Below are 110,926 nucleotides of genomic sequence, written 5' to 3' on the forward strand. Positions count from 1 at the left end.
CGCCAACGGCGACGTCTACGGCAAGGACACCCCCGTCGCGCTCCAGCTTCTCGACCTGCCCCAGGCCCAGAAGGCCGTGAAGGGCGTCGTGATGGAGCTCGAGGACTGCGCGTTCCCGCTGCTGCAGGACGTCGTCATCACCGACGACCCGAAGGCCGCTTTCCGCGACATCGACGCCGGGTTCTTCGTCGGCTCGCGCCCGCGCACGCAGGGCATGGAGCGCCGCGACCTGCTCAATGCCAACGCCGAGATCTTCCGCACGCAGGGCCAGGCCCTGAACGAGGGCGCCAAGCGCGACGCCAAGGTGATCGTGGTCGGCAACCCGGCCAACACCAACGCGATGATCCTGGCCGCCAACGCCAAGGACTTCCCGACCGAGAACATCACCGCGATGCTCCGGCTCGACCACAACCGCGCCCTCACGCAGTTCGCACAGAAGGCCGGCGTCTCGGTCGATGCGATCAAGAAGTTCGTCGTGTGGGGCAATCACTCGCCGACGATGTTCGCCGACTGGACCAACGCCACGGCGGACGGGCGCAAGCTTTCCGAGGTGATCGGCGACGAGACCTGGTACAAGGAGACGCTGATCCCGACCGTCGCCAAGCGCGGCACGGCGATCATCGAGGCGCGCGGCGCATCCTCGGCCGCCTCGGCCGCGAACGCTGCGATCGACCACATGCGCGACTGGATCCAGGGCTCGGACGGCGACTGGGTGTCGATGGGCGTGTCGTCGGACGGCTCCTACGGCATTCCCGAAGGCCTGATGGCCGGCGTGCCGGTCATCTGCGAGGGCGGCTCCTACAAGCGCGTCACCGGGCTCGAGATCGGCGATTTCCAGCGCCAGATGATCGACCGCACGGTGGCCGAGCTGTCGGAAGAGCGCGAAGCCGTTTCGGCGCTTCTCTAGTCTTTAGCCTCGATAGACGTCTCGAAGGGCCGTCCCGCCACCCGGCAGGGCGGCCCTTTCGCATCCGAAAGGTTCAACGGCTTCTTAAGCTTCCCCGGCGAAATTCACCCGACGTTGCAAGCGGGCCGCAGGATGTCTCGGAGCCGAAGCCTTTTCCTGATTCTCGCCCTTGGCGCACTTGGCACGGCCGGCGGCTGCGCGCGGATGGAGCCGCGGATGGGCGCCGAGGAATGCCTCGCGCGCGCCATGTATTTCGAGTCCAACCGCTCGTCCGAGGCCGGCATGCTGGCGGTCGGCACAGTGGTGATGAACCGGCTTGAATCCGGCAGGTATCCGAAATCGGTCTGCGGCGTCGTCGGACAGAAGAACCAGTTCGCCCCCGGCGTCCTGTCGAAGCCGATGGGCAAGGGGCGGGACCTTGCCACGAAGACCGCGCGTCAGGTCCTGCGTGGGGCTCGGCATTCCGAGGTGCAGAAGGCGATGTTCTTCCACACGGCCGGCTATTCCTACCCCTATTCCAATATGCACTACGTCACGATCCAGGGCGGCAACTCGTTCTACGAGAAGCGCAGGAACGCGACGTCGACACAGTCGATGGTGGCCGAGCGGATCGCGGCCGAGAAGGAAGGCCGACTGCCGTTCACGCCGCCCGAGCGGACCTTGGCCGCCGCGCAGGCGCCGGCACCCGCCGTGATGCGGGCGCCGGTCCGGCAGAGCCGCATCGCCCGGCAGATGGTGCAGCCGGCCCCGGCGGCACCGGCTGCGCTCGACGCCATGAGCATCGAAGACCTGATCCAGCAGAACGGCGGATGAGGCGCCTTCAGGCGTCCGGGAAGTCGGCGGACAGGCTGAGGTCCTTCAATCCCTCGATCTCGGCGAGCCTCTGCTTCAGCTTCGCCGTCACGCCGTCATAGGCGACCTTGCCGAGCACGAGGTGGCGCGGCGCCTTGTCCATTTCGGTGATGCGGATCATCGCTTCGCCCGCGCGCACGGGATCGCCGGCCTGCTTGCCGCTGATCTCGGAGGTGGACTTGAGCCGTGCGCCCGCCGTGTCGGCGTATTCGGCGATCGCGTTCGGCGTCTGCCGCAGCGAGCGGCCGGCCCAGTCGGTGCGGAAGGGGCCGGGCGCGACGCACGTCACCTGAATGCCGATCGGCGCGCCCTCGGCCGCCAGCGCATCGGAGAAGCCCTCCACCGCATGCTTCGTCGCGGCATAGTAGCCCGAACCCGGGAAGCCGATGAACCCGGCCTGCGAGGTGAGGTTGAGGATCCGGCCGGACCGCTGACGGCGCATGATCGGCAGCACGGCGCGCGTCATCGCGAAGAGGCCGAACACGTTGGCGTCGAATTGCTCGCGGATCTCCGCGTCGTCGCCTTCCTCGATCGAGGCCTGGTAGCCGTAGCCCGCATTGTTGACGAGAACGTTGATCCGTCCGAACCGCTCTTCCGTCGCCTTCACGGCGGCATCGATCGCCACGCGATCGGTCACGTCGAGCGACAGGGCCAAGACACGGTCCTCGGCGAGATCGGTCAGGCTCTGCAGGCGCGCCTTGTCGCGCGCCGTGGCGACGAGGCGCCAGCCCCGCGCGATCACCAGCTTGGCGAGTTCGTGGCCGAAGCCGGTAGAGCAGCCGGTGATAAACCAGACGGGCGTTTCGATGGAGGACATGGGCGGGTCTTTCGATCGCGAAAAATGAAAACCGTTTGTTCGATCCCGGTATCTGGGAGCACCGCGCGCGACGGCCAGCGGCATCGGGTCACCCGGCTGCTACGGCAAGCTTACTGAAACGTTTGCCGTGCTACTCGATATCGAACGATTGCATTCAGCCGGATTTCAGCCCTTGTCGTCGAACCGTCCCGGCCGCCCGGCCTTCGTCCGCCGCCTGCGCATCGCGTCCGCCCTCGCTCTGTCCGTCGCGCTGGCCTCGTGCCAGTCGATGGACTTGTCGCGCAGCGATGTGCGCGCCGGCCTTATTCCGCCGACCAAAGCGCCGGCCCTCATGGTCGGGGCCGAGGCCGTCGCCGAGCGGATGCCGGCCTCGATCGTGGTCGACATGGACACGGGCCGGGTCCTCCAGGCGGACGACCCGGATGGCCTCCGCCATCCTGCGTCGCTGACCAAGCTGATGACCCTCTACATGCTGTTCGAGGCGATCGAGGCCAAGCGCATCGGGCTCGACGACGCGATGCCGGTCACCGCCTTCGCGGCCTCGCGCGCGCCCTCGAAGCTCGGGCTACGGCCGGGCGACACGATCCGGGTGCGCGACGCGATGTTCGGGCTGGCGGTGAAATCCGCCAACGACGTGGCGTCCGTCGTCGCCGAGACGCTCGGCGGCACCGACGACGCGTTCGCCCTTGCCATGACCCGCAAGGCGCGCTCGCTCGGCATGACGCGCACCAACTTCGCCAATCCGAGCGGACTGCCGGACGAGGCGCAGATCTCGACCGCGCGCGACATGGCTCGACTAGGCTACGAGATCCGCAAGCGCTTTCCGCAGTACGCCTCGCTCTACAAGACCGAGGGCTTCGACTACGGCGGGCGCCACTACGCGGCGACGAACAAGCTGCTCGGCCGGGTGGCCGGCGTCGACGGAATGAAGACCGGCTTCGTCAACGCGTCCGGCTTCAACCTCGTCGCCAGCGCGCGGCGCAACGGGCGGGGCGTCATCGTCGTGGTGCTGGGCGGGCGCACGGGGCGCGAGCGGGACGCCAGCGTCGAGGCGCTGATCGACACCTATCTCGGCCCCGCAAGCTGAGGGCTCAGAGACCCTTCTGCATGCCGCCGTCGACGAAGTAGGTCGAGCCGATCGAATAGGTCGCCTTGTCCGAGCACAGGAAGACGAAGAAATTGGCGAGTTCCTCGGGCGTACCGAAGCGCTTGATCGGCGCATGCTCGTCGGCGACGCCCTGGAGGTAGCCCTCCCAGTCGCCGCCGGAATTCTCGGTCAGCTGGCGCGCCGTCTTCTTCCAGTCGGGCGTGAGGATGAGGCCGGGATTGATGCAGTTGACGCGGATGTTGTCGCCGACGACCTCGGTCGCGAGGCATTTCGAGAACATCATCAGCGCCGACTTCGTGACGTTGTAGATCGGCTCGTACCATAGCGGCTGGACCGCGCAGATCGAGGCGTTGTGCAGGATCACCCCGCCGCCGCGTCGGCGCATCTGCGGGATGACGCCGCGCGCGAGACGCACGGCGGCCATGACATGCAGGTCCCAGTAAGCCTGCCACTTGTCGTCGGGCGCGTCCATCACCGTCTCGTTGGAGCCGGTGCCGGCATTGTTGATCAGGATGTCGGTCCCGCCGAAGCGCTCCTCGGCTGCCCGGATGATCGCATCGACACCTTCGGTCGTTGACACGTCGGCTTCGACGCCGAGCGCCTCGACGCCGTGTGCGCCTGCGATGCGCTCCGCTTCCGCCTCGGCCCGCTCGCGGCCCCGCGCGGCGAGGATGACGTTGGCGCCTTCCGCCGCCAACCCTTCCGCCACCGCCAGCCCGATGCCGACCGAGCCGCCGGTGATGACCGCGACCTTGCCCTTCAGACCCATGTCCATTCGTCTGCCCTCCCGCGCGGCCCTCCCGGCCGAATCGTCGGGCGATTGTGGGCCGGGGAGGGGCGGGAAGGCCAGCGGCAAGCCGGCGACTTCGTTAGTCGGAGTAGCGCTCTTCCGTCCAAGGGTCGCCACGGTTGTGATACCCGCGCACCTCCCAGTAGCCCGGCTGGTCCGCGGTGCGGAACTCGATCGAGCGCAGCCATTTGGCGCTCTTCCAGAGGTAGAGATGCGGCACCAGCAGCCGCACCGGCCCGCCGTGCTCCTTCGTGAGCGGTCGCCCTTCCCACGAATGGACCAGCATCGCATCGGGCGCGGCGAAATCGGAGAGCGGCAGGTTGGTCGTGTAGCCGTCGTAGGATCCCAGCACCACGAAGGCTGCATCCTCGCGCGGGCGGACGGCTGCCATCAGGTCGCGCGTCGACACGCCCGCCCAACGATTGTCATAGCGCGACCAGGTGGTCACGCAGTGCATGTCGGTGGTCTCCTCGGTCTGCGGTTGGCTTTGGAAACGGGCCCAGTCCCAGATCTGCGGATCTTCCACCGCGCCGTTGATCTGCAGGCGCCAGCGCTCTGTCGAGACGTCCGGCTGAAGGCCGAGGTCGAGGACCGGCCAGTTCTTGACGAGATGCTGGCCCGGCGGCAGGCGGTCGCTTTCGGGACGCTCTTGCCGCCCCGTCAGAAACCGGCCGAGCCGGGCCCATTCCTGCTTGGTGCGGGTCAGTTTGGATTCGGGCGGGGTATCGTCCGGCGTATCGGCCATCGTGGCCTCCGTTGCTGTTGCTGGCGGAGAGATGGAGTGCGCGCGCCGCAAGTTCAGCCTCAGGCCGCAAACGTCTCGCGGACGCATCGTCCCTTGAAATGGTCCGCGAGCTTGGCACCTTGTGGACCATGGGCTGGCGTGACGCGAAAACATCATCAGTTTGCTGGCGGCAGGTTCTGTCGACACTGATGGTGCTGGTCTTCGCCTTCGCCTACGGCACGCCGACGATCAGGGCCGCACATGCCCACCCGATCGAACGCGCGTCGCATAGCGGTTGTCCGGACACGGCAGCCCTTCGAACGAAGAGTTCGCCGCCGGGACACAACGGTACGACCGCCAGCTGCTGCGTCGCGCACTGTCTGCCGGCGGTTCCCCTCCTGTCGGTGGACGACACCTTCGACCGCTGGCCGATGACGGTCAGCACGTCGATGCCGGACGAGGCCGGGGAGGGGCGAACCGTCGCGGTGCCGCTGCCGCCTCCGCGACGGAGCGGGCGCATCTGACGACCGCTGCCGGTGGGCGCGAAGGCGCGTCCGACGACCGGCATCCCAGATTTCAGTTTCGAAAGCGAAACCATGACCCCTCATCCGCAAGACATGCAGGCCTGCATCGACGCCTGCCTCGCCTGCTACCGAACATGCCTCTCGACCGCCATGCATCACTGCCTCGAGGCCGGCGGAGACCACACCGAACCCGCGCACTTTCGCCTGATGGCGGCCTGCGCCGAGATGTGCCGGGCGTCGGCCCATATCATGCTGACGGGATCGGACGCCCATCGACATTCCTGCGCGGCCTGCGCCGACATCTGCTCGGCCTGCGCCGACGACTGCGAACGGGTCGGCGGCATGGCCGAATGCGTGCGCGCGTGCCGAGAGTGCGCGGAGCACTGCCGGCGGATGGGAGCCATGCAATGAGCCGCGCGCCTCTGCTTCTCGCTCTCGCCCTCTTCGCGGCAGCGCCGCTCGTGGCCACCCGGGCCCAGGATCCATCTGAGCCCGCTGGGAGCCACGGCGCCATGGACCATGACGCGATGGGACACGGCGCACCGTCGCAACCCGGCAGCCCGACGGCGAGCCAGCGCATGATGCGGGCGATGGACACGATGCATCAGGCGATGGCGCAGGAGCCGATGACCGGGCGACCGGGGCTCGACTTCGCCCGCATGATGATCCCGCACCACCAGAGCGCCATCGACATGGCGCGCGCCTATCTCGACAGCGGCGAGAACGATCCGACGCTGACCCGGATTTCGCGTGACGTCATCTCCTCGCAGGAGAAAGAGATCGCCGAACTGCGGGCCTGGATCGAGGCCAACAAGGGACGATAGTCGTCCCGACCGGGCGGACGGATCGATGGGTCCGCCCGCCCACTCGCCCACTCCAGCGCGCGACATATGTTGCCGCGAATGGAACCGACCCCGCCCGCCTCCCGCCTGTCGCCCCGGCGTCCCGATCTCGGACGCATCCCGATCCTGCGGAAGGTGGAGGTTCGGGGGCTCGCCTTCTTCGGCATCATCTCCGCATCGCTCTTCGGCTTCCTCACCATCGCCAGCGAAATGCGGGAAGGGGAAACCCACGCGTTCGACGATGCGATCCTGCGGGCGCTGCGCAGCCCGACCGATCCGGCGGATCCGATCGGCCCGTTCTGGGTCGAAGCCATCATGCGGGACCTGACCGCGCTCGGCGGATACACGGTCCTCTCGCTCATCCTCCTTCTGGCGGTTACCTATCTTCTGATGAAGGGCAAGCGCGCCTCCGCCCTGATGATGGCCGTTGCCGTCGTGGGAGGCGTGATCCTCTCCAACCTCCTGAAGATCGGGTTCGACCGGCAGCGACCGGACGTCGTGGCCCATCTCGTCGACGTCCACAGCCTCAGCTTCCCCAGTGGCCACGCGATGCTGTCGGCGGTCACCTACCTGACGCTCGGCGCACTGCTTGCCCGGTCGGAGCGTGGGATCGTCATGCGCGCCTATTTCATGGGGGTCGCGATCGTGCTGACGCTCCTGATCGGATCGAGCCGCGTCTATCTCGGCGTGCACTATCCCACCGATGTGCTGGCCGGATGGTGCGCCGGGTCGGCTTGGGCCTTCCTGTGCTGGTGGATGGCGCGGTGGCTCCAACATCGCGGCAGCGTCGAGCCGAGTTCCTGACAGGGTGCCTTTCAGCCTCTCGCCAAACGCAAACGGCGTCGGTTCCCGGAGGAACCGACGCCGCTTTTGCGAGGCAGCTTCGCCTTAGAAGTCGAAGTTGTTGATGTCGGCCTTGGTGAAGACCTTCGGCGCGCCGAGCAGAATCTGGCTCTGGTTGACGATCTGGAGGTCGCCGAGGCGGCCGGCCTTGAAGGTCGTGTCACCCAGCTTCAGCGTGCCGTCGGCCACCGCCCGCATCGCCATGCCGGCGGCGTAGCCGAGGTCGACGGTCGACCAGAGGATGGTCGACTTGATGCAGTCGTTGTTGATGTAAGGCTTCATCGCATTGGGCAGCGCGAGGCCGACCACCGAGACCTTGCCGCACAGGTTCTGCTGCTGCACCGCTTCCGAGGCGGCCGGCGTCGCGACCGACGTCATGCCGAGGATGCCCTTCAGCTCGTCGCCGTACTTGTTGATCAGCGTCTGCGCCTGGTTGAAGGACAGGATGTTGTCCTCCTGCGCCTCGACCGTCTCGAGGAACTTGATCTTCGGGTGGCACTTCTCGGCGTAGGCCGCCATCTCGGTGATCCAGCGCGCCTGATTGGGCGTGGTGAAGGTCGAGGTGACGATCGCGAACGAGCCTTCCTCGCCGATCTCGGAGGCGAGCTGGTCGATCATCGACTTGGCGACGCCGTTCGGCTCGGCCTGGTTCACGAACCACTGGCGGGCGTCGGCTTCGGCATCGGCGTCATAGCCGACGACGTTGATGCCGGCTTCCAGCGCGCGCTTCAGCACCGGCGCGATGGCGACCGGGTCGTTCGCGGCGAACAAGATGCCGTCGACGCCCGACGTGATGTAATTGTCGATGAAGGTGATCTGCTCGTCGATGTTCGCCTTGGTCGGACCGTCGGTGGTGACGGTCATCGAACCGAGCTCCTTGGCAGCCTCCTGGATGCCGGCCGCCGTCGAGTTGAAGTAGCCGACGCCGACGAGCTTCGGAATGTCGACGACTTTCAGGGGCTTGCCCTTGCGGTCGGGCGCGCCGGTCGGCACGCCGCCGTTGTAGTCGCCGGGCGGCACGGCCGTGACGCTGGCGTCGCAGGCCAGCGGGTTGGCGGGCTGGTCGTCGCCGCCGGTCCAGGCGCTCTGCGCCATGGCCGGTGCGGTCAGAAGGCTGGTGCCGACGAGAATTGCCAGAAGGGTGCGCATGCCGTTGTCTCCTCCACGATGACGTTGGGCTGGTCTTCAGTCCCGGCCGCTGCCGGCCGGAGCAGTGCCTCAGTCGCCGGAATAGCGGCTGAGGAAGTTCGAGATGAGCACGGCTGCGATCAGCACGGCTCCGATGATGACGATGGTGCCGTCGCCTCGAACACCCGAAAGCGCGAGGCCGTTCTTCAGGACCTGGACGAGGCAGAGGCCGAGCAGCGTGCCGACGACGAGGCCGCGCCCGCCGAAGATCGAGGTGCCGCCGAGCACCACCGCGGTGATGACGTCGAGCTCGATGCCCGACCCCATGTCCGAGCGCGTGGTCGACACGCGGCTGACGAAGACGACGGCTGCGAGCGCCGAGACGAAGCCGGAAGCGGCGTAGATCCAGAGCTTGGTCTTCGCGACATCGATGCCGGAGAAGGCCGCGCCCGCCTCGTTGTTGCCGATGGCATAGGTCGCCCGACCGAAGGCCGTGTAGCGCAGGATGAAGAACCCCGCGAAGGCGACGATGGCCAGAAGCCAGAGCTGCGTCGGAACGCCGAACACGTCGCCCTGTCCGAGTTCGAAGAACCATTTCGGATAGCCGCGGATCGACTGCGCCTGACTGATGCCTTCGGCAAGGCCGCGATAGAGGGCGAGCGTCGCCAGCGTGGCGATCAGCGGCGGCACGCGGAAGCGCGTGATGATGAGCCCGTTGACGAAGCCCGCCAGCGTTCCCACCACCATGGACAGGCCGACGGCGACGGGAAGCGGCAGCCCAAGCGTCTTCCAGAAGACACCGATGAGGATCGCGCAGAGGCCGAGGATCGAGCCGACCGACAAGTCGATGCCGCCGGTGACGATCACGAAGGTCATCACCACCGCGATCAGCCCGACCTCGGTGAGCAGCCGTCCTTGGTTGAGAAGGTTGGCCGCGGTGAAGAAGCGCTCGTTGTCGACGGCAAGGATCGCCAGCGCGAGCGCGAGGATCAGCGCGAGGATCGCCTCGTGGCGAAGGAGGGAGCGAAAGGTCATGGTTCTCTCCTCCCTCAGCTCGCTCGCCCGCGCCGCGCCATGTCGGCGAGCACCGTTGCGAGGATGAGGATGCCCTGCACCGCGCGTAGCCAGTAGGCCGACACGTTGAGGAAGATCAGCGACGAGCCGATGGCGGCAAAGAGGATGGCGGCGAGCGTCGAGCCGACCACGGTCCCGATGCCTCCGAGGATGGAGACGCCGCCGACCACCGACGCCGTGATGACTATGAGTTCGAGGCCGTTCGGGACGGTGGACTGGATCACCTGAAGCTGCGTGGCGAAGAGGATCGCGGCGACGCCGGCGATGAGCCCGTGCAGCGCGAAGACCTTCACGATCGTCGCCTTATAGGGAATGCCGGACGCCTCGGCCGCTTCCGGGTTGCCGCCGACCGCGTAGATGGCGCGGCCGAAGGCGGTCGAGCGCAGCATGAAGGCGAAGCCGATGGTCATGAGGATCATGAACCAGACCGGGGAGGGCACCTCGAAGAGGCGGAACTGCGCGAGCTGGAACGCGGGCGGAAGGCCGGAAATCCAGGCGCCGCCCGTCACCGTGATCAGGCCGCCCCGCAGGATGGAGAGCATGGCGAGCGTCGCGATGATCGACGGCACCTTGAGATAGGCGATCAGGGCGCCCAGCCCCGCGTTGACGACGCCGCCGATCAGGACCGGCAGGAGCCACGAGAGCCAGACGGGATAGCCGTTGGTCACGAGAATGCCCGACACGGTGGCCAGGACGCCGATCAGCGCGCCCACCGACACGTCGATATGGCCGGAGATGATGACCATCGACATGCCGATCGCGGCGACCGCGATGTAGGCATTGCCGACGAAGATCGAGGTCAAGTTGTTCTGCGAGATGAAGCGCGGGTTGATCCAGCCGACCACGAGGAAGAGCGCAGCGATCGCAACGACCAGCAGCAGCTCCTGGCCGGACGACGACAGGCGGCGGGAAAGCGTCGGGCCCTTCATGCCGCGTGTCCCGTCATCATGGCGGTGCCGACAGCGTCGGGCGTGGCGTCGGCGCGGTCGAGGATCGCCGTCATCCGCCCGCCGTTCATCACGAGGACACGGTCGCTCATGCCGAGCACCTCGGGCAGTTCGCTCGAGATCATGATGATGGCGAGCCCCTGGCGCGCGAGCTGGTTCATGAGCTTGTGGATCTCGGTCTTGGCGCCGACGTCGACGCCACGCGTCGGCTCGTCGAGGATGAGGATGCGCGGGTCGGTGGCCAGCCACTTGGCGATGACGACCTTCTGCTGATTGCCGCCCGAAAGCTGGGCGACGACCTGACCCGGACCGCGGGCGCGGATGGCGAACCGCTTGATGGCGTCTTCGGCCAGCGCCTTCTCGCGCGCCGTGTCCACAACCGAGCGGCGCGTCAGGCGGTCGAGGATCGCCATCGAGACGTTCTCGCGGATGGTCTGCGGCCGGACGAGGCCGTGCTGGGCCCGGTCTTCGGGCACGTAGGCGATGCGCTTGTCGATCGCCTCACGCACGCTGCCGACCTTCACCGGCTTGCCGTCGATCAGGATCTCGCCCGACGTCGCGGGCGTCACGCCGAAGATCGTCTGCGCGAGTTCCGTGCGGCCCGAGCCCACGAGGCCCGCGATGCCAAGGATTTCGCCGGCGCGCACGGAGAAGGACACGTCGCGCACCTTGCCGGCGTGGGCGAGGTCGCGCACCTCGAGCACCGTCTCGCCGATCGGGATGTCTTCCTTCGGGAACAGTTCGTCGATATCGCGCCCGACCATCATCGAGACGAGGCTGGCCTCGGTGACCTCGCCGACGGGCTTCGTCGCGATCGTCTTGCCGTCGCGCAGCACGGTGACGCGGTCGGAGATCTCGAAGATCTCGTTCATGCGATGGCTGACGTAGATGATGCCGACCCCTTGCGCGCGTAAGGAGCGCACGACGTCGAGGAGGCGCCGGACGTCGGCTTCCGCGAGCGCTGCGGTCGGCTCGTCCATGATCAGGGCGCGCGCGTTCTTCGACAGGGCGCGTGCGATCTCGACGCGCTGGCGGTTGGCGACCGAGAGTTTCGAGACGGTCTCGTCGACGTCGAGATCCGGGCAGTCGAGCCGGTCGAGGATTTCGCGTGCCCGGCGCCGCATGGTCGCCCAGTCGAGCGTGCCGCGGGCGGTGCGGGGCGCATGGCCGACGAAGATGTTCTCCGCGACGGTGAGCGCCGGAAACAGGAGGAGTTCCTGGTGGACCACGGCGATGCCCTGGTCCTGCGCGTCCCGCGGACCGTCCAGCCTGCGCGCCTGCCCGTCGATCTCGACGGTGCCCGCGTTCGGCTGGTGCGCACCCGACATGATGCGGATCATCGTCGACTTGCCGGCGCCGTTCTCACCCATCAGAGCGTGCACTTCGCCGGGACGAAGGTCGAAATCGACGCCTTTCAGCACCGAGACCGGCCCGAAGGCCTTCTCGATCCCGCGCAGCGCGATGATCGGCGCGACGTCAATTGACAAGGAAGCCCCCCTCGATCGGCATGGCGTGGCCGTGGATCATGGCGGCGGCATCCGAGAGCAGGAACAGGATGGTCTCGGCCACGTCTCCGGTCTCGGCGAAGCGGCCGACCGGGGTACGGGCCAGCATCGGTCCGCCCTTCTCCGGCGCGCTCCAGGCGACGCGCGCGAGCTCCGTCAGGGTGATGCCCGGGTTCACGGCGTTGACGCGGATGCGGTGGGGGCCGAGCTCGTTGGCCATCACGCGCGTCAGCCCGTCCAGCGCCCCCTTCGAGGCGCAGTAGGCGGCGTGGTCGCGAAAGCCGAGGAAGGACGAGATAGAGGACACGTTGACGATCGCAGCCGGCACCGCGCGCCGGATCACGTCGCGCGCGAAGACCTGGGAGACGATGGCAGCGGCGCGCACGTTGATCGCCTGAACCTCGTCGAAGGACTTGTCCTTCATCTCGAGGAACGGCTCGAGGATGTTGATCCCCGCACAGTTGACCAGGAGATCGGCCGGCAGCGCCTCTTCGGTCGCGCGGCGAGCCGCTGCGGCATTGCCGAGATCGACGGTGATCGTGCGGCAGCCGATCTCGGATGCCAGCGTTTCGAGATCGGAAGCCGTTCGCCCGAGCGCCACGACATCGGCGCCGCGCTCCGACAGGAGCGTCGCGACGTGGCGGCCGATGCCTTTTCCGGCACCGGTGACGATGGCGGTCCTACCTTTGAAGTTCATCCTCGTTCCTCCCGAACGCGGTGGATGGTGCGGGGTGGTTCAGTCCCCGATGCCCATCTCGATCTGCATCTTGACCTCGCCCTTGGGCGCCTTCGCCGCGAGCTCGAACGCCTCGACGCTCTGGTCGAACGTGAAGGTGCGGGTGATCAGCGGCGACACGTCGACGGCGCCGGACGCCAGCATCGCGACGCAGCGCGGAAACACATGGGCGTAGCGGAACACGTGCTCGACGCGCGCTTCCTTCAGCATCGCCTGCGAGACGTCGTAGGACGGGTTCGACAGGGGGATGCCGACGAACACCACGACGCCGCCGGGGCAAAGCGGCTCGAAGATCGTCGCGATGGCCTTTTCCGAGCCCGCGCATTCGTAGATCACGTCGGCGCCCCAGCCCTCGGTCCGCGCCTTCACGGCCTCGACGAGATTCTCGCGCGACACGTTGACGGTCGAGACCGAGCCGAGCTTGCGGGCGATCTCGAGCTTGGTGTCGTCGATGTCGGACACGATGACATGGGCGCAGCCGCCGGCGAGCGCCGCCAGCACCGTGACGAGGCCGATCGGCCCGGCGCCGATGACGACCGCGACGTTGCCGGGCGCCGCCTTGGCCTTGGTGACGGCGTGAACGCCGACGGCCAGGGGCTCGACCATCGCGGCGGCGGCAAACGACACGTTGTCCGGCAGCTTGAAGGTGAAGGCCTCGGGATGCACCACGCTCGGGCGCAACACGCCGTGCACCGGCGGGGTCGCCCAGAACTGGACGGCCGGGTCGAGATTGTAGAGCCCGAGGCGCGTCGCGCGGCTGTTGGGGTCGGGAATGCCCGGCTCCATGCAGACGCGGTCGCCCGGCTTCAGCGTCGTCACCGCCGAGCCGATCTCGGTCACGATGCCGGAGGCCTCATGGCCGAGGATCATGGGCTCGCGCACCACGAAGGGGCCGATGGCGCCGTGCGTGTAGTAATGGACGTCGGAGCCGCAGATCCCGACCGTGTGGATCGCGATGCGCACGTCGTGGGCGCCGAGCGTCTCCTCCACCGGGCAGTCGCGCAGCGCGAGCTTGTCCTTGGCCTCCAGAACCAGCGCTCGCTGGTCGCCCGCCGTGCTCGCCCTCAGTGCGTCGATGTTCCGCATGACCGACTCTCCCCCTTGATCCTCGTCCGTGCTGCCGAGACGCTAGGTGGCTTCCCACCAACCCGCGACGCCTCTACGCACGACATTCCAAACTTTTTTGGCCGATATATTAGGCGGCCCGCGTCTCGCCGGCGCGGTTGGTGCGGATGCGGCGCGACTCGTCCCGGTAGGCCGACGGGGTCTGCTGGCAGACCGCATAGAACTGCCGGTTGAAGTTGGCGGTGTTGTTGTAGCCGACGTCGTAGCAGATGCGGGTCACGGGCAGGTCGGTTCCGGTGAGAAGCGCGCAGGCTTGCTGGACGCGCATCCGGTTCACGTAAGACGTGAAGTTATGGCCCGTCTGGTGTTTGAAGAAGCGGGAAAACGCCGTCACCTCCATATTGCAGACCGCAGCAGCCTCCCCGAGGGAGATATCCGTGGCGTAGCGCTCGCTGATGAAAGCGATCACGCGGTCGAGGCGACGCGAGGCGGAGGTGTGGAGCCCGAGCGACGGTGCGTATCGCGCCAGAACCCGCCGCTCTTCCGGCCGGGCCGCAAGACCCGCCAGAAGCGACAGGAAGGACACCAGCCGCCCGGCGCCCCGTTGATGTTCCATGGCGCAAAGTTTTCTGCGTCCCTGCTCGGCCGTCTCGCCGAGGAACTCGACGCCGAACGCCGCGTCCCTCAGAAGGGCGCGAAGCTCGGAAAACTCGCTGAAGCCGTTGACCAGCGTGTCGCAGATTGCGGCGTCGAACTGAACGAGGACGTCGCGGTCGGGCAAGCGCGTGCCAGCGTCGAGATCGCTGATCCAGTTGTGCGGAAGATTGGGACCGGCGAGGACGAGGCAGCCCTCCTGGAACGGCCCGACATAGTCGCCGACCATCATTCGACCTGGCCCGGCGGTGACGAGATGCAACTCGTATTCGGGATGGCGATGCCATTTGGCGAGATGATGCGGGTAGTCGTGCTTGGCCCAGCGGATGCTTTCGCCGGGCCCACGCAGGATGATCTCGAGCGCCGGATCGTTGCTGATGGCCGGCGCGGCGTCCGGGCGATCGCAGGTCATGCCGTCTCCTCCAGACGAGATGCTCCAGCCGTCGCGCCCCATGCCGCACGATACCGGTCGAGATTCGGCAGGGGCCGATCGAGGATGGCGCGCTCGGCAGACGGTTGTATCGCAGCATCGGGGCCGAGCGCCAGAAGCGCTGCGCCCGCGCTCGTGCCCGTCCCCTCGGCCGGCGCTACGACGGGTCGCCCGGTCAATTCGCGCAGCGCTCTCAGATAAAGATCGTTTCGAGAAAACGGTCCTTCGACGATGGTCGGTCCGTCGGCACCGATGTTGCGCAGGACCGCGTCGGTCGAAAGCGCCGCGTAGAGACTTGCGGCCGCCGTGCGCTCGGCGTTGGACAGGGTGCGAGGGTCGACCGACCAGCCGCCCGGACCATGCGGAAAGGGGCCGCTCCCGCGCGTCTGGCCCGGCAGGGCCATGTTGGCGCGTTCGATCACGGACAGGACCGTCGATTCATCCGGCATTTCCGGTTGACCTTCGGTCAGCACGTCGAAGTCGCGTCCGCCCATGAAGATGCCGGACGGCACGGTGCGTCCGAAGGCGTCGGCATTGCCGAGCGTGCTGAGCGCGGGATCGAGCCGCACGCCGCGCCCCCCGATCGCGAAGCTCACGATCCACGTTCCGGTGGAGACGACCGAGAAGGGCGTCGACCGCGACAGGAGGTGCGGCAGGAGCGAGGCGTTGGAATCGTGGATGCCGCAGGCTACCGGAATGCGGCCCCTGTCGCCGAGACCCGCGCGATCGGCGATGTCCGGCAGGAGGGGCCCGAGCGTCTCGAAGGCCGAGCGCCGCTCGGGGAAGAGGGGGCGCCAGCCCATCGCGTCGACAAGCGAGGAATAGTCCTCTCGCTCGGCGGACCAGAGATCCGAGTGGCAGGCGAGCGAGGTCGTTTCGACCGCCGCGATGCCGGTCAGGCGCCATGCCCAGTATTGCGGGTAGGTGAGGATCCACCGCGTCCTGGCGAAGGCCTCGGGAAAGCGCGTCTGCAACCAGTAGAGTTGCCGCCCGACATTGAGGCCTTGCCCCATCGGCGGCGACAGGGTTTCGGAAAAGGCCGGACGCTCGGCGTCGTAGGCGTCGCTTTCCGGACCGGCGATGTCGAACTCGTAGTCGATCATCGGCAGGGTGAGGCCGTCACCGTCCACCAGCACGATCGAGGCGCCGTGCGTCGTGATCGCGATGGCGTCCAGCGGATATCCCTCCGCCACCTCGCCGAGCGACGCGACGACGAAGGCGAAGAGACGGTCTAGGTCGTAGTGCGGATAGGGCCCGTCGCGCCGCACCGTGTTGGCGGTCGAGCGGAACGCCAGATCGCGCCGTTCGGCGAGATCATGCAGCACCACCTTGGCGTTGGTCTTGCCGATATCGATGACGGCGACGTGACGGGCCGGGCGATCCATGCGCTCAATCCATCCGGAACATGGGTTCGAGGGGCGTGACCACGGGCGAGTTGTCCGGGTTGGTGTCCATGATGTCGGCCATCATCGCCCACCAGCGCTTCATCACCTCCTGCTGTGGCAGGGCATCCATGCCGTGGTCGGCCGGCCGCTTCAGGATGGCGAAGAGGTGGTTCGTCTCCGGGTCGAGATGGATCGAATAGTCCCGAACCCCGGCGTCGCGCAGCAGCGCTAGAAGTTCGGCCGGGATGTCGTCGTGCCGGCGGCGATAAGCCTTGGCCTGCCCCGGTTTCAGGACCATGCGGAAAGCGAGCGTTTCCTCAGGCGCGCTGGCCATTCATGCCTCCCTCGACCCTGGCGACGACAAGTTGGACACCCGCTGCCTCGACCATCGCCGCGTCCTTGTCGGAGATCGACTCGTCGGTGACGAGGATCTGCGCGCGCTCCAGCGGCGCGAGAAGCAGGCTCGAACGATTGGCGAACTTCGAATGGTCGGCGAGGATCACGAGCTCGTCCGCCTGCCGCATCAGCCGCTGTTCGGACTGGATGATCAGGGGATCGGTCTCGGCGAGCCCCAGCGCCGAGATGCTCTGGACGCCCATGAACATCCGCCGCGCCCGGAAATGCGCCGTTCCGTCCGCCTCGAACGGCGAGAGGATCAGCCCTTGTGCGCGGTACACGGCGCCCGCCGGCAGAAGGACCGTGCAGCGCGAATGCTGCATCAGATGCTCGGCGATCGGAAACGAGTTGGTCATCACCTGAAGGCTGGCGTCGGTCAGGAAATGGACCATCTGGAACGTGGTCGAGCCGCCGTTGATGATCGCGGCGTCGTCATCTTCGCAAAGACGCGCGGCCTCGCGGGCGATCGCGCGCTTCTCCGCCACGTTGATGGTCCGCGCGAGGGCGAGATCCGAGCCGCCCGGCAGCCCCGGCACGGAGGACGACAGGGCCTCCGCGCCGCCGCGAACCTTGCGCAGGCGACGCGCCGCCGAGAGGGCCTGGATGTCGCGACGGATCGTCGCCTCGGAGGCGCCGGTCAGGGCCGCGAACTCCTGCACGGTGCCGACCGAGCGCCCCTTCAGAGCACTCAGGATCATCCGCTGGCGTTCGCGTTCATGCATGCTCGTCCTCCCGGAACGAACCATCGAACGACACCACCCAAATGTCAATCACGCCCGATCATATTCGATCATTGTGCGCTGCATCATGATCGGTTGTGATCGTTTCTGTTGACATCCCGTCGCAGGGGGAGGATGGTCCGCGCGCCGATCCGACGCGGAGGACGCGAGGGGCGGGCGGCGATTCCGATAAGAGGTTGGCGATGAGCGCGGCGACGAAACTGCTGGAAAACCGCTGGGACGATTCGCGCGCAGCCGCGATGAGCGAGCCCGAGCGTCTGCTCTACCGCTCCAACCTCCTCGGCTCCGACAAGCGCATCACCAACTACGGCGGCGGCAACACCTCTACCAAGGTCCAGCAGAAGGACCCGCTGACCGGCGACGAGGTCACCGTGCTCTGGGTGAAGGGGTCGGGCGGCGACGTCGGCACGATGAAGCTCGACGGCTTCGCCACGCTGTACATGGACAAGCTGGAGCAGCTGCGATCGATCTATCGCGGCGTCGAGCAGGAGGACGCGATGGTCGGCCTTCTCAACCACTGCACCTTCGACCTCAATCCACGCGCCGCCTCGATCGACACCTCGCTCCACGCCTATCTTCCCTACCGCCACGTCGACCACATGCACCCCGACGCGGTGATCGCGATCGCCGCGACCAGGCGCTCGCGCGAGCTGACGCAGGAAATCTACGGCGACGAGATCGGCTGGCTCGGCTGGCGTCGTCCGGGCTTCGAGCTGGGGCTGGAACTGTCGCGCTTTGCCGCCGAGCATCCGAACGCCAAGGGCGTCGTCCTCGAGAGCCATGGCCTCTTCACCTGGGGCGACACGGCGAAGGAATGCTACGAGACGACGCTTGATATCATCAACCGCGCCATCGAATGGTTCGACGGCCAGCTCGCCGGCAAGACCGCGTTCGGCGGCGAGGCCAGGGCGCCGCTTGCGCCGGACGAGCGCCGCCGAATCGCGGCCCGGCTGATGCCGGAAATTCGGGCGCGCATCGGCCAGGACGAGCGCAAGATCGGCCATTTCGACGACTCCGATGCGGTGCTGCAGTTCGTCGGATCGCATGATCTCGACGCCTTGGCCGCGCTCGGCACCTCGTGCCCCGACCACTTCCTGCGCACCAAGATCCGGCCGCTGGTCCTACCGTTCGACGGCGACGTCGATGCGGTCGTTGCAGGTCTTGACGCCTCGATCGAGGCCTACCGCGACGGCTACCGCGCCTATTACGAGCGGTGCCGCCACGACAACAGCCCGGCGATTCGTGACCCGAATGCCGTGATCTACCTCGTGCCCGGCGTCGGGATGATGTCGTTCGCCAAGGACAAGGCGACCGCGCGCATCGCCGCCGAGTTCTACGTCAACGCGATCAACGTGATGCGCGGCGCGTCCGGCGTCGACGTCTACCAGGGACTGGACGAGCAGGAAGCCTTCGATATCGAGTACTGGCTGCTCGAAGAGGCGAAGCTTCAGCGGATGCCGAAGCCGAAATCGCTCGCCGGGCGCGTCGCCTTCGTCACCGGCGGGGCGGGTGGCATCGGCCGCGCGACCGCCGAGCGGCTGCTGCGGGAAGGCGCCTGCGTGGTGCTGGCCGACATCGACGAGGGCGCGCTCGACGGCGCCAAGTCGGAGCTGTCGAAGAGCTTCGGCGCCGATCAGGTTCGCGGCGTCCTCGTCAACGTGACGGACGAGGCGGCGGTGGCCAAGGGCTTCGTCGATGCGGTCGCCGAGTTCGGCGGTCTCGACATCCTCGTCTCCAACGCCGGCATCGCGTCCGCCTCGCCGATCGAGGACACGACGCTGGAAGTCTGGAACCGCAACATCGACATTCTGGCGACCGGCTACTTCCTCGTGTCGCGCGAGGCCTTCCGCCTGTTCCGCCGTCAGAAGCTCGGCGGTGCCGTCGTGTTCATCGCATCGAAGAACGGTCTGGCGGCCTCGGCCGGCGCTTCGGCCTACTGCACCGCGAAGGCGGCCGAGATCCATCTCGCGCGCTGCCTGGCGCTGGAGGGCGCGGACGCCGGCATCCGCGTCAACACGGTCAACCCGGATGCGGTGCTGCGCGGATCGAAGATCTGGAACGGCGAGTGGCGCGAGCAGCGGGCGGCCTCGTCCAAGATCGGCGAGGACCAGCTGGAGGAGCACTACCGCGCTCGCTCGTTGCTGAAGCGCTCGGTCTTTCCGGAGGACATCGCGGAAGCCGTCTACTTCCTCGCCAGCGACCTCTCCGCCAAGTCGACCGGCAACATCGTCAACGTCGACGCCGGCAACCAGATTTCGTTCACGCGCTGACGCGTTCATCCATCCGGCCGCCGGGAGGGCAAGCCATGAGAATCCACAAGGACGTCATCGAGGCGGCCAACGAGCGGCTGCGCGTCGATCACGAGGCGGACTACGCCGCGCTGGGGCAAAAGCTCGCGCGCCGCGGCGTGTCGATCGACGAGGTGACGCGCAAGGTTTCGACCTTCTCGGTCGCCGTCCCGTCCTGGGGCGTCGGCACGGGCGGCACGCGCTTCGCGCGCTTTCCCGGCGCCGGCGAGCCGCGCGGCATCTTCGAGAAGCTCGACGACTGCGCCGTCATCCACGATCTCGGCGGCGCGACGCCGGCGGTTTCGCTGCACTACCCCTGGGACAAGGCGGACCCGGCGGACCTGCGCGCCAAGGGCGAAGAACTCGGCCTCGCCTTCGACGCGATGAATTCGAACACGTTCCAGGATCAACCAGACGACCCGCGTCAGCCGCTCTCCTACAAGTTCGGTTCGCTCTCGCATGTCGACGCGGCGGTTCGCGCGCAGGCGGTGGAACACAACCTCGAGACGGTCGAACTCGGTGCCGCCATCGGGTCGAAGGCGCTGACGGTGTGGGTCGGCGACGGCTCCAATTTCCCGGGCCAAAGCGATCTCGGGCGCTCCTTCGAGCGCTACCTCGAAGCCATGAAAGGCATCACCGGGCGGCTGCCCGACGACTGGCGCATCTTCTCCGAGCACAAGATGTACGAGCCGGCCTTCTACTCCACCGTGATGGCGGACTGGGGCACGAGCCTGATGACGGCGATGGAAATCGGACCGAAGGCCTTCTGCCTCGTCGACCTCGGGCACCACGCGCCGAACGTCAACATCGAGCAGATCGTCTCGCGGCTGATCCACGCCGGGAAGCTCGGCGGCTTCCATTTCAACGATTCGAAATACGGCGACGACGACCTCGACGCCGGGTCGATCGATCCGTTCCGCCTGTTCCTCGTCTTCAACGAGCTGGTCGAGACCGGGGGGCGGCTCGACGCGCTCCACCCGTCCTACATGATCGACCAGTCGCACAACGTCACCGATCCGATCGAGAGCCTGATCCGCTCGGCAAGCGAGATCCGGCGTGCCTACGCGCAGGCGCTACTCGTCGACCGGGATGCGCTGCGCGGGCACCAGGACGAGAACGACGCCATGATGGCCTCCGAGACGCTGAAGGCCGGCTTCCGCCTCGACGTCGAGCCGATCCTGGCGCGGGCTCGGCTCGATGCGGGCGGGGCTATCGATCCCGTCGCGGCCTTCCGGACGAGCGGCTATCGTGCCCGCGTCGCCGGTGAGCGTCCGGCCGCGCGGGCGTCTGGCGGCGGTATCGTCTGAAGGAGCCACGCATGACCAATCTCTATCGCACCGCCATCGAGGAACTGGCCCGCGTTGCGGACGCGATCGACGATGGCGCCGTCGACGAGGCCTGCCGGCGCATCGCCGAGGCGCGGCATGTCTGTGTCTATGCGGGAGGACGCGAAGGTCTGCAGGTGAAGGGCTTCGCCATGCGGCTCTTCCATCTCGGACGATCGGTCTCGGTTGTCGGCGACATGACGACCCCGGCGCTCGGACCGGGCGACCTCTTCTTCGTCGTCTGCGGGCCGGGCGAGATCTCGACGGCCGTCGCGCTGGTCGGGGTCGCCAAGGCGGCGGGGGCCGAGGTGGTCGTCGTGACCGCGCAGCCGCAAGGGCGGGTGCCGGGCATGGCCGATTACGTGCTCACTGTCCCGGCGCAGACCATGGCCGACGATCAGGGCGCCGCCGCGACCTCGGTCCTGCCGATGGGTTCGCTGTTCGAGGGCGCGCTGTTCGTGCTGTTCGAGGTCATGGTTTTGAAGCTCAAGACCCGCCTCGGCGTCAGCCCCGAGACCATGCGCGCCAACCACACGAACATGGAATAGCTTGGCGGAACCGCCGCTTGCCGCGTTCGGTTCTCCTGACGGAGGGAATCCACAGGGAGGTTTCGATGCCAAGAGGCGACAAGTCGAAATACACCGACAAGCAGAAGCGCAAGGCGGAGCACATCGCCGAGGGCTACGAGGATCGCAGCGTTCCCGAGAAGGAAGCCGAGGCGCGGGCCTGGGCGACCGTCAACAAGGACAGCGGCGGCGGCAACAAGAGCGGCTCGGGTCGAGGTCACGCGGAAACCCACGCGTCAGCCCGCAAGGGTGGCGAGAAGGGCGGAAAGGCGTCGGCCGCGCGCACAGCCGCCCAGCGGTCCGAATCGGCCAGGAAGGCGGCTGCCACTCGCAAGCGGAATGCCGAGGCGGCCGCGGCGCACGCTTGACCCACCCGAATGTACGCTCAAAGCAAAGGGCGCTGGATCCAGGATCCAGCGCCCTTTCTTGAAGCTGTGGTCGATCAGTTCGTCTTGACGGTGTCGTCGCCGGCGCTCGTGCCCGGAACCGGAACGCTCGTGTCCTTCGGAACCGGCGTTGCGTCCGTCGGAACGACGACCGTGCTTGCGGCATCGGCCGGCATCGCCGAACCGACACCTGTCCCGTTGCCCGGCACCGGCACCTTGCTGGTGTTGGCATCGGTCGAGGCCGGCGGCGCGTCCTTCGTGGTGGTGACGGTGCTGGCCGCGCCGGCGGGCATGGCGGACTCTTCGCCCGCGCTCGTGCCCGGAACCGGGTTGGTCGTCTCGGAAGACTGGGCGAGAGCCCCGGTGGACAAGGCGGCCGTGGCGGCGAGGGCGAGGATCAGGCGGTTCATGACATACTCCCCAAAAGACTTCGAACACACCGGACGCAGCGCTCCAGTCGCTGCACTCTTCGGCACCTCCCCAGAACTCACACGATCATGTTTGGTTCCCATCGCGCGAAACGAGGCGAGGGCATGCGACCGTGCGACCGTGCTGGCGCAGGAGTGCGGCCCTTGGACGAACGCACCGGCGCAGGCTATCGTCGCGCTGGAATCGCCGAAGGCCGACGAAGATGCGACCGGGCGGGAGGACGAAATGAATGCTTTCGCGCTCGGTGCGGACCGGGAGGCGATTCGAGCCATGGCGCTCGAATTCGCCGCGGAAAGAATGGCGCCCCTCGCCGGCGCCTGGGACCGCGATCGGGAACTGCCCGTGGAGACGCTACGCGAGGCGGCGTCGCTGGGTATGGGCGCGATCTATGTCGACGAAGCGCAGGGCGGCTCGGGCCTCGGGCGCCTCGACGCGGCCGTGATCTTCGAGGCCCTGGCGACCGGTTGCCCGAGCGTCGCGGCGTTCCTGTCGATCCACAACATGGCGACCTGGATGATCTCGCGCCACGCGGCGGCTCCGCTTCGCGAGGCATGGCTTCCGCGGCTTGCGAGCATGGAGGCGATCGCCGCCTACGCCCTGACCGAGCCTGATGCCGGCTCGGACGCCGGCTCGCTGCGCACCCGCGCGACCCGCAACGACGAGGACTATCGGCTCGACGGCACGAAGCAGTTCATCTCGGGCGGCGGGATCGCCGATGCCTACGTCGTCATGGCGCGCACCGGCGGGGAGGGGCCGTCCGGCATTTCGGCCTTCCTCGTCCCGGGCGACGCGGCGGGGCTCACCTTCGGTGCCAACGAACAGAAGATGGGCTGGAACGCCCAGCCGACCCGCGCTCTCATTTTCGAAGATTGCCGCATCCCGGCTGCCAATCGGCTCGGAGAGGAGGGGCAGGGTTTTGCGATCGCGATGGCCGGGCTCGACGGCGGGCGGCTGAACATCGCGGCCTGCTCGCTCGGCGGCGCCTCGGTGGCCCTCGACAAGGCGGTCGCGTACATGAACGAGCGCCGCGCGTTCGGCAAACGGCTGGCCGAGCATCAGGCCCTGCGGTTCCGGATCGCGGACGCCGCGACCGATCTCGAGGTCGGCCGAAGCATCCTCTGGCGCGCCGCCGCCGCGCTGGATGCCGGCGACGCCGAAGCCACCACGCTCTGCGCGATGGCCAAGCGGGTCTGCACCGACAAGGGGTTCGCGATCGCCAATGAGGCGCTGCAGATGCACGGCGGCTACGGCTATCTCGCCGATTACGGGCTGGAGAAAATCGTACGCGACCTCCGGGTGCATCAGATCCTCGAGGGAACCAACGAGATCATGCGCGTGATCGTCGCGCGGCAGGTGCTGGGCCGCTGAGGCCCCGCATCGGTCGTCGGCGTGTCAGCGGGAGGGAGCTATCATGACGGGTCAACCGACCATCGCCTTCATCGGCCTCGGCAACATGGGGCGGCCGATGGTCTCGCGGCTCGTGGCCGCGGGCGCCATCGTGCGCGCGTTCGACGTCGTACCCGCTGCGCTGGACGCGGCGGCGAAGGCCGGTGTGCCGACGGCTGCGACCATGGCCGAGGCGCTGCGCGGCGCGGACGTCCTGATCACCATGCTGCCTGCCGGGCAGCACGTCGTCGGCGTCTGCGTCGACGCCTATCCGCTCCTGCCGGCCGGCGCCCTTCATATCGACTGTTCGTCGATCGACATCGCCAGCGCGCGGGCCGTCCACGCCTACGCCGCCGAGCACGGCTTCCAGTGCGTTGATGCACCGGTCTCCGGCGGCACGGGCGGAGCCGAGGCCGGCACGCTGACCTTCATGCTGGGCGGGGAGGAGGCCGCGATCGAACGGGCGGGGCCGATCCTGGAACCGATGGCCGGACGCATCGTCCATTGCGGCGAGCCGGGGACGGGTCAGGCCGCGAAGATCTGCAACAACATGATCCTCGGCATCTCGATGATCGGGGTCTGCGAAGCCTTCACGCTGGCCGAGAGGCTCGGTCTTTCGCATCAGGCTCTCTTCGACGTCGCCTCGAAATCGTCGGGCCAATGCTGGTCGCTGACGAGCTACTGTCCCGTGCCGGGCCCGGTTCCAACCTCGCCCGCCAACAACGATTACCGACCGGGTTTTGCGGCAGCGCTGATGGCGAAGGACCTCGGGCTTTCGCAGGCCGCGGCTGCGGGTGCCGATGTCGAGACGCCGATGGGCGCGCTGGCGCGTGCCCTCTACGATCGTTTCGTGGAGGAGGGAGGCGGCGGGCGCGACTTCTCCGGCATGATCGAATTCCTGCGCGGGATGACCGGCGCCGATCGGGAGACAGCGCGATGACGACGCTTCTGGAGGCGCGCGACTTTCTCCTTGCCCATCGCGATGATCTCGACGCCGCGCGCGCAGGGTTCCGCTGGCCGGAGCCCGAGAACTTCAACTGGGCGCTGGAATGGTTCGACGGCGTACTGGCTGCCGACCCGGCCATGCGCGACCGGCCCGCGCTGCGCATCGTCGACTGCGCGACGCAGACGGAGACGAGCATCAGCTTCGCCGAACTCTCGGAGCGCTCGAACCGGCTCGCCAACACGTTGCGCGGACTGGGGCTGGAGCGAGGCGACCGGCTGCTCCTCCTCATGGGCAACGAGCCGCTTCTCTGGGAAGTGATGCTCGCAGCGTTCAAGCTCGGCGTCGTGGTGATCCCGGCAACGCTCCTCTTGACCGCCAGCGAACTGGCGGACCGGATCGCGCGCGGCGGCGTCAGGGCGGTCGTCACGGAAGCCGGACAGTGCGAAAAGGTGGACGAGGCGGGCTTCACCGGGCTACGGCTCGTTTCAGGTGCGCCGGAACGAACCGGCTGGATGTCGCTCGACGACCGCCAGACGGCGTCCGCGCGCTTCGAGCCGGACGGGGAAACGCGTGGCGACGACCCCTTGCTCCTCTACTTCACCTCGGGGACGACGGCGAAACCGAAACTCGTGCTGCACACGCACCGGACCTACCCGATCGGCGCACTGACGACGATGTACTGGCTCGGGCTGCGGCCGGGCGACGTTCATCTCAACGTCTCGTCGCCGGGCTGGGCGAAGCACGCCTGGAGTTCGTTCTTCGCCCCCTGGAACGCGGGCGCCTGCGTCCTCATCATCAACCAGGCGCGCTTCGACGCGAAGGTGCTTCTCGCCGCGATCGCCAGGGTCGGGGCGACGACCCTCTGTGCACCCCCGACCGTCTGGCGCCACATCGTGCAGGAGGACCTGCGGAGCGTCCGGCACGCCTTGCGTGAGCTTTGCGCCGCCGGAGAGCCGCTCAATCCGGAAGTGATCGAGCAGGTGCGCGCCGCTTGGGGGCTTCGCATTCGCGACGGCTACGGCCAGACCGAAACCACCGCGATGGTCGCGAACGCGCCGGGGCTCGAAACGACACCGGGTTCGATGGGACGGCCGCTTCCGGGATACGAGATCGAGATCCTCGACGCCGACGACCAGCCTTCGACGGAGGGGGAGGTCTGCGTTCGGCTCGGCGCGAAGCGCCCCGCCGGTCTCATGGCCGGATATCTTCGCGACGACGGGATGCTCTCGGGCGCGGATGGCGCGATCTACCGGACCGGAGACGTGGCGTTCCGGGATGATGCGGGAGGGCTGACCTTCGTCGGGCGTTCGGACGACGTCTTCAAGTCGTCGGACTACCGGATCAGCCCGTTCGAGCTCGAAAGCGTCCTGATCGAGCACGAGAGCGTCCGCGAGGCGGCGGTCGTGCCGCTGGCCGATCCGTTGCGGCTCGCCGTGCCCCGGGCATTCGTGGCGCTCGTCGATGGCGCGCGGGCGGATCTCGAAACGGCCCGGTCGATCCACGCCCATGCCGCCAAGCGGCTCGCGCCGTTCAAGCGCATCCGCGAACTCGTTATCGTCTCGGAGCTTCCGAAGACCGTCTCCGGCAAGATCCGCCGCGTCGAGTTGCGGCGCCGGGAGAGTGGCGAGATTTCGGACGACATGGTTCTTGCCCAGTTCACCGAGCGGCAACTTGCGGAGTAACGCCGCAGCGGCCGCTCAGGCCGGGCGTGCCGTCGACAGGACGCGGCCGAGCATCGAGACGAGGGCCGTCCCGTCGCAGGGCTTGTTGCAGACCTCGACGCCCGGATAGCGCTCGGTGAGCGTGCGCTTCTCGCCTTGTCCGGTGTGGAACAGGAAGGGGACATGCGCCTGGCGCAGGTAGTCGGCGACCGGATACGACGCCTTGCCGTGAAGGTTCACGTCGAGGATCGCCGCATCGAAATGCTCGTTCTTGGCGCAGGCCTCGGCGCTCGCCAGCGTGGCCGCGCAGGTGACGCGGGCGCCGTTGTCGTGAAGCTCCGCCTCGATATCGATGGCGACGAGGAACTCGTCTTCGACGACCAGAACGTGCTTGCCCGCCAGTGTCGCCCTTGTGGTTGCCAAGAAACCCGACCTCACTCAACTCGAACCGAAGTCGCCGTGGGCGACTGCAGAGGGCGCGGCGGCATGCCTTCGAGCACCGCCTTCGTCAAAGCCGTAGTATGGGGCGGAAGTTCCTTCCGAACAGATAAGCGGCCGGAAACCCGCGGAGGTTCCCAGCCGCCTGTCACCCTCGTGTCACATCAGCTGCGGCGGCGGCGAAGCTGATCGAAGTAGACGATGACGATGATCAGGCCGCCGGTGATGATCCGCTGCCAGAACGAATTGACGTTCAGGAGATTGGCGCCGTTGTTGATCGTGGCGAGGATGAAGGCGCCGATCAGCGGGCCATGGATCGAGCCCACGGCGCCGAAGAGACTGGTGCCGCCGATAACCGACGAGGCGATCGCCTGAAGCTCCCAGCCTTCGGCCTGCGTCGCGTTGCCGACGCCGATGCGGGTGGCGAGCAGCACGCCGACGAAGGCCGCGCAGATCGCCGACAGCGAATAGGCCATGTAGATGGTGCGCGAGACGTTGACGCCGGACAGGCGCGCGGCTTCCGGGTTGGACCCGACCGCGAAGAGGTAGCGGCCGAAGCGCGAGCGGTGCAGGAAGACGAAGGCCGGTACCGCGACAACGATCACCATCCAGAACAGGTTGGGGACGCCGAGAAAGCTGTTGCGCGAGAACTCGTTGAAGGCCGGATCGGTGATCGAGATCGTCGAGCCGTTGGTGATGACGAGGCCGATGCCGCGCAGCGCGGTCAGCGTCGCCAGCGTGATGATGAAGGGCGGCAGGCCCATCTTCACGATGCCGAACCCGTGGAACAGGCCGATCGCCAGACCCATCACGAGAGTCAGGATCACCGACAGCCAGACCGGGAAGCCGGCCTGCAGCAGGTAGGCGATCACGGTCGTCGAGAAGCCGACCACGGCGCCGACCGACAGGTCGATGCCGGCGGTGATGATGACGAAGGTCTGCCCGATCGCCAGAATCGCGATCATCGAGCCCTGACGCAGCAGGTTCGAGATGTTGTTGGCGGTGGCGAAGGTCGGCGTCGCGAAGGCCAGGAAGACCCAGAGCGCGACCAGAAGGCCGAGAAGGGTCAGCGCGAACAGGAAGCCGAAGTTGCGGCGCGGCTTCTTCAGGGCGGCGACGGCATCGGCGTTGGAGCTTTGAATGGTCATGTTCGCCTCGTTCAGACGCCGATCGCCTGGGTGAGAATGTCCTCGTGCGTGGACTGGTGGAAGCCGTGCGAGCCGACGAGGCGGCCGCCGCGGAACACGTGCAGCGTGTCGGAGAGTTCGTAGACTTCCGGCAGATACGACGAGATGAGGAGGATGCCGGCGCCGTTCTTCAGGAGCTGGCCGAAAAGCCGGTAGATCTCAGCCTTGGTGCCGACGTCGACGCCGACCGTCGGCTCGTCGAAGATGAAGACCTCGGCGCCGTGGTTCAGCCACTTGCCGATGACGATCTTCTGCTGGTTGCCGCCCGACATGGACGACGCCAGCGAACGGCGGCTCGGGGTCTTGATCGACAGGTTCTTGATCTGCCGGTCGGCGTGCTCGGCCTCCATCCGCGAGGAGATCGTGATGCCCTTCGTCAGCCGGTCGTAGATCGGAAGGTTGAGGTTCAGCCCAATCGGAAGGTTCAGCGCGAGGCCCTGGTCTCGCCGGCTCTCGGGCGCGAGGGCAATGCCGAGATCGATCGCCTTCCGCTCCGTCGCGATGTCGACCGGCTGTCCCTTCCAGAGGATCTGGCCGTCGGTCTTCGGATTGCGCCCGAAGAGGCTGAGCGCGAACTCGCTGCGCCCGGCGCCGATCAGGCCGTAGAGCCCGACGATCTCGCCGGCCCGAACGGTGAGCGAAACGTCGGAGAAGCCCTTGCCCGACAGGTTGCGCGCCTCGATCAGCGGAGCGCCGATCGGCACGTCGTCCTTGTGATAGATCTGCTCCAGCGAGCGGTTGATCATCATGGCGACGAGTTCGGCGTCGTTGGTCTCGCCGATCAGCCGGGTGCCGACATGGGTGCCGTCGCGCAGGACCGACACCCGGTCGGCGAGCTCGAAAATCTCCTCCATGCGGTGGCTGATGTAGACGATGGTGACGCCTTCGGACTTGAGGCGACGAATGAGCGTGAAGAGCTGTGCGGCTTCCTGGCGCGTGAGGTAGGCGGTCGGCTCGTCGAAGATCAGGAAGCGCGTCCCGCGCAGCGAGGCCCTCGCTGTCGCGACCAGCTGCTGCTGGCCGATCGTCAGCGAGCCGAGCTCGGCCTCGGCCGGCAGATGGAAGCCGAGATCGTCGAGGATCGCCTGCGCGGCCTCGTTCATCTTGCGCTTCTGGAGGAGGCCGAAGCGCACGCTCTCGTCGCCGAGGAAGATGTTGGCGGCGACCGACAGGTGCCGGCACAGGACCACTTCCTGATGCACGGCGTTGATGCCGTGGTCGATCGCTTCCTGCGGGGTCGCGAGATCGACCGGCTTGCCCTGCCAAAGGACCTCGCCGCTGGTGCGACGGATCACGCCGGTGAGGAGCTTGATCAGCGTCGACTTGCCGGCGCCGTTCTCGCCGACGATCGCGTGCACCTCGCCGGCCTTGAAGGCGAGCGAGGCGGGCTTGAGCGCGAGCACGGGCCCGTAGCTCTTGGCGAGCTGGCGGAGTTCGAGGATCGTCGTGCCCGCGGCCGGAAGCGGGTCCGACGTGGGATGAAGATCGACGGGTAGGGGATCGTGATGCGTGGGGGACATGTCACCCTCCGAAGCGCTGCGTCGAAGCGCGCCGCCCGCGGGTGCGGACGACGGGCGCGAGCCTGCATCAGGCGAGGCGGGCGACCGGAGCCGCCCGCCGACCGACGGTCGTTACTTGACCTTCGGGTTGAGCAGCTCCTGCGAGCGCGGCTCGTTCATGTTCTCGGTGGTGACAAGGTTGGCGCCGGTGTCGACGTTCTTCTCGACCGTCTCCTTCTTGGAGGCGGCGAGCGCCGTCTTGATGCCGTCGTAGCCCATCCGGTACGGATCCTGCACGACGAGACCGGAGATCACGCCGTCCTTCAGGAAGCCGACGAGACGGTCGTCGCTGTCGAAGCCGATCAGCGCGACCTTGTCCTTCACGCCGTTCTCGGCGACTGCCTGGCCGGCGCCCTGCGCCATGATCAGGTTGGAGGCGAAGATGCCGACGAGGTTCGGGTTGGCGGTCAGAAGGTCGGTCGTGATGTTGAGGCCCGTCGCGGCCTGGCCGTCGGCGTAGCGGTCGGCCACGAGCTTCAGGCCGGGGTGCTTGGCGAGCTGCTCGATGAAGCCCTTCTTGCGCTCCTCCAGCGAACCGGCGTTCGGCGCATTGGTGATGAGGGCGACTTCACCCTCTTCCTTGCCCGTCTTCGCCTTGATCGCGGCGGCCAGACCGTCGGCCGCGATGCGGCCGCCCTGGACGTTGTCGGTGGTGAGGAACGAGGTGAAGGCAGTGGATTCAGCCGATGAGTCGATGCCGATGATCGGGACCGACTTCGCGGCCTCGGTGATCGGGGGACCGAGGGCCGTGCGCTCGGTCGGGGCGATCACGATCGCGGCCGGGTTGCCGGCCACCGCGTTCTCGAGGATCGAGATCTGGCCGTTGATGTCGGTTTCGGCCTGGGCGCCGAGCTCGGGCACGTTGACGCCGAGATCCTGGCCCGCCTTGCGGGCGCCGGCGAGAACGATCTGCCAGTAGAAGGACGTCGTGTCCTTCACGATGATCGGAATGGTCGGCTGCTGCGCCAGCGCCGGGCCGCTCGGCAGGCCGAGGGCGAGGGTGGCGGCGGCGATACCGGCGAGTGCGAGCCGGCGGGTAAGCTTCAGAGACATCTGGGTTCCTCCCAAAAATGGACCGTTTATTCCGGTTCTTCTTCTGATTGGCATAATCATACCGTATCGGCGGTGGAGCTGGTTGGCAAGGGCTTCGCAGCTCGAAGTCGCTGTGATGCGGCGGTTTAGAGCACCCCTGTTTTCAGGATGAGATTGCCGTAGTGGCGGGTCTCACCCGTGGCGACGATCAGGGATGCCGTTCGGGCGCGCTCGTAGAACGCGAAGCGTTCCAGCGAGCGGATCGGGAAGTCGCCCGCGCGGCGGCGGACGACCTCGGCGAATTCGTCTGCGATGGGCGGGACGGCGTCGGGATCGCCGACGACCTCCATGCGGAACGCGGCGGCCTCGACGAACGTGTCGAGCGGCAGATGGGCGAGGATCGCGTCCGCAGCCGCGACGGCATCGATCCCGTCGAGACGGACGACGCGGGGGCCGAGCGAATGCGAGGGAAAGTTCGCGTCGGAAATGACCAGTTCGTCGCCGTGCCCGAGCGAGCGCAGGGCGTGCAGGAGGTCGGGCCCCAGCATCGGATGGATGTTGCGCAGCATGACGTCCCCGCTCAGATGTTGGTCCAGCCGCCGTCGATCGAAATCGCCTGGCCCGTCACGAAATCCGATTCGTGCGAGGCGAGATAGACGGCAAGGGCTGCGATTTCTTCGGGGCGTCCGAGACGGCCCATCGGCTGGCGGGCCGCAAAGGCGACGCGCGCCGCCTCTAGGTCGCCGGTGGCCCGCATCCGGTCTTCCAGCGACGGGCTTTCAACCGTGCCCGGGCAGATCGCGTTGGCGCGCACGCCCTTGGCCACGAAGTCGGCCGCGACGGACTTGGTGAGACCGATCACCGCGGCCTTCGACGCGCCGTAGACGAAGCGGTTGGGCGCGGCGATCACGGACGAGGCGACCGAGGCGATGTTGACGATCGATCCGCCGCCGCCCTCGATCATCGCCGGCAGGAACGCCCGGACCATCCGGAACATCGAGCGCACGTTGAGATCGAACGCGAAGTCGAACTCCTCGTCGGTACAGTCGAGGATGGTGCCCGCATGGACGAAGCCCGCGCAGTTGAAAAGGATGTCGGCACGCCCGACCTCTCCGGCGAAGGCACCGACGGCCGCCGCATCGCGCACGTCGAGGCGGCGCGTCGTGATGCCGGGCTCGGAAGCGAGGTCGGCGAGGCGTTCCTCGTTGATGTCGGACGCGATGACCTCGGCGCCCTCGCGGGCGAAGGCGAGCGCCGTCGCGCGGCCGATGCCCTGAGCGGCGGCCGTCACCACTGCGCGCTGTCCGGCAAGACGTTGGGTCAAGTGCGGTCTCCTTTGTTGGTCCCGCCACCCGCTGCTCCGGTCTCCGCGTCCTCGAACGGCGCGGCGACGGGGGCGGCGAGCGCCGCGCTGATGCGATCGGCGGCCTTTGCCACCTCGTCGCCGAGGGTTTCGGGTTCGATCGGATCGCTCAGGATGCGAAGGTGCGGGCAGGTGAGCGCGGCGACCGCGCCCGTGTCGTCGGGGTCGAAGATCGGCAGCGAGACGTCGATGACGCCTTCGGTGATGCCGGAGGCGCGCACCACCCGGCCGGCGGAGCGAAACGCATCGAGCCGCTCGGTGAGTGCCGAGAAGTCGACGCTCGGGTCCTCGGCGGCGATGGCCTGGAGCGTCCGCTCGCGGCGCCTCTCGCTCATGAACGCGAGAAGGCAATGGCCGGAGCCCGTGCGCACCAGCGGCTGGCGATAGCCGATGCGCACGGAGAAGCCGATGTGCGAAACGCTCTCCACGCGTGCGATGACCACCATCTGCGTACCGCTCGGCACGGCGAGGTGGCAGGAATAGCCGCTGGTCTCGGCGAAGTCCCGCATCACGGGAAGCGCGGCTTCGGTCAGCGAGCGATGAAGTGGCCGGTTGAGCCCGAGACGGAACAGCTTGTCGGCCACCACGAACCGATCGGTCCCTTCGCGGTCGAGATAGCCGCGCGCTTCCAGCACCGCCACCATCCGAAAAATCTCGCTGCGAGTGCGCCCGAGGGCATCGGCGAGTTCGCCAAGGTTCAGGGCCGCGCGCGTCGACGACAGATGCTCGAGGATATCCAAACCCTTCTCCAGCGCCGGAGCGCTGTAGCGGGCGGCATCCTCGGCCGAAGCGTCGTGGCGCGCAATTGACATGTGGTTCCGCTGGTGATTTCAGTTTTCATATATGAACAGGGATCATCAGGCATGTCCACCACAATTACGAGCTTCGAGACATTCGACATCCGCTTCGCCACGTCGATGAAGCTCGACGGGTCCGACGCCATGAACCCGGACCCGGACTACTCGGCGGCCTACGTCGTGCTGCGCACCGATGGGGACCTCGAAGGGCACGGGCTGGCCTTCACCATCGGACGCGGCAACGATCTCGTCACATCGGCGATTCGCGCCGCGGCCGAGCGCGTCGTCGGGGTTTCGATCGAGGATGTCGCCGCCGACATGGGCGGCTTCTGGCGCCGGATCACGGGCGACAGCCAGTTGCGTTGGCTCGGACCCGACAAGGGCGTCATGCATATGGCGATCGGCGCCGTGGTGAATGCCGTCTGGGATCTGTGGGCGAAGCGCGAGGGTAAGCCGGTCTGGCGCCTCGTCGCCGACATGACGCCGGATCAGGTGCTCGATCTCATCGACTTCCGCTACCTGTCCAACGCGTTGACCCGCGACGAGGCACGGGCGATCCTCCAGCGCGCCGCAGAGGGCAAGGCCGAGCGGATCGCGATCCTTTCGGAGAAGGGCTACCCGACCTACACGACCTCGGCCGGCTGGCTCGGCTACGACGACGAGAAGATGCGCCGTCTCTGCCGCGAGGGCATGGCCGAGGGCTGGACCCACTTCAAGCTGAAGGTCGGGCGCGATCTCGAGGACGACATCCGCCGCTGCCGGATCGTGCGCGAGGAGATCGGTCCGGACCGCACCTTGATGATCGATGCCAATCAGGTCTGGGAGGTCGGCGAAGCGATCGACTGGGTGAGGAAGCTCGCCGAGTTCCGCCCCTGGTTCATCGAGGAGCCGACGTCGCCGGACGACGTTCTCGGCCATGGCCAGATCAAGGCCGGCGTCGCGCCGATCAAGGTCGCGACCGGCGAGATGTGCCAGAACCGGATCATGTTCAAGCAGTTCCTCCAGGCCGATGCGATCGACGTCGTGCAGATCGACGCCGCGCGGGTCGGCGGGCTGAACGAGAACCTTGCGATCATGCTGATGGCGGCCAAGTACGGGAAGCCCGTCTGTCCGCATGCCGGCGGCGTCGGCCTCTGCGAGTATGTCCAGCACCTCGCGATGATCGACTACCTCGTCGTGTCCGGCACGATGGAGGGACGCGTCGCCGAGTATGTCGATCACCTGCACGAGCATTTCGTCGAGCCCTGCGACGTGCGCGGCGGTCGGTATATGCCGCCGCGGGCGCCCGGCTTCTCGATCGAGATGAAGCGCGCCTCGATCGAGGCGCACATCTATCGCGGCGAGGCGAGCGCGATCAGGCCGTGACCTGGCCGCTCCGCTCGCGCTGGAGATAGCGGGCGGTCATCGAGAAGGCGGCGACCGCCAGACCCGCGGCGAGCCCCCACCAAACGCCGATCCCTTGCCATCCCAGCGGGAAGGCGAGGGTGTAGGCGATCGGCATGCCCACCGCCCAGTAACTGCCGACGGCGATCAGCATCGGCGTGCGCGTGTCCTTCAGGCCGCGCAAGACGCCGCTCGCCGTGACCTGCATGGCGTCGATGAGCTGGAACGCGGCGGCGACGAAGAGGAGCGGGATCGCTGTCGCCAACACGCGCGCGGCATCCGGTTGGCCGAGATCGAGATAGAGGCCGATCAGCCGTTCGGGGATCATCCAGAAGAGAAGCGCGGCGAAGAAGGCGATGCCGATCGCGACCATCATGGCGACACGGGCGGCCCGCGACACGTCCTCCGCGCTCCCGCGCCCATAGGCCGAACCGACGCGCACGGTGGCGGCGCTGGAGAGGCCGAGCGGGACCATGAAGGAGATCGAGGCGAGCTGGAGGGCGATCCCGTGGGCCGCGAGTTCCACCGTCCCGATCCAGCCCATCATCACCGATGCGGCGGTGAACAGCCCGACCTCGGCGACGATCGTCGCTCCGATCGGCCAGCCGAGACGCGCCACTTCGGCAAACGCTTCCCAGTCCGGCAGATGAAACCGCCGCCAGAGATCGTAAGGGGCTAGAGCCGGAAGCACCCGCGTGTAGACGACGAGCGCCGCGAGGATGAAGACCGAGGTCGTGACCGAGGCGATGCCCGAGCCGGTCAGCCCGAGCGCGGGAAGGCCGAAATTGCCGAAGATCAGCGCGTAGTTGGCGAGCCCGTTGATCAGCGCGCCGAGCACCGTGATGACGAGCACCGGGCGCGGTCGCTCCAGCGCGCTGAGATAGGACCGCAGGACGAACGTCGCGAGGTAGGGCAGCATCGACCACTGCAGGATGCGCATGTAGTGGCCGCCGAGTTCGGCGACGCGCGGATCCTGCCCGAGGGCGACGAAGATGTCGTGCGTGAACCAGAGCGGGATCATCACGACGGCGCTATAGGCCGCGACCACCCACAGGCCCATGCGCACGGAGCGGCGCACGGCGCGCGTGTCGCGCCGACCGTTGGCGGCCGCCGCCATCGGCATCACCGCGTAGGCGAAGCCGGAGCCGAACATCCAGAAGACGTAGAAGGTCTGGGACGTGAGGACCGCCGCCGCGAGCTCGACGGGACCGAGGCGTCCAATCAGGATCGTGTTGGTGACGTTGATCGACATCTGCGCGAGCTGCGCGCCGATCAGCGGAAGGCCGAGCAGCAGCATGCCGCGCAGATGCGCGCCCCACGAGGTCGGGGCCTCGGCGCCGCCTTCGACATTCGCCCCGAGCGACACCATGAACTCCTCCGTCACCCGCCGAACGGGTAGCGCGTGGGTAGCGCCCGGCCGGGCGCCTGTCCAGATTGGCAAGTCAGGCGAACGAGCGACCAGCGTGCTGCGGTGCAACGACGATTTCCCGTACGCTTCGAGGCAGGGGCAGGGTACTCGATTGACAAGACTGGAGCGGTTCGAAATAACGCAGACAATTGGGTTGTCGGTCCGTCCCGCCGCGGCGCGCTCCGGTCGCCGGCCTCCCGTCGAACGATCTCTAGTCGCGTGGAACGACCATGGCTCTGCGAATCCTTCAGGTGAAAGACGGCAACGGCGCGGTGCAGGTCGTGGCGGCCGGGGACGAGGGCGCGGGCCATGTGGTGCCCGGCTATTTCTCGTCCTACGACCTTGCGCAGGCGACGATCACGCGCGGCTCGACGCTGGCCGCCGAGGTCGAGCGGGCCGGCCGCGGCGAGGCGGTCGACCTCGACGCGGCGCTGGCCGAGGGTCGCGTCCTCATGCCGATTCACCATCCGGACCCGGCTCACTTCATCGTCGCGGGAACCGGCCTGACCCATCTCGGCTCGGCCGACGGCCGCGACAAGATGCACAAGGCGCAGGCCGGCGAGCAGCTGACCGATTCCATGCGCATGTTCCGCATGGGCCTCGAAGGGGGCAAGCCGGCTGACGGCGAGATCGGCGTTCAGCCCGAGTGGTTCTACAAGGGTGACGGCTCTTGCCTCGTCGGCCCCGGCGAGCCGCTGACCTCGCCCGTCTTCGCGCAGGACGGGGGCGAGGAGCCGGAACTCGCCGGCATCTACCTGATCGGGCCGGACGGCACGCCGTTCCGTCTCGGCTTCTGCCTGTCGAACGAGTTCTCCGACCACGTGATCGAGCGCGGAAACTACCTCTGGCTGGCCCACTCCAAGCTGCGCCAGGCGTCGCTCGGTCCTGAGCTTCTGGTCGGCGCGCTGCCCGACCATGTCGAGGGCACGTCGCGCATCCGCCGCGACGACGAACTGGTGTTCGACAAGCCGTTCCTGTCGGGCGAGGCGAACATGTCGCACACGATCGCCAACCTCGAGCATCACCACTTCAAGTACGACCTGTTCCGTCGCCCCGGCGACCTGCACGTCCACTTCTTCGGAACGGCGACGCTCTCGGTGACGCATGGCGTGAAGACGCAGGCCGGCGACCGATTCGAGATCGACGCGCGCCCCTTCCGTCTCCCGCTGGTCAACACGCTGGCGGAAACCGCGGGCCGCGAGGCTCCCGTCGCCGTTCGCTCGCTCTGAGACCTGCCATGACCCTTCGCGTTGCCATCGTCGGTCTCGGCAAGATCGCCCGCGACCAGCACGTCCCCTCCATCGCCACGGTCGAGGGCGTGGAACTGACCGCCGTCGCCAGCCGCAACGCCTCGCTCGATGGCGTTGCGCGCTTCTCGACCCTCGACGAGATGCTCGGCCACGCTGATCTCTTCGACGCGGTCGCGCTCTGCACGCCGCCGCAGGGGCGCCACGAGCTCGCGCACGCCGCGCTGTCCGCCGGCAAGCATGTGCTCCTCGAAAAGCCGCCCGGCGCCACCGTCAGCGAAGTCCGCCCGCTCGAAGCGCTGGCGCGCGAGAAGGGCGTTTCGCTCTTCGCGACCTGGCACTCACGTTTCGCGCCCGCCGTCGAGCCGGCCCGCGCCTTCCTGGCTCAGACCCGGATCCGCTCGGTCCGGATCGAGTGGAAGGAGGACGTTCGTAAGTGGCATCCCGGTCAGGAGTGGATCTGGGAGCCCGGCGGACTCGGCGTCTTCGATCCGGGCATCAACGCCCTGTCGATCCTGACGGCGATCCTGCCGCGCCCGGTCTTCCTGACGAAGTCCGACCTGTCCTTCCCGGAGAACCGAGCAGCACCGATCGCGGCGGCGCTCGCCTTCTCCGACGGCGCGGGCGTTCCGGTCGATGCCGACTTCGACTGGCGCGAAACGCGCGGCGAGATCTGGAACATCATGGTCGAGACCGACGCCGGCTCGCTGACCGTTGCCGACGGCGGCAAGCGCATGCTGGTCGACGGGCAGGTGCGCCTCGACGAGCCCGATCGCGAATATGCCGCGATCTACCGTCGCTTCGCCGAACTGGCGGCGACCGGCGGGATCGACGTCGATCTGTCGCCGCTCCAGCATGTGGCGGACGCCTTTCTTCTCGGGCGTCGCCATGTCGTCGAAGCCTTCGTGGAGGCCTGAGCGATGACGGCGCTGCCGGCCCTGGAGCGACGCGACTTCGGCGTGCTGCCGGATGGCCGTCGGGTCGAACTGGTGTGCCTGCGCGCCGACGGGATCGAGGCGCGGGTCATGACCTACGGCGCGACGCTTCAGGCTCTCCTCGTGCCTGACCGCACCGGCCGCATCGAAGACGTCGTTCTGGGGCACGACGACCTCGACGGCTATGTCGAAACGCGCAGCTTCTACGGCGCGACGATCGGGCGGTATGCCAACCGCATCGCGCGCGGCACCTTCGCGATCGACGGCGAGACGTTCACGGTGCCGGCCAACGACGGCAAAAACACCCTCCACGGCGGTGCCGAAGGGTTCGATCGACATCTCTGGGAGATTGCGGAAACGGGGGAGGGCGCGGAGCCTTTCGTGCGCTTCTCCCGTACCAGCCCCGACGGCGAGGGAGGCTTTCCCGGCCAACTCACCACCAGCGTCAGCTACCGCTTGCGCGCGGGCGAACTCGAGATCGGGTTCGATGCCGAGACCGACCGGCCGACCGTCGTCAATCTGACGAACCACGCCTTCTTCAACCTCGGCGGCACGCAAAACCTGACCGACGTCTTGGGCCATGAACTGGCGATCGAGGCCGACGAGTTTCTGCCCGTCGGCGACGGCGCGATCCCCCTGGGAGCGCCGGCCCCGGTTGCGGGCACGGCCTTCGATTTCCGTGCGAGCTCCTCCATCGGCAAGCGCATCCGCGCACCGGAGGAGCAGATCCGGCAAGGGCGCGGCTACGACCACAACTGGTGTATCCGCGGCGCGTCCGGCGGCGAGCCGCGACTGGCGGCCACCGTTCGCAATCCGGCGAACGGGCTGGAGATGCAGCTTCTGACCGATCAGCCCGGCGTCCAGTTTTATTCCGGCAACTTTCTCGACGGGACGTCGGTCGGCAAGAACGGGCAGATCCACCGGATGGGCGATGCCCTGTGCCTCGAGCCGCAGCGCTACCCCGACAGCCCCAATCGACCGGACTATCCGTCTGCCCGCCTCGACCCCGGCGCGACGTATCGCCACCGCTCGATCTATCGCTTCACGCATGCCTGACGTGTCAGGTCTCGCCCCCGAGGGCTCCGAGACCGAAGGAGAAAAGACCATGTCGAACGACCTGACGAAGATCGAGGGAACGGACGAGCTGAAGACCGCCGGCGGCAGCCGCGGCCACGGCCGCGCGGGCACGACGCTGCGCTCGCGCGCCTGGTTCGACAATCCGGACAACGCCGACATGACGGCGCTCTACCTCGAGCGCTACATGAACTTCGGCCTCAGCCAGGAAGAGCTCCAGTCCGGCCGCCCGATCATCGGCATCGCGCAGACGGGCTCCGACCTCTCGCCCTGCAACCGCCACCACCTCGAACTCGCCAATCGCCTGCGCGAGGGCATCCGCGAGGCCGGCGGCATCGCCATCGAGTTTCCGGTCCACCCGATTCAGGAAACGGGCAAGCGCCCGACCGCGGGCCTCGACCGCAACCTCGCCTATCTCGGCCTCGTCGAGATCCTCTACGGCTATCCGCTCGACGGCGTGGTGCTGACGATCGGTTGCGACAAGACGACGCCGGCCTGCCTAATGGCGGCGGCGACCGTCAACATTCCGGCGATCGCCCTGTCGGTCGGTCCGATGCTGAACGGCTGGTTCCGCGGCCAGCGCACGGGCTCGGGCACGATCGTCTGGAAGGCGCGCGAACTGATGGCCAAGGGCGAGATCGATTACGCCGGCTTCGTGAAGCTCGTGGCGTCGTCGGCGCCGTCCACCGGTTATTGCAACACGATGGGTACGGCGACCACGATGAACTCGCTGGCCGAGGCGCTGGGCATGCAGCTGCCGGGCTCGGCCGCGATCCCCGCGCCCTACCGCGACCGCCAGGAAGTGGCCTACCGCACCGGCCTTCGCATCGTCGACATGGTTCGCGAGGACCTCAAACCGTCGGACATCCTGACCAAGGACGCCTTCGTCAACGCGATCCGCGTCAACTCGGCGATCGGCGGCTCGACCAACGCGCCGATCCACCTCAACGCGCTCGCGCGCCACATCGGCGTCGAGCTGACGGTGGACGACTGGCAGGAGTTCGGCCAGGAGATCCCGCTGCTCGTCAACCTGCAGCCGGCCGGCGAATATCTCGGCGAGGACTACTACCACGCTGGCGGTGTGCCGGCGGTCGTCAACCAGCTGATGGGACAGGGGCTCATCAAGGAGGACGCCCTCACGGTGAACGGCCGCACGATCGGCGACAACTGCCGCGGTGCGATCATCGAGGACGAGAATGTCATCAAGCCCTACGACAAGCCGCTGAAGGAAAAGGCCGGCTTCCTTGTGCTGAAGGGCAACCTGTTCTCGTCGGCGATCATGAAGACGAGCGTCATCAGCCCCGAGTTCCGCGATCGCTACCTCGTCAACCCGAACGATCCCAACGCCTTCGAGGGCACGGCCGTGGTGTTCGACGGGCCGGAGGATTACCACCATCGGATCGACGATCCGGCGCTCGGCATCGACGAGCACACGATCCTCTTCATGCGCGGCGCCGGCCCGATCGGCTATCCCGGCGCGGCCGAGGTCGTGAACATGCGGGCGCCCGACTACCTCATCAGGCAGGGCGTCACCTCGCTCGCCTGCATCGGCGACGGGCGCCAGTCCGGCACCTCCGGCTCGCCTTCGATCCTGAACGCCTCGCCGGAAGCGGCGGCGGGCGGCAATCTCGCGGTGCTGAAGACCGGCGACCGCGTGCGCATCGACCTCGGTCGCGGTACGGCGAACATCCTGATTTCGGACGACGAGTTGGCCGAGCGCCGCGCGGCGCTGAAGGCCGAGGGCGGCTACAAGTATCCCGAGCATCAGACTCCCTGGCAGGAGATCCAGCGCACGCTGGTCGGCCAGATGGAGACGGGCGCGGTGCTGGAGAACGCCGTGCAATACCAGCGCCTCGCGCAGACGAGGGGCGTGCCCCGCGACAACCACTGAGGCCTCCAGCGATGCAGGATCCGCAGAACGGCGCAACGGGGGCGGTCGAGGCCGCCCGCCTCCACATCCTCGACGCCCCCGCCTGCCATCTCGGCGAAGGCCCGACCTACGATCCGGCGAGCGACAAGGCCTGGTGGTTCGACATCGTCGGACGCCGTCTCTTCGAGAAGTCGTCCGCAAGTCCCGAGGTTCGGGTGCACGAGCTGCCGTTGATGGCGAGCCAGCTCTGCACGGTCGACGAGAACACGCAGGTCATCGCGACCGAGAACGGCCTCCACGTGCGCGATGTCGCCACCGGGCGCCTGACGCACCATACGGCCCTCGAGGCCGACGAGACCGACACGCGCTCGAACGACGGGCGCGTCCACCCGTCCGGCGCGCTCTGGATCGGCACGATGGGCCGCAAGGCCGAGGCCGGCCGCGGGTCGATCTACTGGTTCCGCGGCGGCGAACTCCGACGCCTCTATGCGCAGATCTCCATTCCGAACGCGATCTGCTTCTCGCCGGACGGAACCGTCGGCTACTTCGCCGATACCGCGCGCGGCGACATCCATCGCGTGGCGCTCGATCCCGAGACCGGCCTTCCCACCGGGGAGCCGTCGGTCTTCGTGCCGGCGGGAGCCTTCGCGGGCGGCCCGGACGGCGCGGTCACCGATGCCGATGGCAACGTGTGGAATGCGCGCTGGGGCGCGGGCCGGCTGGAGGTGTTCACCCCGGACGGCAAGCATCTGCGCTCGCTTTCCGTCCCGGCACGCCAGCCGAGCTGCCCGGCCTTTACCGGCCGCCATCTCGACCAGTTGCTCGTGACCACTGCCTACGAGGGCATGGACGAAGCCGAGCGGGCAGGCGATCCGAATGCCGGCCGGACCTTCATCGTCCAGGCCGGCGTGCGGGGCGTGGCCGAGCCGCGCCTGCGGTTGACGCCATGAGCCCGCGAGCGGCCTTCGCCCTCGTCGACTGGGGCACGACGTCGTTCCGGGCCTGGGCCTGCGCCTCGGACGGCACGGTTCTGAATGAGCGCCGCGCGCCCGAAGGGCTCACCGGCGTTGTCGACGGCGACTTCAGCGGGGTCCTCACCCGCCATCTTGCTGCAATGGATGTGGCGGACGACGCGCCGGCCGTCCTGTGCGGAATGGTTGGGTCGCGGACGGGCTGGGTCGAAGCGGCTTACCTCTCGGTTTCGACGCGGCTCGACGACCTCGCAAACCGCGCGACGCCGGTTCCGAACGCGGGCCGCCCGGTTCACATCCTGCCGGGTCTCGCCCAGCGCGGCGATGCGCCGGACGTCATGCGCGGCGAGGAAACGCAGCTTCTCGGCGTCGTGGCCGACGGGTTCGACACCGGGCTGGTCTGTATGCCGGGGACGCATTCGAAATGGGTGAAGCTGGATGGCGGGGCCGTTTCGGGCTTCTCCACCTTCATGACCGGTGAACTCTTCCAGCTCCTGCGCACGGGATCGATCCTGCGCCAGGCGGTCGAAGGCGCCGAGCCGCCGCAAGCGGACACCGCGGGGTTCGCCGAAGGGTTCGCGCGAGGCTTCCGCCACCCGGCCGAAGCGACCAACGCTTTGTTCCAGTTGCGGGCGGGCTGGCTTCTGGATGGCGCCGCGCCGTCCCGGCAGGCAGCACGGCTTTCCGGTCTGTTGATCGGGCTGGAGTTCGCCGGCGCGACCGCCCTTTACGGGACGAGCGATCGGATGGCGCTGCTGGCGACGGGTCCGATCGCGACGCTCTACAAGGCGGCGTTCGCGGCGGCCGACCTCTCGCTCCACCGCCGATTCGACGCCGACCAGTGCGTGCGCCACGGGCTTCTTGCTGCCGCGCACCGTCTTCATTCCGACCGGAGTTCATCATGAGCGACGTTTCAGCCCGGGTCGCCTGGCCCGCCTTCAAGCGTTCGCTCGTCGCGATCCTGCGGGGAATCAAGCCGGAAGAGGTCGAGGCATCCGTCGAAGCGCTGATCGAGGCGGGGTTCGAAGCGATCGAGATTCCTCTGAACTCGCCCGATGCGTTCCGCTCCATCGCCTCGGCCGTGCGTCTCGGCGGCCCCGAACATTACATCGGCGCGGGCACCGTTCTGACCCCGGAGCAGGTCGACCGTCTGGCGGAAGCGGGGGGGCGGCTTCTCGTCTCTCCCAATGTCGATGCCTCCGTGCTGCGACGTGCTGCCGCGCACGGCATGGTCACGATGCCCGGCGTCTTCACGCCGACCGAGGCGTTCCAGGCGATCGCGGCCGGCGCGTCGGCCCTCAAGTTCTTTCCGGCCAGCGTGCTGGGGCCGTCCGGCGTTTCCGCCATCCGCGCCGTTCTGCCGAAGGACATCGAGATCGGGGTTGTCGGCGGCGTGTCGGAAGACGACTTCGAAGGCTATGCCCGGATCGGTGTCCGCAGCTTCGGTCTCGGGTCCTCGCTCTACAAGCCGGGAATGACGGTTGGGGAGATCCGCGAGCGCGCCGATAAAGCCGTCTTGCTCTACGACCGAGTTTGCGGTTTACGATAAATCAGAGCGCAGAAAAAATTCATTGGCGACGTGAACGTCAATGCGATAATTCATCAGACAATTGGCTGCCGCCGCCGTGTCTTCGGGAGCGCGACGGGGGAGGGGCCGAGAAGCGCGCGGGCGAGGCTCGCGACGGTTCGAAGAGCTCGGCGCGAGGGGTTCGCGCTTTCGGACGCTCGCTCAAGGCGGCGTCACGATGGGAGGACGACTATGATTCGAATGAAGACCCTGCTGGCGGCGGTGGCCCTCGGCGCGATGACCCTCTCCGGCGGCGCGTTCGCGCAGGAGAAGGGCACCGTGGGCGTGCTGATGCCGACCAAGGCGTCCGCCCGCTGGATCGCCGACGGCGACAACATGGTGAAGCAGCTGCAGGAGCGCGGCTACAAGACCGACCTGCAGTATGCCGAGGACGACATCCCGACGCAGATCAGCCAGCTCGAGAACATGGTGGCCGCGGGCGTGCAGTCGCTGGTGATCGCCTCGATCGACGGCACGACGCTGACGGACGTGCTGCAGCAGGCGCACGACAAGGGCATCAAGGTCATCGCTTACGACCGCCTGATCCGCAACTCGCCGAACGTCGACTACTACACGACCTTCGACAACTTTCAGGTCGGCGTCCTTCAGGCGCAGTCGATCGTGCAGGGCCTCAAGCTCGAGAGCGCGGCCGGTCCGTTCAACATCGAGCTCTTCGGCGGCTCGCCGGACGACAACAACGCGTTCTTCTTCTACAACGGCGCGATGAGCGTGCTGCAGCCCTACATCGACAGCGGCAAGCTCGTGATCCCGTCGGGCGAGACCGGCATGGATCGCGTCGGCACCCTGCGCTGGGACCCGGCCGTCGCCCAGGCCCGTATGGACAACCTCCTGTCGTCCTACTACGGCGACAAGACGGTCAACGCCGTGCTCTCGCCGTATGACGGTCTGTCGATCGGCATCATCTCGGCGCTGAGCGCCGTCGGCTACGGCTCGGGCGACAAGCCGATGCCGATCGTGTCCGGTCAGGACGCGGAAGTGCCGTCGGTCAAGTCGATCGAGAACGGCCAGCAGTACTCGACCATCTTCAAGGACACCCGCGAGCTCGCGAAGGTGACCGTGAACATGATCGACGCGATCGGCCAGGGCAAGGAGCCCGAGGTGACCGACACCAAGACCTACGAGAACGGGGTGAAGGTGGTTCCGGCCTACCTTCTGAAGCCGGTGCTGGTGACCAAGGAGAACATCAAGCCGGTTCTCGTGGACAGCGGCTACTACACGGAAGCCCAGATCAAGCCCTGATCCGACGCTCCGGCGAGGCGCCCGGTGCGCCTCGCCATCGCCTTCGCGGGAGCCATCGGCTCCCGCTCCGTCGTTCTGAAAGCCGGGGAAGAACGCTTTGGCACCGATTCTCGAGATGCGCGGCATCACCAAGACGTTCCCGGGCGTGAAGGCGCTCGACAACGTCAATCTCGTCGTCGAACAGGGCGAGATCCACGCGATCTGCGGCGAAAACGGCGCCGGCAAGTCGACGCTGATGAAGGTTTTGTCCGGCGTCTATCCGCACGGCACCTACGAGGGCGACATCGTCTACGACGGCGAGGTCCGGTCCTTCCGCGGCATCCGCGATTCCGAGCATGTCGGCATCATCATCATCCACCAGGAGCTGGCGCTCGTGCCGCTCCTGTCGATCGCCGAGAACATCTTCCTCGGCAACGAGATTTCGAAGGCCGGCGTCATCAACTGGGACGAAGCCTTCCGCCGCTCCGGCGAGCTGCTCAAGCAGGTCGGCCTCTCCGAGCCGCCGACCACGCTGATCAAGGACATGGGTGTCGGCAAGCAGCAGTTGGTCGAGATCGCCAAGGCGCTGTCGAAGAAGGTGCGCCTGCTCATCCTCGACGAGCCGACCGCCAGCCTCAACGAGCGCGACAGCCAGGCGCTTCTCGACCTCCTCCTGGAGTTCAAGAAGCAGGGCCTGACCTCGATCATGATCAGCCACAAGCTGAACGAGATTTCGCGCGTCGCCGACTCGATCACCGTGATCCGCGACGGCTCCACCGTCTCGACGCTCGACTGCAAGGCCGGCGTCAGCGAGGACCAGATCATCCGCGACATGGTGGGCCGCCAGCTCGACGACCGCTATCCGCCCCGCCATCCGAAGATCGGCGAGGTCCTGTTCGAGGTGAAGGGCTGGAACGCCTTCCACCATCTCAACACGCAGCGTCAGATCGTGAAGGACGTCTCCTTCAACGTCCGCAAGGGCGAGATCGTCGGCATCGCCGGCTTGATGGGCGCGGGCCGCACCGAGCTCGCGATGAGCGTGTTCGGCAAGTCCTACGGTCGGCACATCTCGGGCGAGGCGTTCCTGCATGGCAAGCCGGTGGACGTGTCCACGATCCCGAAGGCCATCGAGGCGGGGCTCGCCTACGTCACCGAGGACCGCAAGCACTACGGTCTGCTGCTCGAGGACGACATCCGGCAGAACATCTCGCTCGCCAATCTTCCGGGCATCGCCAAGGGCGGCGTGATCGACGAGGACCGCGAACGCAAGGTCGCGGAAGACTACCGAACGAGCCTGCGCATCCGTTCGGCCAACATCTTCCACAAGACGCTGAACCTCTCGGGCGGCAACCAGCAGAAGGTGGTGCTGTCCAAGTGGCTCTTCTCGAACCCGGAGCTCCTGATCCTCGACGAGCCGACGCGCGGCATCGACGTCGGCGCCAAGTTCGAGATCTACTCCATCATCGAGCGGCTCGCATCCGAGGGTAAGGGCATTCTGATGATCTCGTCGGAAATGCCCGAACTCCTCGGCATGTGCGACCGCATCTACGTCATGAACGAAGGGCGCTTCGTGGCCGAGCTGCCGCGCGGCGAGGCGACACAGGAAAGCATCATGCGCGCCATCATTCGTACCGCAGGGAGAGACGCGGCATGAGCATCAAGACCGTGGAAGCCCCGGGCGGGCAGGGAAGCGGGGCCAGCCTCGACTACTTCAAGAACAACCTGCGCGAATACGGCATGCTCGTCGCGCTGGTCGCGATCATCCTGTTCTTCGCCGCCTATTCTGCCGCGACGGGTCGCCCGACCTTCGTGTCGGCGTCGAACCTCACCAACCTGTTCCTCCAGAACAGCTACGTCATCATCATGGCGATCGGCATGTTGCTGATCATCATCACCGGCCACATCGACCTGTCGGTCGGCTCCCTCGTGGGCTTTGTCGGCGCGGTCGGCGCAGTGCTGATGGTGCTCTATGACATACCCGTGCCCATCGCGGTGGCGATGTGTCTCGTGGTCGGCGCGGTGATCGGCGCGATCCAGGGTTATTTCGTCGCCTTCCTGCGCATTCCGTCCTTCATCGTGACGCTCGCCGGCATGCTCGTCTTCCGCGGCCTGACGTTCATGACGCTCGGCTCCTCGTCGTCGATCTCGCCGATCCCCGCATCGCTGCGCGCGATCTCGACGGGCACGATCCCCGACGTCCTGCCGGTCCTGGGTCTCGCGAACTCCACGACGCTGATCCTGGCGATCGTGCTCGCGGTCGGCTTCGCGCTGTTCGCCGTCTCCAAGCGTTCGGCCCGCAGCCGCATCGGCCCGGTCGCCGAGCCGCAGGCGTTCTTCTACGGTCGCGTCGCGCTCGTCACCGTCGCGATCCTCTTCATGGGCTACCTGCTCGCCACCAATCGCGGCCTGCCGAACGTCCTGATCCTCATGGCGGTGCTGATCGCGATCTACGCCTTCGTCACCTCGCGCACCACGATCGGTCGCCGCGTCTATGCGGTCGGCGGCAACGAGAAGGCGGCGAAGCTTTCCGGCGTGAAGACCGAGCGGATCGTCTTCCTCGCCTTCGTCAACATGGGCGTCCTCGCCGCCATCGCCGGCCTCGTCTTCTTCGCCCGCGTCGGTTCGGCGACGGCGAAGAACGGCACCGGCCTCGAACTCGACGTCATCGCGGCCTGCTTCATCGGCGGCGCCTCGGCCTACGGCGGCGTCGGCAAGGTGACCGGTGCGGTGATCGGCGCCTTCATCATGGGGGCGCTGAACATGGGCATGCAGACGTCCATGCAGCTGTCGATCGACTACCAGCAGCTGGTGAAGGGCCTCGTCCTTCTCGCCGCCGTCTGCTTCGACGTCTACAACCGCAACAAGGCCTGACGACCCGTCATCCGGCATCACAGGGCGCGGCGCCGGGGATCCGGCACCGCGCCCTTTTTCGTTCGGAGAAACCGGACTTGATTGCCGGGCGGCGTTGGACGTCACTAGGGACCAAAGCTCGAACCCGGAGGATCCGATGCCGACCACACGCGCTGCCGTGCCGACCGCGCACGCCAGCCGCTATCTGCAGCAGCTGTGCAAACACTGGTCGCACAAGTTCGCCGTGACCTTCGATCCACGAGAGGGCACGATCGAGATGCCGTCTGCTGTTGTCTCCATGACGGCCGACGACGATCGGCTCGTGATCACCGTTGCCGCCGACGACCCGGCAACCCTCGACCGCATGGAGGGCGTCGTCGCGGATCACGTTCGCCGCTTCGCCTTCCGTGAGGAACTCGCGTTCGAGTGGACGCGCGAAGCCTGATCACTTCGACCGGCTGGCTGCTTGCCTGACCGGTGAATTGACGCGGGCCGCGGATCGCAGTCCTCCGACAGCAGCTTGGCAGTGCTTTTGAAGCGCTTCCCGACCAGAGTGAATGGTTGTGATCGTCCTTCCGACGCTCGCTGCGCGGCGGGCGCCTTCGATCCGCGCCGGCGTGGCTCGCCGGTCACGATTCGATAGCATCGCCCCTTCCTCGCGCCTTGCCACGAGACGAAATCTCTCCCGTGCCGACCATCCGACCCGGTCCGAAGACGCTCTCGCTCGCCTGAAACGAGGAACCGCAGCGGCGGGCCTGGAGACCTGCCTTCCACTTCGCCGTCCCGCTCGCGCGACTTTTGTGCTGCAAGCTGCGCCGCCTTCGCCTATCCCGGGTGAGACCACAATCCGGAGAGATTCGAAGCCGAGGGGCGCGACGATGCTGCACGACATGCCGTTGATCGAGACGATCGTGGCCGGACTGGGCCTCGCCTTCGTCTTCGGCACGCTCGTGAACCGCTTCGGTATCTCCCCGATCGTCGGGTATCTCCTGGCGGGCATCAGCGTCGGCCCGTTCACGCCCGGCTTCGTCGCCGATCAGGGGCTGGCGACGGAACTTGCCGAACTCGGCGTAATCCTGCTGATGTTCGGCGTCGGCCTGCACTTCTCGCTGGCCGATCTCATGTCCGTTCGCGCGATCGCCGTTCCGGGCGCCGTCGTCCAGATCGCCTGCGCGACGCTGCTCGGCATGGGCCTCGCCTGGCTCCTCGGCTGGTCGGCCGGGGCAGGGCTCGTGTTCGGCCTTGCACTCTCGGTGGCGTCCACCGTGGTGCTCCTGCGCGCGATGCAGGAGCGGCGACTGATCGAGACCGGCAAAGGGCGCATCGCGGTCGGCTGGCTGATCGTCGAGGATCTGGCGATGGTCCTCGCGCTGGTGCTGCTGCCGGCGTTCGCGACGGCACTCGGCGGGACCGCGCCGAGCGGCGGGAGCGGCATCTTCCACGACCTCGGGCTCGGCGTCTCCGGCGTCCTCCTGATGACCGTCTTCAAGCTCTGCCTCTTCGTCGTCCTGATGCTGCTGGTCGGACGGCGGATCATTCCCTGGGCCCTGCAGATGACGGCCAGTTCCGGGTCGCGGGAGCTTTTTCGCCTGGCGGTCCTGGCGATCACGTTGGGCGTCGCCTTCGGCGCGGCCTCGCTGTTCGGCGTGTCGCTAGCATTAGGCGCCTTCTTCGCCGGCATGATCATGGCCGAGTCCGACCTCAGCCATCGCGCCGCCGAAGACACGCTTCCGCTGCGCGATGCCTTTGCGGTCCTGTTCTTCGTCTCGGTCGGCATGCTGTTCGATCCGCGCAGCCTGATCGAGGATCCGCTGCCGATCCTCGCGACGGTGCTGATCATCGTCTTCGGCAAGTCGCTCGCCGCCTTCGTCATCGTGCGCGCCTTCGGCCATCCCGTCTCGACCGCCCTTACGATCTCCGTCTCGCTGGCCCAGATTGGCGAGTTCTCGTTCATCCTCGCCGAACTCGGCGGACGGTTGAACATCCTTCCACCCGAGGCCCGCGACCTGATCCTGGCGGGCGCGATCCTCTCGATCATGCTCAACCCGATCCTGTTCTCCTCGATCGACCGCCTCCGGCAGCGTCTGGAGCGAGGGGCGGTCGACGAAGTCGGAGCGTCGACCTCGATGACGATGCCCCGTGCTGGACGCGGGCACGAGCCGCAGATCCAGCCGGCCGGCACGGTGCCCACGCACATCCCGGCCGGCAGCGTCGCGATCGAATCGGGAGACCTGAAGCCGACCGTCCTCGTCGATCACCTCGTCCTTGTCGGCTATGGCCGGGTCGGTTCGCGAATCGCCCAGCGGCTGACGGATGCCGGGCGATCCTTCGTCGTCATCGAGGACGCGGACAAGCGCGTCGCCCGCATCCGATCAGCGGGACTGGAGGCGGTCGTCGGGAACGCCGTGAAGCCGGAGGTGCTCGCGGCGGCCAATGTCGCCAAGGCGCGCGACATCGTCCTCGCGTTCCCCAACAGCTTCGAGGCCGTCGCGATCATCAATGCGGCGCGCGCGGCCAACCCGTCGGTCCGCATCACCGCGCGCGTCCATTCGGGCGAACAGCGCGAGCGGCTGATCCAGGCCGGAGCGGACACGGTGATCAACGGCGACGAGGTCACCGCGCAGGCCATCGCGGAACACCTCCTCGATGCCGGATCGGATCGGCCGCTCGGTGACGGTCCGGTCCTGCAGGCGGACGAACCGATGGACGGCGCGGCATTGACAGTCGGGTCGGATCGCTTACCCTGAAGGCTTCCAGGGGGAGTTCCGACAGGGAACTGAGAGGCCGGCTCGAACGCCCGGCGACCCCACGAACCTGATCCAGTTCGCACTGGCGTAGGGATGGAGTGACCCGCTCCTGAAGGGCCTGTCGGACGCCATTGAGCGCGTCGTGCCCTTCGCCGCGGCGGGCGATTTCCCTTCCGGCCGCCGTTGCGATGGATCGCGGCTGGGGAGCGGCGATGACCATCCACGTGCTGGGAGCCGGTGTGGCCGGGCTGACAACGGCGCTTCGCCTCGTCGAGGCGGGGGGCGACGTCGTCGTTCACGAAAAGGGTGCCGATCTCGGCGCGTCGGCCTCGTGGCTGGCCGGTGGGATGCTCGCACCCTACTGCGAGGCGAGCGTCGCGGATCGCAGCGTCATTGCGCCGGGGCTTGAGGGCATGGCATTCTGGAAGGGCGTGACGGATGTCCAGACGAACGGCACGTTAGTGGTCGCCTCGGGCCGAGACGCCGCCGATCTCAACCAGTTCGCCGCGCGGACGCAGGCACACCGCTGGCTGGACGCGGAGGGGTTGTCCGCGCTGGAGCCCGATCTCGGCGGCCGTTTCGCGCGGGCGCTCTTCTTCGAAGGCGAGGCCCATCTCGACCCGCGGCGGGCGCTGGGCGATCTCCTGCGCCGGATCGAGGCGGCCGGAGGACGCGTTTGCTTTCGGTCCGCCGTCGACCCTTCCGATCTTGCAGGCGAGCGGGTCGCGGACTGTCGTGGGCTTGCGGCCTCCATGCCGCGTCTTCGCTCCGTGCGTGGAGAGATGGCGGTCGTCCGTTGCCCGGATGTCCAGCTCAAGCGGCCGATCCGGCTGCTTCATCCGCGCTGGCCGATCTACGTCGTGCCGCGCGACGACCATGTCTTCATGATCGGCGCGACGATGGTCGAGAGCGAGGCAGCCGGCGGCATCACGCTTCGCTCCGCCGTCGAGCTTCTGACGGCCGCCTTTGCGCTGCACCCGGCGTTTGCGGAGGCGGAGGTGCTGGAGGTCGGCAGCGGACGCCGCCCGGCCCTATCGGACAATCTGCCGCGTGTTGATAGGACTGAACAGGGCGTCGCGTTCTCCGGCCTCTATCGTCACGGCTTCCTCCTCTCCCCCGCCTTCTCGAAGATCGCCGCCGACATGCTGGTCGGCGCCAAGGAGCCCGCATGAAGATCCTGTTGAATGGCGAGCCTAGCGAGACTGCGGCCCGTGACCTCGACGCGCTGCTCGCCGAACTCGACGTCCGGCCAGAGGCGGTGGCGACGGCGTTGAACCGCGAGTTCGTGCCGCGGGGCGCTCGTGGGAGCGCGACGATCGCGGAAGGTGACGCGGTCGAAATCCTCTCACCGATGAAGGGGGGCTGAGATGCGCCTGTACGACCGGACGTTCTCCTCGCGTCTGATGCTCGGCACGGCGCTCTACCCCTCGCCGGCTGTGATGCGCGGGGCGATCATCGCGTCGGGCGCCGAGATCGTCACCGTCTCGCTGCGCCGGGAAGCTGCGGGGATCGGGAAGGGCGGACCAGGCTTCTGGGACGAGATCCGCGATCTCGGTGTCGCGCTTCTTCCGAACACCGCCGGCTGCCACACCGTGAAGGAAGCAGTCACGACGGCGCAGATGGCCCGCGAACTCCTCGGCACGGACCTCGTGAAGCTTGAGGTGATCGGCCATGCCGACACGCTGCAGCCCGACGTGTTCGGTCTGGTCGAGGCGGCTCGGATCCTCGTCGGCGAGGGGTTCAAGGTGCTCCCCTATACGACCGAGGATCTCGTCGTGGCCGAGCGGTTGCTGTCCGCCGGTTGCGAGGTGCTGATGCCGTGGGGCTCGCCCATCGGCTCGGGGCTCGGCCTCAACAACCGATACGGGTTGCGGTCGCTGCGGGCGCAGTTTCCCGACGTGACGCTAATCGTCGACGCCGGCCTCGGACGCCCTTCCCAGGCGGCCGATGCGCTGGAACTCGGCTACGACGGCGTTCTTCTGAACACGGCCGTCGCCAGCGCCGCGGACCCGGTGGCGATGGCCCGAGCCTTCCGTCTCGCCGTCGAGGCGGGACGCATCGCGTTCGAGGCCGGCGGGATGGAGCCCCGCGACATGGCGGCCCCGTCGACGCCCGTCTTCGGAAGGGCGGTGCTGGCATGATCGCGCTCGATCCGTTCTATCCCGTGCTTCCCGACGCGGACTGGATCGAGCGGTTGGTGCCGCTCGGCATCCGTCTCGTGCAACTGCGGGCGAAGGAGATGGCGGCTCCCGAACTTCGCTCGCAGATCCGCCGATGCCGGACGGTCTGCGCGGCGCACGACTGCGTGCTCGTCGTCAACGACCACTGGCGGCTGGCGATCGAGGAGGGGGCGGACTTCGTCCATCTCGGGCAGGAGGATCTGGCGGAGGCGGATCTCGCCGCCATCCGCGCGGCGGGGCTCCGCCTCGGGCTCTCGACGCATGACGAAGCGGAGCTCGCAACGGCCCTGAAGGCCGAGCCCGACTACGTCGCGCTCGGACCGATCTGGCCGACTGTCCTCAAGGAGATGAAATGGGCGCCCCAGACGCCCGAGAGGCTGCGGGCATGGCGCGAGGCGATCGGAGCGCTGCCGCTCGTGGCCATCGGCGGCATCACGGTGGAGCGGTTGCCGCCGGTCTGGCTAGCGGGGGCCGACAGCGCGGCCGTGGTAACGGACATCGTCCGGCATTCCGACCCGGAAGCACGAACCGTGGAGTGGATCAAGGCGACGCGACGCCGGTTGCAGCCGACCGCGTGATCGCACCCGGAACACGCAGGAGAAATTTTCTGCGCGAGACCACTCTCATAGGTTGCATTCTCGCATAGGTTGCATCTACAGTGTGCCGTCTTCCGAAGGATAGTGGATAGGAAACGGCCGGTGTCGCTCGCAAAACCCTTCAATACCCGCCCGCTCTACCAGCAGGTCGCGGACGAGTTCATCTCGCGGATCGTGTCCAAGACCTGGGCACCGGGCCAGGCTATCGAGAACGAGGCGGAGATCGCCCGCTCGCTCGGAATCAGCCTCGGCACGGTGCGCAAGGCCTTCGATATCCTGACCGAGCACAAGCTGCTCGAGCGTCACCAGGGCAAGGGCACCATCGTCGCCGATTTCGAAGGCGGCAAGATGCGCAGCCGCTTCTCCAACGTCTTCGACCGGTCCGGCAACCGGATTTCGGGCGAGGTCTCGGTCGCCAAGGTCGTCCTCGCCACGGCGCCGCCGGAGGCTGCCGATATTCTCGGCGTCAACGGGCGGACGCCCGTCCTCCAGTTCGAGCGACGCCGCACGCATCTGGGCCGCCTGTTCATGACCGAAGAGGTGTTCCTGCGGGTCGACGCCTCGGCGAAGACCATGTCGCAGGAGGGCCTCGAGAGCATGGCGACGGCGCGCTGGACCGGCCAGGATCTGGCCACCCACAAGCGCGAGAAGGCGACCGCGGAAGCCGCCACGGCGGCCGACAAGCGCAACTTCAAGTTGACAGGCGACGCCGCGATTCTGCGCTTGCAGCGCGTCATCTGCTCTTATCAGGACCGGCCGCTCGAGTTGCGCTTCGCGCGCTGTCACCTCGGCAACGATCTCGTCTACGCGACCAGCTGAGGCGGGGAGGTGCCGGCTCGCCAGCGCCTTAATTTTCCCTTAACGGTCGATGGGCGGCATGTTGGTCCGCGCTTCGACCGTCGAGGAGCCGCATGGCCGCGTCCCATTCCTATACGCTGCGAGGGCAGGTCGCCCGGCTCGAACTGACCACGCGCATGACGCTGGCGATCCTCGCGACGGCCAGCGGCATCTTCACCTATCTCGGCGTGCGCGAGCTCCTCGACGGTGACGCGACGACGGTCTTCTTCGGCGCGGTGATCTATTCCGTGTCCGTGTCCGTCGGCATCTACGCGTTCTGGTCCTACCTGATCCGCATCATGCCGCATGTCCGCCGGCCCTCCGGCCGCCGCATGCTCTATCTCGCCATGGCAATCGGCTCCTGCATGATCATGGCGATGTCGGCGTGGCTGAACGCCGCCGCGCTGGCGGGCGCGGCCGCGCTCGAGCAGCACATGTCGATCACGACGGAAGAGTATCAGAGCAAGCTGAACGAGGCGCACGAGAACGCGCTTGCGGCCCAGAGCCTTCTCCCGGACATCCAGCTCGCGGCACAGCGTTTCGCCCGCCTGTCCGACGAGGAGCGCTCGTCCGGGGCGCTGACCGGCACGTCGGGTTCGGGCACCGTGGTGCAGCTCCTCAGCCAGATGTCGACGCAGCTCGTGAACCTCGCGCAGGAGATCGAGGCCTCGCGCGACGACGTCAGCGCCCTGTTCAAGGAGGGCGGCGACAGGCTCGGCGAGATGCGTCGGCTCGTGGCCGCCGACGGCAGCGTCAAGGAGCGCGGTACCGATTACGCGGCGCAGGCCACCGAGCTTGCCGGCATCATCGGCTCGCTGCAGCAGACCTCGGTCGCGCCGTCGGTGAAGCGCGCGGCGGAAGACCTCGGGCGGACCTTCATCGCTCCCGCGGCCGACGGCGGAAATGCCGGGCTGCAGGACCGTCAGACGGCGGTCGTCGGACAGGTCGAGACGGCGGTGCGCCAGCAGAGCCTCGCGCTCGCCTCGGCGGCCGACGCCATTCTGGAACGGCCGCGCGTCGAGACCGTGCGCTTCACGCCCCTGTCGGCGCCCGATGCCGTCGTGATGTATGCGCGCGACTTCCTGCCGTCCTGGGCCGGTGCGATCGCGATCGATCTCCTGCCAGCCGTCCTCGTCTTCATCCTCTGCATCGTTCAGGAGCAGATCCGCCGCGAGGAAGGCGAGGAAGACGCCGAGATCGGCGACATGAGCGCGGTCGACATGATGCGCGCGATGCGCATCCAGCGCCGGTTGATGAGCGAGGCGGCGGCGACGCCGATCGAGGCGCCGTCCGTCGATGCGGCCGACGATATCGTGCAGCAGAACGACCCGGCGCCCTTCGCCAAGTCGGCGAGGCTCTAGGCCGTCGTGAGCGATCATCAGGCGTCGCCGGGCTGGATCGAGCGTCGGCTCCTGTCGCTGCCGGACGGCGCGCTGCTGCGCCTCGTCTTCTTTGGTGTCCTTGCGATGGGGGCTTCGATGCTGGCGCAGGACGTCCTGAACGTCGTCGGCGATGCGGGCGACCGGGATCGGCTGACGCGGACCGAACCGCTTCGCCTGCCTCGCCCGCAGCCGGGCGACCAGATCCGGCCCTATCTCCCGCTTGCGGTTCCCGTCGCGCCCGATCGCGGCGAGCCCGTGCTCCCCGGCTACGACGCGCCTGCGACCGGCGACGCGATGGCAAAGGCGATGTCGTTCCACCTCGGCGCTGACGGCGCGGCTTCGGCGGTCGGGCGGATCGACGCGGGTACGGCGGGGGCCTTCCGGCAATTTCTGGACGGCGAGGGTCAGGGCGTTCGCCGCCTTGCCCTGCATTCGCCGGGCGGCTCGGTGCGCGACGCGATCGAGATGGCGACGCTGATCCGCGACCGGAAGCTTGAGACCGAGGTGCCCGCCGATGGCTATTGCGCATCGGCGTGTCCGCTCGTCCTCGCCGGCGGCGTTGCGCGGCAGGCGGGTGAATCCGCATGGGTCGGCGTGCATCAGGTCTATGCGGTGCCGGGCGGCGATCGCGGCCGGGTTCGCGACCTCGACCGGTCCGTCGCCCAGATCCAGGCGACGATCGCCGAATGCCAGAACCTGCTGGTCGCGATGGACGTCGATCCGCGGCTCTGGATCCACGCCATGCAGACCCCGGCCGACGAACTCTACGTTCTGACGCCTGCCGAGCTCCGAGAGTTTCGCCTGGTGACGACGCCGGAGCCCGCGCCAGCCAGCTGACGGTTCAGTCCGGCTCGACCGTCGTCGGGCGGGCCGGCGGCGTGTCGAGATGCCGCTCGACGAAGGCTTCGAGCGCGTCCAGCGCCGGTGTGCGAAAGGGGTCGATCTCGTTCAGCGTCTCGTGTCGCGCGCCCTCGACGATGGTAAGCTCGACCTCGCGCGAGCCGGACTCGCGCAGCCGTTCGGCCAGTCGCCTGACCTCGGCGCCGCCCTCGGTGGCGGGATCGAGCGTGCCGCCGAGGCAATGGATCGGGAGATCGTGCGGGATCTGCGACAGGGCTTCGTGGCTGGCGTTCTCGCGAATGAGCGCGAGGATGTCCTCGGCCATCGAGACGGTGGGCGTCCATCCGCAGAGCGGATCGCGGACATAGGCGTCGGCAATGGCCGGGTCGTGGGTGAGCCAGTCCGCATCGGTCCGGCGGTTCGGCACGGTGCGAGCCCAGGCCTCGAAGGCCGCGCGGGCGAAGACGAGGCTGGCGACGTCCGACCCCTTCAGCATCTTCTCGACCTTCAGCGCCCCGCTGCCGAGGCGCGCCTGCCAGCCGAAGCGCATGCCGGCGTTCCAGACGAGGCAACCGGAGAGACCGCCGCCGTAGCGGCGCGCATAATGCAGCGCGATGGCGCCGCCCAGCGAATGGCCCAGCACGAAGACGGGGAGGCCGGTAAAGTCGCGCTGCGCCCGTTCGCGCACGGCGTGGCAATCGCGCACGATCTTGCGGACCCCATCGCGCGTGGCGAAGCGGCGGAGCGGGGCGTCGTGCGCCGTCGTCGACCCATGCCCGCGGTGATCGTGAACATAGGTCGCGATGCCCATCGCCGCGAGATCGCGCGCCGTCCGCTCGTAGCGCGCGCTGTGCTCGGCAAGACCATGGAACAGCAGCAGCACGGCCGCCGGTTCGCCGGTCGGGGCGAAGGCGCGAACGTTCAGCGCCGCGCCGCTCGGGCTGTCGATCACGAAGCGCGCTGGGGGATTGATGGTTCGGGACATCGATGGAAATAGCTCGCGACGGGTCGGGCTCGGCATCCGAAGATGCCACGGAAAGGAACATCAGACATGTCGCTCAGGACAGTTCCGGCGATGATCGCAACAGTGGCGGCCCTTCTCGCTGTCCTGCCTGTGGCCGCGAGGGCACAGGTTCCGATGGTCGGCGTCTTCACCGCGGAGGCCAGTTGCTTCGCGACGCCGAGCATCCGTTCGGACGACAATCCGGGGCGGATCGTCACCGAGCCGGGGCGGACTTACGACCTGATCGGGCGCAACGCCTCGCCGGGCAGTCACTACCTCATCCGCGTGCCCGGCGCCGAGCCGGAGCGGCGCTGGGTCGCGTTCGGTTGCGGACGGGTCGAGGATGACAGCCAATCCGCTGAAGCTCCTCGGCCGTCCTCACCTGCGAAGCCGACCACCGGACAGGGCGGAATCGACCGCTATGTCCTGGCGGCCAACTGGCAGCCGGCGTTCTGCGAGACGCGGCCGTCCGTGCGCGAATGCCGAGGCGGAGGCGGTGCTGGCGACGGCTTCTCGCTCCACGGTCTCTGGCCCCAGCCGCGGGGACGCGAGTATTGCGGCGTTCCCGACGACGTGCGCCGAACGGACGAGCGGGGCGAATGGCGCCGCCTGCCGGACTACGACGCGTCGGCACGCACGCGCCGAGCGCTGGCGGAGGTGATGCCCGGCGTCCAGTCGGGTCTCGACCGGCACGAATGGTGGGTGCACGGCACCTGCTTCAAGGGCGATGCCGACGCGTACTTCATGCACGCGGTTCGGCTTCTGGAAGAGCTGAACCGATCGCCGGTGCGGCGGCTGTTCGAGGCGTCGATCGGCCAGACGCTGACGGCCGACGACGTGCGGGCAAGCTTCGACGAAGCCTTCGGCCGGGGTGCCGGCCGCCGCGTCCTGATCGACTGCGTCGACGACGCAGACGGCGAACCGATGATCCGGGAATTGCGCGTCGAGATCGAGGGAGATCTGGCGGCGAACCCGGATCTCTCCGATCTCATCGCGGCGGCGGACGAGACCGGACGCGGGTGCCGGAGTGGGCGGGTCGACGCGCCGGGTTTCGGCTGAACGGCGGTTCAGTCGCGGTCGGGTACCTCGTAGTCGGCGGAATAGCGAATGTCGCGCAAGGGGCGCACCCGCTGCGTCGAGGCCTGGTAGATCGGATCCGCCTTGTAGGCGTCGAGCGCGGCGCGGTTGCGGAACTCGGCATAGACCACGACGTCGACGTCGTTGCCCATCGGATCGACGCGCGCGTTCTCGACGACCTCGAAGTAGTCGTGATGCCGGATGCCGGCGAGCGTTCCGAGGCCCTCGAGGATCTCCGGAAGGTCGGCCTTGTCCTTGGCGCTGAAGAAGACGATGTGACGGATCATGGCGCGGGGTCTCGTGGTCGCTGCGTTGGCGCCTCTTCGACCGCGACGGCGGGAAAAGCAAGCCACGGCGGGGCGGCGCTTTTTCGCGCCCGTTGTTGCTCATCGAAGGCGCATGCCTTACCTGTGCGCCAACTCAAATCCTGACTGAACAACCCGGAGACGCGCGCGCGATGGCACGCCAGTTCATCTACCATATGGCCGGACTTACGAAGGCCTACGGCACCAAGAAGGTTCTGGAGAACGTCCATCTCTCCTTCTACCCCGACGCCAAGATCGGCATCCTCGGCCCGAACGGCGCCGGCAAGTCGACGCTCCTCAAGATCATGGCCGGCACCGACAAGGAGTTCACCGGCGAGGCCTGGGCCGCCGAGGGCGCGACCGTCGGCTACCTGCCGCAGGAGCCCAAGCTCGACGAATCGAAGACCGTCTTCGAGAACGTGATGGAAGGCGTGGCCGACAAGCAGGCCATTCTCGACCGCTACAACGAACTGATGATGAACTACTCGGACGAGACGGCCGAGGAGGGCGCCAAGCTTCAGGACGAGATCGACAGCCAGAACCTCTGGGATCTCGAGAGCCAGGTCGAGATGGCGATGGACGCGCTGCGCTGCCCGCCGCGCGACGCCGAGGTCGGTCCGCTGTCGGGCGGTGAGAAGCGCCGCGTGGCGCTCTGCAAGCTGCTCTTGTCGAAGCCCGACATCCTGCTGCTCGACGAGCCGACCAACCACCTCGATGCCGAGACGATCGCCTGGCTCGAAAAGCACCTTCGCGAATACGAAGGTGCCGTGCTGATGATCACGCACGATCGCTACTTCCTCGACAACGTGACGGGCTGGATCCTCGAGCTCGATCGCGGCCGCGGCGTGCCCTACGAGGGCAACTACTCGATTTATCTCGAGAAGAAGGCCAAGCGCATGGCGCAGGAGGGTCGTGAGGACGACTCGCGCATGCGGGCGCTTTCTCGCGAGCGCGAGTGGATGCTGCAGGGCGCCAAGGCCCGCCAGACGAAGTCCAAGGCGCGCATCAAGGCTTATAACGAGCTGGTGGAACTCGCCGAGCAGCGCCGCCCGGCCGACGGCAAGATCGTCATCCCGACCGGCGAGCGCCTCGGCCAGAAGGTGATCGAGGTCGACGGCATCACCAAGAGCTACGGCGATCGGGTGCTCATCGAGAACCTGTCGTTCAAGCTGCCGCCGGGCGGCATCGTCGGCGTCATCGGCCCGAACGGCGCCGGCAAGTCGACGCTTTTCAAGATGCTGACCGGCCAGGAGAAGCCGGACGCCGGCGAGATCAAGATCGGCGAGACCGTCGATCTCGGCTACGTCGACCAGAGCCGCGACCACCTCGATCCCAACAAGAACGTCTGGGAAGAGGTGACGGGCGCCGTCGACATCATGAAGCTCGGCAAGTACGAGATGAACAGCCGCGCCTATGTCGGCAACTTCAACTTCAAGGGCCCCGACCAGCAGCAGAAGGTCGGCACGCTTTCGGGTGGTCAGCGCAACCGCGTGCATCTCGCCAAGATGCTGAAGACCGGTTCGAACGTCATCCTGCTCGACGAGCCCACCAACGATCTCGACACCGAAACGTTGGCGGCGCTGGAGGATGCGCTGGAGGAATACGCCGGCTGCGCCGTGGTCATCAGCCACGATCGCATGTTCCTCGATCGCCTCGCCACGCATATCCTCGCGTTCGAGGGCGACAGCCACGTCGAGTGGTTCGAGGGCAATTTCGAGGACTACGAGCAGGACAAGATCCGCCGCCTCGGCCCCGACAGCGTCAACCCGAAGCGTCCGACCTACAAGCGTCTGACGCGCTAACCCGTGGCAGCGCGCGGGACATCTTCCCGCGCGCTACCCCGCCCCTATCTGGGCCGTCAGTGTGATCCGGCGCACGTCGCGGCCGGGGTCGATTTGGGCAACGGCGCTGCGGCGGAACGCATTTCATGAACAGACTGAGTTTCCATCAACTGTTCGACGCCTTGCCCAGCCCCCACATGATCGTCGACCGCGATCTCCTGTTCGTCGCCGCAAACCCGGCCTACGAGAGCGTGACGGGCCGCAAGCGCGACGAGTTGATCGGCCGCTACCTTTTCGACTGCTTCCCGAGCGAGGGACCTGAGCAAAAGCGCCTGGAAGCCTCGATGACCCGCGTCTTCGAGACCGGCAAGCCCGACACGCTGGCGTTCATCGAGTACGAAATCCCGATTTCCTCCGACCCGGCAGACGGTTTCGAGAAGCGATACTGGTCCGCGATCCACTCGCCGCTCTGCGACGACGGCGGGCAGGTGATCTTCATCCTCCAGAACACGGTGGACATTACCGAGCTCGTCCGGCTTCGCACGGTCGCCGGAAGTTCGGGATCGGTGCCGATGGAGGAGACGGCGCTTCTGCAGCGAACGCGCGAAATCGAGGAGGCCTACCGGACGTCGCGAAGCCAGCTGGACCGGTTCCGCCACCTGTTCGAGCAGGCGCCCGGTCTCGTTGCGCTTCTGCGCGGCCCCGATCACGTCTTCACCTTCGCCAATCGAGCCTATCGGCTGCTCGCTGGAGACCGCGAACTGCGCGGACTGCCGACGCGCGACGTCTTTCCGGAGGCCGAGGCGAGGGGCCTCCTGGAACTGCTCGATCGCGTCTACGCGACCGGCGAGGCGTTCGAAGGGACCGGGCTTCGGGTGCTCGCGAGCTACCCGAACGGCGGCCGGCGCGAGCTGTTTCTCGATGTGTCGTTTCATCCGGTCCGCGACGACCAGGGGGCGGTCGAGGGCATCTTCGTGCAAGGGTACGACCGAACGGAAAGCGTGCGGGCCCATCATCGCCAGAGGCTTCTGATCGACGAGTTGAACCATCGCGTGAAGAACACGCTGTCGACGATCCAGTCGCTCGCGCGGCCGAGCTTCCGTGCCGACCGCGACCGCGAGGAAGCGCGCCAGGCGTTCGAGGCGCGCATCGTTGCCCTGTCCAACGCCCACAACCTACTCAGTGAACGCCATTGGGAATCGGCCGATCTGGAGACCATTCTCCTTGCCGAACTGCGGGCGCTCGACCTCGACCGCGTGGACGTGAACGGTCAGCCGCTTCGGCTGAATTCGAAGGCCGCCATCGCGATGGCGATGATCTTCCACGAACTGGCGTCGAACGCGTTGAAATACGGCGCGCTGAATTCACCAGCCGGTCGACTGTCCGTCCGCTGGAGAAGGCTCGGCGAAGCGGTCGTCCTCGAATGGCGCGAGCACTGGCACAGCGACGATCGCATCGCGATCCAGCCGGGTTTCGGGATGCGGATGCTGGAGCGAATCGTGACCGGCGAACTGGAGGGCGAGTTGGCGTCGACGACCGAGAACGGCGGTCTCCTCTGGACCCTGAAACTGCCTGCCGTCGAAATCGAGGAAATCCCCCACCTTGCCCTCAGCTGATCGAACCCAACTGGCCGGTTTGCGGGTTTTCGCCGTCGAGGACGAGAGCCTCGTCGCGATGCAACTCGAGGACATGCTGGACGAGCTCGGATGCGTGGTCGTCGGGCTCGCCATGCGCGTCCGCAAGGCGCTCGAGATACTGGATCGCGAAGAGGTGATCGACGTCGCCGTGCTCGATGTGAACATCGCCGGAGAGAAGGTCTTTCCCGTGGCGGAGCGCCTTCACGCGATCGGCGTGCCCTTCCTGTTCGCCACCGGATACGGGCGCCCTGGGCTCGAGGGCCTCTGGCCGGACCATCCCGTGGTCCAGAAGCCCTACACGTCGGACCAGATCGCGGAGGCGATCGTCATGGCGCGCGCGGTCGCCAGCGTCTGACCCGGCTCGCAGCGACGCGTTTCCCCGGACTGGATCCCGTGCTACCCGATCGCCGAACCGGATTCCCGCCGGCATGACCATGTGAAAGAGGCCAAGCCGCCGATGGATACCTTCGTTCAGAACCTGATGCAGGACTACGGCGTCCTCGGCATCGGCTTCCTCATGTTCCTCGAGAACATCTTCCCGCCGATCCCGTCCGAGATCATCATGCCGCTTGCGGGCTATCAGGCCGCGACGGGCGATCACTCGTTCCTGTCGGTGGTGATCGCCGGCACGATCGGATCGATCCTCGGAATCCTGCCTTGGTACTATCTCGGCCTCTGGTTCGGCGAGGAGCGGATCATCCGGTTGGCCGACCGTTACGGCCGCTGGATGACGATGACCGCTGAAGACGTCGAGTCCGCCGATCACTGGTTCCGCCGATATGGTCTCTGGGCCGTGCTGTTCGGGCGCCTCATTCCGACCGTGCGCACGCTGATCTCGGTGCCGGCCGGGCTGTCGCGCATGCCCATGCCGACCTTTCTCCTCTTCTCGGCGATCGGCACTCTGGTCTGGACCACCGGCCTGGCGCTCGCCGGCTATCTTCTGGCGCAGCAGTACGAGCTCGTCGACCAGTACATTGGCCCTGTCTCGAACGGCGTCATCGCGATCGTGGTGCTGATCTACGTCTACCGTGTCATCACCTTCAAACCGTCCAAGCGCAGCCGCCCGATCGATCTGAAGGCCGGCGACGACAACCGTCCCGCGTGACGGAGGACGTCATGAGCCGTCGACCCGCACGCACGCTCGTCGCGCGGGTCGACGGATTGTTCGCCGGTGCCGGGTCCTCGTTCGAGACCGAGCCGCGGGACGCGCTGGAGTTGACCTTCGAGGGGCTGACGGGCGACCGCCACGGCGGAACGACGCGCCGGACCGGCGGGCGCGAGCCTTGGTATCCTCGGCGCACCGAGATCCGGAACGAGCGTCAGATCTCGATCGTCGCGCCGGATGAGCTTGCAGCGATCGCCCGCGACATGGAACTCGATCGGATCGCGCCGGAATGGATCGGCGCGAACCTGAGTCTGGCAGGCGTGCCGAACCTCAGCTGGCTTCCCGCGCGCACGCTGATGTTCTTCGACGGCGGTGCGACGCTGAAGGTCGACGGCGACAACGCGCCGTGCCGCGCGTCCGGCCGTTCGATCGCCCGTCGGTTCGAGGATCGGCCGGAGATCGAGCGCGGCTTCGTGCGGCATGGGCGGCATCGGCGCGGGCTGGTCGCCTGGGTGGAGAAGCCCGGCCGGATCGAGCTCGGCGCCAGCGTCGAACTTCGACTGCCGAAGCAATGGATCTACCCTTAGGCGCGTGTCAGTCCGCGTCGGGGCGCGGGCGCTGCTTCGGAGCGAGACGGCCCTTGCCATCCTCCGCCGGCATGTCCTCGTCGTCGTCGCCCGGCTCCGATGTCAGCTGGCGGGTCGAGCCCCAACGGTCGAGAACCGCGTTGACGTCGTCGATCACGAAGAACAGGGCCTCGTCGCGGTCGTATCCCTCGTCCCGCAACGCGTCGTAGTCGGTGTGCTGGTGGCGGATATGCGCCAGCGTCGCCAGCCAGAGAGCGCTCGCCGTCGGCAGGTCGCGCATATGCCGCGAGCCGGCCGCATCGCGAATCGCCTCGGCGTCGATGTAGGGCACGCGCGGGATCAACTGCGTCAGCTGCCGCGCGATGGATTTCTGCCGCTCCGTCGGCATCAGACCTCGGCCGGGCGATCGACGGAGGGCAGGTAGGGCTTGATGTCGAGGAGCGGCGTTCCGTCGAGAACGTCGATCGCATCGATCCGAAGCACACCCGCCGCGACGTCGATGTCGACGATCCGCACGAGATGGAGGCCGATCGGATTGGGACGCACCGGCGAGCGGAGCGAGAAGGTGCCCCTCGGGCGGTCGGCGTGACGCGGCATCTGCAAGGCGAGATCGCGTCGGCTGTGCTGGAGCCAGGTGAGGAGATGCACCCAACCTCCCGCAACGAGCCCTTCGAGCGCCGGACGGTACACCTGCTCGATATGAACCTCCGCCGCGCCGCCGCGTTCACGCGCTTCGCGAAGATTGCGAGGGCAGTGGGCCCGGTCGGTCCAGAGCGAACGAACCTCTCCGATGAAGGCGAGGGTGGCATCGTTCGCCTGTGCGGGGTCGAGATCGAACGCGATTTCCCCCACGCGGTGGACGGACGAATGGCTCATGCTGCGAACCCTCGGGCAGTTCGGCCTTGCAGCCCTTGGCCTTCACATATAAACATATCTTTATATCGTTTGGGCGTCGCGAAAGGAGACCGCATGCCTGCCTCCTTCGACGATGCCGTTGAGATGTTGAAGGCCCTGGCCGAGCCGACGCGCTTCCGCCTCGTCCTCCTCGTTTCGGAACAGGACCTGACCGTTTCGGACTTGACCGCCATTCTCGGTCAGTCGCAACCCCGCATCTCCCGACACCTCAAGCTTCTGGTCGAAGCGGGCATGGTCGAGCGGCATCAGGAAGGGTCGTGGGCCTATTTCCGCCTCTCGGATCGCCCGCTGGCGGCCCGGCTGGTGCAGTCGCTGAAGGCGAGCGTCGGAGACGACGACGGTGCGTTGTCGCGCGACGCCGAGCGCCTGACCGAGGTGCGGCGCGAGCGAGCGGAGCGGGCCGCGAGCTACTTCGCGCGGAACGCCGAACACTGGGACCGCATCCGTTCACTGCATGTGCCGGACGTCGATGTCGAGCGGGCGCTGATGGGGGCGCTGGCGACGGCCGGACGCTTCGAAGCGCATCTCGACGTCGGAACCGGCACCGGCCGCATGCTCGAGCTCCTTGCGCCGTTCAGCGAGCGCGCGATCGGCGTCGATGCCTCGCGCGAAATGCTGGCGATCGCCCGCGCCAAACTCGACGCGGCCGGCGTGACGCAGGCGACGGTGCGGCAGGGGGACGTCTATCGCCTGCCCGGTCCGCGGGGCGGCTTCGATCTCGTGACCCTGCATCAGGTTCTGCATTACCTCGACGATCCGGCGGCGGCGATCCGGGAGTGCGCGAACGCACTCAGCCCCGGAGGACGGCTCGCGGTGGTCGACTTCGCGCCGCACGATCTCGAATTCCTGCGCGCCGACCACGCGCACCTGCGCCTCGGCTTCAGCGAGGCGACGCTGCGCCAGTGGATGCGCGGGGCGGGACTGGCGGTCGAATCATTACAGACTTTACCGCCGCACGACGACGAGGCCGGGCGCCTGACGGTGACCGTCATCGTCGGACGGCGCCTGCCCGAAACCATTAACGAACTGGCGGACGCTCCGTCCGCATTGGCCGTCGCCTGAGGAGGACACCATGATTCAACGCCGCGACACGCGTCCTCCCATCCGGGTCTCGTTCGAGTTCTTCCCGCCGAAGACGCCGGCCATGGAGGAATCGCTGTGGTCGGCGATCCAGCGGCTTGCGCCCCTGCAGCCCGACTTCGTTTCGGTGACCTACGGCGCCGGCGGATCGACGCGGGAGCGAACCCATCACACGGTCGAGCGCATCCTGAAGGAAACCGATCTCGCGCCGGCCGCGCACCTGACCTGCGTCGACGCCAGCCGCGCCGAGGTGGACGACGTGGTGCGCCAGTATCGCACGACGGGCGTGAAGCACTTCGTGGCGCTGCGCGGCGACGGGCAGGGCGGGGCGGGTAGCGCCTACGTGCCGCACCCCGAAGGCTATCGCAACGGGGCGGAACTCGCGGCCGGCATCAAGGCGATCGATCCGGAGATCGAGGTGTCGGTCTCGGCCTATCCCGAGAAGCACCCGGAGAGCCCGGATTTCGCGACCGATATCGATCTCTTGAAGCGCAAGGTCGACAACGGGGCGACGCGAGCGATCACTCAGTTCTTCTTCGACAACGATCTCTACGAGCGCTACGTCGAACGTGCGCGCCGCGCCGGCATCTACGTGCCGATCGTGCCGGGCATCGTGCCGATCCACGACTTCGGCAAGGTCGCCCGCTTCTCGGCCGCAACCGGAACGTCGATCCCGCTGTGGCTGGCGGAGCGCTTCGAGGGGCTTGAGAACGATCCCCAGACGCGCAGCCATGTCGCGGCAGCCGTGTGCGCCGAACAGGTGCTCGACCTCGTCGATCGCGGGATTTCGGACTTCCACTTCTACACGATGAACCGTGCGGATCTCGTCTACTCGATCTGCCACATTCTCGGCCTGCGCGAGACGGCGCCGGTGCGCGAGGCGGCGGCGGCCTGAACCTCAAGCAGGAGCGGGAAACGAAAAAGGCCGGGTTCGGAACCCGGCCTTTTCAGAATGTCGCATCGCGTTTCCGGCGTCAGGAGATGACGCCCGTCACCATGGCGGCGATGAAGACGAAGGCCGCGCAGATCATCAGGAAATTCACGGACCGGGTGAGTTCCAAATTCAGCCTCCTGCTCACGAGTTGTTACGGATGTTAATCAAACCTTCAACTTGGTAAAAGCCGTTTCGTTGCGGGGATCGGTGGGCGGCGGAGCAAAAACGTCTTCCGATTGTCGCATTCGTGAAAAAATGGCGGCGGTCGCGTTTCGGAATCGGTCTTCCTCCTGACATGCAGGCGGATTATCTCCCGCCCTTCATCGCCGCGGAGAGTTCCATTGCAACGATTCGAGACCGCCAAGGACGCCGCGCTGGCCCTACGCCCCGACGTGCCGGTCTACTGCTTCAGGCCCGACGTTCTCGTGGCCGACGCTCGCCAGTTCATGCAGGCCTTTCCCGGCGAGACCGCCTATGCGGTGAAGACCAACGGCGAACCCCTCGTTCTCGAAACGCTGGCGAAGGCGGGCGTGAAGACCTTCGACGTCGCATCGCCCGGCGAGTTCGAGGTCGTGCGCGCCGTCGCGCCCGATGCCGAGATGCTCTACATGCATCCGATCAAGGCGCAGTCCGACATCCGCCTCGCGCTGGAGCGTTACGGCATCCGCGTGATGGCGCTCGACCACGAGGACGAGATCGCCAAGATCCTGCGCATCGTTCGCGCGCTCGATCTCGATCCCGGCAGCATCACCATCTTCGTGCGCCTGCAGACGAAGGGGCATGCAGCGTATGAGTTGTCGAAGAAGTTCGGCGCGGCGCCCGCCCATGCCGTCGAGCTTTTGCAGCGGTGCCACAAGATCGGTTTCAAGGTCGGCCTCTGCTTCCACGTCGGTTCGCAGATCGAGGACCCGGAGACCTATGAGCGCGCGCTCGCATCGGCCGACTGGGTGCGCAACCGCGCGGACGTTCCGCTTGCCGGGCTCGATGTCGGCGGCGGCTTCCCGGCGGAGTATGGCCACGACCCGCGTCGCAAGAAGCGCGACATGCCGGGCCTCGACGAGATCATGACGCGGCTTCGCGCCGACATGGAGGAGTGGGGCTTCTCCGACATGCCGCTGGTCGCCGAACCGGGGCGCGTCGTGGTGGCGCGCGCCTTCTCGCTGATCGTGCGGGTGCTCCTGCGAAAGGGGCGGCGGCTCTACATCAACGACGGCATTTGGGCGTCCTTGTCGGACTCCTGGACCGGCAAGATCACGCTGCCGGCCCGCTTCATTCCCGATCCCGCGCGCACCTCGCGCAACGGCAATCCGGAATCGATCAGCGCCTTCCGCGTCTGCGGGGCGACCTGCGATTCGGTCGACATCCTGTCCCGGCCGTTCTGGCTGCCGGAAACCGTGGATACGGGCGACTGGATCGAGATCGGCCATATCGGCGCCTACTCGCTGTCGCTTCGCACGCGCTTCAACGGCTTCTACCCCGACACGTTCGTCGAGGTGGCGACCCCCTTCGACGCGGGCGAGCGCGCCGAAGGGTTTGCCAGTCTCGAGACGATGGCCGACTAGGGCTTACCGCCGATCGGGCGTGACGTCCCGGATGTCCGCGCGCGTCATGTCGAAATGGTCGAGAATGATCCCGATATTGCGCTTGTGGGCCTTGAAGTAGACGTCGAACACGTCGCCAGCGAGGGGCACGGCGCCGAACATGGCGTCGACGCCGAGATTGCCGACCATGCGCGCGAGCTTGCGCTTCGGCAGGCCGAGGCGCCGGGCCTCGTTGACGATGAACAGGCCGATCAGCGCGCCGCCGGCATCGCCGATGCCCGGCACGAGGCCGAGGAGCGCGTCGGCACCGAAGCGGATGTCGGTGCCGGGGACGCGAATGGCCGTATCCATCAGGCGGGCGAGTGCGTTGAGCCGTGCGATGCGGCGCTCGCGGTCCTCGACCCACACGGTTCCGGTGTCGGCATAGGCGGTCATGGCGACTTCGATCTCCTTGTCAAACGTCCAACGACGTCGTCCGCTCATGTGGCGAGGGTGCGTTCGCGATGCGAGCACGTTTTCGTCATTCCCTCACGGGCCGTCGCGCCTATCTCCCGACCGTAAGGGACACTTGCCGGGAGTGCGGGACATGGAATGGCGCGGCCGACGCGAGAGCAGCAACATCGAGGACGTGCGGGGGACCGGCGGGGGAGGCGGCGGCTTCGGTGGCGGGGGCATGCGCATCCCGATCCGTGCCGGCGGAGGCGGCATCGGCCTTCTCGTGATCCTCGCCATCCTTTGGATCGGCTTCGGCATCAACCCCATGTCGGTGATCGGCATGGATGACGGCTCGACCACCACGACGCAGACGGCATCGCGCCAGGGTCCCGGCGTTTCGGGCACCGCCGACGAGACCGACAACTTCGTCGCGGTAGTGCTGGGCGATACCGAGGACGTCTGGAACGCCCGCTTCTCGCAGATGGGCCAGACCTATCGGGAGCCGACCCTCGTCCTGTTCGACCGGCAAGTGGGCTCGGCCTGCGGCAACGCCACGTCGGCGACCGGCCCGTTCTACTGCCCGAACGACCAGAAACTCTACATCGACTTGGCCTTCTTCCGGCAGCTCCAGGGCCAGCTGAATTCGCCGGGCGACTTCGCGCAGGCCTATGTCGTGGCTCACGAGGTCGGGCATCACGTGCAGAACCTTCTCGGCACTCTGCAGCGCACCACCGAATTGCGCCAGCAGTCGTCCGAGGCCGACGCCAACGCCATCTCGGTGCGGGTCGAGCTGCAGGCGGACTGCTACGCCGGCATCTGGGCGCACGACACGCAGCAGGCCGGCTACGTCGAGAACGGCGACGTCGAGGAGGCCCTGAACGCCGCCAGCCAGATCGGCGACGACACGCTGCAGCAGCGCAGCCAGGGGACCGTCGTCCCCGACAGCTTCACCCACGGCACCTCGGCGCAGCGGGTCGAGTGGTTCCGGCGGGGCCTGACCTCGGGCGACATGAAGCAGTGCGACACGTTCGAGGGCCGCCTCTGACGCAAGCGCCCACGGCCGGCCGGAGCTTGCAATCCGGCCGGCGGCATGGTGTGACCCCACGCGATTGCCTCCAGACGCGACGTGTGACAGCCCATGCCCGACCTCCTTCTCGAGCTTCGTTCCGAAGAGATCCCCGCCCGCATGCAGCGCAAGGCGGCGGGCGACCTGAAGAAGGCGGTGACCGACGCCCTCGTCGCGGCCGGGCTCACCTACGAGGGGGCCCGCGAATACTGGACGCCGCGGCGCATCACGCTCGACATCCGTGGCCTCGACGCCCGCTCCAAGGACACCCGCGAAGAGCGCAAGGGGCCGCGCACCGACGCGCCCGAGAAGGCCATCGAAGGCTTCCTGAAGGGGGCCGGGCTCGCCTCGATCGATCAGGCCGAGCGGCGCAGCGACGGAAAGAAGGGCGAGTTCTTCGTCGCCGTGATCGAGAAGCCGGGGCGGCTGGCCGAGGAGATCGTGGCGGAGGCGATGCCCGGCATCATCCGCGACTTCCCGTGGCCGAAGTCCATGCGCTGGGGGGCCGCTTCGCGCGAGCCGGGCTCCTTGCGTTGGGTCCGCCCGCTCCAGTCGATCCTCTGCGTCTTCGGCCCGGAGAACGGCGAGACGGCGGTGATCGATTTCGAGGTGGCCGGCATCCGCTCCGGCGACCGGACGGTCGGGCATCGCTTTCATGCGCCGGCCGAGTTCAAGGTTCGTCGGTTCGAGGACTATATCGGCCAGCTCGAGAAGGCCTATGTCGTGCTCGACGCCGAGCGCCGGAAGGAGATCATCCGCACCGACGCCGACAATCTCGCCTTCGCGCAGGGGCTGGAGGTGGTCGCGGACGAGGGGCTGCTGGAGGAGGTGTCGGGCCTCGTCGAATGGCCCGTCGTGCTGGTCGGCACGTTCGAGGAGACGTTCCTCCAGATTCCCGCCGAGATGATCCAGCTGACCATCCGCACCAACCAGAAGTGCTTCGTCACCCGACGCCGCGGACAGGACGGCCTGTCGAACCACTTCCTGATGGTTGCCAACATCGAGGCGGCCGACCATGGCGCCGAGATCGCGCGCGGCAACGGCAAGGTGGTGCGTGCGCGCCTGTCGGACGCGCTCTATTTCTGGAACACCGACCAGGGCGCCCTGCCGGATTTCGAAGGCCTCGCCGCGTCCGCGGAGCGCTTCGGCCTCGACCTCGCCAAGCCGCTTGACCAGCGCATGGCCAAGCTCGATGCGCTCGGCGTCACCTTCCATGCCAAGCTCGGAACGCAGGGACAGCGCGTCGGCCGCATCGCGGATCTCGCTGCCGTCCTCGCGCCGATGGTCGGCGCCGACGCCGGCGAGGCGCGTCGGGCGGCCGTGCTGGCGAAGGCCGATCTCACCACCGAGGTCGTCGGCGAGTTCCCGGAACTCCAGGGGCTGATGGGCCAGAAATACGCAGCGCTGCAGAACGAGCCGGCATCGGTCCAGCGCGCGCTGGTCGATCACTACAAGCCGCAAGGGCCGGGCGACAGCGTCCCCACCGACCCGGTCGCGATCGCGGTGGCCCTTGCGGACAAGCTCGATACGCTGGTCGGGTTCTGGTCGATCGACGAGAAGCCGACGGGTTCGAAGGACCCCTATGCGCTCCGCCGCGCCGCGCTCGGCGTCATCCGCATCATTCTCGACAACCAGCTTCGGCTGCGGCTGGGATCGCTACTGACGTCGGGCGACCTCCTGTCCTTCTTCCACGATCGCCTGAAGGTGCAGCTGCGCGAGCAGGGCGCGCGACACGATCTGGTGGATGCGGTTCTGGGCGGCGCGGGCGAGGGCAAGGACGATCTTCTCGACGTGTCGCGTCGGGTGGCTGAACTCGGCCGCCTGCTCGAGACGGACGACGGTGCGAACCTTCTGGCCGCCTATCGCCGGGCCGCCAATATTCTCGCCGCCGAAGAGAAGAAGGGCACGCAGGTCGCCGCGTCGGTCGATCCCGCACGGTTCGTCGAACCCGAAGAGCGCGCGCTGCTTGATGCGATCGTCGAGGCGGAAGCGGAACTCGAGGCGGCGATGCTGGTCGAGGACTACACCCGCGCGACGGCGGCTCTGGCCCGGCTCCGGGCCCCGGCCGACGCCTTCTTCGAGAAGGTGCTCGTGAACGCCGAGGACGAGAGCGTTCGTGCCAACCGTCTGGCCCTTCTCGCGCGCATTCGTTCGGCGGCCGGCCGGCTCGCCGATCTCTCCCGCGTCGCCGGCTGATTCGCCGGCGGACGATTCTCCCCAAGGGCTCTCAGGCCTGCGCAAGCCTTGCGCGCGAGGATCGGTGGCTGGCGAAGCTCACCGATCGCGCTTTCGTGAAACAAATTGTGATCGCGTCGCCTGCAACCCGCCGAATTGGCGGTAGAAGGATCGCCGCGATCGAAGCCGCCTGCGGGCTCTTCGATCTTCTTATGGAGGGGTGGGGCCAGCCGTAGTCGGCTGGGCTTCGTTTCGACTGACCTGATCTCGCTTGGCGCGCCCCTTGGGTCCGCCGGCCCGACGAGGGGATGCCCGAATGCCGAGAATGCGCGCCGCCTGTGCGGTTGCCATGCGCTGGGTTTGCGCCATCGCAGCAGGAACGATAATGGCCGGCCTGAGCCCCGCGAAAGCGGAATTCGACCGACCCTGGCGCGACGACACCCGGGCCCTCGTGATCGACGCCTACGAGTTCAATCCGATCAACTGGCGAGAGATGACCGGCGACAAGCGGATCGCCGCCTTCATCAACAAGGCGTCCGACGGTCTGGCGCCCGCTTGGTCGTGCCGCGGCATGTCGGGCGACGACGAGAAGCTCTGCAAGAACCGGTGGTGGAAGTATTCCGTCACGCAGGAACTCTACATGACCCGCCGCGAGATGGCGAAGACGCTGGGTCTGAAGTGGGGTGCCTACCATCTCGGCCGCCCCGGCAACCCGCGCGAGCAGGCCGACCATTTCATCGATTTCGCCAAGCCCGAAGCCGACGAGCTGATCGCCCTCGATATCGAGGACAACGATCCGACGCAGTGGATGTCGCTCGCTGAGGCCGAGGAGTTCGCGCGCCAGATCAAGATCCGCCTCGACCGCTATCCGATGCTCTACACCAACGGTTCGACGGCCGCGTACATCGCTCAGAACAAGGAGACCTATCCGCTCCTGTCGCGTCTTCAGCTCTGGTACGCGCGCTACCGCGACGATCTGACGGGCGTCTTCCCGGAGGGCCACTGGGACAAGTACGCCCTGTGGCAGTTCTCCTCCATGCACAACTGCAGCAAGCGCGCCTGCCCCTATCGCGTCGCGGGCGCGAAGGAAGACATCGACGTGAACGTCGCCTCGATGAATGTCGAGGATCTCCGGAAGGCCTGGCCGTTCGACGGTCTCGTGGCGCCCGAGCCGGAGCCGCTTCCCGATGCCGGGGCGCTCATCGCCAAGGTTGGCGAGGAGGCGCGCGGCGCCGTGGCCGCGATCGGCCAGGACGTGGCGGCGCTTGTGAAGCCGAACGGGGCGCAGGCCGGCGGCGAGACCGTGCCCGGAACGCTGGCGGCCGCCTACGGTCCTGCGACCCATGCGCTGATCGATCCGCTGAAGCTCCTCACCGAAACCGCGCTAGAGGAGAAGAAGACGGCCGAGCATCCCGCGCCGATTCTTTCGGCGGTGACGCAAGGGGCGAAGACCGAGCCGGCGCCCCCCGCCGATCGCCCTGTGGCGGGGCCGGCGCAGGCGATCGGAACGATCGGCCAGCTCCGCGAGGAGATGCAGGCCGTTCGCGAGATCCTCAGCGACGAGAAGGTCGAAGGCGACACCACGATGACGACGCCGGCCGCTTCCACGGCACCGGTCAAGGGCGCCGAGCTGAAGTCCCGGATCCTGGAGCTGATGAAGGCCGCGGAGACGGCGGTGGAAGGCGTGCCGGGCGACAAGCCGGTCGAGGAGAAGAAACCGGAGGAGCGGGCCGAGCTTTCGGCCCCTCGCGGCGGCTGGACCATCCTGTCCAGCTTCGCCGCGTCCGAGCGGCGCGTGGCGACGGCGTTCCGGGCGACCCGCTGACGCCTGCCACCCTTGTCGATCTCACCCATCCGATTCTCCGACCGCGACCTTGCCTGAAAATGGCGTGCGGGTGCTTTTCGATGGGGCCGCCTGCCTCTAAACCCGCCGCATGATGGAAACCCGAACCATTCCGCTCCTCGGCGAAGCGGCCGAACGAGATGTGGCCGATCGGTTGGCGCGCGGCGAGCTTGTGGCGGTGCCGACGGAGACGGTCTACGGGCTCGCGGCCGACGCGTCGAACGGCGAAGCCGTGGCGCGCATCTTCGAAGCGAAGGGGCGGCCCCGTTTCAACCCGCTGATCGCTCACGTCACGGGGCGTTCGATGGCCGAACGCTACGCGGTGCCCGACGCGCTGGCGCATCGGCTGATGGACGCCTTCTGGCCGGGCCCGCTGACGATCGTCCTGCCGCTGCGGCCCGGTGCGCCGCTTCATCCGCTCGTGACAGCCGATCTGCCGACCGTCGCCCTTCGCTCGCCGCAAGGCGGGTTATCGCGCATCCTCGCGTTTCTGGGCCGGGCCGTCGCCGCTCCGAGCGCCAACCGGTCGGGCCGCGTCAGCCCGACCTCGGCCGCGCATGTCCTACGCACGTTGGACGGACGCATCGAGGCGGTGGCCGATGCCGGCACGGCCGCGCACGGCATCGAATCGACGATCGTGCAGCCGCGGGGCGACCACGTCGTGCTTCTGCGACCGGGAGCGGTGACGGCCGCCGAGATCGAGGCGGCCACCGGGCTTGCCGTCAGGCGGCACGACGGCCACACGATCGTCGCCCCGGGCCAGATGCGCTCGCATTACGCGCCGCACGGCCGGGTGCGGCTGGACGCGCCCGAACCGGCGCCCGGCGAGCACTTCATCGCCTTCGGTCCTTTGTCGGAAGCCGCCACCGCGCGCGCGACCGCCGTCTTCCAGTTGAGCGAGACGGGCGATCTGCGCGAGGCCGCAAGCCGCCTGTTCGACGCGCTGTCGACCTTCGACGCGCCCGAGATCGAGCGGATCGCGGTGGCGCCGATCCCGCGCGAGGGCCTCGGTGAGGCGATCAACGACCGTCTCTCACGCGCCGCCGCCGATCGCTGATCTCGACGCGCGGCGGGCAGAGGCCTAAACCTCGCTCATGACCGAACTCGCTCCCCGCCCGCTTCCCGACGCCCTTCGCGACCGCTTCGCCGCGCTCGTGCCGCCCGGCCGCGCGCTGACCGAAGCGGCGGATCTGGCCCCCTATCTGAAGGAGACGCGCGACCTCTTTCCCGGACGCTCCCGGCTCGTCCTGCGACCCGGAACGGTGGATGAGGTCTCGGCAATCCTCAAGCTCGCCTCCGAAACGCGGACGCCGGTCGTGCCGCAGGGCGGGAACACCGGTCATGTCGGCGGTCAGATGCCGCGCTCCGACGCCGAGATCGTTCTGTCCCTGTCGCGCCTCGACCGAATCCGCGACCTCGACGCCGCCGGTCATACGATCACGGTGGATTCGGGCGTCGTCCTTCAGCGAGTGCAGGAGGCGGCCGACGAGGCGGGGCTGCTCTTCCCACTGTCGCTCGGATCGGAAGGGTCTTGCCAGATCGGCGGCAACCTGGCGTCCAATGCGGGCGGGACCGGGGTCATCGCCTACGGCAACAGCCGTGAGCTCTGCCTCGGGATCGAGGCGGTTCTCGCCTCGGGCGAGGTCTTCCATGGGCTCCGCCGGCTCAAGAAGGACAATCGCGGCTACGATCTCCGGCAGCTTCTGATCGGCTCGGAGGGCACGCTCGGCGTCATCACCGGCGCCGTGCTGCGGCTGTTCCCGAAGCCGAAGGGGCGCGAGGTCGCCTATGCCGGCCTCGGCTCGCCGGAAGCGATGCTCTCGCTGTTGGCACGCGCGCAGGGGGCGGCCGGGACGCAACTCACCGCCTTCGAGATCATGCCGCGGCTGGCGATGGAGTTCACCGTGCGCCACACACGCGGCGCGCGCGATCCCTTGGCCGGCCCGCACGCCTGGTACGTGCTTCTCGAAGTCTCGTCCAACCGGTCCGGCGAGGATGCGCAAGCGACGATGGAAGGCATTCTCTCCGGCGCCCTCGAAGCGGGGGAGATCGAGGATGCGACGATCGCGCAGTCGGGGGCCGATGCCACCCTCTTCTGGCGCATGCGCGAGGAGATGAGCTGGGCGCAGAAGCCCGAAGGCGGCTCGATCAAGCACGACGTGTCGGTGCCGGTGGCGAGGGTCCCCGAGTTCCTGCGCCGAGCGGATGCGGCGGTGAGCGCGGCGATCCCAGGGGTCCGGATCGTCTCGTTCGGGCACCTCGGCGACGGCAACATCCATTACAACCTGTCGCAGCCCATCGGGGCCGACAAGCAGGCCTTCCTCGACCGCTGGGGCGAGATCAACGCGCTCGTGCACGGCATCGTCGCGGACCTGAACGGCAGCTTCGCCGCGGAGCACGGCATCGGCCAGCTGAAGCGCGACGAGCTGGCCCGGACCAAGCCTGCGCTGGAGATGGACCTGATGCGCGGCATCAAGCAGCTCTTCGATCCTTTCGGAATCCTGAACCCCGGAAAGGTCGTTTAAAGTTCTCTTCAAAGTTACGGTTTGGACACCCTGATGTTGGTCAGGTTCACTTAACTGAACTTCTTAGCCCAAGCGCAACTCGCTCTCGTTAGTCTGCAAGCATCGAAGGCCGGGATACATCGGCCGAATGAGCAAGACCTCTCAAGGTCTGCGGATCAACAGACGAGGACACGACATGAGCGTGGTTCACCATCAGACGTCCGTGAAGCCCGAGTGGGCGAGCACGCCGATCCGCCTCGATCCCGCGCTTGCCGACCGCAAGCAGAGCTTCGAATTGATGCAGGACGGCGAACTCGTCTCCTACCGGATCGATCGCCGCGGTGCGGTGATCCGGCGCACGCTGCAGAAGAGCGGCCTGCCGGTGTCGATCGCTCTCGCCGCCCGCTCGTTCCGGGGGATCGCGGCCCGCGCGATGGAGAACGGCGAAGGCGAGATCACCGTCACGCTCGAACTGCATCACGAGGACCCGACGATGTCGGTGCCGCTTCTCGTCGCCTCCGACCTCTACGACGTCGCGGCCGACTGGCGCGGGTGGTCGGAACTCTTCCGCCTGCCGATGCTGATGGTCGAGGCCGACGGTTCGGTGACGGCGCTCGAGGATTCGCTCGGCCAAGTCCGTCGCAACGAGCCGATCGAGCGCCGCGGCAACGCCCATCGCGGCCGCCGTCCGCGCTTCCTCGCCCGCCGGAAGCCGGGCGGTCTCGGCGTGCGCCTGATGGTTCAGGGCGAGGAGATCATCGCCCGCGGCTGAGCCGTCAGTAGAAGCGGGGGAACGAGAGCATCCACAGGCTGGAGAAGACCAGCCCGAGGAAGATGATCCAGCCGAACAGCCCGTTCGACTTGAAGAGCTTCAGACACTCGTCGGCATTGTCGATGTCGAGGCTGCGGATCTGCCACCCCATCTGCACGGCCCCGAGGAGCAGCCCGGCATAGGCCGGCCACGCGGGACCGGCGCTGCCCACGCCTGCCTGCCGGAAGGCCAGCGCGAAGAGAACGAGCGCGCCGCCGTAGAGGAGAACGAGCGCGGTCTTGGTCCGGCGACCGAACAGCCGTGCCGTCGAGCGCACGCCGACGAGGGCGTCGTCCTCGCGGTCCTGATGGGCGTAGATCGTGTCGTAACCGACCGTCCAGAGCACCGCGCCGAAATAGAGTAGCAGCGGGCTCAGCGAGAGCGTGCCCCAGAAGGTCGCCCAGCCCATCAGCGCGCCCCACGAGAATGCGAAGCCGAGGCCGAGCTGCGGCCAGTCCGTTACCCGTTTCAGGAACGGGTAGACCGCGACGACCCCGAGCGACGCGATGCCGAGCACGATCGCGAAGAGATTGAACTGCACGAGGACGAGAAGGCCGACCAGCGCCTGCGCCACCAGGAACGCCTTCGCGCGTCCGGGCGTGACCCGGCCCGACGGCAGCGGGCGCGAGCGGGTGCGCGCGACCATCGCGTCGATCTTCTGGTCCACGAGGTCGTTGTAGGTGCAGCCGGCCCCCCGCATGGCGATGGAGCCGATCAGGAACAGGATGAGGTGCCAGAGGTCCGGCAGCCCGGTGTGCACGGCCGAGGGTGCCGCCCATTGCGGCGCCAGCGCCGCCGACCACCAGCACGGCCAGAGGAGGAGCTGCCAGCCGATCGGCCGGTCCCAGCGCGCGAGCTGCGCATAGGGCCAGAGCGCCCGCGGCAGAAGGCGGTAGACCCAGTTCTCGGACGGGGCATCCACCACCCGGTCGACCGGGCTTCCCGTTGAATCATCCTGAAAACGCATGGGACAGGCAAAAGCCCGCCGAGGTCCATCGCGTCAAGCCCCGGCCGGCGGCGTGGGTAAATCACTTGACCCCCCGCGCACCGAGCCTCTATCGCCGCCCCATGGTCGCTCTTCGCGCAACGGGCATGGAAACAAGATGGCTATCGACGTCCTTCTGATCGGCTCCGGTGGCCGCGAACATGCGCTGGCCTGGAAGCTCAAGCAGTCCGGCGAACTCGGCCGCCTGTTCGCCGCACCTGGCAATCCCGGCATCGCAACCGTCGCCGAACTCGCCGTCGTCGATCCGGCCGATCACGCCGCCGTCGTCGCGTTCTGCCGGCAGGCGGCGATCGGCCTCGTCGTCGTCGGCCCGGAAGTGCCGCTGGTCGCGGGGCTCGCCGACGCGCTGCGCGAGGCGGACATTCCCGTCTTCGGTCCGAGCGCCGCCGCCGCGCGGCTCGAAGGCTCCAAGGGCTTCACCAAGGACCTATGCTCCCGGAAGGGCATCCCGACTGCGCGATACCGCCGCTTCTCGGATGCCGAGAACGCGAAGGCCTACGTGACGGCGGAAGGCGCGCCGATCGTGATCAAGGCGGACGGGCTGGCCGCCGGCAAGGGCGTGACAGTCGCCACGACCGTCGACGAAGCGTGCCGGGCCGTTGACGACTGCTTCACTGATGCTGCGGGCGGCGTCGAGGTGGTGGTCGAGGAATGCATGGTCGGCCCGGAGGCCTCGCTCTTCTGCCTGTGCGACGGCGAGAACGCCATCGCCTTCGGAACGGCGGAAGACCACAAGCGCGCCTATGACGGCGACCGGGGGCCGAACACCGGCGGAATGGGCGCCTACTCGCCCTCCGGCCTGGTGACCCCGGAAATGACCGAGCGGGCAATGCGCGAGATCGTGCGCCCGACCCTCGAAGGGATGCGGGAACTCGGCGCGCCGTTCCGCGGCGTTCTCTATGCCGGCCTGATGCTGACCGCCGAAGGGCCGAAGCTCATCGAGTACAACGTCCGCTTCGGCGATCCGGAAGCGCAGGTGCTGATGATGCGCCTCGAAAGCGATCTTCTGCCGATCCTTCTCACCGCGGCCACCGGTTCGCTCACGGGCGTCGAGCCGCGCTGGTCGCCGGAGCCGGCGGTCACGGTCGTGCTCGCCGCCAAGGGCTATCCCGGCGCGGTGGAGAAGGGGACGGTCATCGGTTCCGTGCCCGAGGACGGCGAGGGAGAGATCGTCTTCCACGCCGGAACGGCCGTGAAGGACGGACGGCTCGTCGCCAGCGGCGGTCGCGTCCTCAACGCCACGGCACGCGATGCCGACATCGGCCGGGCGATCGAGCGCGCCTACGCGCTCGTCGACGCCATCGACTGGCCGGACGGCTTCTGCCGTCGCGACATCGCCCACCGCGCGCGGGTGAGACGAGCGACATTGACGTGAACGGCATGGCATTGACCGTTCGCCACCATATGTGACGAACGAGCGCATCGCGCGGCCGACGACCCATGGGAGGAGAACCATGTCGTTTCGAAAAGAGCGTCTGACCCGTCCGATCTTCCGGTGGGCCCAAACCGCCATGCCGCCGATCTCGGACACCGAAGCCAAGGCGATCGACGCCGGCACGGTCTGGTGGGACGGCGAGCTCTTCAGCGGCGCACCGGACTGGGACAGGCTTCTCGCGATGCCCCCGGCGCGGCTGACGGACGAGGAACAGGCCTTCCTCGACGGTCCCGTCACCGAACTCTGCGCGATGATCGACGAATGGAAGATCGTCTGGGAAGATCATGATCTACCTCCGGAAATCTGGGATTTCCTGAAGCGCGAAAAGTTCTTCGGGATGATTATTCCGAAGGAATACGGCGGCCTCGGCTTTTCCAACACGGCCCATTCCGAGGTGGTGCGGAAGGTGTCGTCGGCGAGCGTCGCGGTCGGTGTGACGGTCATGGTGCCGAACTCGCTCGGCCCCGGCGAACTCATGCTGCATTTCGGCACGCAGGCGCAGCGCGACCACTGGCTGCCGCGCCTTGCCGACGGGCGCGAAATCCCGTGCTTCGGCCTCACCTCCGATCGCGCCGGCTCGGACGCGGCGGCGATGACGGATCGCGGCGTCGTGGCATATGGCGAGTTCGACGGGCAGCGGACGCTCGGCATCCGTCTGAACTTCGCCAAGCGCTACATCACGCTTGCCCCGGTTGCGACCGTGATGGGTCTCGCCTTCAAGCTGTTCGACCCCGAGGGCCATCTCGGCCGCGGCGAAGAACTCGGCATCACGGTCGCCCTGATTCCGACTTCGACGCCGGGCGTACGCCACGGCGACCGCCACATCCCGCAGTTCACATTCTTCCAGAACGGCCCGCTTTACGGCGAGGACGTCTTCATCCCGATGGACTGGATCCTCGGCGGCGAAGCGCAGATCGGCGAGGGCTGGACCATGCTGATGAAGGCGCTGGCGACCGGTCGCGGCATCTCGCTGCCCTCGCAGGCTGCCTCCGCCACGGCGATGACGGCGCGCATGGCCGGCGCCTATGCGCGCGTGCGCCAGCAGTTCGGCCTGCCGATCGGCATGTTCGAGGGCATTCAGGAGCCGCTCGCGGAACTCGCCGCCACCGCCTACCAGGTGGACGCGGCACGACGCCTGACGGTCGCCGCGCTCGACGAAGGGCATCGGCCCTCGGTCGTCTCGGCCATCATGAAGCAGAACGCGACCGAGCTGATGCGCAAGTCCGTCGCCCACGCGATGGATATCCTCGGCGGCAAGGCGATCATCGACGGCCCGTCCAACCCGATCGGCGCCTCGCATCGATCGGTGCCGATCGGCATCACGGTCGAGGGCGCCAACATCCTGACGCGCAACCTGATGATCTTCGGGCAGGGCGCGATTCGCGCCCATCCTCACATGCTCGACGAGATGCGGGCACTGTCCAACCCCGATCGCGAACAGGGGCTGGCCGAGTTCGACCGCCACTTCTGGAAGCATGTCGGCCATTCCACGACGAACCTCCTGCGCACTCTTCTGTTCGGGTGGACCGGCGGTCTGGCCGCGCCGGCGCCGCGCGGCGCCGCCTTCACCAGCCATTGGCGGCAGCTTTCGCGCTATGCCGCGACCTTCTCGATGCTGGCCGACCTCGCTCTCCTCACCCTCGGCGGAAACCTCAAGCGGCGCGAAATGATCTCCGCGCGCCTCGGCGACATCCTGTCGGAACTCTATCTCCTCGGCGCAACGCTGAAGCGCTTCGAGACGGACGGCCGCCCCGAGGTGGACAAGCCGATCGTCGAGTTCGTGATGCAGCGCGGCTTCAACCGGATGGGCCTCGCCTTCGCCGGCGTCTTCGCCAACCTGCCGGCGCGCTGGGCCGCGATGGGGGCCCGGATCATCGCCTTTCCGCTCGGCGTCCCGCTCCGCCCGCCGGCCGACGAACTGGTGACGGAAGTGGCCGAAATCCTGATGCGTCCGTCGTCGCAGCGGGACCGTCTGACGCCGGATCTCTATCTCGGCGAGGGACGCCCCGACCATCCCATCGCCGTTCTCGAAGAGGCCTTCGCGAAGGTCACCGAAACGGCCGCGATCGCCAAGCGGATGCGCGCGGCCAAGCTGCGCGACCCGCAAGCGGCGCTGGACGGCGGCGTCATCACGCCGGAAGAGTTCGAGGAGCTGGCCGTTGCCGAGGCGGCGGTCGCGCGCGCGGTCGCGGTGGACAGTTTTCCGATGGAGATGGTCTCGCCGCTGGCCGCCCAGCATCGTCGCCCGGACGACGGGCGCGAGGACGACGGCGCGCGCGCCGAGGCCGCCGAATGACGAGGGCCGTCTATCTCGTCGATGGCGCCCGCACGCCCTTCATCAAGGCGCGGGGCAAGCCGGGACCGTTCACGCCGGTCGATCTTGCGGTCCAGTGCGGCCGACCGCTGCTGATGCGCCAGAGGTTCGATCCGTCCCTGATCGACCGCGTGGTGCTCGGCTGCGTCAACGTCATCGCCGACGAGATGAACCCGGCGCGCGTCGCGGCGCTGCGCCTCGGACTGCCCGACACCGTCCCGGCGCACACCGTCCAGATCAACTGCGGGTCAGGCATGCTCGCGATCGACGACGCGATGCGCGCCGTGGCGGACGGTCGCTCGGAGATCGCGCTGGCGGGCGGCGCGGAAGCGCTCAGCCATTCGCCGCTCGTCCTCAGCGGCGATGCGGTCCAGTGGTTCGCGCGCCTCAACGGCGCTCGCTCGACGGGCGCACGGCTCAAGGTGCTCGCCGGGCTGAAGCCCGGGTTCCTCAAACCCGTGATCGGACTGGAGCGCGGCCTGACCGACCCGATCACCGACCTGAACATGGGCCAGACCGCCGAGAAGGTCGGTCATCTCTTCGGCATCACGCGCCGCGAGGCGGACGAGTACGCGGCCGAAAGCCATCGCCGGCTTGCCGCCGCGCAAGTGGACGGCTCCCTGGCGGGCGAAGTCGTTCCGGCCTTCTCGCGCGACGGGCGCGTGTTCGACCGCGACGACGGCGTGCGGCCGGACTCCACCGCCCGCAGCCTCGGCGGCTTGAAACCAGTGTTCGAGCGGCCCTACGGCAACGTCACCGCCGGCAATTCCTCGCAGATCACCGACGGCGCGAGCTGGACGCTTCTCGCCTCGGAGGAGGCGGTCGCTCGGCACGGACTGACACCTCTCGCGCGGATCGTCGATTGCCGCTGGAGCGCACTCGACCCGTCGATCATGGGCCTCGGTCCGGTGATCGCGATCGCGGCGCTTCTGAAGCACAACAGGCTCTCGCTTTCCGAGGTCGGGCTCTTCGAGATCAACGAGGCCTTCGCCGCTCAGGTCCTCGCCTGCATCCGGGCGCTCGGCGACGAGCGCGTCGGGCGCGAGGTGCTCGGGTTCGACGGCGCCGTCGGCGAGATCGCGGCCGACCGGTTGAATGTCGACGGCGGTGCGATTGCACTTGGTCATCCCGTCGGCACGTCCGGCAACCGCATCACGCTCCACCTCGCCAACGCCACGCGCCGCCGCGGCGTCCGCTACGGCATCGCCAGCCAGTGCGTCGGCGGCGGACAGGGCGGCGCGCTGCTTCTGGAGGCCGCATGACGGTCGATGACCCTCGGATGACCGGCACGAGCCTTCTTGGAGCGCTGGCGGATCGCGCGCTCGAACTCTCGGCCGCCGCCGATGTCGAGCGCCGGGGCAACTGGCGCCAGGCGGTGGACGAGGATGGGGTGGCCTGGTGGGTCCTCGATCGTCCGGGCAAATCGGTGAATACGATCGATCGAAGCGTCCTCGAAGACCTCGACGCCTTGATCGACGGCGCGGAAGCCGCCCCGCCGCGAGGCATCGTGATCCGGTCCGCCAAGCCGTCCGGCTTTGCCGCCGGCGCCGACATCGCGCAGTTCGTCGGGGCGGGAAGCGCCGAGATCGCCGCGATGCTCGAGGAAGGGCACCGCGTTCTCGACCGCCTGGCCGCCATGCCGATGCCGACCGTCGCCGTGATCCACGGTCATTGCCTCGGGGCGGGGCTGGAGATCGCGCTCGCCTGCCGCCTTCGCATCGCCGTGTCCGACGCCTCGCTCGGTTTCCCGGAGGTCATGCTGGGCCTGCATCCGGGGCTCGGCGGAACGTTCCGCTCGCTGGCGGTGGCCGATCCGCTGGAAGCGATGACGATGATGCTCACCGGCAAGAGTGCGCCGGCGCGACGCGCGCGGCGGATCGGGCTGGTCGATGCCGTGGTGGAAGAACGCCATGTCCTCAACGCCGTGCGCGCGGCGGTCGGCGGCGAGCTTCATCCGGCCGGCGCCGGCTGGAAGGGCAAGGCTTTCACGCTGCGCCCGGCCCGGAGCCTTGCCGCTCGGCGCATGCGCGCCGAAGCGGCGAAGGCGGCGCGACCGGAAAATTACCCCGCGCCCTTCCGGCTGATCGATCTGTGGGAAGCGCACGGCCGCAGCCCGGACCGCATGCGCGCGGCCGAACTCGACAGCTTCTCGCAGCTCGTCGAGACACCGACGTCGCGCAACCTCGTTCGCGTGTTCTTCCTGCGCGAGGCGATGCGCGGCCTGAAGGACGGCCCGTCGGACATCCGGCGGGTTCACGTCATCGGTGCGGGCGCGATGGGCGGCGATATCGCAGCTTGGGCGGCGCGGGAAGACTTTCGCGTTTCCCTGTCCGACATCGATGCGAAGCCGATCGGCGAGGCGTTGCGCAAGGCGACGTCCATGCTGGAAAAGTCGCTGAAGGACAAGCTCAGGGTCCGCGACGCGCTGGATCGGCTGGTGCCCGATCCCGCCGGCTTCGGCATCGCGGGCGCCGACCTCGTGATCGAGGCGGCGCCGGAGCGGCTGGACCTCAAGCAGTCGATCCTGCGAGACGCCGAGTCGCGGATGAAGCCGGGCGCGATCCTCGCGACGAACACGTCCGCGCTGCCGCTGCCCGACCTCGCCGCCGGGCTCGCCGATCCGTCGCGGTTCGTCGGCCTGCACTTCTTCAATCCCGTCTCGCGCATGCAACTGGTCGAAGTGGTCCAGCACGATGGGCTCTCGCCCGAGACACTGCGCCGGGCGACGAGCTTCGTCGCGGAGGTTTCGCGCCTACCGGCGCCCGTGAGGCCGACCGCCGGCTTCCTCGTGAACCGCGCGCTGACGCCTTATATCGCGGAGGCGATCCTCCTGATGGGCGAGGGCATCCCCAAGGAGCGGATCGACGCGCGAGCCGAGGCGTTCGGCATGCCGATGGGACCGGTGGAACTTGCCGATCGCGTCGGGCTCGACATCGCGGTCGAGGTCGCACAGACCCTGGCCGAGCGCCTCGGCATGCCGCTGCCGGAAATGCCGGGCTGGCTTCACCAGATGGTGCGCGAAGGTCGGCTTGGCGTAAAGACCGGCGCGGGGCTCTACGACTACGACGCGGAAGGCAAACCGAAGAAGATACACCTGGACGCCCTGCCGGACGGTTCCGCCGACGATCCGAATCTCGAGGATCGGCTCATCCTGCCGATGATCAACACCGTCGTCGCGTGCCTGCGGGAAGGCGTCGTGAAGAGCGAGGAGATTGCCGACGGGGCTATGGTCTTCGGTACCGGCTTCGCTCCGTTCCGCGGTGGTCCGATCCGATATGCAAGGGAGCGCGGCGTCGATACCGTGATCGCTCGGTTGCGTGAACTCGAAATGGCGCATGGGCCCCGGTTTCGGCCGGATGCCGGTTGGGATCGTCTTTGACGCGACAGTCTAAACTTTGACGTTCACGTCAAAGTCCGATAGCCATAGGCCAAGCTATGACGTTCGGGAGGAAGACGGATGTATCGGGCACCGGTGGGCGAGATCGGCTTCACGCTTCGGCATGTCGCGGGGCTCGAGGAGGCGATGGCGCGAGGCGCGACGGGCGACCTGACGCCCGATCTCCTTGATGCGATCCTGGACGAAGCCGGGCGGTTTGCCGATAGCGAGATCGCCCCGTTGGCCGCAGGCGGTGACAAGACCGGCGCCGTCTGGCGCGACGGTACGGTGACCATGCCGCCCGGCTGGCGCGACCTCTACCATCGCTGGATCGACGGCGGCTGGAACGGACTGACCGGGCCGGTGGACCATGGCGGGCAGGGCCTGCCGACCTCGCTGTCGGCCGCGATCTACGAGATGTGGAACGGCGCGTCGATGGCCTTCGGCATCGGGCCGACCCTGACGCTCGGTGCGGTTGACGCGCTCGAGGCGCACGGGACGGACGCGCTCCGCGCGATCTACCTCGACAAGCTCGTGTCCGGCGAATGGATGGGCACGATGAACCTCACCGAGCCGCAGGCCGGCTCGGACCTTTCGGCGCTGCGCACACGAGCCGAGCGGCGGGACGACGGCACCTATCGCATCTTCGGCTCGAAGATCTTCATCACCTTCGGCGAGCACGACCTGACCGACAACATCGTGCACCTCGTCCTCGCGCGGCTGCCCGACGCCCCGGCGGGGGTGAAGGGCATCTCGCTGTTCCTGGTGCCCAAGCGCCTCGTCAACCCTAACGGCTCGCTCGGGGCCCGCAACGACGTGTTGTGCCAGTCGATCGAGCACAAGCTCGGCATCCACGCCTCGCCGACCTGCACCATGGTCTACGGCGACGGCATCGGGGAGACGGGGGAGGCGGGTGCTGTCGGCTGGCTCGTCGGCGACGAGAACAAGGGTCTCGCCTGCATGTTCACGATGATGAACTCGGCGCGCCTATATGTCGGGATCCAAGGGCTCGGCGTCGCCCAGGCCGCCTTCCAGAAGGCGCTGGACTTCGCCCGCGAGCGCCGACAGGGCCGCTCGGCGGTTCCCGGCGCGACGGACATGGCGCCGATCGTCGAGCATGCCGACGTCGTGCGCATGCTTCTCACGATGAAGGCGCTCGTCGGCTCGGCGCGGGCGATCGCCTACTCCTGCGGTCACGCGATCGACCGGTCGCGGCAGGACGGCGACGACAAGCGCTTCTGGGCGGAGCGGGCGAGCCTTCTGACGCCGATGGCAAAGAGCTTCCCCACCGATGTCGGCGTCGAGGTCGCTTCGCTCGGCATCCAGGTGCATGGCGGCATGGGCTTCGTGGAGGAGACGGGCGCCGCGCGCCTCCTGCGCGACGCGCGCATCGCGCCGATCTACGAGGGCACCAACGGTATCCAGGCGATCGACCTCGTGACGCGCAAGCTGCCGCTGTCCGGCGGCGAGACCGTGCGCACCTACATCGCGGAACTCGAGGAGATCGTGACGAGCGTCGAGCAAAGCAACCGGCCCGACTTCGGTCGGTCGGCGGAGCGTCTGCGCGCCGCCATCGCCGCGCTGCGCGAGACGACCGAGCGCCTGCTTGAGTGGATGGCGCAGGGCGAAACCGGCGCGGCGCTGGCCGGCGCCACCGCCTACCAGCGTCTGTTCTCGCTGACGGCCGGCAACTGCTATCTCGCCAAGGGCGCGCTGGCGGACGCCGACACGCCGTCGCGCGCGGCATTGGCCCGCTTCATGTCCGAGACGCTGCTGCCCGACGTCCACGCCCTGTCGGCCGAGGTGATGGACGGGGGCGAAAGCCTGCGCGCCGCCACCGCAGCCCTGAACTGAGGACCGACATGAGCCAGCACATCCGCGTCGAGACCCGCGACGGCGTCTGCCGCATCCGCGTCGACCGCGCCGAAAAGAAGAATGCCCTCGACCGCGCGATGTACCGCGCGCTGGATGAGGCGCTGACGCGCGCCGATGCCGACCCGTCCGTCGGCTGCATCCTCTTCTGCGGGTCTCCGGGCGCGTTCTCCGCCGGCAACGACATCGCCGACTTCGTCGCCTTTGCCGGCTCCGACCGCCCGATGGGCGAGCTGATGGATTTCCTCCACACGCTGGCCGGTATGGGAAAGCCGATGATCGCGGCGGTGGATGGGCTGGCGATCGGGATCGGCACGACGCTGCTTCTCCACTGCGATCTCGTCTACGCCACGCCGCGTTCGCTTTTTCGCACCCCGTTCTCCGATCTCGGCATCGTGCCGGAGGCAGCCTCGAGTCTCCTCGGACCCTCGGCGATGGGGCACCAGCGCGCCTTCGCCCTTCTGGTGATGGGCGAGACCTGGGATGCGGAGAAGGCGCGCGAGGCCGGTCTCGTCCTTTCGATCGTGGCCGACGCGGAAGCCGACGGCGAAGCGGCAGCGCGCCGCCTGGCGGCAAAACCGCGCGAGGCGGTGCGGATCGGCCGCGATCTCCTGCGGGCGACGCCGGACGCCGTGCGCGAGCGCATCGCCTTGGAGGCGGACCATTTCCAGGAGCGTCTTCGTTCCCCGGAGGCGCAGGCGGCCTTCGCCGCCTTCCTGACGCGCGGTTAGGACGACTTCTCGCGCTGGGCCTTCAGCTTGCGGCGGAACTGCAGCACGGTCCCGCCGCTGAGGATCAGGAACACGACCGCGATCGCCGCGTAGGCCCAGGGGCTGCCGTGGAGATAGGTGTCGATGCGGTCTCCGAGGATATACGCCCCGAAGCCGTAGGCGCCCGACCAGAGCGCGGCGCCGAGCGCGTTGTAGAAAAGGAAGGACCACCAGGGGAAGTGCAGCGTCCCGGCCGCGAAGCCGCAGACCTGGCGGAGGATCAGGATAAATCGCGCGATCAGGACGATCGGCGGCCCGACCGTGCGGAACCGTTCCTCGACATAGCGATACTTTTCCGGGGTCAGCCCGATGCGATGGCCATGCAGCGCGACGAGCTGGCTGCCGTAGCGATGGCCGAGCCAGTAGCCGAGATTGTCGCCGAGCGTGCCGCCGAGCCAGGCGGAGACGAACACGCCCCAGACGTTCAACTGACCGTGCCCAGCCATGATGCCGGCCGCGATCAGGATGCTCTCGCCGGGAAATGGCAGTCCTGTGGATTCGAGGAAGATCGACAGGAACAGGATGCCGTAGCCATAGTCCTGCAGAAAGCCGGTGATCCAGTCCAGCATCGCACCCTCAACGCTCGAAGAGAGCGACCGCCTCGACGTGGTGCGACCAGAGGAACTGGTCGATCGGCGTGACGGACAGCAGCCTGTAGCCGCCGCCGACCAGGATCGCGGCATCGCGCGCCAGCGTCACCGGATTGCAGGACACGGCGGCGATCCGCTTGACGCTGGAGGCCGCCAGTTCGCGAGACTGCGCTTCCGCGCCGGCGCGCGGTGGGTCGAACAGGACGCCGTCGAACTTCGAGAGTTCCTTCAACGTCAGCGGACGGCGATAGAGATCGCGCCGCTCGATGGCGATCGGCTTCAGTCCGGTGGCGCCGCGTTTGGCCTTTTCCAGCGCGGCCAGCGCCGGGGCGTCGAATTCGGCCGCGTGCACCGCGTGCCGCCGGGCAAGCCGCAGCGAGAACGCGCCGAAGCCAGAGAAGAGATCGGCGACCGACTTCGACGGCGCGAGATGCGCCAGCGCGATGTCGGCCATGTGCTCCTCGGCCCGGCCGACCGCCTGCAGAAACGCGCCGGGCGGGAAGGGGACGGCGATGCCGGCCACGTCGATCACCGGTACGCGATTCTCGATCAGCGTCTCGCCGTCGACGGAGAGGCGTGCGACCGCGCCATCCTCCGCACCCCAGGCGATCGTGGCCTGTCGCAGGTCGCCGGTGAGCTTGGCGGTCTGCTCGATGGCGACGTCGAGCCCGGTGGTGGTGCGCGTGACTGTCATCCGCAGCTCGCGCTTGCGGTCGATCAGGAGCGTCGCCAGCCGTTCGAAGCGTTTCAGCCGCGCGACGATCTCCGGCACCACGACAAGGCAGGTCTCGATCGGCGCGATGCGGTGGCTGAGCGCCTCGTGGAAGCCGAAGAGAACCTTCGGACCGGCGCGCACGGCCGTGAAGACGGCTCGGCGGCGCGAGGCGGGGGCGCAGGGCACGAGCGGCGCGATGTCCGGCGACAAGCCCTCGCGCGACAGGGCGTCGACCACGAGATCGCGCTTGAAGGTCGCATAGAGGTCGTCGCTGAGATGCTGCAGGTCGCAGCCCCCGCAGCGGCCGAAATGCGGGCAGGGCGCCTCGCGCCGGTCGGGCGAGGGCGCGTCGACCGACAGAAGCTGGCCCCGGCCCCCTTGGCGCTCGATCGTCACGCGCTCGCCCGGCAGCGCGAACGGCACGAAGACCATGGTCGGCTGGCGCGCGATGCCGTCGCCGCGCGTACCCAGCGCATCGATCGCAACCTGCTCGCTCACGCCTTCACTCCACCCAACAGAAATTCCGTGTTGCCGTCGCCGCCCGTGATCGGCGACGGCTCGATCCCGAGCGACCGCCAATTGGGCTGCTCGTTCAGCCAGTCCGCCAGCTCGGCCGCGATCGAGGGCGCCGTGGTCGGGTCCCGCAACAGGCCGCCCTTGCCGATCGCCTCGCGCCCGGCCTCGAACTGCGGCTTGACGAGAAGCACAGCCTTCGCGCCGCTTTCTGCGAGCGCGAGGGCCGGCGGGAGCGCCAGCCGCAGCGAGATGAAGCTCACGTCGGACACGACGAGACCGATCCGGCGACCGCCGAGATGCTCGGCTGATAGATCGCGCGCGTTCAGCGCTTCGAGGCAGGTGACACGCGCATCCTCGCGCAATGTCGTGTGCAACTGCCCGTGGCCGACGTCAACGGCGATCACATGCGCGGCGCCTCGCTCCAGGAGAACCTGCGTGAAACCGCCGGTCGAGGCGCCGACATCGAGCGCGTCGAGCCTGTCCGGACGAATGTCGAAGGCGTCGAGGCCGGCGAGGAGCTTCAGCGCCGCGCGCGACACGTAGGCCGCGGCCGGGTCGTCGAGTTCGACCTGCGCGTTTTCGTCGACTGTCTGGCCGGGCTTCGAGACCACGACGCCCTCGACGCGGACACGGCCGCGCAGGATCGCATCGCGCGCCCGCGCGCGCGAATCGAGAAGGCGACGCTCGGCGACGAGCTGGTCCAGGCGGATGCGCTGTGCGTTCATTCCGACCCGTCTCAGGCGCGCATGACGCGCTGCGCCGTGTCGCCGAACGCGCGGAACACGGTCTCGACGATCGCGGCGCGGTCGAGGCCGGAGACCTTGATCATCGCCTCGGGCGCGGCATGGTCGACGAAGCGGTCGGGCATCGTCATCGGCCGGATCTTGATGCCGCGATCCATGAGGCCGTGGCGCGCCATATGCTCCAGAACCTGCGCGGCGAAGCCGCCAGAGGCGCCTTCCTCGATGAGGATCAGCACCTCGTGGTTTGCGGCGAGGCGCCGGATCAGGTCCGTGTCGAGCGGCTTGGCGAAGCGCGCATCGGCAACCGTCGTCGACAGGCCGAAGCCTTCGAGTTCCTCGGCCGCGGCAACCGCTTGGGCGAGACGCGAGCCGAAGGACAGGATGGCGACCTTCGAGCCCTCGCGGACGATCCGGCCGCGGCCGATCTCCAGCGCGCGCCCGCGCTCGGGCATCTCGACGCCCGTGCCGTTGCCGCGCGGGTAGCGGAACGAGATCGGACCGTCCTCGTGCTCCACGGCTGTACGGACCATGTGGCGCAGCTCCGCTTCGTCGGCCGCCGCCATCACCACCATGCCGGGAAGCGGGCACAGGAACCCGGTATCGAAGGAGCCGGCATGGGTCGGCCCGTCGGCGCCGACGAAACCGGCGCGGTCGATCGCGAACCGCACGGGAAGGTGCTGGATCGCGACGTCATGCACGATCTGGTCGTAGGCCCGCTGCAGAAAGGTCGAGTAGATCGCAACGAAGGGCTTGTATCCCTCGGTGGCGAGCCCCGCCGCGAAGGTCACCGCATGCTGCTCGGCGATACCGACGTCGAACGTCCGCTTCGGGAAAGCCTGTCCGAAGAAGTCGAGGCCGGTGCCGTCCGGCATCGCCGCGTTGATCGCGACGATCTTCTCGTCCTCGCGCGCTTCCTGGATCAGCGTCTCGGCGAAGACCTTCGTGTAGCTCGGCGCGTTCGACTTCGGCTTCGACTGCGCCCCGGTGATCACGTCGAACTTCGACACGCCGTGATACTTGTCGGCGCTGGCCTCGGCCGGGGCATAACCCTTGCCCTTGCGGGTGACGACGTGGATCAGCACCGGACCGTCGCCGTTGTCGCGCACGTTCTTAAGAACGGGCAGGAGATGGTCGAGGTCGTGCCCGTCGATCGGTCCGACGTAGTAGAAGCCGAGCTCCTCGAACATCGTGCCGCCGGTCAGGAAGCCGCGCGTGTATTCCTCGGTCTTGCGCGCACCCTCGCGCACAAACTCGGGCAGATGGCTCGTCACGGTCTTCGCGCGGTTGCGCAGCGTGCGGTACGTCTTGCCGGATACCAGACGCGCCAGATAGGCGCTCAGCGCGCCTGTCGGCGGCGCGATCGACATGTCGTTGTCGTTGAGGATCACGATCAGCCGGGCGTCGAGCGAACCGGCGTTGTTCATCGCCTCGTAGGCCATGCCCGCCGTCATCGCGCCGTCGCCGATCACGGCGATCACGTTGTTGCGGCGACCGTCCATCTCGGCGGCGACCGCCATGCCGAGGCCGGCGGAGATCGAGGTCGAAGAGTGGCCGGCGCCGAAGGGGTCGTACTCGCTCTCCGTCCGCTTGGCGAAGCCGGAGACGCCGCCCTCCTGGCGAACGGTGCGCATCGCCTCGCGGCGGCCGGTCAGGATCTTATGCGGATAGGCCTGATGGCCGACGTCCCAGATCAGCCGGTCGGCGGGCGTGTCGAACACGGCATGGATCGCGACGGTGAGCTCCACGACGCCGAGGCCGGCTCCAAGGTGCCCGCCGGTGCGCGACACCGCATCGATCAGATCCAGGCGCAGCTCGTCGGCCACCTGCCGCAGCGACGTCTCGGGCAGGGCCCGAAGATCGGCGGGCGAGGCGATGCGATCGAGAAGCGGCGTGGACGGACGCTGGGACAAGGACATCTCCTGATGCGAAGGCCGACGCGAACGCGCGCTCCGAAGGTCGGGCTTGTTAGACTGCTTTCAACCCTGGTTGTCCACCAGCGGCCCAGGCGGTCAAACCGGATCGAGCGGCTCGACGTCGACGGCCTTGCCGCCGCGCGAGAGCTTGATCTTCTCGACCTTGTCCTCAGCGGCGGACAACAGACGGTCGCAATGCGACTTCAGCTTCTCGCCGCGCTCATAGATGCGGATCGAGTGCTCCAGCGCCACGTCGCCGCGCTCGAGATCCGAGACGATCCGCTCGAGAGCCGACAGCGCTTCCTCGAAGCTCATGCGGCGGATGTCGCTGTCGTCGGCGGGCAGGGGGGCGATCGTGTCGGACATGGTGAACCTTTGTGATGCTCGCGGTCAGCCGACCATCAGGCGCTGCACGTGGGCTGCGACCGATCGTTCCAGGCCGACGAGGTCGTAGCCGCCCTCCAGCACGCTCACGAGACGGTTGCCGGAAAAGCGGGACGCGATCTCGAGAAGCTTGCCCGTCGCCCAGTCGAAGTCGGCCTCGACGAGGTTGAGACCGGCGAGCGGATCGCGGTGATGCGCGTCGAATCCGGCGGAAATGATGACGAGGTCCGGCCGGAAGCGGATCAGCGCCGGAAGGACGCGCTCGGCGAAGGCGGCCCGGAACTCGTCGGTGCCGTCGCCCTCGCTCAAGGGGACGTTGACGATGTTGCCGGCGCCCGTCTCGGCTTCCGCACCGGTGCCGGGATAGAGCGGCGCCTGATGCGTCGAGACGTACATCACAGACGGGTCGGACCAGAAGATGTCCTGCGTCCCGTTTCCATGATGCACGTCCCAGTCGATGATCGCGACCTTTTCCAGGCCGTGGACGGCCTGCGCGTGGCGGGCGGCGATGGCGGCCTGGTTGAACAGGCAGAAGCCCATCGCCGTCTCGCGCTCGGCATGGTGGCCGGGCGGCCGGGCGGCGACGAAGACGTTGCGCGCCTCGCCCGAGACCACGTCGTCCACCGCGGCGCAGGCCGCCCCCACGGCATGAAGCGCTGCGGAAAAGCTCTTCGGGCTGACGACGGTGTCGCCATCGATGCGCGTCATCCCCTCGGCCGGGGTCGCGCGCGCGATCTTGCGGACATGATCGACGGAATGGCAGCGATAGACCGCCTCCACCGAGCCTTCGGGTGCGAGCACCCGGTCGAGGTTCTGGAAGGCTTCCGCCTCCAGCGCGGCGGCGACCGCCGCCATGCGTTCGGGGCGTTCGGGATGGCCGGGGCCGGTGAGGTGTTCGGCGAAGATCGGATGGTGGTAGAGACGTGTCATCACCGGCAAACGTCTCCGATTGGAAGGACGGGCATCCGAACGCTCCAGACCGGTTTCATCGCCCGGTCTGCGCCCGATGCCTCAGATAGTGATCCGCGATCGCGCAGGCCACCATGGCTTCGCCGATCGGCACCGCGCGGATGCCGACGCACGGGTCGTGCCGGCCCTTCGTCATCACATCGACCTCTTGCCCGTCGGCGTCGACCGAGCGTCGCGGGGTGAGGATCGAGGATGTCGGCTTCACCGCGAAGCGCGCGACGATGGGCTGGCCCGTCGCGATGCCGCCGAGGATGCCGCCGGCGTGGTTCGACAGGAACTGCGGCCGTCCGTCGTTGCCCATGCGGATTTCGTCGGCATTGTCTTCGCCCGACAAGGCTGCCGACGCGAAACCGTCGCCGATCTCGACACCCTTCACCGCATTGATCGACATGAGGCCCGCGGCGATGTCGGCGTCCAGCTTGCCGTAGAGCGGGGCGCCCAGGCCGGCCGGCACGCCTTCCGCGACGACCTCGACCACGGCCCCGATCGACGAGCCGCGCTTGCGCACGCTGTCGAGAAGATCGGCCCAGCGTTCGGCCGTCTGCGCGTCGGGACAGAAGAACGGGTTGCGCCGCGTTTCGTCCCAGTCGAAGCGCGAGCGGTCGATCGCGACATCGCCGATCTGGACGAGCGCGCCGCGCACGACAAGGCCGGGCACAACCAGGCGGGCAATCGCGCCGGCGGCGACACGCGTCGCCGTCTCGCGGGCCGACGAACGCCCGCCGCCGCGATAGTCGCGGACGCCGTACTTCATGTCGTAGGAGATGTCGGCGTGACCCGGGCGATACCGCCGCGCGATCTCGGAATAGTCCTTCGAGCGCTGGTCGACGTTGTCGATATGGAGGGCGATCGGCGTACCGGTCGACCAGAGTTCGCCGTCCGCCTCGCCGGGCATCACGCCGGAAAGCACGCGCACCTGATCGGGCTCCTGCCGCTGCGTCGTGTAGCGCGACTGGCCGGGGCGGCGCTCGTCGAGATAGCGCTGGATCTGCGCTTCCGAGAAGCGCAGGCCCGGCGGCGTTCCGTCCACGACGCAGCCGATGGCGGCGCCGTGGCTCTCGCCCCAGGTCGTCACGCGGAAGAGGTGGCCGAAGCTGTTATGCGACATGAGTGGTCCGCCGATCCCGTTGGCGCGCGCTCCGTAGCGCGACGGCCGTCTGGGCGGGGTTGATGCAGCGAATTCGTCGGCGCGGCAAGTCGCCGGGCGCCCGAAAAAACCATAATCATCCCCGAACCTCCCCTTGGTCAGAATCGAGCCGGGGCCCAACTTCACCCCCGTGCCCCAGCCGGAGCCACCGGATGACGAGACGGGTCGTCGCCTTCTTCGCCTGTTCCTTCCTGAGCGTTTCCGCCAGCTACCCGGCGGCAGCGCGCGAGGTCGACGGAACGATCGAACGGATCGACCGCGACGACGCCTCGCTGGAACTCTCGGACGGTGCGACCTACCAGCTGCCCGAGACCTTCGACTATACGGCCGTGCGGCCGGGCATGCAGGTCGTCGTGGTCTACGAGGCGGCGGCTTAGACCCAGTCGATCCGGCCACCTTCCGCGCGCAGGATGCGATCCTGCGGAATGTCGGCGTGCGAGGCTTCCTGCGCTGACATGCCGGCGAACACGTTCAGGAACGCGCGCGTGATGCCGCCATGGGCGACCACGATCGTCGGTCGGTCGAGTTCGTGGAACACGGGTGCGACACGCTCGGCGAGACCCTCATAGGTCTCGGCGCCCGCACCCGGCGGCTGGAAATGCCACTTGTCGGCGTCGCGCCGGGCGGACTCGGCGGGAAACCGGTCGGCGAGCTCGGAGACGGTGTATCCCTGCCAATCACCGAAGTGAATTTCTTTCAGACGCTCGTCCGTGCGGAAGCCGTCGGCGTCGAGTCCCATCTCACGACGAATCGATCGCATGGTCGCCGCAGCCCGCAGCATCGGGCTGGAGACGAACGCGAACGTCTGCCCCTCGGCGCCGAGGACGTTGGCGAGGTATCGCCCGTTCCGCTGCGCCTGCGCCTCGCCGGTCCGGTTCAGCGGAATGTCGCTCTGGCCCTGCAGGCGTGCAGCCGCGTTCCAGTCCGTCTGCCCGTGACGGCAGAGGTAGATCAAGGGAAGGCTAGTCACCGGATGGGGCCCGTCAGTCCTTGACGACGGAGATGTCGGGCGCGTCCACCGCCTTCATGCCGACAACGTGGTAGCCAGAATCGGCGTGATGCACTTCGCCGGTGACCGAGCGCGACAGGTCGGACAGGAGGTACAGGCCGACGTCGCCGACCTCCTCGATCGTCACCGTCCGGCGGAGAGGCGCGTTGTACTCGTTCCACTTGAGGATATAGCGGAAGTCGCCGATTCCGGACGCCGCCAGAGTCTTGATCGGACCGGCGGAGATCGCGTTGACGCGGATGTTCTTCGGGCCGAGGTCGACCGCCAGATACTTCACGCTCGCCTCGAGCGCGGCCTTGGCGACGCCCATGACGTTGTAGTTCGGCATTACCTTTTCGGCGCCGTAGTAGGTCAGGGTCAGCATCGACCCGCCATCGGTCATCAGCTTCTCGGCGCGCTGCGCGACTGCCGTGAAGGAATAGACCGAGATGTTCATGGTCTTGGTGAAGTTGCCTTCCGTCGTGTCGACGTAACGGCCGGTCAGTTCGTCCTTGTCGGAGAAGCCGATCGCATGGACGAGGAAGTCGAGCTTGCCCCACTTCTCTTCGAGAGCCTTGAAGCAGGCGTCGATCGTGGCCGGATCACCCACGTCGCAGTGACCGCAGACGAAGGCGCCGAGTTCGGCGGCCAGCGGTTCGACTCGCTTGCGCAGCGCGTCGCCCTGATACGTGAAGGCGATTTCGGCGCCCTGGGCAGCCAGGGCCTTGGCGATTCCGAAGGCGATGGAGCGGTTGTTGGCGACGCCCAGGATGACGCCGCGCTTTCCCTTCATCAGGCCCAACGAATCTACCATGGCCTGAACTCCTTCGTTTCGTTTTGCATTTTCCCGCTGGGGCGGCGGTATGGCATAGCCACCCGCGGCCAGCAAGCGGTGGGAACAGTTGGTTGGCTGTGTTCAGGCGTCGCCCAGACCGTCCCGCCGCTTCTCGAACATCGCGACGAGTTCCGGCATCGGTTCGGCGGGGAGGGCGATCGACAACGTCACGAGAATGTCGCCGCGTCCGCCGTCCTTGCGGGTCAATCCCTTGCCGCGCAGGCGCAGCGTGCGCCCCGATGTCGTCCAGGGCTGGATCTTCGTCGCAACGCGTCCGTCCAGCGTCTCGATCGTCACGCGTCCGCCGAGCACCGCCGTCTCCAGATCGACGTCCTGTTCGAGAAGAAGATCGCGCCCCGATACGGAGAATCGGGAATGGTCTGCGAAGGAGATCGTCACCAGCGCGTCGCCGGCCGGACCGCCGGCGAACACCGCGGGCTGGCCCTGACCCCGCAGCCGGATCACCTGCCCGTCCTCGACGCCCTCCGGCAGGCGAATGGCCAGACGCTTGCCGTTGGGGAAGATGGCCTCGACCTTGGCATCGGAGACGACGTCTTCCAGGCGCACCTTCAGGGTCGCGTTGATGTCCTCGCCCTTGGCAGGCGTATTGCGCGCGGCGTTGAAGCCGGATCGGGCACCGCGCTTGCCGCCGAACGTCTGATCGAAGAAGTCGCCGAAGATGCTGTCGGCACCCGCGAAATCGGCTCCGTTGCGGAAGTCGAACGATCCGCCGCTGCTCGTGCCCGAGCCGAACGGGCTGGAACCGCCGGCACCGCTGCCGCCTCCGAAGCCGGAAAATCCCTGGAATTTCGGCTTGCCGTCCGCGTCGATCTCGCCGCGATCGAACTGCCCGCGCTTCTCCTTGTCGCCCAGGATCTCGTACGCCTGATTGGCCTCGTTGAAACGGGCGCTCGCGCCCGCATCGTCGCCGTTGGCGTCCGGGTGATACTTCTTGGCGAGTTTACGGAAGGCGGACTTGATCTCCGCCTCGCTGGCGGAGCGGGCCACGCCGAGAACGGTATAGGGGTCGCGCATGCGGGGTGGGGTTCCTGATCGTCTTGGATGAGTCTCCCGTGGGCATCATCGGGAATCGCCCAGCGTTTGGGCGATGGGGCAGTATATGGCGAGCCGTCGCCCGAAATTGAAGGGCTTCGTATCCGGCTTTGGCGCTTAGCGATCCTCCGAGAACCGTGTCAGGGTCCATTCCCCCTGGCCCGTCGTGCAGGCCTCGCCGGCGTAGAGGGCGACGCCGTCGAAGCGCTGGCGCGAGGTGGTGAACTGCCGGCAGACCGCGTCGCCCGCGCGCGTCTCCTTGATGGCGGTGATCGTGCCGCTGGCGCCCGTGTCCGAGTTCGACCAGGCGAGCGGCGCCGTGTCGACCGCCGCGATGTTGGCGGCCGACACGGCGTTGCGCACGGTGCGGCTGTCGGACAGCGTTTCAGCGGCGACGGCAGGGTCGATCGGCGGGATCGAGGCGGTCGTCAGCGACTTGTCGACTGCCGCTTCTTCCAGACCCTTGCCGCTGATCACGGTGCAGCCGGACAGGCCTGCGGCAATGAGGCAGAGGAGAACGAGGCGCGTTCCTTCCATCATCGAAACTCGGCCTTTGCCACCGGCCACGTCTGACGTAGGAACCGGTGGATCATCATTCGAACAATTGGATTCAAGAATGAGCAAGTCGACCTTAATGTTCGGTGAAGGCGGACTCCCCCTCGACCCGTACGAGGCTTTGAGGGTCTGGCTTCACGAGGCGGAGGAGACGGAGATCAACGACCCGACGGCGATGGCTCTGGCCAGCGTCGATTCAGACGGGCTGCCGGATGTTCGGATGGTTCTCCTCAAGGCCTTCGACGAGCGCGGACTCGTGTTCTACACCAATTTCGAGAGCCGGAAAGGGGAGCAGATCCTCGGGGCGCGCAAGGCCGCGCTCTGCATGCACTGGAAGAGCCGGCGGCGGCAGTTTCGCGCCCGCGGGCCGGTGGAGGTGGTGACCGAGGCGGAAGCCGACGCCTATTTCGAGGGCCGCCCGCACGGTAGCCAGGTCGGTGCGTGGGCGTCGCAGCAGAGCCGCCCGCTCGCCAGCCGCGAGGTGCTGCAAGGTCAGGTCGCCGGGGTCGAGGCGAAATACGGAAACGCCGTTCCGCGTCCGCCGCACTGGTCGGGTTTCCGGATCATGCCGGTCGAGATCGAGTTCTGGCAGGACGGCGAGTTCCGCCTCCACGACCGCTTCCGCTTCGTGAAGGCGGCAGGCGACCGCGAATGGGCGATCGAGCGGCTTTATCCTTGATGGAGAGGGCGCGGCGTCACGCCTCCGTGCCGCCCACCGTCATCTGATCCATCCGCAGATGGGGCTGGCCGACGCCGACCGGCACCCATTGGCCGGCCTTGCCGCAGTTGCCGATGCCGAGGTCGAGAGCCGCGTCGTTGCCTACCATCGAAACGCGGTGCATGGCGTCCGGTCCATTGCCGATGAGCATCACGCCCTTCAGCGGCTCGCAGACCTTCCCCTCCCGGATGCGGTAGGCCTCCGTGCAGTTGAAGACGAACTTGCCGGAGGTGATGTCGACCTGCCCGCCGTTGAAGGAGACGGCGTAGATGCCATCCTTCACGGAAGCGAGGATTTCCTCCGGCGTGTGCGGACCGTCCAGCATCATCGTGTTGGTCATGCGCGGCATCGGCGCATGGGCGAAAGACTGTCGCCGCCCGTTGCCGGTGGGCTGCATGCCCATCAGGCGTGCGTTCTGGCGATCCTGCATGTAGTTCACGAGCTTGCCGTCCTCGATGAGGACGGTGCGGTTCGTCGGCGTTCCCTCGTCGTCGACCGATAGGGAGCCGCGTCGCTCCGAGATCGTGCCGTCGTCCACCACCGTGACGCCGCGCGCGGCGACCTGTTGGCCGAGGAGGCCTGAGAAGGCCGAGGTCTTCTTGCGATTGTAGTCGCCCTCGAGGCCGTGGCCGACGGCTTCGTGCAACATGACGCCCGGCCAGCCCGAGGCCAGCACCGTATCGAAGGTTCCGGCAGGGGCGGGGAGGGCCTCGAGATTCAGTCGCGCCTGGCGCAGGGCCTCGTCGGCGAGCGAGCGCCAGTTGCCGCCTTCCATCAGCCGAAGGAAGTCGTGACGCCCGCCGGCGCCGCCTGAGCCGGTCTCCTGGCGCTCGCCGCGCCCGGCCACGACCGAGACATTGAGGCGAACCAAGGGCCGCACGTCGCGCACGAGGCGACCGTCCGCGCGCAAAATTTCCACCACCTGCCATTGCGAGGCGAGGGACACGCTGACCTGCCGCACCGCTTCATCCGCGTTCCGAAGATAGGCGTCGATCTCCCCGAGCAACTTCACCTTTTCGGCGAACGTGGGTTCGGGGATCGGGTTCTCGTCGCCGTAGAGTCGGCGGTTCGTGCCCGCCGGTCCTTCGGCGGCCACGCCGGAATGGCCGGACCGAACCGCGCCGACCGATGCCGCGGCGCGGCGCAGGGCGCTTGCAGACAGGTCGCCGGAATGCGCGTAGCCGATCGCCTCGCCCGCGACGCAGCGCAGGCCGAACCCTTGTTCGGTCGAGAAGTCACCGGTCTTCAGTCGCCTGTTGTCGAACAGAAGCGATTCCTGCTCGCGATATTCCATGAAGAGTTCGCCGTCGTCGGCGTCGTGCAGCGTCTGTGCGACGACGCCCTCGACCTCCGCGCGCGACAGGTCGAAGAGGTCGATCAGGGAAGAAGCCATCTTACGCTCCGCTGGCCTACATTGTGCCCGGCACAGATAGGCAGGCGGCAGCGCCTTGTCACGCGGCGCTCAAGGGAGCGCGTCGAAGCCTTCGCGAAAGCCGGCGAGGTCAACGGGAATGCCGATTCCCTCTTCCGGCGTCTGGAAGACGATGAAGGTTGCAGACTTGCCGGTGGACAGTGTGTCGCGCAGGGTATCCTCAAGGATCACCTCGGCATAGCAGCCGTCCTCGAAGCAGCGCACGAACTGGGCGCGACCGATGTCCTTGCCGTCGACATAGAGCCCCAGCCCGTTGGGCAGGAGAATGCCGAGCGGCGCCAGCACGCGCAGGATTCGCGCCTTGCCGTCGGCCGTCTTCAGAGCCAGAACCGACAGGCCGACCTCGGGGCGATCCTCGGCCACCACGTTCTGCAGCAGGGCGCACTGTTCTCCTGCCGCACCCGCAGGCTGGTCGCAGACCACAGCCCAGGCCCCGTGCTGCGACTTGACCGTGCCGGTTTGCGCCTGCGCCGGAGCGGCCAAGAGGAAGGGGAGGGCGGCCAGGGCCGTGGCGAGTGCTAGCTTCATTGTATCCTTCCAGGCACCGGGCGGCGACAAGGCTCGGGTTTCGCGCGCGAAATTACCCGTGCGCCCCCGCGCCGTCGAGCCTGCCCGGACAGGTTCGCGCAACGCTCGCTGCCGGCGCGGACGGGCTGCAACATTCGCACTTTGTCGCAAGCACTCGTGTCGGCCGCTTGTTGCGAAATGGGCGGTTTCATGGTTGAAGCGCAGGAGGCACCTGCACATTAGCGGCATTCGAGTTTTGCGGCCCCAAGAGCCCCGATCCGATCCGCAACCAGAGCGCAGACCGTGGGACGTAAAGCCTGCCACGAGGGAGAGCATTCGTGAAGAGACCAGCCCTAGCCGCCGCCGCGCTGGCCGGCTCGACCATGGCGGCGTTCGCGCAAGACAGCGCGCCGCAACCCGGTCAGCCGCATCCCTGGCAGATGAACCTCCAGGAGGCCCTGTCGCCGATCGAGGCTCAGATCCACTGGTTCAGCGCGTATACGCTCTGGTTCCTGGTACCGGTCGTCATCCTTGTGGCGGCACTCCTGGCGTGGGTGGCCTTCCGCTACAGCGAGAAGCGCAACCCGGTTCCTTCGCGAACCAGCCACAACACGGTGATCGAGATCATCTGGACCCTGGCACCGGTGTTGATCCTCCTGTGCCTCGCCATTCCGTCGTTCCAGCTTCTGACGGCGCAGTACAACCCGCCGCGCGAGCCGGAGCTGACGGTCAAGGCGACCGGCTACCAGTGGTACTGGGGCTACGAATACCAGCCGGCGCAGACCGTCGCCGCGGCGAGCTCGGCAGCTGCCGGAACCCCCGCCAATCCGGCGGAGCCGGTCGCCGAGCCGGTCTCGTTCCTGTCCTATCCGATCCCCGACGACGCGCGTGCCGCGGCCGGAAAGGAAGACCGCAGCACCTATCCGCGTCTTCTGGCCGTCGACAACGAGATGGTCGTGCCGGTGGACACGGTCGTTCGTCTCCTGACGACGGGCGGCGACGTCATCCATTCCTTCGCCATGCCGTCGCTCGGCGTGAAGGTGGACGCCGTCCCCGGCCGCATCAACGAATATTGGTTCGAGGCGAACCGCGAGGGCATCTTCTACGGGCAGTGCTCGGAGCTCTGCGGCCGTGACCATTACAACATGCCGATCGGCGTGCGCGTGGTCAGCCAGGAGCAGTTCGCCACCTGGCTCGCGGCCGCCCGCGAGAACCTCGAAAACGCCAACGCTCAGCTGACCGCCGAGATCGCCTCCGCGAGCTCGGTCGTGGCGCAGCGCTGAACCCTCCTCCAGGGAACGTCCCCATGGCTCATGCAGCTTCGCACGACGCGCACCCCCATCACCCGACCGGGTGGGTGCGCTGGGTCAACTCGACCAACCACAAAGACATCGGCATCCTCTACCTGATCTTCGCGATCGTCGCGGGCCTGATCGGCGGCAGCCTTTCGGTCGCGATCCGCGCCGAGCTGCAGGAGCCGGGTCTCCAGATCTTCGGCAACCCACAGATCTTCAACGTCTTCACCACCGCCCACGGCCTGGTGATGGTGTTCTTCATGGTGATGCCGGCCCTCATCGGCGGCTTCGGCAACTACTTCGTGCCGATCATGATCGGCGCGCCGGACACGGCGTTCCCGCGCGTCAACAACATCGCCTTCTGGCTGCTGCCGCCGTCGCTGCTGCTCCTCATCCTCTCGATGTTCGTCGAGGGTGCGCCGGGCGCGAACGGCGCGGGCACGGGCTGGACGCTCTATCCGCCGCTGTCGACCGCCGGCCATCCGGGCCCGGCCGTCGATCTCGCGATCTTCGCGCTGCACCTGTCGGGCGCCTCGTCGATCCTGGGCGCGATCAACATGATCACGACCATCCTAAACATGCGCGCGCCCGGCATGACGCTGCACAAGATGCCGCTTTTCGCCTGGTCGCAGCTCGTCACCGCGTTCCTGCTGCTCCTGTCGCTGCCGGTGCTCGCCGGCGCCATCACCATGGTGCTCACCGACCGCAACTTCGGCACGACCTTCTTCGCGCCGGAAGGCGGCGGTGACCCGATCCTCTACCAGCACCTGTTCTGGTTCTTCGGTCACCCCGAAGTCTACATCATGATCCTGCCGGCCTTCGGCATCGTGTCGCACATCATCTCGACCTTCTCGAAGAAGCCGGTGTTCGGCTACCTCGGCATGGCCTACGCCATGGTCGCCATCGGCGTCGTCGGCTTCGTGGTGTGGGCGCACCACATGTACACCTCGGGCATCTCGCTCAACACGCAGCGCTACTTCGTGTTCGCGACCATGGTCATCGCGGTGCCCACCGGCATCAAGATCTTCTCGTGGATCGCGACGATGTGGGGCGGCTCGCTCCGCTTCACGACGCCTATGCTTTGGTCGATCGGCTTCATCTTCCTGTTCACGGTCGGTGGCGTCACGGGCGTCAAGCTCGCCAATGCCGGCATGGACCGCGTCCTTCACGACACCTACTACGTCGTCGCGCACTTCCACTACGTGCTGTCGCTCGGCGCCGTCTTCGCCATCTTCGCGGGCTGGTACTACTGGTTCCCGAAGATGAGCGGCTACATGTACAACGAGACGCTCGGAAAGGTGCACTTCTGGGTGATGTTCGTGGGCGTGAACCTCGTGTTCTTCCCGCAGCATTTCCTCGGCGCCGCGGGCATGCCGCGCCGCTACGCCGACTACCCGGACGCGTTCGCCGGTTGGAACTTCGTCTCCTCCATGGGCTCCTACATCTCGGGCCTGTCGGTGATCCTGTTCCTCTACATCGTCTACGAGGCGTTTGCCCGTAAGCGTCTGGCCGGCGCCAACCCCTGGGGCGTCGGTGCCACCACTCTGGAATGGCACCTGTCGTCGCCGCCGCCGTTCCACCAGTGGGAAGAGCTGCCGCGCATCCGCTGACCGGCGGCTTCGAAGATCGATCCCGGCTCCGGCCGGGATCACCCGTCTGAACGCCCGGCTTGGCGCCGCGCCCCGTGTGCGGGCACTGCATCGACCGGGCGGACTGCAAGAGGCATGACGTTGAGCGCCATCGATTTTCCCGCCGTCAGCGAAGCTCGTCCCGGCATCAGCCTGGCGGAGCCGGGCGACTACTTCGCCCTTCTGAAGCCGCGCGTCATGTCGCTCGTGGTGCTGACCGCCGCGACCGGCTTGCTCGCTGCGCCCGGCGCGCTGAACCCCGTGCTTGCCTTCGTCTCGCTCCTCGCCATCGCGCTCGGCGCCGGCGCGTCCGGCGCTCTCAACATGTGGTACGATCGAGACATCGATCGCATCATGACGCGCACCGCCGGGCGCCCGATCCCGTCGGGTCGCATCGCGCCCGAGAACGCCTTGTCCTTCGGCCTGGCGCTCTCGATCTTTTCGGTGATGCTGCTGGGGCTGGCCGCGAACTGGTTCGCCGCCGCCTTCCTCGCCTTCACCATCGCCTTCTACGCCGTGGTCTACACGATGTGGCTGAAGCGCTCGACGGCGCAGAACATCGTCATCGGCGGCGCGGCGGGTTCGTTCCCCCCGATGGTCGCCTGGGCGGCCGTGACCGGTGGCGTCTCCTGGGAGGGCTTCGTCCTCTTCCTCATCATCTTCCTGTGGACGCCACCGCATTTCTGGGCGCTCGCTCTCTTCAAGATGAAGGATTACGGCGCGGCCGGCATCCCGATGCTGCCGAATGTCGCCGGCGAGCGCTCCACCCGCCGCCATATCTTCGCCTACTCGCTGATCCTGGCGCCGATCGGCGTCCTGCCCGCCGTCATGGGCTTCGCCAGCCTAGCCTACGGGCTCATCGCCGCGGCTCTCGGGCTGACCTTCCTGCGCCTCGCCTACAACGTCCTGCGGATGGAAGACGGTGACGCGACGATGGCGCCGGCCAAGAAGCTGTTCGCCTTCTCGATCTTCTACCTCTTCGCCCTGTTTGCCTGGCTTCTCGTCGAGGGCTTCCTCGTTCACGGCTGGATGACCCATGTCGCCTGAGCCGAGGGACGAACTCGTGCAACTGACCCCGGCCGAGCAGCGGGCGCGTCGTCGGCGGTCCGTCGCGATCGGTCTGGTGTTGGCGGGGCTCGTCGTGCTCTTCTACGTCGTCAGCCTGTTTCGCATCGGAGGAGGGCTCGGATGACCGCCACACCCCGACGCACGCCGGCCGAAGCCGCGCGTCATGCACGCACCATCGCGCTCGGCTGCGGCCTCTTCGTTTTCGGCATGGTTGGGGCGGCCTACGCGTCCGTCCCGCTCTACAAGCTGTTCTGCCAGGTCACCGGCTACGGCGGCACCACGCAGCGCGCTGAAACAGCCTCGAGCACGGTCGTCGAACGGCCTGTCACGGTCCGCTTCGATGCCAACGCCTCCGGCCATGTGCCTTGGTCGTTCCAGCCGGTCGAACGGCAGATCACGCTGAACCTCGGCGAGACGCGGCAGACCGCGTACCGGGTGCGCAACAACTCGGACGCGCCGGTCACCGCGCAGGCGACATTCAACGTCACGCCGCTGACGGCCGGCATCTACTTCAACAAGGTACAGTGCTTCTGCTTCACCGAACAGACGCTGAAGCCGGGCGAGGAGGTCGACATGCCGGTCGTCTTCTTCGTCGATCCGGCCATCCAGGACGATCCGGACCTCAAGGAGGTTCCAACCATCACCCTGTCCTATACGTTCTTCCCGGTGGCCGACCCGAAGACGCCGGTTGCCTCTGCGAAGAACGAGGGGGCGGCTCAGGGGCTTTAGACTTCGTGGCATCGTCGTCGGGGGACGGCGAGGCCGGCGACAACAGGACTTCGACATCCAGCCGCATCGGCCGCCCATGGGCGGGGCCATGCGGGACAAGCGGGACGGACCATGGCTGACACGCATATCAAGCATCACGACTACCACGTCATCGAGCCCAGCCCGTGGCCGTTCGTCGCCTCCGTCGGCGCATTCTTCATGCTGTTCGGCGCGGTCGGCCTGTTCCGCTGGGTCGCGGCAACGCCGTTCAACGTCTTCGGTATGAACCTCGCGACGCCGTGGATCTTCGCGTTCGGCCTCGCGATCGTCCTTTATACGATGTTTGCCTGGTGGTCCGACGCCATCAAGGAGAGCCACGAGGGGTACCATACGCCGGTCGTGTCGATGCATCTTCGCTACGGCATGATCATGTTCATCGCCTCCGAGGTGATGTTCTTCGTCGCCTGGTTCTGGGCCTTCTTCGACGCCAGCCTGTTCCCGCACGAGGCCGTGCAGGCGGCCCGCGTTCAGGCGCTGGGCGGACAGTGGCCGCCGGTCGGGATCGAGGTGATCGATCCGCTGCACCTGCCGCTGTTCAACACGATCACGCTGCTCCTGTCGGGCACCACCGCCACCTGGGCCCACCATGCGATGCTGGAGAACGACCGCAAGTCGCTGATCACCGGCCTCGCACTGACCGTCGGTCTCGGCGCGATCTTCTCCTACGTCCAGTTCTATGAATATGCCCACGCCCCGTTCGCCTTCTCCGGGTCGATCTACGGCGCGACGTTCTTCATGGCGACGGGCTTCCACGGCTTCCACGTGTTCGTCGGCGTGATCTTCCTCGCCGTCTGCCTGCTTCGCGCCATTCGCGGCCACTTCACCCCGGCCAAGCATTTCGGCTTCGAGGCGGCGGCCTGGTACTGGCACTTCGTCGACGTCGTGTGGCTTTTCCTCTTCTTCGCCGTCTACGTCTGGGGCGGCTGGGGCGCCGAGATCCACGGCTGAGCCGCCGACATTTCACGAGCGACAGAAGCGGCCGTCACCCGGCCGCTTTTTTCGTTCAGACGACAGCCTATCGAAATGGACGATCCAGCCATGGATACGACGCAAGCCGCGGAAAGCGACGCGCACGAAGGTCGACCGCTGACGCGCGCGCGGATCGCGGCCATCCTGATCATCGGGTTCGCCGCGCTCGGTGTCCTCGTGTCGCTGGGCGCGTGGCAGGTGGAGCGGTTGCGATGGAAGGAGGGCCTGATCGCCACGATCGACGCCCGCATCCATGCCCCCCCGATCGACGTTGCCGAGGTCGCCCGGCGGGCCGCGGGCGGCGAGGACATCGACTACGTCCCTGTCGAGGCGAAGGGGCGTTTCCTGTATGACGGGGAGCGATACTTCCTCGCGACCCGCGAAGGGGCGGCCGGATGGCATGTGCTGACCCCGATGCAGCTTGCGGACAATGCCGTGGTCTTCGTCAACCGGGGGTTCGTACCATACGAGAGCAAGGATCCGGCGACGCGGGCGGCGGGCAATGCGCCCGGCAACACGGCGATCACCGGGCTCGCCCGGACGGCGCCCACCGAGAAGCCGAACATGTTCGTGCCGGACAACGACCCAGCCCAGAACGCGTTCTTCTGGCGCAGCGTGCCGGACATGGCCGAGGGGCTCTCCTTGCCGGCCGGGATCCGGTTGCTGCCGTTCCTGATCGATGCCGGGCCCGGCCAGGTGTCGCCGGATGCCCCGATCGGCGGGACGACCGTGATCGAGATCCCGAACAGTCACCTCGCATATGCCATCACCTGGTTCAGCCTGGCGGCAGCGCTGGCCGTGATCCTCGGCATGTTCCTCCTGCACCTGCGGAGGCGTGGCCGGGTGGCGTCCGAGGGTTGACAGGACGGGGCCCGATCCCTTCATTCGCGCCGAACAGACCCGGAGACGATGTTGACTGCGATCGAGGACAAGCCGCCTCTCACGATCCGCCTGTGCGAGCCGCGCGGCTTCTGCGCCGGTGTCGACCGGGCGATTCAGATCGTCGTCCTGGCACTGAAGCGCTACGGCGCGCCGGTCTACGTTCGGCATGAGATCGTTCACAACAAGTACGTCGTCGACGGGCTGCGCCAGATGGGGGCCGTCTTCGTCAAGGAACTCGACGCCATTCCCGACGACGGTCAGCCGGTCGTCTTCTCCGCGCACGGGGTTCCGAAGTCGGTGCCCGCCGAGGCCGAACGCCGCGAACTTCTCTATCTCGATGCCACCTGTCCGCTGGTCTCCAAGGTCCACAAGCAGGCGATGCGCCACATGCGGCTCGGACGACAGGTGCTGCTGATCGGTCACCGCGGCCACCCGGAGGTCGTCGGCACGATGGGCCAGCTTCCCGACGGTGCGGTGACGCTGATCGAGACCGAGGAGGACGTCGCGGCCTACGCTCCCGCCGATCCCGCCGCGCTCGGCTTCGTCACACAGACGACGCTTTCCGTCGAGGATACGGCCGGCATCATCGAAGCCTTGCAGAGCAAATTTCCCGAGATGCAGGCGCCTTCGTCGGAATCGATCTGCTATGCCACGACCAACCGACAGGATGCGGTGAAGGCGTCCGCCGCCGGAGCCGACCTATTCCTTATCGTCGGGGCGCCGAATTCCTCGAATTCGCGCCGTCTGGTGGAAGTCGCCGAACGGGCCGGGGCGAAGCGCGCACTGCTGGTGCAGGGTAAGAAGGACGTTCCCGTCGAGACGATCGCGCCGGGCTCGATCATCGGCATGTCGGCCGGCGCGTCGGCGCCGGAAGTGCTGACCGATGAGATCATCGCCGCCCTTCGCGATCGGTTCGACGTGCGGATCGAACTGGTGCAGACCGCAGTCGAAAACGAGAACTTCCCCGTCATGCGCTCGTTGCGGGACGTTCCATTGACGGCCGCCGACATGGCGTTCGTCAATGGCGACCGTCCGTTGCCCGCCGTCCGGCAGGTCTGACATGGCCGTCTATACCGAAGTCGCCGAGGGCGATCTCGCCGCCTTCCTGTCGCGTTACGACGTGGGCCGGCTCCTCAGCTACAAGGGTATCGCCGAGGGGGTCGAGAACTCCAACTTCCTCGTGCGCACCGAGGGCGGCACCTACATCCTGACGCTTTACGAGAAGCGCGTCGATCGCAACGATCTGCCGTTCTTCATCGGGCTGCTACAGCATCTGGCCGCTTGCGGCTTGTCCTGCCCCCTGCCTGTCGAGCCACGCGACGGCGGAACACTCGGGGAACTCGCAGGCCGCCCCGCCGCACTCTTCACGTTCCTCGAAGGCATGTGGACGCGGCGGCCGACCGCCGAGCATTGCCGCGATGTCGGACGGGCCCTGGCCGACCTCCATGCGAAATCGGCGGACTTCGCGCTGCATCGCCCGAACGCCTTGTCGGTGTCGGGCTGGCGTCCGCTGTTCGAGGGATGCGGCGAGGGGGCCGATCGGGTCGCCGATGGCCTGCGTGAGGAAATCGCAATGGAACTCGCCGATCTCGAGGCGAGATGGCCGTCGAACCTGCCGCGCGGTGTGATCCATGCCGATCTCTTTCCGGACAACGTGTTCTTCCTGTCCGGAGAGCTCTCGGGCCTGATCGACTTCTACTTCGCCTGCAACGATATCCTCGCCTACGACCTCGCCATCTGCCTCTGCGCCTGGTGTTTCGAGGTCGACGGCGCGTTCAACGTGACGAAGGGTCGGGCGATGATCGAGGGCTATGACGCGGTGCGTCCGCTCACCAATGAGGAGCTCGACGCTCTTCCGCTTCTGGCTCGCGGCGCGGCCCTCCGCTTCCTGCTCACTCGCCTGTATGATTGGATCCACATCCCCGACACGTCCTTCGTCACCAAGAAGGATCCGCGCGAGTATCTCCGCAAGAACCGGTTTCATCGGGGCGTTTCGTCGGTCGCGGACTACGGTTTCGCCGCGAAGGAGCCACGGCATGAGTGAGACGACGCGCGTCGACATCTTCACGGACGGTGCCTGCTCCGGCAATCCGGGGCCTGGCGGCTGGGGCGCCATCCTCCGCTTCGGCGACACCGAGAGGGAGTTGTCCGGCGGTGAGCAGCTGACCACCAACAACCGGATGGAGCTTCTGGCTGCCATCGAGGGGCTCGGTGCGCTGAAACGGCCGTGCTCGGTGCACCTTCATTCCGACTCGCAGTATCTGCGCGACGGCATCACCAAGTGGATCCACGGCTGGAAGCGGAACGGCTGGCGCACGGCCGACAAGAAGCCGGTCAAGAACGCCGAGCTCTGGCAGCGCCTCGACACGGAGCGCGAGCGTCACGAAGTGACGTTCCACTGGGTTCGCGGGCACGCGGGGCACGCCGAGAACGAGCGGGCCGACGCGCTCGCGCGCGCCGGCATGGAGCCGTTCAAGAAGGCTCGGCGGTCGGCCGCCGGCTGACGGTCAGATCTGCGCCAGAAGAGTCTCGGCCGACGACGTGTCGGCCTGACCTGGCCCCGGCTCGATGTTCAGCTGCCGCACGACGCCGTCTTCGACGAGCATGGCATAGCGCCTCGAGCGCATGCCGAGGCCGCCGGCCGAAAGATCCGCATCGAGACCGACGGCCTTGGCGAACTCGCCATTTCCGTCCGACAGGAAGAGGATGCGGTCGCCCGCCTCGGTGGCCTTCTTCCAGGCCTTCATCACATGCACGTCGTTGACCGCGGTGACGGCGATCGTATCGACGCCCTTGGCCCGCAGCGCGTCGTTGTGCTCGAGGAAGCCGGGAAGGTGGTTCATCGTACAAGTCGGCGTGAAGGCGCCGGGAACCGCGAAGAGCACGACACGCTTGCCGGAGAAGACGTCCGCCGTCGTCGTCGTGGTTGGACCGTCCTCGCCCGGAACGCGGAACGAGACGTCCGGAAGGCGGTCGCCGATGGATATCGTCATGCGGATTTACTCTCCGGGGTCGACCGATAAAGCGCGCGGCGACTTACCGCGGCGCGATCGGCACTGCGCGGGATAGTTGGGCGCGCTCGTTCTGCGTCAACAGGATGTCGGCGGAAACCGGACGCTTGTCGCCGGTTGGCCGCGAAAGGACGGGGAATACGATGCTTTTCGTCTGGCCGTCTTCCGGAAGGGAGGGGGCACCGAACGACCAGCCGTCGCCAGCCGAGACGAAGCCATCCGTCAGAGGGCCCGCGATGGGCGGCACCAGATCGACGATCAGAGCGGCCTCGTCTGCGTCCCAACGCGCCCCCGACGCCTTCAGCGGACCCGACGTGTCCGGCGCTGCCGCCTCGGCGCGCGCTACGAGAGCCCGATCCGACAGGCCGGGCTTCGGACCCGCCGCCAGTTCGGCCTGAACGGGAACACAGAGTTCACGGCAAACGCCAAGGACGGCGTTCAGCTGCAGCACCGGCACCTGACCGCTGGCCTGGGCCGCAATGGGCAGCTCCACCGTCTGCACGTAGCCGATGCTCTGCGCCTCCCCCTCGCTGAAACGGCTCGGCACCGGGAAAGCGAACCGCACGTTATCGACGTCACTGCTCTTCGACGTGTCGAACTGCGGGGCAAGGCCGACCGGGCCCGGCGCGATCCAGTAGGTCTTCCAGCCCGGATCGAGCTCGATCGAGAGCGCTCCGCGGATCTTGCCGCCTGCATCGGGCGGAAGCGCGAC

Annotated in this window: 109 protein-coding genes, 1 pseudogene and 1 riboswitch (2 of these 111 only partly in view); of the genes and pseudogenes, 67 read left to right on the forward strand and 43 right to left on the reverse strand. The window is 67.5% G+C overall.

Annotation, left to right across the window (positions count from 1 at the left end; genetic code table 11):
* Both ASF65_RS00595 and ASF65_RS21945 read left to right on the forward strand, forming a co-directional pair.
* Positions 1 to 907: the 3' portion of a malate dehydrogenase gene (locus tag ASF65_RS00595; protein WP_055883630.1), read on the forward strand. Its footprint begins 71 nt before the window's first position; only the last 907 of its 978 coding nucleotides appear in the window; the start codon falls outside the window, past its left edge; it ends in the stop codon at positions 905 to 907.
* Between the two features lie 228 nt (positions 908 to 1,135).
* Positions 1,136 to 1,477, forward strand: a pseudogene (locus ASF65_RS21945) (cell wall hydrolase); the annotation flags it as partial.
* A gap of 250 nt (positions 1,478 to 1,727) precedes the next feature.
* On the opposite strand, the gene ASF65_RS00605 reads toward ASF65_RS21945, so the two are convergent.
* On the reverse strand, positions 1,728 to 2,576 hold the full coding sequence (locus ASF65_RS00605) for an oxidoreductase (RefSeq protein WP_055883636.1): 849 nt from the start codon (positions 2,574 to 2,576) through the stop codon (positions 1,728 to 1,730).
* A 172-nt stretch (positions 2,577 to 2,748) separates the two neighbouring features.
* Between ASF65_RS00605 and ASF65_RS00610 the strand changes: the two genes are divergently transcribed.
* A complete protein-coding gene (locus ASF65_RS00610; RefSeq protein ID WP_055883637.1) occupies positions 2,749 to 3,663 on the forward strand; it encodes a D-alanyl-D-alanine carboxypeptidase family protein in 915 nt (304 codons plus the stop codon).
* Between the two features lie 4 nt (positions 3,664 to 3,667).
* Here the strand turns inward: ASF65_RS00610 and ASF65_RS00615 are convergent, their stop codons facing one another.
* On the reverse strand, positions 3,668 to 4,459 hold the full coding sequence (locus ASF65_RS00615; RefSeq protein WP_055883640.1) for an SDR family oxidoreductase: 792 nt from the start codon (positions 4,457 to 4,459) through the stop codon (positions 3,668 to 3,670).
* Between the two features lie 94 nt (positions 4,460 to 4,553).
* Positions 4,554 to 5,219 (reverse strand): sulfite oxidase-like oxidoreductase, encoded by a 666-nt coding sequence (locus tag ASF65_RS00620; RefSeq protein ID WP_055883643.1) that lies wholly within the window; start codon positions 5,217 to 5,219, stop codon positions 4,554 to 4,556.
* A 98-nt stretch (positions 5,220 to 5,317) separates the two neighbouring features.
* Here ASF65_RS00620 and ASF65_RS00625 point away from each other — a divergent pair, with 98 nt between their 5' ends.
* From ASF65_RS00625 to ASF65_RS00640, 4 genes are all read left to right on the forward strand, one after another.
* Entirely contained in the window at positions 5,318 to 5,722 is a 405-nt protein-coding gene (locus ASF65_RS00625; RefSeq protein ID WP_156369117.1) for a hypothetical protein, read from the forward strand.
* 72 nt (positions 5,723 to 5,794) lie between these two features.
* Positions 5,795 to 6,133 (forward strand): four-helix bundle copper-binding protein, encoded by a 339-nt coding sequence (locus ASF65_RS00630; protein ID WP_055884920.1) that lies wholly within the window; start codon positions 5,795 to 5,797, stop codon positions 6,131 to 6,133.
* Complete coding sequence (locus ASF65_RS00635) at positions 6,130 to 6,546, forward strand: DUF305 domain-containing protein (RefSeq protein WP_082505074.1); 417 nt, start codon at positions 6,130 to 6,132, stop codon at positions 6,544 to 6,546. The genes ASF65_RS00630 and ASF65_RS00635 overlap by 4 nt, the downstream gene beginning before the upstream one ends.
* Positions 6,547 to 6,624: 78 nt before the next feature.
* A complete protein-coding gene (locus ASF65_RS00640; RefSeq protein WP_082505075.1) occupies positions 6,625 to 7,368 on the forward strand; it encodes a phosphatase PAP2 family protein in 744 nt (247 codons plus the stop codon).
* A gap of 84 nt (positions 7,369 to 7,452) precedes the next feature.
* Here ASF65_RS00640 and ASF65_RS00645 read toward each other — a convergent pair whose 3' ends face one another.
* From ASF65_RS00645 to ASF65_RS00690, 10 genes are all read right to left on the reverse strand, one after another.
* The gene (locus tag ASF65_RS00645; protein ID WP_055883652.1) at positions 7,453 to 8,556 is read right to left on the reverse strand and encodes a substrate-binding domain-containing protein; all 1,104 of its coding nucleotides are present in this window, start codon (positions 8,554 to 8,556) and stop codon (positions 7,453 to 7,455) included.
* Between the two features lie 69 nt (positions 8,557 to 8,625).
* Complete coding sequence (locus ASF65_RS00650; protein WP_055883653.1) at positions 8,626 to 9,570, reverse strand: ABC transporter permease; 945 nt, start codon at positions 9,568 to 9,570, stop codon at positions 8,626 to 8,628.
* 14 nt (positions 9,571 to 9,584) lie between these two features.
* Positions 9,585 to 10,538 carry an ABC transporter permease gene (locus ASF65_RS00655; RefSeq protein ID WP_055883656.1) on the reverse strand — a complete coding sequence of 318 codons (954 nt, stop codon included), beginning with the start codon at positions 10,536 to 10,538 and terminating at the stop codon, positions 9,585 to 9,587.
* The gene (locus tag ASF65_RS00660) at positions 10,535 to 12,043 is read right to left on the reverse strand and encodes a sugar ABC transporter ATP-binding protein (RefSeq protein WP_055883659.1); all 1,509 of its coding nucleotides are present in this window, start codon (positions 12,041 to 12,043) and stop codon (positions 10,535 to 10,537) included. The genes ASF65_RS00655 and ASF65_RS00660 overlap by 4 nt, the downstream gene beginning before the upstream one ends.
* Positions 12,033 to 12,758 (reverse strand): SDR family oxidoreductase, encoded by a 726-nt coding sequence (locus ASF65_RS00665; RefSeq protein ID WP_055883663.1) that lies wholly within the window; start codon positions 12,756 to 12,758, stop codon positions 12,033 to 12,035. Before ASF65_RS00665 ends, ASF65_RS00660 begins: the two co-directional genes overlap by 11 nt.
* 39 nt (positions 12,759 to 12,797) lie before the next feature.
* Entirely contained in the window at positions 12,798 to 13,883 is a 1,086-nt protein-coding gene (locus ASF65_RS00670; RefSeq protein WP_055883666.1) for an NAD(P)-dependent alcohol dehydrogenase, read from the reverse strand.
* Between the two features lie 109 nt (positions 13,884 to 13,992).
* Complete coding sequence (locus ASF65_RS00675; protein ID WP_055883669.1) at positions 13,993 to 14,928, reverse strand: AraC family transcriptional regulator; 936 nt, start codon at positions 14,926 to 14,928, stop codon at positions 13,993 to 13,995.
* A complete protein-coding gene (locus tag ASF65_RS00680) occupies positions 14,925 to 16,331 on the reverse strand; it encodes an FGGY family carbohydrate kinase (protein WP_055883672.1) in 1,407 nt (468 codons plus the stop codon). Before ASF65_RS00680 ends, ASF65_RS00675 begins: the two co-directional genes overlap by 4 nt.
* 4 nt (positions 16,332 to 16,335) lie before the next feature.
* Positions 16,336 to 16,665 (reverse strand): L-rhamnose mutarotase, encoded by a 330-nt coding sequence (locus ASF65_RS00685; protein WP_055883675.1) that lies wholly within the window; start codon positions 16,663 to 16,665, stop codon positions 16,336 to 16,338.
* Entirely contained in the window at positions 16,649 to 17,449 is an 801-nt protein-coding gene (locus ASF65_RS00690) for a DeoR/GlpR family DNA-binding transcription regulator (RefSeq protein WP_055883682.1), read from the reverse strand. The genes ASF65_RS00685 and ASF65_RS00690 overlap by 17 nt, the downstream gene beginning before the upstream one ends.
* 200 nt (positions 17,450 to 17,649) lie before the next feature.
* Between ASF65_RS00690 and ASF65_RS00695 the strand changes: the two genes are divergently transcribed.
* The 4 genes from ASF65_RS00695 to ASF65_RS00710 all read left to right on the forward strand — a co-directional run bounded on the left by ASF65_RS00695 (position 17,650) and on the right by ASF65_RS00710 (position 22,014).
* The gene (locus tag ASF65_RS00695) at positions 17,650 to 19,737 is read left to right on the forward strand and encodes a bifunctional rhamnulose-1-phosphate aldolase/short-chain dehydrogenase (protein WP_055883684.1); all 2,088 of its coding nucleotides are present in this window, start codon (positions 17,650 to 17,652) and stop codon (positions 19,735 to 19,737) included.
* 35 nt (positions 19,738 to 19,772) lie between these two features.
* On the forward strand, positions 19,773 to 21,062 hold the full coding sequence (rhaI, locus tag ASF65_RS00700; RefSeq protein ID WP_055883687.1) for an L-rhamnose catabolism isomerase: 1,290 nt from the start codon (positions 19,773 to 19,775) through the stop codon (positions 21,060 to 21,062).
* Between the two features lie 11 nt (positions 21,063 to 21,073).
* The gene (locus ASF65_RS00705; RefSeq protein ID WP_055883690.1) at positions 21,074 to 21,628 is read left to right on the forward strand and encodes an SIS domain-containing protein; all 555 of its coding nucleotides are present in this window, start codon (positions 21,074 to 21,076) and stop codon (positions 21,626 to 21,628) included.
* A gap of 65 nt (positions 21,629 to 21,693) precedes the next feature.
* The gene (locus tag ASF65_RS00710; RefSeq protein ID WP_055884931.1) at positions 21,694 to 22,014 is read left to right on the forward strand and encodes a hypothetical protein; all 321 of its coding nucleotides are present in this window, start codon (positions 21,694 to 21,696) and stop codon (positions 22,012 to 22,014) included.
* Positions 22,015 to 22,088: 74 nt separating this feature from the next.
* On the opposite strand, the gene ASF65_RS00715 is transcribed toward ASF65_RS00710, so the two are convergent.
* Entirely contained in the window at positions 22,089 to 22,442 is a 354-nt protein-coding gene (locus tag ASF65_RS00715; RefSeq protein WP_055883693.1) for a hypothetical protein, read from the reverse strand.
* Positions 22,443 to 22,686: 244 nt separating this feature from the next.
* Between ASF65_RS00715 and ASF65_RS00720 the strand changes: the two genes are divergently transcribed.
* From ASF65_RS00720 to ASF65_RS00730, 3 genes are read left to right on the forward strand one after another with little or no spacing between them, the layout of a single operon-like run.
* Positions 22,687 to 23,829: an acyl-CoA dehydrogenase family protein gene (locus ASF65_RS00720; protein WP_055884935.1), complete on the forward strand. Its 1,143-nt coding sequence runs from the start codon at positions 22,687 to 22,689 to the stop codon at positions 23,827 to 23,829.
* A 43-nt stretch (positions 23,830 to 23,872) separates the two neighbouring features.
* Positions 23,873 to 24,787, forward strand: coding sequence for a 3-hydroxyisobutyrate dehydrogenase (gene mmsB, locus ASF65_RS00725; protein ID WP_055883696.1), 915 nt, complete (start codon positions 23,873 to 23,875; stop codon positions 24,785 to 24,787).
* On the forward strand, positions 24,784 to 26,475 hold the full coding sequence (locus ASF65_RS00730) for an AMP-binding protein (protein WP_055883699.1): 1,692 nt from the start codon (positions 24,784 to 24,786) through the stop codon (positions 26,473 to 26,475). Before mmsB (ASF65_RS00725) ends, ASF65_RS00730 begins: the two co-directional genes overlap by 4 nt.
* 15 nt (positions 26,476 to 26,490) lie before the next feature.
* Here the strand turns inward: ASF65_RS00730 and ASF65_RS00735 are convergent, their stop codons facing one another.
* The 7 genes from ASF65_RS00735 to ASF65_RS00765 form a co-directional block, all read right to left on the reverse strand.
* Positions 26,491 to 26,877 carry a response regulator gene (locus ASF65_RS00735; RefSeq protein ID WP_055883702.1) on the reverse strand — a complete coding sequence of 129 codons (387 nt, stop codon included), beginning with the start codon at positions 26,875 to 26,877 and terminating at the stop codon, positions 26,491 to 26,493.
* 179 nt (positions 26,878 to 27,056) lie between these two features.
* Positions 27,057 to 28,040 (reverse strand): ABC transporter permease, encoded by a 984-nt coding sequence (locus tag ASF65_RS00740; protein ID WP_055883705.1) that lies wholly within the window; start codon positions 28,038 to 28,040, stop codon positions 27,057 to 27,059.
* Positions 28,041 to 28,051: 11 nt separating this feature from the next.
* Entirely contained in the window at positions 28,052 to 29,599 is a 1,548-nt protein-coding gene (locus ASF65_RS00745; protein ID WP_055883707.1) for a sugar ABC transporter ATP-binding protein, read from the reverse strand.
* A 111-nt stretch (positions 29,600 to 29,710) separates the two neighbouring features.
* Positions 29,711 to 30,691 carry an ABC transporter substrate-binding protein gene (locus ASF65_RS00750; RefSeq protein WP_055883711.1) on the reverse strand — a complete coding sequence of 327 codons (981 nt, stop codon included), beginning with the start codon at positions 30,689 to 30,691 and terminating at the stop codon, positions 29,711 to 29,713.
* Positions 30,692 to 30,816: 125 nt separating this feature from the next.
* Complete coding sequence (locus ASF65_RS00755) at positions 30,817 to 31,239, reverse strand: RbsD/FucU domain-containing protein (protein ID WP_055883714.1); 423 nt, start codon at positions 31,237 to 31,239, stop codon at positions 30,817 to 30,819.
* A gap of 11 nt (positions 31,240 to 31,250) precedes the next feature.
* Positions 31,251 to 31,994: an SDR family oxidoreductase gene (locus ASF65_RS00760; protein WP_055883717.1), complete on the reverse strand. Its 744-nt coding sequence runs from the start codon at positions 31,992 to 31,994 to the stop codon at positions 31,251 to 31,253.
* Complete coding sequence (locus ASF65_RS00765; protein ID WP_082505077.1) at positions 31,991 to 32,845, reverse strand: IclR family transcriptional regulator; 855 nt, start codon at positions 32,843 to 32,845, stop codon at positions 31,991 to 31,993. The genes ASF65_RS00760 and ASF65_RS00765 overlap by 4 nt, the downstream gene beginning before the upstream one ends.
* 51 nt (positions 32,846 to 32,896) lie before the next feature.
* Between ASF65_RS00765 and ASF65_RS00770 the strand changes: the two genes are divergently transcribed.
* Positions 32,897 to 34,195, forward strand: coding sequence for an L-fuconate dehydratase (locus ASF65_RS00770; protein WP_055883721.1), 1,299 nt, complete (start codon positions 32,897 to 32,899; stop codon positions 34,193 to 34,195).
* Here the strand turns inward: ASF65_RS00770 and ASF65_RS00775 are convergent.
* On the reverse strand, positions 34,185 to 35,582 hold the full coding sequence (locus tag ASF65_RS00775; RefSeq protein ID WP_055883723.1) for an MATE family efflux transporter: 1,398 nt from the start codon (positions 35,580 to 35,582) through the stop codon (positions 34,185 to 34,187). The two genes, ASF65_RS00770 and ASF65_RS00775, sit on opposite strands and share 11 nt — an antisense overlap.
* 269 nt (positions 35,583 to 35,851) lie before the next feature.
* Between ASF65_RS00775 and araD1 the strand changes: the two genes are divergently transcribed.
* The 19 genes from araD1 to ASF65_RS00870 all read left to right on the forward strand — a co-directional run bounded on the left by araD1 (position 35,852) and on the right by ASF65_RS00870 (position 55,953).
* Complete coding sequence (araD1, locus tag ASF65_RS00780) at positions 35,852 to 36,850, forward strand: AraD1 family protein (RefSeq protein ID WP_055883726.1); 999 nt, start codon at positions 35,852 to 35,854, stop codon at positions 36,848 to 36,850.
* 8 nt (positions 36,851 to 36,858) lie between these two features.
* A complete protein-coding gene (locus ASF65_RS00785; RefSeq protein WP_055883730.1) occupies positions 36,859 to 37,785 on the forward strand; it encodes a Gfo/Idh/MocA family oxidoreductase in 927 nt (308 codons plus the stop codon).
* Positions 37,786 to 37,788: 3 nt separating this feature from the next.
* Positions 37,789 to 38,859, forward strand: a complete 1,071-nt coding sequence (locus ASF65_RS00790; protein WP_055883734.1) for an aldose epimerase family protein — start codon at positions 37,789 to 37,791, stop codon at positions 38,857 to 38,859.
* A gap of 49 nt (positions 38,860 to 38,908) precedes the next feature.
* On the forward strand, positions 38,909 to 40,768 hold the full coding sequence (locus tag ASF65_RS00795; protein ID WP_244486519.1) for an IlvD/Edd family dehydratase: 1,860 nt from the start codon (positions 38,909 to 38,911) through the stop codon (positions 40,766 to 40,768).
* A gap of 11 nt (positions 40,769 to 40,779) precedes the next feature.
* Positions 40,780 to 41,697, forward strand: a complete 918-nt coding sequence (locus tag ASF65_RS00800; protein WP_082505078.1) for an SMP-30/gluconolactonase/LRE family protein — start codon at positions 40,780 to 40,782, stop codon at positions 41,695 to 41,697.
* Positions 41,694 to 42,623, forward strand: coding sequence for a 2-dehydro-3-deoxygalactonokinase (locus tag ASF65_RS00805; RefSeq protein ID WP_055883738.1), 930 nt, complete (start codon positions 41,694 to 41,696; stop codon positions 42,621 to 42,623). Before ASF65_RS00800 ends, ASF65_RS00805 begins: the two co-directional genes overlap by 4 nt.
* Positions 42,620 to 43,267 (forward strand): 2-dehydro-3-deoxy-6-phosphogalactonate aldolase, encoded by a 648-nt coding sequence (locus ASF65_RS00810; RefSeq protein ID WP_055883741.1) that lies wholly within the window; start codon positions 42,620 to 42,622, stop codon positions 43,265 to 43,267. The genes ASF65_RS00805 and ASF65_RS00810 overlap by 4 nt, the downstream gene beginning before the upstream one ends.
* A gap of 210 nt (positions 43,268 to 43,477) precedes the next feature.
* Positions 43,478 to 44,545: a multiple monosaccharide ABC transporter substrate-binding protein gene (gene chvE / locus ASF65_RS00815; RefSeq protein ID WP_055883744.1), complete on the forward strand. Its 1,068-nt coding sequence runs from the start codon at positions 43,478 to 43,480 to the stop codon at positions 44,543 to 44,545.
* Positions 44,546 to 44,660: 115 nt separating this feature from the next.
* A complete protein-coding gene (mmsA, locus tag ASF65_RS00820; protein ID WP_055884946.1) occupies positions 44,661 to 46,178 on the forward strand; it encodes a multiple monosaccharide ABC transporter ATP-binding protein in 1,518 nt (505 codons plus the stop codon).
* The gene (gene mmsB, locus ASF65_RS00825; RefSeq protein ID WP_055883746.1) at positions 46,175 to 47,395 is read left to right on the forward strand and encodes a multiple monosaccharide ABC transporter permease; all 1,221 of its coding nucleotides are present in this window, start codon (positions 46,175 to 46,177) and stop codon (positions 47,393 to 47,395) included. The genes mmsA and mmsB (ASF65_RS00825) overlap by 4 nt, the downstream gene beginning before the upstream one ends.
* 136 nt (positions 47,396 to 47,531) lie before the next feature.
* Positions 47,532 to 47,819 (forward strand): DUF2218 domain-containing protein, encoded by a 288-nt coding sequence (locus ASF65_RS00830; RefSeq protein WP_055883748.1) that lies wholly within the window; start codon positions 47,532 to 47,534, stop codon positions 47,817 to 47,819.
* Between the two features lie 433 nt (positions 47,820 to 48,252).
* Positions 48,253 to 50,121, forward strand: coding sequence for a cation:proton antiporter (locus tag ASF65_RS00835; protein WP_055883752.1), 1,869 nt, complete (start codon positions 48,253 to 48,255; stop codon positions 50,119 to 50,121).
* Positions 50,121 to 50,232: riboswitch (TPP riboswitch) on the forward strand. It overlaps the preceding gene by 1 nt.
* Before the next feature lie 101 nt (positions 50,233 to 50,333).
* Positions 50,334 to 51,293 (forward strand): FAD-dependent oxidoreductase, encoded by a 960-nt coding sequence (locus tag ASF65_RS00840; RefSeq protein WP_055883755.1) that lies wholly within the window; start codon positions 50,334 to 50,336, stop codon positions 51,291 to 51,293.
* Positions 51,290 to 51,487: a sulfur carrier protein ThiS gene (thiS, locus tag ASF65_RS00845; protein WP_055883757.1), complete on the forward strand. Its 198-nt coding sequence runs from the start codon at positions 51,290 to 51,292 to the stop codon at positions 51,485 to 51,487. The genes ASF65_RS00840 and thiS overlap by 4 nt, the downstream gene beginning before the upstream one ends.
* Before the next feature lies 1 nt (position 51,488).
* Complete coding sequence (locus ASF65_RS00850; protein ID WP_055883759.1) at positions 51,489 to 52,262, forward strand: thiazole synthase; 774 nt, start codon at positions 51,489 to 51,491, stop codon at positions 52,260 to 52,262.
* Positions 52,262 to 52,879, forward strand: coding sequence for a thiamine phosphate synthase (locus ASF65_RS00855; protein ID WP_055884949.1), 618 nt, complete (start codon positions 52,262 to 52,264; stop codon positions 52,877 to 52,879). The genes ASF65_RS00850 and ASF65_RS00855 overlap by 1 nt, the downstream gene beginning before the upstream one ends.
* A 120-nt stretch (positions 52,880 to 52,999) precedes the next feature.
* Positions 53,000 to 53,716: a GntR family transcriptional regulator gene (locus ASF65_RS00860; protein ID WP_055883761.1), complete on the forward strand. Its 717-nt coding sequence runs from the start codon at positions 53,000 to 53,002 to the stop codon at positions 53,714 to 53,716.
* Between the two features lie 92 nt (positions 53,717 to 53,808).
* Positions 53,809 to 55,095 carry a hypothetical protein gene (locus tag ASF65_RS00865; protein ID WP_055883763.1) on the forward strand — a complete coding sequence of 429 codons (1,287 nt, stop codon included), beginning with the start codon at positions 53,809 to 53,811 and terminating at the stop codon, positions 55,093 to 55,095.
* A 6-nt stretch (positions 55,096 to 55,101) separates the two neighbouring features.
* On the forward strand, positions 55,102 to 55,953 hold the full coding sequence (locus ASF65_RS00870; RefSeq protein WP_055883766.1) for an ATP-dependent Clp protease proteolytic subunit: 852 nt from the start codon (positions 55,102 to 55,104) through the stop codon (positions 55,951 to 55,953).
* Between the two features lie 4 nt (positions 55,954 to 55,957).
* On the opposite strand, the gene ASF65_RS00875 is transcribed toward ASF65_RS00870, so the two are convergent.
* Complete coding sequence (locus tag ASF65_RS00875) at positions 55,958 to 56,941, reverse strand: alpha/beta hydrolase (RefSeq protein WP_055883769.1); 984 nt, start codon at positions 56,939 to 56,941, stop codon at positions 55,958 to 55,960.
* A 66-nt stretch (positions 56,942 to 57,007) separates the two neighbouring features.
* Here ASF65_RS00875 and ASF65_RS00880 point away from each other — a divergent pair, with 66 nt between their 5' ends.
* The gene (locus tag ASF65_RS00880) at positions 57,008 to 58,018 is read left to right on the forward strand and encodes a ribonuclease T2 (RefSeq protein ID WP_162239436.1); all 1,011 of its coding nucleotides are present in this window, start codon (positions 57,008 to 57,010) and stop codon (positions 58,016 to 58,018) included.
* 8 nt (positions 58,019 to 58,026) lie between these two features.
* Here ASF65_RS00880 and ASF65_RS00885 read toward each other — a convergent pair whose 3' ends face one another.
* Complete coding sequence (locus tag ASF65_RS00885) at positions 58,027 to 58,323, reverse strand: Dabb family protein (protein WP_055883776.1); 297 nt, start codon at positions 58,321 to 58,323, stop codon at positions 58,027 to 58,029.
* 170 nt (positions 58,324 to 58,493) lie between these two features.
* Between ASF65_RS00885 and ettA the strand changes: the two genes are divergently transcribed.
* The 5 genes from ettA (at position 58,494) to ASF65_RS00910 (ending at position 63,451) form a co-directional block, all read left to right on the forward strand.
* On the forward strand, positions 58,494 to 60,143 hold the full coding sequence (ettA, locus tag ASF65_RS00890) for an energy-dependent translational throttle protein EttA (RefSeq protein ID WP_055883779.1): 1,650 nt from the start codon (positions 58,494 to 58,496) through the stop codon (positions 60,141 to 60,143).
* Between the two features lie 125 nt (positions 60,144 to 60,268).
* Positions 60,269 to 61,738 (forward strand): PAS domain-containing protein, encoded by a 1,470-nt coding sequence (locus ASF65_RS00895; protein WP_055883782.1) that lies wholly within the window; start codon positions 60,269 to 60,271, stop codon positions 61,736 to 61,738.
* Positions 61,725 to 62,114, forward strand: a complete 390-nt coding sequence (locus tag ASF65_RS00900; RefSeq protein WP_055883785.1) for a response regulator — start codon at positions 61,725 to 61,727, stop codon at positions 62,112 to 62,114. Before ASF65_RS00895 ends, ASF65_RS00900 begins: the two co-directional genes overlap by 14 nt.
* A 102-nt stretch (positions 62,115 to 62,216) precedes the next feature.
* Positions 62,217 to 62,864, forward strand: coding sequence for a DedA family protein (locus ASF65_RS00905; RefSeq protein WP_055884952.1), 648 nt, complete (start codon positions 62,217 to 62,219; stop codon positions 62,862 to 62,864).
* An 11-nt stretch (positions 62,865 to 62,875) separates the two neighbouring features.
* Entirely contained in the window at positions 62,876 to 63,451 is a 576-nt protein-coding gene (locus ASF65_RS00910; protein WP_055884956.1) for an MOSC domain-containing protein, read from the forward strand.
* Between the two features lie 7 nt (positions 63,452 to 63,458).
* Here ASF65_RS00910 and ASF65_RS00915 read toward each other — a convergent pair whose 3' ends face one another.
* Together ASF65_RS00915 and ASF65_RS00920 are read right to left on the reverse strand one after the other, a co-directional pair.
* Positions 63,459 to 63,839, reverse strand: a complete 381-nt coding sequence (locus ASF65_RS00915; protein WP_055883789.1) for a DUF2293 domain-containing protein — start codon at positions 63,837 to 63,839, stop codon at positions 63,459 to 63,461.
* Entirely contained in the window at positions 63,839 to 64,327 is a 489-nt protein-coding gene (locus tag ASF65_RS00920) for an SAM-dependent methyltransferase (protein WP_055883791.1), read from the reverse strand. The genes ASF65_RS00915 and ASF65_RS00920 overlap by 1 nt, the downstream gene beginning before the upstream one ends.
* Positions 64,328 to 64,420: 93 nt before the next feature.
* Between ASF65_RS00920 and ASF65_RS00925 the strand changes: the two genes are divergently transcribed.
* The 3 genes from ASF65_RS00925 (at position 64,421) to ASF65_RS00935 (ending at position 67,942) form a co-directional block, all read left to right on the forward strand.
* Positions 64,421 to 65,428 (forward strand): metalloregulator ArsR/SmtB family transcription factor, encoded by a 1,008-nt coding sequence (locus ASF65_RS00925; RefSeq protein WP_055883793.1) that lies wholly within the window; start codon positions 64,421 to 64,423, stop codon positions 65,426 to 65,428.
* Positions 65,429 to 65,438: 10 nt separating this feature from the next.
* The gene (metF, locus tag ASF65_RS00930; RefSeq protein ID WP_055883796.1) at positions 65,439 to 66,341 is read left to right on the forward strand and encodes a methylenetetrahydrofolate reductase [NAD(P)H]; all 903 of its coding nucleotides are present in this window, start codon (positions 65,439 to 65,441) and stop codon (positions 66,339 to 66,341) included.
* Between the two features lie 380 nt (positions 66,342 to 66,721).
* Positions 66,722 to 67,942, forward strand: a complete 1,221-nt coding sequence (locus tag ASF65_RS00935) for an alanine racemase (protein WP_055883799.1) — start codon at positions 66,722 to 66,724, stop codon at positions 67,940 to 67,942.
* A gap of 3 nt (positions 67,943 to 67,945) precedes the next feature.
* Here ASF65_RS00935 and ASF65_RS00940 read toward each other — a convergent pair whose 3' ends face one another.
* Positions 67,946 to 68,356, reverse strand: coding sequence for a DUF4112 domain-containing protein (locus ASF65_RS00940; protein WP_055884959.1), 411 nt, complete (start codon positions 68,354 to 68,356; stop codon positions 67,946 to 67,948).
* Positions 68,357 to 68,507: 151 nt separating this feature from the next.
* Here ASF65_RS00940 and ASF65_RS00945 point away from each other — a divergent pair, with 151 nt between their 5' ends.
* From ASF65_RS00945 to ASF65_RS00970, 6 genes are all read left to right on the forward strand, one after another.
* Positions 68,508 to 69,401, forward strand: a complete 894-nt coding sequence (locus tag ASF65_RS00945; protein ID WP_055883801.1) for a neutral zinc metallopeptidase — start codon at positions 68,508 to 68,510, stop codon at positions 69,399 to 69,401.
* Positions 69,402 to 69,494: 93 nt separating this feature from the next.
* The gene (glyS, locus tag ASF65_RS00950) at positions 69,495 to 71,618 is read left to right on the forward strand and encodes a glycine--tRNA ligase subunit beta (RefSeq protein ID WP_055883804.1); all 2,124 of its coding nucleotides are present in this window, start codon (positions 69,495 to 69,497) and stop codon (positions 71,616 to 71,618) included.
* A gap of 364 nt (positions 71,619 to 71,982) precedes the next feature.
* Positions 71,983 to 73,422, forward strand: coding sequence for a glycoside hydrolase family 25 protein (locus ASF65_RS00955; protein ID WP_055883806.1), 1,440 nt, complete (start codon positions 71,983 to 71,985; stop codon positions 73,420 to 73,422).
* Positions 73,423 to 73,534: 112 nt separating this feature from the next.
* Positions 73,535 to 74,497 carry an L-threonylcarbamoyladenylate synthase gene (locus ASF65_RS00960; protein ID WP_244486539.1) on the forward strand — a complete coding sequence of 321 codons (963 nt, stop codon included), beginning with the start codon at positions 73,535 to 73,537 and terminating at the stop codon, positions 74,495 to 74,497.
* A 37-nt stretch (positions 74,498 to 74,534) separates the two neighbouring features.
* Positions 74,535 to 75,965: an FAD-binding oxidoreductase gene (locus tag ASF65_RS00965; protein ID WP_055883811.1), complete on the forward strand. Its 1,431-nt coding sequence runs from the start codon at positions 74,535 to 74,537 to the stop codon at positions 75,963 to 75,965.
* Between the two features lie 175 nt (positions 75,966 to 76,140).
* Positions 76,141 to 76,716, forward strand: a complete 576-nt coding sequence (locus ASF65_RS00970) for a DUF6101 family protein (RefSeq protein WP_055883814.1) — start codon at positions 76,141 to 76,143, stop codon at positions 76,714 to 76,716.
* A 4-nt stretch (positions 76,717 to 76,720) separates the two neighbouring features.
* On the opposite strand, the gene ubiA is transcribed toward ASF65_RS00970, so the two are convergent.
* On the reverse strand, positions 76,721 to 77,722 hold the full coding sequence (gene ubiA / locus ASF65_RS00975) for a 4-hydroxybenzoate octaprenyltransferase (protein ID WP_055883817.1): 1,002 nt from the start codon (positions 77,720 to 77,722) through the stop codon (positions 76,721 to 76,723).
* Positions 77,723 to 77,864: 142 nt separating this feature from the next.
* Between ubiA and purD the strand changes: the two genes are divergently transcribed.
* The 6 genes from purD to ASF65_RS01005 all read left to right on the forward strand — a co-directional run bounded on the left by purD (position 77,865) and on the right by ASF65_RS01005 (position 87,489).
* The gene (purD, locus tag ASF65_RS00980; protein WP_055884961.1) at positions 77,865 to 79,136 is read left to right on the forward strand and encodes a phosphoribosylamine--glycine ligase; all 1,272 of its coding nucleotides are present in this window, start codon (positions 77,865 to 77,867) and stop codon (positions 79,134 to 79,136) included.
* 79 nt (positions 79,137 to 79,215) lie between these two features.
* Entirely contained in the window at positions 79,216 to 81,492 is a 2,277-nt protein-coding gene (locus ASF65_RS00985) for an acyl-CoA dehydrogenase (RefSeq protein WP_055883819.1), read from the forward strand.
* Positions 81,489 to 82,772 carry an acetyl-CoA C-acetyltransferase gene (locus ASF65_RS00990; RefSeq protein WP_055883821.1) on the forward strand — a complete coding sequence of 428 codons (1,284 nt, stop codon included), beginning with the start codon at positions 81,489 to 81,491 and terminating at the stop codon, positions 82,770 to 82,772. Before ASF65_RS00985 ends, ASF65_RS00990 begins: the two co-directional genes overlap by 4 nt.
* The gene (locus tag ASF65_RS00995; RefSeq protein WP_244486520.1) at positions 82,769 to 84,889 is read left to right on the forward strand and encodes a 3-hydroxyacyl-CoA dehydrogenase NAD-binding domain-containing protein; all 2,121 of its coding nucleotides are present in this window, start codon (positions 82,769 to 82,771) and stop codon (positions 84,887 to 84,889) included. Before ASF65_RS00990 ends, ASF65_RS00995 begins: the two co-directional genes overlap by 4 nt.
* Before the next feature lie 78 nt (positions 84,890 to 84,967).
* Positions 84,968 to 86,740 (forward strand): acyl-CoA dehydrogenase, encoded by a 1,773-nt coding sequence (locus ASF65_RS01000; RefSeq protein WP_055883827.1) that lies wholly within the window; start codon positions 84,968 to 84,970, stop codon positions 86,738 to 86,740.
* Between the two features lie 8 nt (positions 86,741 to 86,748).
* A complete protein-coding gene (locus tag ASF65_RS01005; RefSeq protein ID WP_055883830.1) occupies positions 86,749 to 87,489 on the forward strand; it encodes a crotonase/enoyl-CoA hydratase family protein in 741 nt (246 codons plus the stop codon).
* Here ASF65_RS01005 and ASF65_RS01010 read toward each other — a convergent pair.
* The 7 genes from ASF65_RS01010 to aroC form a co-directional block, all read right to left on the reverse strand.
* The gene (locus tag ASF65_RS01010) at positions 87,486 to 88,097 is read right to left on the reverse strand and encodes a DedA family protein (protein WP_055883834.1); all 612 of its coding nucleotides are present in this window, start codon (positions 88,095 to 88,097) and stop codon (positions 87,486 to 87,488) included. The two genes, ASF65_RS01005 and ASF65_RS01010, sit on opposite strands and share 4 nt — an antisense overlap.
* A gap of 7 nt (positions 88,098 to 88,104) precedes the next feature.
* A complete protein-coding gene (locus ASF65_RS01015; protein WP_055883837.1) occupies positions 88,105 to 89,331 on the reverse strand; it encodes a class I SAM-dependent RNA methyltransferase in 1,227 nt (408 codons plus the stop codon).
* Complete coding sequence (locus ASF65_RS01020; RefSeq protein WP_055883840.1) at positions 89,328 to 90,074, reverse strand: TlyA family RNA methyltransferase; 747 nt, start codon at positions 90,072 to 90,074, stop codon at positions 89,328 to 89,330. Before ASF65_RS01020 ends, ASF65_RS01015 begins: the two co-directional genes overlap by 4 nt.
* A gap of 11 nt (positions 90,075 to 90,085) precedes the next feature.
* A complete protein-coding gene (gene dxs / locus ASF65_RS01025; RefSeq protein WP_244486521.1) occupies positions 90,086 to 92,002 on the reverse strand; it encodes a 1-deoxy-D-xylulose-5-phosphate synthase in 1,917 nt (638 codons plus the stop codon).
* A 99-nt stretch (positions 92,003 to 92,101) separates the two neighbouring features.
* Complete coding sequence (locus tag ASF65_RS01030; RefSeq protein WP_055883845.1) at positions 92,102 to 92,371, reverse strand: exodeoxyribonuclease VII small subunit; 270 nt, start codon at positions 92,369 to 92,371, stop codon at positions 92,102 to 92,104.
* Between the two features lie 24 nt (positions 92,372 to 92,395).
* Positions 92,396 to 93,322 carry a histone deacetylase family protein gene (locus ASF65_RS01035; RefSeq protein WP_055884963.1) on the reverse strand — a complete coding sequence of 309 codons (927 nt, stop codon included), beginning with the start codon at positions 93,320 to 93,322 and terminating at the stop codon, positions 92,396 to 92,398.
* Between the two features lie 52 nt (positions 93,323 to 93,374).
* Entirely contained in the window at positions 93,375 to 94,466 is a 1,092-nt protein-coding gene (gene aroC / locus ASF65_RS01040; protein WP_055883847.1) for a chorismate synthase, read from the reverse strand.
* 191 nt (positions 94,467 to 94,657) lie between these two features.
* Between aroC and ASF65_RS01045 the strand changes: the two genes are divergently transcribed.
* Complete coding sequence (locus ASF65_RS01045) at positions 94,658 to 94,882, forward strand: DUF1344 domain-containing protein (RefSeq protein ID WP_055883849.1); 225 nt, start codon at positions 94,658 to 94,660, stop codon at positions 94,880 to 94,882.
* Here the strand turns inward: ASF65_RS01045 and ASF65_RS01050 are convergent.
* From ASF65_RS01050 to ASF65_RS01065, 4 genes are all read right to left on the reverse strand, one after another.
* On the reverse strand, positions 94,879 to 95,475 hold the full coding sequence (locus ASF65_RS01050; protein WP_055883851.1) for a histidine phosphatase family protein: 597 nt from the start codon (positions 95,473 to 95,475) through the stop codon (positions 94,879 to 94,881). The two genes, ASF65_RS01045 and ASF65_RS01050, sit on opposite strands and share 4 nt — an antisense overlap.
* Before the next feature lie 13 nt (positions 95,476 to 95,488).
* Positions 95,489 to 96,307 (reverse strand): enoyl-ACP reductase FabI, encoded by an 819-nt coding sequence (fabI, locus tag ASF65_RS01055; RefSeq protein WP_055883855.1) that lies wholly within the window; start codon positions 96,305 to 96,307, stop codon positions 95,489 to 95,491.
* A gap of 102 nt (positions 96,308 to 96,409) precedes the next feature.
* On the reverse strand, positions 96,410 to 97,363 hold the full coding sequence (locus ASF65_RS01060; protein ID WP_055883857.1) for a J domain-containing protein: 954 nt from the start codon (positions 97,361 to 97,363) through the stop codon (positions 96,410 to 96,412).
* A 135-nt stretch (positions 97,364 to 97,498) separates the two neighbouring features.
* Positions 97,499 to 97,921: an RT0821/Lpp0805 family surface protein gene (locus ASF65_RS01065; protein ID WP_082505082.1), complete on the reverse strand. Its 423-nt coding sequence runs from the start codon at positions 97,919 to 97,921 to the stop codon at positions 97,499 to 97,501.
* Positions 97,922 to 97,997: 76 nt separating this feature from the next.
* Here ASF65_RS01065 and pdxH point away from each other — a divergent pair, with 76 nt between their 5' ends.
* Entirely contained in the window at positions 97,998 to 98,615 is a 618-nt protein-coding gene (pdxH, locus tag ASF65_RS01070) for a pyridoxamine 5'-phosphate oxidase (RefSeq protein WP_055883863.1), read from the forward strand.
* Between the two features lie 16 nt (positions 98,616 to 98,631).
* On the opposite strand, the gene ASF65_RS01075 is transcribed toward pdxH, so the two are convergent.
* Together ASF65_RS01075 and ASF65_RS01080 are read right to left on the reverse strand one after the other, a co-directional pair.
* Positions 98,632 to 100,047 (reverse strand): metallopeptidase TldD-related protein, encoded by a 1,416-nt coding sequence (locus tag ASF65_RS01075; RefSeq protein ID WP_055883865.1) that lies wholly within the window; start codon positions 100,045 to 100,047, stop codon positions 98,632 to 98,634.
* 69 nt (positions 100,048 to 100,116) lie between these two features.
* Positions 100,117 to 100,614, reverse strand: coding sequence for an invasion associated locus B family protein (locus tag ASF65_RS01080; RefSeq protein ID WP_055883868.1), 498 nt, complete (start codon positions 100,612 to 100,614; stop codon positions 100,117 to 100,119).
* A 362-nt stretch (positions 100,615 to 100,976) separates the two neighbouring features.
* Between ASF65_RS01080 and coxB the strand changes: the two genes are divergently transcribed.
* From coxB to rnhA, 10 genes are all read left to right on the forward strand, one after another.
* Positions 100,977 to 101,876: a cytochrome c oxidase subunit II gene (coxB, locus tag ASF65_RS01085; protein WP_082505083.1), complete on the forward strand. Its 900-nt coding sequence runs from the start codon at positions 100,977 to 100,979 to the stop codon at positions 101,874 to 101,876.
* A 23-nt stretch (positions 101,877 to 101,899) separates the two neighbouring features.
* Positions 101,900 to 103,498 (forward strand): cytochrome c oxidase subunit I, encoded by a 1,599-nt coding sequence (ctaD, locus tag ASF65_RS01090; protein WP_055883876.1) that lies wholly within the window; start codon positions 101,900 to 101,902, stop codon positions 103,496 to 103,498.
* A gap of 129 nt (positions 103,499 to 103,627) precedes the next feature.
* Positions 103,628 to 104,563 carry a heme o synthase gene (locus ASF65_RS01095; protein ID WP_244486540.1) on the forward strand — a complete coding sequence of 312 codons (936 nt, stop codon included), beginning with the start codon at positions 103,628 to 103,630 and terminating at the stop codon, positions 104,561 to 104,563.
* Positions 104,553 to 104,708: a hypothetical protein gene (locus ASF65_RS21745; RefSeq protein ID WP_055883881.1), complete on the forward strand. Its 156-nt coding sequence runs from the start codon at positions 104,553 to 104,555 to the stop codon at positions 104,706 to 104,708. Before ASF65_RS01095 ends, ASF65_RS21745 begins: the two co-directional genes overlap by 11 nt.
* Positions 104,705 to 105,313, forward strand: a complete 609-nt coding sequence (locus ASF65_RS01105; protein WP_055883888.1) for a cytochrome c oxidase assembly protein — start codon at positions 104,705 to 104,707, stop codon at positions 105,311 to 105,313. The genes ASF65_RS21745 and ASF65_RS01105 overlap by 4 nt, the downstream gene beginning before the upstream one ends.
* A 111-nt stretch (positions 105,314 to 105,424) precedes the next feature.
* Entirely contained in the window at positions 105,425 to 106,300 is an 876-nt protein-coding gene (locus tag ASF65_RS01110) for a cytochrome c oxidase subunit 3 (protein ID WP_055883890.1), read from the forward strand.
* Between the two features lie 90 nt (positions 106,301 to 106,390).
* The gene (locus ASF65_RS01115; protein ID WP_055883892.1) at positions 106,391 to 107,182 is read left to right on the forward strand and encodes an SURF1 family protein; all 792 of its coding nucleotides are present in this window, start codon (positions 106,391 to 106,393) and stop codon (positions 107,180 to 107,182) included.
* Between the two features lie 48 nt (positions 107,183 to 107,230).
* Positions 107,231 to 108,262 carry a 4-hydroxy-3-methylbut-2-enyl diphosphate reductase gene (ispH, locus tag ASF65_RS01120; RefSeq protein WP_055883895.1) on the forward strand — a complete coding sequence of 344 codons (1,032 nt, stop codon included), beginning with the start codon at positions 107,231 to 107,233 and terminating at the stop codon, positions 108,260 to 108,262.
* A gap of 1 nt (position 108,263) precedes the next feature.
* Positions 108,264 to 109,247, forward strand: coding sequence for a homoserine kinase (locus ASF65_RS01125; RefSeq protein ID WP_055883898.1), 984 nt, complete (start codon positions 108,264 to 108,266; stop codon positions 109,245 to 109,247).
* Complete coding sequence (rnhA, locus tag ASF65_RS01130; protein ID WP_055883901.1) at positions 109,240 to 109,707, forward strand: ribonuclease HI; 468 nt, start codon at positions 109,240 to 109,242, stop codon at positions 109,705 to 109,707. Before ASF65_RS01125 ends, rnhA begins: the two co-directional genes overlap by 8 nt.
* Positions 109,708 to 109,710: 3 nt before the next feature.
* Here rnhA and ASF65_RS01135 read toward each other — a convergent pair whose 3' ends face one another.
* Positions 109,711 to 110,196 carry a peroxiredoxin gene (locus ASF65_RS01135; RefSeq protein WP_055883903.1) on the reverse strand — a complete coding sequence of 162 codons (486 nt, stop codon included), beginning with the start codon at positions 110,194 to 110,196 and terminating at the stop codon, positions 109,711 to 109,713.
* Positions 110,197 to 110,239: 43 nt separating this feature from the next.
* Positions 110,240 to 110,926, reverse strand: partial view of a protein-disulfide reductase DsbD domain-containing protein gene (locus ASF65_RS01140; protein WP_082505084.1) — the 3' portion only. 156 nt of this gene lie beyond the right edge of the window; the window shows 687 of its 843 coding nt (coding positions 157-843); the start codon falls outside the window, past its right edge; it ends in the stop codon at positions 110,240 to 110,242.

The organism is Aureimonas sp. Leaf324 (assembly GCF_001423245.1).
Lineage (GTDB): Bacteria > Pseudomonadota > Alphaproteobacteria > Rhizobiales > Rhizobiaceae > Aureimonas.

What these genes read in the sequence shown, in the direction of transcription:
- ASF65_RS00605 (WP_055883636.1), bottom strand. Translation starts at nt 2,576, where the DNA reads ATGTCCTCCATCGAAACGCCCGTCTGGTTTATCACCGGCTGCTCTACC.
- ASF65_RS00615 (WP_055883640.1), bottom strand. Translation starts at nt 4,459, where the DNA reads ATGGACATGGGTCTGAAGGGCAAGGTCGCGGTCATCACCGGCGGCTCG.
- ASF65_RS00620 (WP_055883643.1), bottom strand. Translation starts at nt 5,219, where the DNA reads ATGGCCGATACGCCGGACGATACCCCGCCCGAATCCAAACTGACCCGC.
- ASF65_RS00625 (WP_156369117.1), top strand. Translation starts at nt 5,318, where the DNA reads ATGGTCCGCGAGCTTGGCACCTTGTGGACCATGGGCTGGCGTGACGCG.
- ASF65_RS00630 (WP_055884920.1), top strand. Translation starts at nt 5,795, where the DNA reads ATGACCCCTCATCCGCAAGACATGCAGGCCTGCATCGACGCCTGCCTC.
- ASF65_RS00635 (WP_082505074.1), top strand. Translation starts at nt 6,130, where the DNA reads ATGAGCCGCGCGCCTCTGCTTCTCGCTCTCGCCCTCTTCGCGGCAGCG.
- ASF65_RS00640 (WP_082505075.1), top strand. Translation starts at nt 6,625, where the DNA reads ATGGAACCGACCCCGCCCGCCTCCCGCCTGTCGCCCCGGCGTCCCGAT.
- ASF65_RS00645 (WP_055883652.1), bottom strand. Translation starts at nt 8,556, where the DNA reads ATGCGCACCCTTCTGGCAATTCTCGTCGGCACCAGCCTTCTGACCGCA.
- ASF65_RS00650 (WP_055883653.1), bottom strand. Translation starts at nt 9,570, where the DNA reads ATGACCTTTCGCTCCCTCCTTCGCCACGAGGCGATCCTCGCGCTGATC.
- ASF65_RS00655 (WP_055883656.1), bottom strand. Translation starts at nt 10,538, where the DNA reads ATGAAGGGCCCGACGCTTTCCCGCCGCCTGTCGTCGTCCGGCCAGGAG.
- ASF65_RS00665 (WP_055883663.1), bottom strand. Translation starts at nt 12,758, where the DNA reads ATGAACTTCAAAGGTAGGACCGCCATCGTCACCGGTGCCGGAAAAGGC.
- ASF65_RS00670 (WP_055883666.1), bottom strand. Translation starts at nt 13,883, where the DNA reads ATGCGGAACATCGACGCACTGAGGGCGAGCACGGCGGGCGACCAGCGA.
- ASF65_RS00675 (WP_055883669.1), bottom strand. Translation starts at nt 14,928, where the DNA reads ATGACCTGCGATCGCCCGGACGCCGCGCCGGCCATCAGCAACGATCCG.
- ASF65_RS00680 (WP_055883672.1), bottom strand. Translation starts at nt 16,331, where the DNA reads ATGGATCGCCCGGCCCGTCACGTCGCCGTCATCGATATCGGCAAGACC.
- ASF65_RS00685 (WP_055883675.1), bottom strand. Translation starts at nt 16,665, where the DNA reads ATGGCCAGCGCGCCTGAGGAAACGCTCGCTTTCCGCATGGTCCTGAAA.
- ASF65_RS00690 (WP_055883682.1), bottom strand. Translation starts at nt 17,449, where the DNA reads ATGCATGAACGCGAACGCCAGCGGATGATCCTGAGTGCTCTGAAGGGG.
- ASF65_RS00695 (WP_055883684.1), top strand. Translation starts at nt 17,650, where the DNA reads ATGAGCGCGGCGACGAAACTGCTGGAAAACCGCTGGGACGATTCGCGC.
- rhaI (WP_055883687.1), top strand. Translation starts at nt 19,773, where the DNA reads ATGAGAATCCACAAGGACGTCATCGAGGCGGCCAACGAGCGGCTGCGC.
- ASF65_RS00705 (WP_055883690.1), top strand. Translation starts at nt 21,074, where the DNA reads ATGACCAATCTCTATCGCACCGCCATCGAGGAACTGGCCCGCGTTGCG.
- ASF65_RS00710 (WP_055884931.1), top strand. Translation starts at nt 21,694, where the DNA reads ATGCCAAGAGGCGACAAGTCGAAATACACCGACAAGCAGAAGCGCAAG.
- ASF65_RS00715 (WP_055883693.1), bottom strand. Translation starts at nt 22,442, where the DNA reads ATGAACCGCCTGATCCTCGCCCTCGCCGCCACGGCCGCCTTGTCCACC.
- ASF65_RS00720 (WP_055884935.1), top strand. Translation starts at nt 22,687, where the DNA reads ATGAATGCTTTCGCGCTCGGTGCGGACCGGGAGGCGATTCGAGCCATG.
- mmsB (WP_055883696.1), top strand. Translation starts at nt 23,873, where the DNA reads ATGACGGGTCAACCGACCATCGCCTTCATCGGCCTCGGCAACATGGGG.
- ASF65_RS00730 (WP_055883699.1), top strand. Translation starts at nt 24,784, where the DNA reads ATGACGACGCTTCTGGAGGCGCGCGACTTTCTCCTTGCCCATCGCGAT.
- ASF65_RS00740 (WP_055883705.1), bottom strand. Translation starts at nt 28,040, where the DNA reads ATGACCATTCAAAGCTCCAACGCCGATGCCGTCGCCGCCCTGAAGAAG.
- ASF65_RS00745 (WP_055883707.1), bottom strand. Translation starts at nt 29,599, where the DNA reads ATGTCCCCCACGCATCACGATCCCCTACCCGTCGATCTTCATCCCACG.
- ASF65_RS00750 (WP_055883711.1), bottom strand. Translation starts at nt 30,691, where the DNA reads ATGTCTCTGAAGCTTACCCGCCGGCTCGCACTCGCCGGTATCGCCGCC.
- ASF65_RS00755 (WP_055883714.1), bottom strand. Translation starts at nt 31,239, where the DNA reads ATGCTGCGCAACATCCATCCGATGCTGGGGCCCGACCTCCTGCACGCC.
- ASF65_RS00765 (WP_082505077.1), bottom strand. Translation starts at nt 32,845, where the DNA reads ATGTCAATTGCGCGCCACGACGCTTCGGCCGAGGATGCCGCCCGCTAC.
- ASF65_RS00770 (WP_055883721.1), top strand. Translation starts at nt 32,897, where the DNA reads ATGTCCACCACAATTACGAGCTTCGAGACATTCGACATCCGCTTCGCC.
- ASF65_RS00775 (WP_055883723.1), bottom strand. Translation starts at nt 35,582, where the DNA reads ATGGTGTCGCTCGGGGCGAATGTCGAAGGCGGCGCCGAGGCCCCGACC.
- araD1 (WP_055883726.1), top strand. Translation starts at nt 35,852, where the DNA reads ATGGCTCTGCGAATCCTTCAGGTGAAAGACGGCAACGGCGCGGTGCAG.
- ASF65_RS00785 (WP_055883730.1), top strand. Translation starts at nt 36,859, where the DNA reads ATGACCCTTCGCGTTGCCATCGTCGGTCTCGGCAAGATCGCCCGCGAC.
- ASF65_RS00790 (WP_055883734.1), top strand. Translation starts at nt 37,789, where the DNA reads ATGACGGCGCTGCCGGCCCTGGAGCGACGCGACTTCGGCGTGCTGCCG.
- ASF65_RS00795 (WP_244486519.1), top strand. Translation starts at nt 38,909, where the DNA reads ATGTCGAACGACCTGACGAAGATCGAGGGAACGGACGAGCTGAAGACC.
- ASF65_RS00800 (WP_082505078.1), top strand. Translation starts at nt 40,780, where the DNA reads ATGCAGGATCCGCAGAACGGCGCAACGGGGGCGGTCGAGGCCGCCCGC.
- ASF65_RS00805 (WP_055883738.1), top strand. Translation starts at nt 41,694, where the DNA reads ATGAGCCCGCGAGCGGCCTTCGCCCTCGTCGACTGGGGCACGACGTCG.
- ASF65_RS00810 (WP_055883741.1), top strand. Translation starts at nt 42,620, where the DNA reads ATGAGCGACGTTTCAGCCCGGGTCGCCTGGCCCGCCTTCAAGCGTTCG.
- chvE (WP_055883744.1), top strand. Translation starts at nt 43,478, where the DNA reads ATGATTCGAATGAAGACCCTGCTGGCGGCGGTGGCCCTCGGCGCGATG.
- mmsA (WP_055884946.1), top strand. Translation starts at nt 44,661, where the DNA reads ATGCGCGGCATCACCAAGACGTTCCCGGGCGTGAAGGCGCTCGACAAC.
- mmsB (WP_055883746.1), top strand. Translation starts at nt 46,175, where the DNA reads ATGAGCATCAAGACCGTGGAAGCCCCGGGCGGGCAGGGAAGCGGGGCC.
- ASF65_RS00830 (WP_055883748.1), top strand. Translation starts at nt 47,532, where the DNA reads ATGCCGACCACACGCGCTGCCGTGCCGACCGCGCACGCCAGCCGCTAT.
- ASF65_RS00835 (WP_055883752.1), top strand. Translation starts at nt 48,253, where the DNA reads ATGCTGCACGACATGCCGTTGATCGAGACGATCGTGGCCGGACTGGGC.
- ASF65_RS00840 (WP_055883755.1), top strand. Translation starts at nt 50,334, where the DNA reads ATGACCATCCACGTGCTGGGAGCCGGTGTGGCCGGGCTGACAACGGCG.
- thiS (WP_055883757.1), top strand. Translation starts at nt 51,290, where the DNA reads ATGAAGATCCTGTTGAATGGCGAGCCTAGCGAGACTGCGGCCCGTGAC.
- ASF65_RS00850 (WP_055883759.1), top strand. Translation starts at nt 51,489, where the DNA reads ATGCGCCTGTACGACCGGACGTTCTCCTCGCGTCTGATGCTCGGCACG.
- ASF65_RS00865 (WP_055883763.1), top strand. Translation starts at nt 53,809, where the DNA reads ATGGCCGCGTCCCATTCCTATACGCTGCGAGGGCAGGTCGCCCGGCTC.
- ASF65_RS00875 (WP_055883769.1), bottom strand. Translation starts at nt 56,941, where the DNA reads ATGTCCCGAACCATCAATCCCCCAGCGCGCTTCGTGATCGACAGCCCG.
- ASF65_RS00880 (WP_162239436.1), top strand. Translation starts at nt 57,008, where the DNA reads ATGTCGCTCAGGACAGTTCCGGCGATGATCGCAACAGTGGCGGCCCTT.
- ASF65_RS00885 (WP_055883776.1), bottom strand. Translation starts at nt 58,323, where the DNA reads ATGATCCGTCACATCGTCTTCTTCAGCGCCAAGGACAAGGCCGACCTT.
- ettA (WP_055883779.1), top strand. Translation starts at nt 58,494, where the DNA reads ATGGCACGCCAGTTCATCTACCATATGGCCGGACTTACGAAGGCCTAC.
- ASF65_RS00895 (WP_055883782.1), top strand. Translation starts at nt 60,269, where the DNA reads ATGAACAGACTGAGTTTCCATCAACTGTTCGACGCCTTGCCCAGCCCC.
- ASF65_RS00905 (WP_055884952.1), top strand. Translation starts at nt 62,217, where the DNA reads ATGGATACCTTCGTTCAGAACCTGATGCAGGACTACGGCGTCCTCGGC.
- ASF65_RS00910 (WP_055884956.1), top strand. Translation starts at nt 62,876, where the DNA reads ATGAGCCGTCGACCCGCACGCACGCTCGTCGCGCGGGTCGACGGATTG.
- ASF65_RS00915 (WP_055883789.1), bottom strand. Translation starts at nt 63,839, where the DNA reads ATGCCGACGGAGCGGCAGAAATCCATCGCGCGGCAGCTGACGCAGTTG.
- ASF65_RS00920 (WP_055883791.1), bottom strand. Translation starts at nt 64,327, where the DNA reads ATGAGCCATTCGTCCGTCCACCGCGTGGGGGAAATCGCGTTCGATCTC.
- ASF65_RS00925 (WP_055883793.1), top strand. Translation starts at nt 64,421, where the DNA reads ATGCCTGCCTCCTTCGACGATGCCGTTGAGATGTTGAAGGCCCTGGCC.
- metF (WP_055883796.1), top strand. Translation starts at nt 65,439, where the DNA reads ATGATTCAACGCCGCGACACGCGTCCTCCCATCCGGGTCTCGTTCGAG.
- ASF65_RS00940 (WP_055884959.1), bottom strand. Translation starts at nt 68,356, where the DNA reads ATGACCGCCTATGCCGACACCGGAACCGTGTGGGTCGAGGACCGCGAG.
- ASF65_RS00945 (WP_055883801.1), top strand. Translation starts at nt 68,508, where the DNA reads ATGGAATGGCGCGGCCGACGCGAGAGCAGCAACATCGAGGACGTGCGG.
- glyS (WP_055883804.1), top strand. Translation starts at nt 69,495, where the DNA reads ATGCCCGACCTCCTTCTCGAGCTTCGTTCCGAAGAGATCCCCGCCCGC.
- ASF65_RS00955 (WP_055883806.1), top strand. Translation starts at nt 71,983, where the DNA reads ATGGCCGGCCTGAGCCCCGCGAAAGCGGAATTCGACCGACCCTGGCGC.
- ASF65_RS00960 (WP_244486539.1), top strand. Translation starts at nt 73,535, where the DNA reads ATGGAAACCCGAACCATTCCGCTCCTCGGCGAAGCGGCCGAACGAGAT.
- ASF65_RS00965 (WP_055883811.1), top strand. Translation starts at nt 74,535, where the DNA reads ATGACCGAACTCGCTCCCCGCCCGCTTCCCGACGCCCTTCGCGACCGC.
- ASF65_RS00970 (WP_055883814.1), top strand. Translation starts at nt 76,141, where the DNA reads ATGAGCGTGGTTCACCATCAGACGTCCGTGAAGCCCGAGTGGGCGAGC.
- ubiA (WP_055883817.1), bottom strand. Translation starts at nt 77,722, where the DNA reads ATGCGTTTTCAGGATGATTCAACGGGAAGCCCGGTCGACCGGGTGGTG.
- ASF65_RS00985 (WP_055883819.1), top strand. Translation starts at nt 79,216, where the DNA reads ATGTCGTTTCGAAAAGAGCGTCTGACCCGTCCGATCTTCCGGTGGGCC.
- ASF65_RS00990 (WP_055883821.1), top strand. Translation starts at nt 81,489, where the DNA reads ATGACGAGGGCCGTCTATCTCGTCGATGGCGCCCGCACGCCCTTCATC.
- ASF65_RS00995 (WP_244486520.1), top strand. Translation starts at nt 82,769, where the DNA reads ATGACGGTCGATGACCCTCGGATGACCGGCACGAGCCTTCTTGGAGCG.
- ASF65_RS01000 (WP_055883827.1), top strand. Translation starts at nt 84,968, where the DNA reads ATGTATCGGGCACCGGTGGGCGAGATCGGCTTCACGCTTCGGCATGTC.
- ASF65_RS01005 (WP_055883830.1), top strand. Translation starts at nt 86,749, where the DNA reads ATGAGCCAGCACATCCGCGTCGAGACCCGCGACGGCGTCTGCCGCATC.
- ASF65_RS01010 (WP_055883834.1), bottom strand. Translation starts at nt 88,097, where the DNA reads ATGCTGGACTGGATCACCGGCTTTCTGCAGGACTATGGCTACGGCATC.
- ASF65_RS01020 (WP_055883840.1), bottom strand. Translation starts at nt 90,074, where the DNA reads ATGAACGCACAGCGCATCCGCCTGGACCAGCTCGTCGCCGAGCGTCGC.
- ASF65_RS01030 (WP_055883845.1), bottom strand. Translation starts at nt 92,371, where the DNA reads ATGTCCGACACGATCGCCCCCCTGCCCGCCGACGACAGCGACATCCGC.
- aroC (WP_055883847.1), bottom strand. Translation starts at nt 94,466, where the DNA reads ATGTCGCATAACAGCTTCGGCCACCTCTTCCGCGTGACGACCTGGGGC.
- ASF65_RS01045 (WP_055883849.1), top strand. Translation starts at nt 94,658, where the DNA reads ATGACGAGACGGGTCGTCGCCTTCTTCGCCTGTTCCTTCCTGAGCGTT.
- fabI (WP_055883855.1), bottom strand. Translation starts at nt 96,307, where the DNA reads ATGGTAGATTCGTTGGGCCTGATGAAGGGAAAGCGCGGCGTCATCCTG.
- ASF65_RS01060 (WP_055883857.1), bottom strand. Translation starts at nt 97,363, where the DNA reads ATGCGCGACCCCTATACCGTTCTCGGCGTGGCCCGCTCCGCCAGCGAG.
- ASF65_RS01065 (WP_082505082.1), bottom strand. Translation starts at nt 97,921, where the DNA reads ATGATGGAAGGAACGCGCCTCGTTCTCCTCTGCCTCATTGCCGCAGGC.
- pdxH (WP_055883863.1), top strand. Translation starts at nt 97,998, where the DNA reads ATGAGCAAGTCGACCTTAATGTTCGGTGAAGGCGGACTCCCCCTCGAC.
- ASF65_RS01075 (WP_055883865.1), bottom strand. Translation starts at nt 100,047, where the DNA reads ATGGCTTCTTCCCTGATCGACCTCTTCGACCTGTCGCGCGCGGAGGTC.
- ASF65_RS01080 (WP_055883868.1), bottom strand. Translation starts at nt 100,614, where the DNA reads ATGAAGCTAGCACTCGCCACGGCCCTGGCCGCCCTCCCCTTCCTCTTG.
- coxB (WP_082505083.1), top strand. Translation starts at nt 100,977, where the DNA reads ATGGCGGCGTTCGCGCAAGACAGCGCGCCGCAACCCGGTCAGCCGCAT.
- ctaD (WP_055883876.1), top strand. Translation starts at nt 101,900, where the DNA reads ATGGCTCATGCAGCTTCGCACGACGCGCACCCCCATCACCCGACCGGG.
- ASF65_RS21745 (WP_055883881.1), top strand. Translation starts at nt 104,553, where the DNA reads ATGTCGCCTGAGCCGAGGGACGAACTCGTGCAACTGACCCCGGCCGAG.
- ASF65_RS01105 (WP_055883888.1), top strand. Translation starts at nt 104,705, where the DNA reads ATGACCGCCACACCCCGACGCACGCCGGCCGAAGCCGCGCGTCATGCA.
- ASF65_RS01110 (WP_055883890.1), top strand. Translation starts at nt 105,425, where the DNA reads ATGGCTGACACGCATATCAAGCATCACGACTACCACGTCATCGAGCCC.
- ASF65_RS01115 (WP_055883892.1), top strand. Translation starts at nt 106,391, where the DNA reads ATGGATACGACGCAAGCCGCGGAAAGCGACGCGCACGAAGGTCGACCG.
- ispH (WP_055883895.1), top strand. Translation starts at nt 107,231, where the DNA reads ATGTTGACTGCGATCGAGGACAAGCCGCCTCTCACGATCCGCCTGTGC.
- ASF65_RS01125 (WP_055883898.1), top strand. Translation starts at nt 108,264, where the DNA reads ATGGCCGTCTATACCGAAGTCGCCGAGGGCGATCTCGCCGCCTTCCTG.
- rnhA (WP_055883901.1), top strand. Translation starts at nt 109,240, where the DNA reads ATGAGTGAGACGACGCGCGTCGACATCTTCACGGACGGTGCCTGCTCC.
- ASF65_RS01135 (WP_055883903.1), bottom strand. Translation starts at nt 110,196, where the DNA reads ATGACGATATCCATCGGCGACCGCCTTCCGGACGTCTCGTTCCGCGTT.